The organism is Azoarcus sp. L1K30, from assembly GCF_018122735.1.
Taxonomy (GTDB): domain Bacteria; phylum Pseudomonadota; class Gammaproteobacteria; order Burkholderiales; family Rhodocyclaceae; genus Parazoarcus.
Window position 1 is genome coordinate 3602216 of record NZ_JAGRRD010000001.1, and the last position, 105723, is coordinate 3707938.

Genomic DNA, 105723 nt, shown 5'->3' on the forward strand with positions numbered 1-105723 from the left:
GCCCGCGCCCGTCGAGCTGCCGGCAATGGCCTACTATCTGCTCTGGCACGACCGTACCCAGCACTCGGCGGAGTGTCGCTGGTTTCGCGAGCGGATCGTGCGTGCCGCGCGGGCGGCACCCGCGGCGACAGCGCTGCGACGGGTCGCTTGAGCCGATCGCCGTCCACGGTGTATCGGTGGAGCCCGGGTCGCCGTTCTGGATTGTTGTGCCAAATTGCAGGCAATGTGCCGCGACCACGTTTCACCGGCACGCTTCCCATATGCGTGGGTTTATCGTTAAGTTTCATTGGTTTGCCCTGAGCGAGGGTGGGTGTCAGCGCGGTACTATTGGCGACCGGGCGTGACGTCGGTCAGCGACTCATCCGGCTGAGCCGACGCCTGAGTGATCGGGAGCCATACGACGAAGGTCGTGCCGACGCCGGCTTCGCTGGTCAGTTCGATGCGTCCGCCGTGCTTGTGCACAATGCCGTAGGAGACAGAAAGACCCAGGCCGGTACCTTTGCCCACGTCCTTGGTGGTGAAGAACGGATCGAAAACCTTCGAAAGGTTTTCGGCGGGGATGCCGATGCCGTCGTCACTGATGGAAATCCATACCAGGTCGCTCTGTCGCCCGCTGCGCAGCAGGATCGTGCCGTGCTTCGGAATGGCATGCACTGCATTGAGCAGCAGATTCATGAATACCTGATCGATCTGTGAGGGGATGCAATCGACCAGCGGCACGTCGCCGTATTCGCGCACCACGTCGGCCTTGAGCTTCAACTCGTTCGACACCAGGCTGATGGCGCGTTCTAGTCCGACGTGCAGGTCGACCCGGCGGCGGGCAAGGTGGCCGGCGCGTGAGAAATCGCGCAAGTCGTGCACGATGTGCTGGACCCGGCTGGCGCCTTCGAGCGATTCCGAAATCAGGGCCATGACGTCCTGGCGCAGATAGGCAAGATCGGTTGTGCGCCGCAATTCACGGAGCTTTTCCTTGCGCTCGGAAGGGGGGATCTCGGGCTCGAGTGCTTCGTAGGCATCGACCAGGTTGAGGAGGCTCTGTGCATAGTCGTTGAGCGTACCGAGATTTGAGTTGACGAAGCCGATCGGGTTGTTGATCTCATGAGCCAGGCCGGCGGCAAGCAGGCCAATCGAGGCAAGCCTCTCCGATTGCCGCACCTGGATGTCGGCCTGTTCGAGTTCTAGGATGAGCCTTTGCTGCTCCTCTTTTTCGCGCTGGAGCTGATCCTTGGTCCGCGTCAGGGCACGGGTTACCCTTTCGTTTTCTTCCAGTGCGGCCGCCAGTGCCCTGGTGCGTTCCTGCACCTGACGCTCCAGCAGCAGGTTCGACTGAAACAGGCCAAACTGTGAGCCGGGTGAATTCAAGGTGCGTTCCGCTCGATCCATCAACGCGCGCAACATCTTGTTGAGGCGGGCAATTTCGGCGTGAAGTGCCGCGTTGGTCTTGTTGGGCATGGCGTGCAGCTTCCTCAACGGCCGATGGCAATGCCGGTCAGTGTCTGATTGACGTGGATACCATTGATCTGTTCGCCATAAGTACTGAATCCCACAGCATGGAAGCGCTTGAGCAATGTCTCCACCGCGTCCCGGTCTCCGCGTTGCATCATCTCCACCTGACGAAGGTAGCAGTCGCACGCGATCAGGAGTTCGGGTTTGCCACCGATCTCGGCGCTCAGGGATTCGAGCGCCTGTTCAAGATTGGCGACCAGGTTCTCGCCCCGGGCAACACGGAATACCAGGCCCTCCTCGATCGCGCTGAAAAATGTCAGGCTGCCGTCTTCATTGACCCGCTGGATCGAGCGCACGTAATCCGTGCCGTCGATCACGACGACGACTGGCGAGGAGGCAAATCTGGCCTCGGAGAGTTCTTCAACGCTGGTGCCGATGAGACGGGCATACTCCTGTGCGGCGGGCAACCCGTTGATTTCATGGACTATGCGGCGGCCTGCGTCGGCCTCGGTGACGACCAGACGCTCGGACTCCCGGATGAAGTGCTGTGTCTTGAAGGTTTGAAATGGCCGTTCGGTACGGATCAGCGAAAGCAGGGCTGCGTTGGCGTGAAAGGCACCGCGGTGAAATATCCAGGTCTGGCAAAAATCGGCTCCGTCGCCGGCCGAGCCACCGAACATCGGCAGCGTGCCAAGCTCGCTCTGTATCGCGTTGGCAACGGGCTCTTCGCGGATCGACAGGCCGTCGATCAGAAGGAAACCAAAGGTGTTGCGGGCAGCGCGCGCCTTCCCGTCGTCGTCTAGGGTTTCCAGCAACCTGCGCGCGAACGCACGGGCATCGCCGATATCGAGATCCTGCAGCCCCTGCAGCAGGTCATAGGCCACCTTGAATCCGCCGCTAGGGAGACTGAAGCCGGAAAGGCTGCCGGCGCGATATCCGGCTGGGCCGATCTCGCCCGCCGTAGTGCAGCCGATCACCGGGACGTCGACAAATCGCTTGTTCAGCGCCGCGGCCAGCGCCTCGAGATCGTAGTCGGCCGAGCAGAAGAATACGACGAGCGCGGCGTCGGGCTGCCGAACCGAATGGTAGAAGTCCTCCGCCGCAGCTTCGGGGTCGGTGGCCGGGGAGTGGCCCATCCGAATGCGTGATGTGCCCCCATGCGTCTCCATTCTGTCGTCTCCGGTGTGCGACATACAATGTTTCCGTCGGGGCCATAATACAGACTACATGGTGGGTGTCCTAGTCAGACGTGGATCGCGGGATGTGGTCTTTCGGTTGTCGCAGGCTTACATGGCCCCGTTCGGATTGCGGTGTGCCCAGCCGGTGAGTTTGCGTTCGATCAGCGCGAAAAGCTCATACATCACCACGCCCATGATGCCGATCACGATCAGGCCGGCAAACACCAGCGCCATGTCCATCGACGAACTGGCGGCCATCATCAGGTAGCCGATGCCGAGGTTGGAGGCAACGGTTTCGGAGATGACAGAGCCGACGAAGGCGAGGGTGATCGCGACCTTCAGCGAAGCGAAAAAGTAAGGCATCGCGCGCGGCAGGCCGACTTTCTTCAGGATGTCGAGGCGGGACGCCCCGAGCGAACGCAGCACGTCTTCCATCTCGGGTTCGAGCGTTGCCAGGCCGGTGGCCACGTTCACCACGACCGGAAAGAACGAGATCAGGAAGGCCGTGAGAATGGCGGGAATCGTGCCGATGCCGAACCACACTACCAGAACCGGTACGAAGGCCACCTTGGGGATGGAGTTGAAGCCCACCAGCAGGGGGTAGAGGGCCTTGTAGATGATCGGTGACGACCCCACCGCTGCGCCCAGCAGCAGTCCGAAGACCACGGCGATGGCGAAGCCGGCAAGTGTGGTGAGGAAAGTCTGCGTGGCATGCATCATGATCGGATCCCAGTGGTCCAGGGTCGAATGCCATACTGCCGACACCGAGGGGAAGAGGAACTCAGGTACGTTGAAGGCGACGACGATGCCTTCCCACAGCAGGCCGAAGAGCGCAACGACGAGCCATGGAGCAAGCCGGATCAGGGTTTTTTGTGACAGCATGAGGGCCTCCCGGCTCAGGATTGGCGAATGTGGCCGATGTGTTCGCGCAGTTCGTGCACATAGTCTGCAAACGGCTCGGAGTAGGTCACGTCGAGGTCGCGAGGACGGGGAAGGTCGATTTCACGCCTTGCCAGAATGCGGCCCGGGCGTTTGCTCATCACGTACACCGTGTCGGCGAGGAACACCGCTTCGCGCAGATCGTGGGTGACCAGCACCACGGTGAACGGCTCTTCCTGCCACAAGTCGCGCACCATGCACCACAACTCCTCGCGAGTGAAAGCGTCGAGCGCGCCGAACGGTTCGTCGAGCATCAGCAGGCGTGGCTTGTGGATCAGGGCACGGCAGATCGACGCGCGCTGCTGCATGCCACCGGAGAGTTCCCACGGGAACTTGTCCTCGAAGCCGGCCAGGCCGACGCGCTTGATCAGGATTCGCGCCTGCTCTTCGTATTCGGCCCGTTTCGTCCTCAGCGTGGAGCGGTAAGGCTCGACGATTTCCATCGGCAGCATCACGTTCTGCAAGGTCGTGCGCCAGGGCAGCAGGTTGGAAGCCTGAAAGGCCATGCCGACGCACTTCTGCGGACCGCCCACTTCACGACCGTCGACGTACACATAGCCCTTCGAGGGCGGTTTGAGTCCGGTGACCAGTTTCATCACCGTCGACTTTCCACATCCCGACGGGCCGACCAGCGCAATGAACTCGTTCTCGCGAATCGACAGACTGACATCCTCGATCGCAAAGGGACTGCCAGGCTGGTACGCCAGGCTCACATCTTCAAAACGGACGAAATCCATGATCGATACCGGCGGGCGCAAGCATGTATGCATGCCACCCGCGCACTCCTCTAGGTGATGCTCACTTGATCGCGCGTTCGGCGAGCGGCGGCAGATAGGCAACGGTAAACAAGGCCTCGGCGTCCGGCGTGGCAGGCAGTCCGAAGGCGACAGCCGCTTCGGCCACGGAGCGCTTCAGGCGCGCCGGATCGACCGCGCCAAGACCAAGTGAGCGCGTTTCGGGCGTGACGACGACGGATTCGAGTGCAAGTTTGAGGCGCCGGCTTTCGAGTGCGACGTTGATCAGCGGGTCACGTTCCTTGACCGCGAGGATGGCGGAATCCGGACTGGCGATGGTGTCCTTCAGGGCCTTGTTGAAGGCGCGTACGAAACCTGCGACGGCCTTGGGCTGTTCGTTCAGCATCTTCGGGCTTGCAATCAGCGTGTTGCCGTAGAACTCGACACCATGCTCGGGATACTTAAGGGCGACGATGTCCTCGGGTTTGACGCCCCGTGCTTCGAGATTGAGCACGCTGGTGAAGTAGAAGCCGGTAATTCCGTCCACGTCGCCGCGTGCAAGCAAGGTCTCCCGGATGGCGGGTTCGACGGTTTGCCACTTCACCGCATCTGTGGCCAGGCCGTTGGCCTTGGCAAATGCCGGCCACGCCTTGCGTCCGGCGTCGAAGATCGGCGCCGCCAGCGTCTTGCCGGCGAGATCGGCAGGCTTGCTGACGCCGGATTTCTTGAGCACGAAAACCGCAGCTGGCGTCGAATTGTAGGCCATGTAGATGCCCTGGATCTTCGATCCCGGCGTCTTGGCGTCGTACTCGACCAGCGCATTGAAGTCGGCAAATCCCATGTCGTAGGCGCCGGTGGCGATGCGCGTCACCGCACCGGCTGACCCGTTGCCTGCGTCAATCTCGACATCCAGCCCTTCGGCGGCAAAGTAACCCTTGCTCTTGGCCAGCAGGAAAGGGGCTGACGGCCCCTCGAAGCGCCAGTCCAATGTGAACTTGATCCTGACCGGCTCTGCGGCGTGCGCCGGTCCGAGCCCCATCGTGCAGGTGGCGAGCAGCAGTGCGGCCAGCGCGCGGCGGCGGGTCATCCGTGTGGTGACGGGGTTTGCCTTGGTACGAAACATGTGCAGCTCCTGAGTGTCGGTCGATCACATCTGGCAAGCGTCATGCCATGCGAAACGCGGTCAAAAGGCGGCATTCAGGGCCGGTTTCGAGGGTGTAGGGCACCGAAGCGGTGCGCTCAAATACAAGGCTGAGGATAGTGGGTTGAAATCTATCGATTTTGCGATGCACAACTGCGGTGCGAGGCGGCAGGAAAAGCGCGATGGCGGTGCAGCGGGAAGTGATCTCTCGATCGCAAAATACACAATATAAACAGATACTTGTTTAATGTATGAACATGTGAAATCGGTAATACGGACTATAGCGCATCAACCCCTTGGTCCCTGTTAGCTTGAAAAAAAGCAACTGTCGATGTTGCGATGAATCATCCCTTTCTTGCTCAGGAGCCCCCGTATCATGAAGCCCAGTTTCTCGACCCGCATGCCCTCCCGCAAACTCGCCGCTGCGGTGATAGGCACCTGCCTCTCGCTGCCATATGCGGCCACCGCGGCCAACTGGAGCGATACCTCCATCTCCTATCGCTATGGAGAGCAGTTCAACGAGCCGGCGATTGCCAAGGATGTTTCAAAGGACATCGTCGGCTTCACCCATGTGAGCGGCCATGGCTATGGGCAGAACTTCCTAAACGTCGATATCCTGATGTCGGACAAGAATGATCCTGCCAAGGGCGGTGGCACGGGGGCGCAGGAAGTTTACGTGGTCTATGCCCATCAGCTGTTCATGGGCAAGGTGCTCGACAGGAGTCTGTCCTTCGGACCGGTCAAGGAGGTGGCGCTGACGACCGGGTTCGACTGGAATTCGAAAGACACCGCCTTTGCCCCGAAAGTGCGCAAGATTCTTGTCGGTCCGACGCTGAAGTTCGACATTCCCAAGGGCTATTTCGATGTCAGTCTGCTGTTCTACAAGGAATGGAACAACAATGGCATCGTCGGCAAGTCGGTCAATTTCGACTCCACCTACCGTATCGCCATGGCCTGGGGGGTGCCCTTCACAGTGGCATCGGTGCCGCTGTCCTTTGAAGGCTTTCTGAACTACACCGGGGAAAAGGGAAGGGATGGTTTCGGCGTAAAGACCGACCCCGAAACCTGGACCGACATGTTCATCATGGCCGATGTGGGCCAGATGTTGATGGGCAAGCCGCGCACCTTGCGGGCCGGCATCGGTTACGAGTACATCAACAACAAGTTTGGCGCGAAGGAAGGTAGCACCGGCTCGGAAACCACGACGCCGATGATCAAGGTGCAATGGCACTTCTGACGCAAGGCCCTGTGCCGAGCCGGAACACGGGCGGCCAGGGTCGCCCTTGTCGTTGAGCGGGGTGTTTTCATTGTTGTCTATTGGCCGCCAGTCCAGCTACGGGCGTAGCGGTTGCCGAGGCTGGTCAGAATCTCGTATCCGATTGTGCCCGCGCGTTCGGCGACGGTGTCGACCGGATTCAGCGGACAGGCCAGATCGATCAGTGTGCCTTCCTGGAGTGCACCTTCCGCGGTATCGGTGGCGTCAATCGTGATGGTGTCCATTGATACATTGCCCACGACCGGAAGGCGGATGCCGTGGAAATGGGCGTAACCGCTATTGCTCAGGCTGCGCAGGTAGCCGTCCGCATAGCCGATGGCGACAGTGACAATCCGCGACGGGCGGCGGGCCGTCCACCGATGGTTGTAGCCCACCGCGGTACCGCTGTCGATGAGCCGCGTCTGAATCACCTTGCCGCGCAGATGGATGACGGCGCGCTGGGGATTGTCGATGCCTGCGGCCGGGGCGATACCGTAAAGGGCTGCGCCGGGGCGTACGAGGTCGAAGTGATAATCTGCGCCGAGAAAGATGCCCGACGAGTTGGCCAGGCTGGCCGCAGTGGGCGGCAGACGCCGCAGCGCAGCGCGGAAGCGCGCCAGTTGCCCGGTGTTGATCGGATTGCCCGCCTCTTCCGCGCTGACCAGATGGCTCATGATCAGCGTGAGATCGATGCCCTGGAGCAGGTCGGGGTCGTGTGAGACAAGATCCAGTTCTGCTGCCGATAGCCCCAGCCGGGCCATGCCGGTATCCACCTGCAGGACGGCCGGCAAGGTCTTTCCAAGCTGTTGTGCCAACGCGCGCCAAGCAGCCAGTTGCGGCAGGCTGTTCAGCACCGGCACGATATCGTGGGCGGGGAACACCGGCTCGGCGCCCGGTGGTGCGCCATGCAGGACATAAAGCGTGGCGTCCGCCGCGAGCAACGGGCGCAGGGCAAGCGCCTCGTCGACGTGGGCGACGAAGAAATGGCGGCAACCGGCACGATAGAGTGCGGGCGCGACGTGCTGCGCGCCCAGGCCATAAGCGTCGGCTTTGACCACGGCTGCGCAGTGGGTGGTGCCAACGCGCGACTTGAGACTGCGCCAGTTTTCGCAGATGGCATCCAGGTCGATGATCAGCAGTGCGCCGGCGTGGGTTCGGGACGACGTGTTCATTGCGGGAAGCGGCGCGGGTGCTGGGCGCCTTTGTGCGTGAAGGTCATGATTCGGCGAGCGTCTCGGCCCGGTGCGAGGTGAACCGCTCAGCGGTAGCGGGCAATGCCGAGGTCGTCCATCTGGATCTCGGGAGTGCGTCCGCTGACGATGTCGGCCATGACGCGCCCGGTACCGGCGGCCATGGTCCAGCCCAGCGTGCCATGGCCGGTGCTGAGGTACAGGTTGCGATAGCGCGTCTTGCCGATGATGGGGGTGCCGTCGGGCGTCATCGGTCGCAGCCCGGTCCAGAATTCGGCCTTGCTCACATCGCCACCACGCGGGAAGAGATCGGTGACGACGAACTCGAGGGTTTTTCTTCTGTTTTCGACCAGTTCCAGGTCATAGCCTGAAAGCTGCGCCGTACCGCCCACGCGAATGCGGTCGCCAAGGCGGGTCACCGCCACCTTGTGGGTTTCATCCATGATCGTCGACTCGGGCGCCATCCTGGCGTCGGTGATCGGCACCGTGATCGAGTAGCCCTTGACCGGATAGACCGGAACGTCGATGCCGAGCGGCTTGAGCAGCAGGGGCGAATAGCTGCCCAGCGCGAGGACGTACTGATCGGCGGTCAGCATGCCAGCGTCGGTGCGTACGCCGCTGATCCGGTCGCCGCTGTATTCGAGGCCCTCGATCGTCGTGCCGAAGCGGAACTTGACCCCCAGGGCCTCGGCCATGCCGGCCAGGCTCTGGGTGAACTTGAAGCAGTCACCGGTTTCGTCGCCCGGCAGGCGCAGCGCGCCTACGAACTTCTCCTTCACCGCGGCGAGCGCGGGTTCGTACTCGAGATAGCCGGCCTGGTCCAGTACCTGGAAGGGCACGCCGTACTCCTTGAGAATGCCGATGTCCTTGGCCGTGTCGTCGAGCTGCTTCTGGGTGCGGAACAACTGCAAGGTGCCCTGGCTGCGTTCATCGTAGCGGATGCCGGTCTCGGCGCGCAGTTCACGCAAGCAGTCGCGACTGTACTCGGCAATGCGCACCATCCGGCTCTTGTTCACGCGATAGCGGGCTTCGGTACAGTTGCGCAGCATCGACAGACCCCAGCGCCACATCTTCGGGTCGAGCATGGGTTTGATCACCAGCGGGCTGTGATGCATCAGCAACCATTTGATCGCCTTCAGCGGCACGCCGGGGCCGGCCCACGGGGCGGAGTAGCCGGGCGAGACTTCGCCGGCATTGGCGTAGCTGGTTTCCAGCGCCGGCCCCGGCTGGCGGTCGACCACGGTGACGTCGTGGCCGGCACGTGCCAGATAGTAGGCCATCGTCGTGCCGATGACGCCGCTGCCGAGGATGAGTACATGCATTGATCTGCTCCGTTTTGCGTGGTGGATGTCTCTTCCGGGGGGCAAAAGACCGTCTGAATCGCGTTAGCAACGCGCATGCCAGATCTCCAATGCTAGTTAAATCAATGTGTTGTATGTGATCTCCCGGCGCGACGCAGGGCATCCGTACGAAAATCAGTACACTTTTTCCCGGCGATCGCCGGTAGGCAGAGATAAATCGTTGTGAAACAGCATTTTGGCTGATGTGTATCGGTTACGATACGCTGTATTGAAATTAGTACATTGATGACTCATGCGCATCTCCGTCGTTTTCTCCGACCGTGTCGGCATTGCCCAGGAGGTCCTTGGCGTACTGGCCCGGCGCTCGCTCAATGTCACCGCGGTCGAGGTTGATCCGCCCTGGGTCTACATCGAGGCGCCCGAACTCGACCAGGCCGGCCTGATCGCGTTGCGGCAGGAGATGCAGCAGGTGCCCGGTGTGCAGTCGGTCGACGCGGTGGCCATGCTGCCCGGGGCACAGCGCAGGCTGTATCTCGACGCCTTGATGGCGGCGCAGGCCGATCCGATGCTGGCAATCGACTCCGGGGGCGAAATCGTCGTCGCCAACGGCGCCGCCGTTGCGGCCAGTGGTATTTCCGAGGACGCGCTGCTGGGCTCGTCGATCACGGCGCTGATCCCGGACGAGGGCTTGCTCGAAGCGCTGGTCGAAGGCGGGTACCAACTGTCCGCGCGCGAGATCGAGATCCGTGGCGAACCCTACCTGCTCGAGACCTTGCCCTTGCAGGAAAGCGGCGGGCGAACCGCGGGAGCGGTGCTGACCCTGCATGCGCCGAGCCGCCTGGGCGAGCGTCTGAGTGCCCTGCAGAATCTCGATTCGGGTGGTTTCGAAGCCATTCTCGGCAGCTCTTCGCAGATCGTGCAGCTCAAGCAGCGGGCGGCACGCATGGCCCAGGTCGATGCCCCGCTGCTGATCAGCGGCGAGACCGGCACCGGAAAGGAATTGCTGGCGCATGCCTGCCATGCGGGCAGCGCACGCGGCACGGAACCCTTCTTCGCGCTGAACTGCGCCGCACTCCCCGAAAGTCTGGCCGAAAGCGAACTGTTCGGTTACGCACCGGGGGCCTTCACGGGCGCCTTGCGCGGCGGCAAGCCTGGCCTGCTCGAACTCGCCCATGGCGGCACGGTGTTCCTCGACGAGGTCGGCGAGATGTCGCCCTATCTGCAGGCAAAGTTGTTGCGATTCCTCAATAACGGAAGTTTCCGCCGAGTTGGCGGCGATCGCGAGACCCGGGTCGATGTGCGCATCATCAGCGCCACCCACCGTGCGCTCGAGGCCATGGTCGAGGCCGGGCAGTTCCGTCAGGACCTGCTGTTTCGTCTCAATGTGCTCAATCTGCACATGCCGTCCTTGCGCGAGCGTCCGGACGACATCCTGTCGCTGGCCAACTTCTTTCTCGAACGCGCCTGCGCGCAAGCCGGCCGACCGCTGCAGCGCCTGTCGCCAGCGGCGTGCGCGGCCTTGCTGGCGAATCCGTGGGAGGGCAATGTGCGCCAGTTGCAGAACGTCATTTTTCGCGCCATGACGATGACCGAGCGGCGGGTGATCGACGCCGACGATCTGGAGCTGGCCAATGCCGCTCGCCAGGGCGTGAATGGCGTATCGGAAGAAATCACCAGCCTGGATCAGGCCGTGGCCGATTTCGAGAAGGGCATTCTGCAGCGGCTGTATCGCGACTTTCCCTCCAGCCGCAAACTGGCCCGGCGCCTTGGCGCCTCGCATTCGGCGATCGCATCCCGCATGCGCCGCTACGGGATCGGCCAGGGTTGAAGCCCGTCCCCCTGCGTTCTTCGCTGTTTGCTCTCGGTGCGGCTTTCGAGTGGGCATCGTTATTGCATGTATATATAGCGATGGCGGCTGCGGAGGGCCGCGCCATCTTGCATAAATCAGCGGATGGATATGATTAAACGAGAAATTGCCCTCCGGATTCAGTGAGGATTGCGATGTGCTATATACAACACAACATATAAAAGCTGGCGATCGACGTCGGGTTTCCGACAGCGGCGATCAACCGTGGTGGAGAAATCTCCCTACGGAATGGCGTGACATGGTCGTAACACCGCTCGCCTTCGATCTGTTTCGCGAAGCAGACCTGGATGCCGAGCGGGTGTTCGGATACGACCATGACGGTGTGGCCTGCTATTACGCCCATCGCTACGTGCTGCGTGAGCCGCGCTCGGATGATGGCGAGGAGTTCTACGCGGCGCCGGCCTACTCGGAGTCGGTGTCGGCCTGGTTGTTGCGGGATGAGCGCTGGCTGATCCATCGCGTCGTGCGTGTCGGTGAGGACTGCGGCGGGCGGGGCTTCTACAGCTTCAGCGAGAGCATGCCGCGCTGAGGGGCTTTTCTTCATTCTTTGGCAAGGAGTCCGTTCATGTCGGTCCATGTGTTTTCAATTGCGGGTGGTTTCCGCCGCGCCTTTTCAGGGGTGCGGTCAATTCTCGCCCTCGTTGTGTTTGTTCTCGCAGGCGCCTTGCCTGCGCAGGCTGCGGACACGCTGACCATTGCTGCCGGCGCCGGCTACAAACGGCCGGTAAGCGAGCTCGCGGCTGCTTTCGAACGCCATGCCGGGGTCAAGGTCGAGCCTTTCTTCGGCAACATGGGGCAGGTGTTGGCACAGGCTGTGCAGAGCGAGCAGGTTGCGATCGTGATCGGCGATCAGGCCTTTCTCGAAAACGCGAAGCAGCTCGGTTTCGGGCGCTACCTGGGGGCCGGCAGGGGGCGGCTGGTGGTCGCCTGGCCAAACGGAAAGGCGCTCACGCGACCCGCCGACATCGCCGAGGCGGACGTTGCCCGCATCGCATTGCCAGACGTGCGTCATGCGGTTTATGGCAAGGCCGCAAGTGAATACCTGGCGCGCAGCGGGCTGGCGGACAGGGTGAAGGACCGACTGCTCACGGTTTCCACCGTTCCCCAGGTGACCGCCTATCTGGTCAGTGGCGAGATCGATGCCGGATTCATCAATCTGACCGATGCACTGGGCGTACGCGAGCGCATCGGCGGATTCATCGAGATCGATCCTGAGCAGTATGGGGAGATCCGGATTGTCGGTGGCGTGGTCGAGGGGCGCGAGGGTCTGCCTGGTGTGCATGCGTTCGGCGATTTCCTCGAGACCCCGGAGGCGAAGGCCATCCTTGCGCGTCACGGTCTGTGACGCAGGGGGTGAATGCGCTTCTTGCGGTGCTGGCTGAACCGGCCGTCACGCAAGCCCTGCGTCTGAGTGCGGAGGTGGCGTTGGCCACCCTCGTGCTCCAGTTGGTGGCCGGGCTTGGGCTTGGCTATGCGCTGTCGCAGCGGCGCTGGTTCGGGCGGGGCCTGGTCGACACGATGGTGACGCTGCCGCTGGTGTTCCCGCCGGTGGCGACCGGTTTTGTGCTGCTGATGGTGCTCGGCCGTCGTGGGCCGGTTGGAAGCTGGCTCGGGGAGCAGTGGGCGATCGAGGTGGTGTTCTCGTTCTGGGGGGTGCTGATCGCGTCGCTGATCGCCGGGCTGCCGCTGGTGGTCAAGCCGGTGCAGTCGGCGCTCGAGAGCGTGTCGGGCCGGCTGGGCGAGGCGGCGCGGGTGTTGGGCAAGACCGAGCTCGAGATATTCCTGCGCGTGCTGTTGCCGAATATTCGCGGTGCGCTGGCGGCAGGGCTGGCGCTTGGCCTCGGGCGCTCGCTTGGCGAGGTCGGCATCACGTTGATGTTGGGGGGCAATGTTGTCGGGCGAACCACGACCATGTCGCTGGAGATTTTCAACGCGGTGAGCGGTGGGGAGTTCGAGCGCGCTGCGGTGTTGTCGCTGGTGCTGGGGGTGGTGTCGCTCGGGCTGTTCGCCGCATTGAAACGGCTGGGCGCGGTCTGACGGGCGGCCAGGTCCGAGAATGAAATCACCGCGGCCGGGGATCGGTCATCCCCTTTCAACCGGTGTTTTCCTGCCCGGATCCGCCAAATGCCTCACAATCGGTCGCGTTCGTCCTCATTCCTCACCTTGCCGGCTGCACGCGCTCAAGGGCGACCGCCGCCTTGCGCACGTGAGCCCGAGCGGGGCTATGGGATGCAGGTAGCGCACCGTCGCCATCTCTGCCGCACGCCGGTGTAGCAGGCGCAGGCTCAGAATCTCCAGCCACCTCCACAGGCGACCGCCGTCGTCGGCCCTGACCTCTGCCGCCTGAAGCGCGGCATGTGCGCATTCGAGCCAGTGCCGGCGTTCGGCCTCAGTGCAGTGCTGCGCGAGCCGGTCGAGCAACGGCTCCAGGCTGTCCGGCGTGACGCTCCCGCCATCGCGCAAGCTACCCAGGCAGGCCGCAATCGCGCGGCAACGGCTGAGCCGCAGCGTGCCGGTCGGCGGTTGGCGCGGGTTCAAGGGGCCTGTGCTCAGGCCGACCTGCAGGTGAAGGGCGAATGTCCTCAGCCTGGCGTCACTTGCCGAAATGCCACGCAGGCTCGGCAGGTGGATCGTCGTGGTCGATGTTGCGCCCCAGTGTTCGGGGCGTGGGGCTCGATATTCGCACATTGCAACTCCTTGTCAGCGAAGCATCGGGTCGATGCCAGCAAGCGCAATGCCATATGGGTCGGCGCCGTGGTGCCGAAGCAGGAGGGGCCTGGAAGCGTGTGTCTGCGTGTTTGGCCGTTCGGGATTCACCGTGAGAGGCATCGAAGTTGTCTTCATTGCGACATTTTATATGTATCAATGTAAACAATAAAACATATGCCATGGCGAAAGATGTGAGCATGTCCAGGATATTTTCTGGGTGAGCTCATTGTTTATATGTAGATGAATATATCGATAAGTGCCTGTCTTGTGCGGGCGAGCCCGGTGGCTCACCTTTCGACCGGGCTTCCGGTGTTCGGCGGTGAACTGATGGCCGTGAGGCACGCACGGACCAGCGGTCGGCGCTCACAAGCACCTTGTCGCCAGGTTCGAGCATGGCATCAGGCTCGCCGTGCGCGAGCCAGGTTCGGCCTTCGGCTTCGATCCGGTACTGTGGTCTGCCTTCCGTGATGCCGATGCAGGCGAGCACGCGTGCGGAAATGGTGAGCCGGTTGTCGTCCCCGACGTCGACTGCCACGCCGAACAGTTCCCGGGGTGGGGCGTTTGCGACGATGCGCCCGCCTTCCATTACCGCGGCGCGGTCCGCCAGCCGCAGTGCTTCGGCGGTGTCGTGGGTGACGAGCACGGTCGTCGTGGGGCGGTGGCGGTGCATGGCCAGCAGTGCGTCCTGCAGGTCGTTCCGCATCTTGCCGTCGAGCGCGGACAGCGGTTCGTCAAGCAGTAGCAGGTCGGGTTCGGCGGCCAGCGCACGTGCCAGCGCCAGACGCTGTTGCTGCCCCCCCGACAGCCGTCCCGGACGCTGGTCCGCCAAGGCATCGAGGCCGACCATGTCGATCAGCTCATCCGCGCGTGAGCGAGGGGTGCTGCGACGCAGCGCGAAGCGCACATTGCCGCGGACCGTCATGTTGGGAAACAGGGCGTAGTCCTGGAATACCAATCCGGCGCGCCGCTGACGCGTTGGCAGCGTGATGGCGCGGGTGGTGTCCAGCCACACGCGCCCGAAGGCGATGACGCGGCCTTCGTCCGGCTGCAGCAGGCCTGCCAGCAGCCTCAACAGCGTGGTTTTCCCTGTTCCCGACGGGCCAAGGAGCGCCAGTATTTCGCCCCTGGCGATCTGAAGTTCGACATCGAGCAGGGCCGGGCCGTGAGCGCCCGACAGCATCTTCCTGACCTGAACCGAGATGTCCCCGCGCACGACGTCGCCCGCGCGGGCAGGGTGGTGCAACCGGCGGGAAAAGGGCCACATGATGTCGATACCGTGCGTTGGAACAATAGGTATCGTCACAGCATGTGCCGTGCCTGCACCGATGTCTGGCACGCCGCGGGGCGCGCCAGACGCATATTCAGGCGGGCACGCCGAGAATCACATTTGAGGCCTTGATGACGGCAGTGACCGTTGCGCCGGGCTTGAGGCCGAGTTCGGCGGCCGCTTCCCGCGTGATCACCGAGGCGATCTCGCTTCCGCCCGGCAGTGCAATGCTCACCTCGGCATTGACGGTGCCCACTTCCACCGACTTCACCGTGCCGGTGAGACTGTTGCGTGCCGAAAGCCGAATGTCGCCGCCGTCGCTCATCAGCATGACCCAGGGGGCCTTCACCAGGGCAATGACCTCCTTGCCGACGGCCAGTTCGAGCGTACGGATGCTTTCCATGGTGACGATGGCCACCAGTGTGTCGCCGCCGCCGATCGCGACGGACACCTCCGCGTTGACCGCGCCGGACTGCAGTGCGGTGATGGGGCCTTTGAAGATGTTGCGGGCGCTGACTTTCATGCTTTTCTCCGACATGAGGGAATGGATGTGATACCAGGAAGCGTTGTAGCATTCAGTACATTAAAATGTTCCAAATCGAACAAATGCTGCATGGCAATAACTCTAGATCCACTGCCTGTATCGATGCAACCATAGTAAAGCGCAGGTGGCACGCTTCTGGCTTTATATAAAATGGAATACATAATGATCACGCAAACGATGACACCGACCCGCTTCCTCGCCCGCATGTCGCTCGAAACCGAGATCGGAGCGGCCCTGTCCGATACGCGTATCCGCCTGCTCGAGGAAATCGGGCGCAAGGGGTCGATCAATCAGGCTGCCAAGGCGGTGCCCTTGTCCTACAAGGCCGCATGGGACGCGATCGATACCATGAACAATCTCGCCCCGGAGCCACTGGTCGTGCGCGTCACCGGCGGACGACAGGGAGGCGGCACTCAGCTCACCGAGTATGGCCAGAAGATGGTGGCGATGTACCGGGCCTTGGAGATCGAGTACCAGGCTGCGCTCGACCGGCTGTCGGAACGCCTCAATGAAGCGGGAGGGTGCGATATCCGTGGCTTCCAGAAACTGATGCATCGCATGAGCATGAAAACCAGTGCGCGCAACCAGTTTTCCGGCGCGATCACCGGTTTGCGCGATGGCGGCGTGGACTACGAGGTGCGCGTGCGCCTCGATGCCGACACCGAGATCGCCGCCATCATCACCAAGGCCAGCGCGGAAAACCTCGGGCTGACGATCGGCAAGGAAGTGTTTGCACTGGTGAAGTCGTCCTCGGTGATGCTGTCCGTCGATCCCGGTATGCGGCTCACCGCCCGTAACCAGTTGTGGGGCGAGGTCTCCGAGGTGCACGAGGGTCCGGTGAACAACGAGGTCACCTTGGTGCTGCCGTCGGGTCGTAGCGTGACCTGCGTGGTGACCGGCGAGAGCTGCAAGGCGCTCGGGATCGAACCCGGCGCAAAGGCCTGCGCCTTCTTCAAATCATCCAGCGTCATTCTGGCCATCTACGAATGAGGCTGACCGTTTCTTTCCTACCTAATGGAGTCGAATCATGAATGCACCGGTTTCAGGGCTTCTTCTGGCGCTCGGTCTTGGCGTGTTTGCACTCGGCGTTCGTGCAGCAGAAGTACAGGTTGCTGTCGCAGCGAATTTCACTGCGCCGATGCAACGTATTGCGGCGGACTTCGAAAAGGACACCGGTCACAAGGCGATGGTCGCGTTTGGCGCAACCGGCAAGCTTTACGCCCAAATCAAGAACGGTGCGCCTTTTGAAGTCTTCCTTGCGGCCGACAACACTACGCCGGCAAGGCTCGAAAGCGAAGGCGACACGGTGAAAGGAACGCGTTTCACCTACGCAGTCGGAAAACTGGTGCTGTGGTCGGCGAAAGAGGGCTACGTGGACCCCAAGGGCGACGTGCTGAAGTCTGCCGCGTATCAGCACCTGTCGCTCGCAAACCCAAAGACCGCGCCGTATGGCGCTGCGGCGATGGCGGTGCTGGCGAAGCTGGGTCTCAGCGAGACGGTGGGCGACCGCATGGTCCAAGGTGAAAACATCACCCAGGCCTATCAGTTCGTTGCCACCGGCAATGCCGAACTCGGTTTCGTCGCATTGTCCCAGGTTTTCAAGGATGGAAAAGTGAGCGCAGGATCGGCATGGATCGTGCCCGCGGATCTGTACGATCCGATCCGGCAGGATGCCGTGATAATGACGAGAGGCATCGATAACCCGGCGGCGAAGGCGCTGGTCGACTACTTGAAGGGCCCAAAGGCGGCCTCAGTGATCAAGTCCTACGGCTACGATCTGTAAGGGCAGCGCAGCAAGCTCGCGCAGGGACAGGAGACAAGCAATGTTGTCATTGGACAGCATCGATCTCGCGGCGATCGGGCTGACGCTCAAGCTGGCGACGGTCACGACCGTGCTGCTGCTCGCGATCGGTACTCCGATCGCGTGGTGGCTGGCGCGTACTCGTTCGCGGCTCAAGGGGCCGATCGGTGCCGTGGTCGCACTGCCGCTGGTACTGCCGCCGACCGTGCTCGGCTTCTACTTGCTGGTGGCGATGGGACCGAACGGTTTCGTCGGACAACTCACCCAGAGCCTTGGCCTGGGTACGTTGCCCTTTACCTTTGCGGGGCTGGTCGTGGCCTCGGTGTTCTATTCCATGCCCTTCGTCGTGCAGCCGCTGCAAAACGCGTTTGAGGCGATTGGTGAGCGGCCGCTCGAGGTGGCTGCCACCTTGCGCGCCGGGCCGTGGGATACCTTCTTCAGCGTGGTGTTGCCGCTGTCCAAACCCGGTTTCGTCACCGCTGGCATACTTGGCTTCGCCCATACGGTGGGCGAGTTCGGGGTGGTGCTGATGATCGGCGGCAATATCCCGGAGAAGACCCGGGTGGTGTCGGTGCAGATCTACGACCATGTCGAGGCGATGGAATATGCTCAGGCACATTGGTTGGCCGGTGGCATGCTGGTGTTTTCCTTCCTCGTGCTGCTGGCGCTGTACACCAGTCGGCTCAAGCACAACTGGCGAGGGTGAGGGCGATGATCGGCGAAGCGGAGATTCTGGTTGCAATGAGCGAATGTGCCGGTGAGGAACGGTTGGTCGCGACTGAAGGCCGCGTCGGTATTCATGCGCGTTTTCGGGTGGGTTACCCCGGATTCGCGCTGGATGTCGATCTGCGGCTGCCAGGAAGAGGGGTGACCGCGCTGTTCGGGCATTCCGGCTCGGGCAAGACGACCTGTCTGCGCTGCGTGGCCGGGCTGGAGTCGGCAGACATGGGCGTGCTCGAGGTCAATGGCGAGTTGTGGCAGGACAGCGCCCGCGGTGTCTTCGTGCCGACCCATCGACGCTCGCTCGGTTACGTGTTCCAGGAGGCCAGCCTGTTTCCCCATCTGTCGGTGCGGCGCAATCTCGAGTTCGGCATGAAACGGGTGGCTGCGGCGACGCGACGGGTGGCTTGGGATCAAGCGGTCGATCTGCTCGGCATCGAGTCCTTGCTCGATCGCATGCCCGAGCGTCTGTCCGGCGGCGAACGCCAACGCGTTGGCATTGCTCGCGCCTTGCTTACCAGTCCGCGCCTGCTGCTGATGGACGAGCCGCTTGCTGCGCTGGATCTCAAGCGCAAGCACGAGATCCTGCCCTACCTCGAGCGTCTGCACGACGAGTTGGAAATTCCTGTCCTCTATGTCAGCCATTCGCCCGACGAAGTGGCACGCCTGGCAGATCACGTGGTGCTGCTCGACCAGGGGCGGGTGGTGGCGCAAGGCGGCCTGGTGGCGACGTTGGCGCGGCTGGACCTGCCAACCGCATTTACCGAAGACGCCGGGGTCGTCGTCGAATCGGTCATCGCCGAACACGACGAGCACTACCATCTGTCACGGCTGGACTTTCCCGGTGGCAATGTGCTGGTCGCCCGGCGGCCGGAGGCCATCGGACATCGGCTTCGTTTCAGAGTGCATGCGCGCGACGTCAGCCTTGCCGAGTCGCGCAATGAGAACAGCAGCATTACCAATCTGCTGCCTGCGGTGGTGTGTGAGGTGGTGACGGCCGATACGCCGGCGCACGTGCTGGTGAGGCTGGACGCGGGCGGTACGCCGTTGATCGCACGTATTACCAGGCGTTCGTGCGATCAGCTCGGCATCGTTGCCGGGCGACAGATGTGGGCGCAGATCAAGGCGGTGGCGCTGCTGGGGTGAGCACATGATCGGGGCCGCCGCCTTTGGACGCCCGATGAAGTGAAACGACTGGATTGCATGGACCGGGATGTACCCCCGGGGTCGGCGACTGTCCATCGATATGTACTTAAGTATATTGAAAAAGCCAGAAGGAGCTCGAATGAAGCGAAGAATGGTGGGGCTACTGTTGTTTGCAGCATGGACTTTGCCGGCGATGTCCAGCGATTCGGCGGTATTTTCGCTCGGCGAGATCAGCGTCACGGCGCCCGCCGACGGTGGGCAATTGCCCGCGGGCAGCACGATCGATGTGCAGGACATCCGCGAGCAGGACCGCGAAACCGTGGGACGTGCGTTGCAGATGGTGGCGGGGGCCAACCTCAGCCGGGTCGGCGCACGCAATGAGGAAATGGCCTACCTGCGCGGCTTCGATCTGCGTCAGGTGCCGGTATTCGTCGATGGCATACCGGTCTATGTGCCATACGACGGCTATGCGGATCTTGGGCGCTTCACGACCTTCGACCTCTCCCGTATCGAGGTGGCCAAGGGCTTCAGTTCCTTGATATACGGTCCCAATACGCTAGGCGGCGCCATCAACCTGATCAGCAGGCGCCCGACGCGGGCGTTCGAGGGTGAAGTCGGGGGCGGGATCGGTATCGACGACAGCGGCGAGCGCAACAACTTCCGCGTCTACGGCAACGTCGGCCTGCTGCGCGAATCCTGGTACCTCCAGGCCGGTGTTTCCGTGCTCGATGAGGACGGTTTCCGGCTGCCGGGCGGCTTCGAACCGGTCGCGGCCGAAGATGGCGGCTCTCGCGATAACAGCTATCGTCGCGACAGCAAGGTCAGTTTCAAGCTCGGACTGACGCCGAACGCAACGGACGAATATGTGCTCGGCTATGTGCGCCAGGATGGCGAGAAGGGAAATCCTCCCTATGCGGGAACCCGCTCCAGTGTGCGTTACTGGCAGTGGCCGTACTGGGACAAGGCCAGTCTCTTCGTGGCCACGCGAACGCAGTTCGGCGAGCACGTACTCAAGGTGCGTGCCTATCACGACACCTACGAGAACTCGCTGTTTGCCTACGATGACGCCGGCTACGACAGCCAGCTCAAGAGATCTTCCTTTCGCAGTTGGTACGATGACTACACCAACGGGCTCTCGGTAGAAGGCGATTTCGCTCTCGCCGCTTCAAATCGGCTGCGACTGGCCTATCACCTGAAGGAGGATGTCCATCGCGAGCACGATGGCGGCGAGCCGATACAGACCAATCGGGACCTGACACAGTCGCTCGCCATTGAAGACAGTATCGCGGTGAGCCGCTCGGTGACACTCGTCGGCGGACTCTCGTATGACTATCGCAAGGCGCTGCGCGCCGAGACCTATGACCTGTCCACCGGGCTGGTGCGACAGGACACGGGCGACAACGATGCGGTCAATGCACTCGCCGGGGCGTTCTACACGCTTGAAGGCGGTGCGTCCGTACGTGCAACGGTGGCGCGCAAGAGCCGCTTCGCCACGATCAAGGATCGCTACTCCTATCGTCTCGGCACAGCCATTCCCAATCCGGGTCTGAAGACCGAGCGTGCGACCCATTACGAGGTCGGCTACGGCAGCGCAATGGCGCCTACCTGGTACCTCGATGCTGCGCTGTTCCACAGCGACATCGCCGATCTGATCCAGACCGTACGGATCGACCCCGCATTGTGTGCCAGCCCGCCCTGTTCGCAGATGCAGAACGTGGCGCGGGCGCGTTCCACCGGGCTGGAGGCGACGGTCGATGGTGAGCTCGGCCACTGGAAGATCGGGGCCAATTACACCCTGCTTTACCGGCGCAACCTCGAAGACGACGCAATCAAGCTCACCGATACGCCGCGGCACGAATTCTTCGCTGCGGCAATCCGCAGCCACGGGCCGTGGCAATACGGGGGCAGTGTCGAAGCCGCATCCGGGCGCTACTCCTCCAGCGATGGGGCGCAGCGTGCCGCCGGCTTTGCCGTGGCGAACATCAAGGGGGGCTATCGCACGGATTCGGGCGTCCTCATCGAGGCCGGAATCCGCAACCTGTTCGACCGCCTCTATGCCTACGCTGAAGGTTTTCCCGAGGCGGGGCGCAACTACTTCGTGCAATTCAACGCGCCGCTCTGAGCGCATCGTCGAAAAGGAGAGTCCGGTGGCAGTCGACATCGAAACTGGATTGCAGGGGGTCAGCCGCCGTCGCGTCTTGTCCCTCTTTGCGCATGGCCTGCTTGCCGCTGCGGTTGGCCGTCCTGCATTGGCGGCCGCACCGTCTCCGGTGGTCGTGCTGACCGCATACCCCGAAGAGGTGATGGCGCGGTTCGAGGCGGCCTTCGAGCAGGCTCACCCGGAATACCGCCTGCGCCTGCTGTGGCGCATGCCGCACGACGCCTTGCCCTATCTGCGCCAGCCTCGGCAGGGTGGTGTCGACGTGTATTGGTCGGCATCGCCGCGCACCTTTGCGCAACTGGCCGCGGAAGGCAGGCTTCAGCCCTTGGCGATCGATCGATCCGGCCTGCCCGACCATGTCGGTGGTGCCGCCCTCGCTGATCCGGCGGGGCGCTTTACCGCAACCGAGATGGCAGGATATGGATTCGTCGTGAATGATGCGGCGCTCGGACCCCTGGGCGTCAAGTCTCCGGACGACTGGGCTGCACTGGCCGATCCGCGTCTCGCGGGGCGTATCGTGTTGCCCAATCCGGCGCGGGTCGGCTTTGCGCCCGTACTGGTCGATATCGTGCTGCAAGCCTACGGCTGGGAGAAGGGCTGGGCCTTGTGGAGCGAGATTGCGGGGCTGGCCACCTGGGTCGATTCAGGAGGAACTTTCGTCAGTGACGAGGTGGGCAGCGGGCGCGCAGCAGTCGGCGTGTCGATCGACTTCTTCGTCGTCTCGGCGATCGCCAATGGCGCGCCCTTGCGCTTCATCTACCCGTCACACGGTGGAATCAACCCTGCCCACATCGCAATCACTGCGGAGGCAGCCAATCCGGAGGGCGCGCGCGCGTTTGCCGCCTTTGTCCTGTCCGAATCGGGGCAGCGCATCCTGGCGCATGCCGACATCCGCAAGCTGCCTGTACGTCCGGCGGTCTATTCCGCACTTCCTCCCGATTATCACGATCCTTTCGCTGCGGCCGCGCGCGGCGCTTACGACTATGACGGGGTGGCGAGCCGGGATCGTCTGCCGGTGGTGGCCTCGGTGTTCGAGCAGATGCTCGTCCAAGGCCACGACACGCTTGCAGGGCTGTGGGCCCGGATTCACGCTGCCGAGGCGCGCGGGCGCGATGTGTCCGCTGCCCGGAAACGCCTGTGTGCGCCATTGCTCAGTGAGCACGAGGCAGGCGTGCCGAATCTGCACAGGCGCTTTCGAGCGCGATTGGAGGGTACGCAGGATCAGCCACGGCTGCGCGAGGAGATTGCCTGGCAGTGGTCGGCGGCCAAGGCACGCGCCGCAGTGCGCAGACTGTTGGAGGAGGCGGGCGCATGAGACGGGGTGCGGTATTGCTAGCCTTGATGCTGATGACGGGTGGCGCGGTCGCGGACGACGGTGTCACCACCACCGAGCGGGGGCGGGATGCATATTCCCAGCCATTTCCAGGACTCGACGCCGGGGAGCGCGAGCAGTTCGTGCGCGGTCGCAGCCTTTTCCGGCAGGCCTGGGTCGTTGCGCCATCTCGCGATGAGCGCGTCGACGGGTTGGGTCCGCTGTACAACCGCCTGACCTGTATTTCCTGCCATCCGAAAAACGGACGGGGACGTGCGCCGGATGGTCCCGGGAGCAGAATGCAGGCGATGCTGGTGAGGCTGTCGGTGCCCGGCACGGATCCCCATGGCGGACCCAAGCCGCACCCCAGGTATGGCGATCAACTCAACGAGGAGGGCATCCCGGGGGTGTCCGGCGAAGGGCGGGCAGTGGTGCGGTGGGACGAGCATGAGGTCAGTCTGGGCGATGGCGAGCGCATCCGCTTGCGCAAGCCGCGGCTCAGCTTCCACGAACTGAGCTATGGTGCGTTGGCGCAGGTGCTCGTCTCACCTCGCGTCGGACCGCCCGTATACGGCTTGGGGCTGCTCGATGCGGTATCCGGCGAAACGCTGCTGGCCCTCGCCGCCGAGCGTAAGCCAGATGGCGTCCGCGGACGGGTAAATCGGGTCTGGAGCGCTCAGCGCATGCGCCTGGAGGCCGGGCGCTTCGGACACAAGGCGAACACGCCGGATCTGCGACAGCAGATTGCGGGAGCGATGGTGGGCGATCTCGGTATCACGTCCTCCATGTTTCCCCGGCAGAACTGTTCGGAAGTCCAGTCCGACTGCAAGCATGCCGTCGATGGCGGTCAGCCGGAGCTGACCGACACCCAGCTCGACGACCTGAGCTTCTATCTGGCGCATCTGGCTGTACCCGCGTCCCGGGACGGGGACCATGACGATGTCAGGCGGGGCAAAGCGACGTTTGCCGCACTCGGGTGTGCCGTGTGCCACCGGCCGCAACTCGTCACCGGCACGCACCCGAACTTTCCGCGCGTGTCCGTGCGCACCATCGAGCCCTACACGGATCTGCTCGTGCATGACATGGGGGAGGGGCTGGCCGACGGGCGCCCCGACTTCCTTGCCGGGGGGCGTGAGTGGCGTACGCCACCGTTGTGGGGAATCGGCCTGACCGAGGTGGTGGGCGAGCACACTTTCTATCTCCATGACGGACGGGCTCGCAACCTGACCGAAGCCATTCTGTGGCACGGCGGAGAGGCTGTGCCGGCACGCAACCGGTTTGCGGCATTGGACCGGCAGGCGCGCGAATCACTGCTCGCCTTCCTGAATTCACTTTAGTCAATGGCGAGAGCGCCATGAGCGCCAGCGCTTCCGGTTATGCTCTGCCAATCTTCTCGATGCCTAGCGGACACCAGCCATGTATTGTTGTCTATCCGAACACGACTTGTACGAGCTGCTTGCCGACGATGTGCCGGCGGGAGACCTGACCACCGACGCGCTCGCCATCGGCAATGCACGGGGGCATGTGTCATTTCACGCTCGCGGTGCGATGCGGGTGTGCGGCAGCGAGGAGGCCGTTCGCCTGTTTCAGATCGCCGGTGCGACGGCGCGCCTTCATGTCGCGTCGGCGACGACGGTCGAGGCGGGGACATTGTTGCTTGAGGCCGAGGGCGCGGCGGGCGCGCTTCACCGTGCGTGGAAGGTGGCGCAAACCCTGATGGAGTGGTCCAGCGGCATCGCCACTGCGGCTGCCGCCATCGTTGCCGCTGCGGCACCGGTTGCGGTGGCCTGCACGCGCAAGAACGTGCCCGGCACCAAGGCGATGTCGGCCAAGGCGGTGAAGGCGGGCGGTGCGATCATGCACCGGCTGGGGTTGTCGGAAACCTTGCTGGTCTTTGCCGAGCACCGGCTGTTTCTCGATGAGACGCCACCACAAACCGTTTCCCGTCTGCAGCGCAGCCAGCCCGAGCGTAAGCTCACGGTGGAGGTGGCCTCGGTCGAGGAGGCGCTGCAGTGGGCACGCGCAGGTGCGGGCGTGCTCCAGCTGGAAAAATTCCTGCCCGAGGCTGTGGCCGACTGCAGGGCGCAGCTCGCAGCGGAGGGTTTGCGCGCAGTGCTGGTCGCTGCGGGCGGCGTGCGCGCCGACAACGCCGCCGCTTACGTGGCAGCCGGTGCCGACCTCATCGCCACCTCGGCTGCCTACACCGCGCCGCCGTGCGATGTGCAGGTGCGCTTCACCCGGGCTTGAGCGCGAAGCGCGCGGTTGCCCGGGGCTCAGCGCCGCAACAGCAGCGTCGGAATGGTGGCACTGTGCAGCAGGTCGGTGGTCTTGCTGCCGAACAGCAGGCTGCGCAACGGTGAATGGGCGTAGGCGCCCATGATCAGCAGATCGATGGCCTGATCCTTCACCGTCTTCGCGATCACCGCTTCGGCTTCGCCCGGAACCAGCGCCGCCGCGGTGTCAAAGCCGGCCGCTTCGAGCGTGTTCCTCGCCCACTCCAGTTGTGTCGGTGCGCGCTGGCTTTCCTTGCCCGACATCAGCAGATGGATGGACAGGCCGCGAAACAGCGGGCTGTCGGCTACCATCTCGACGCCGCGCCGGGTGGCGAGGCCACCGTCGAAGGCGATCAGCACGCGGCGCGGTTCGCAGAAGCCTTCAGTTACGGTCAGCACCGGCTTGTGCAGGGCACGCACCACGCGCTCGACATTGCTGCCGAGCGCCTGCCGGTTGGCTTCCGCCGAGGTGCCGCGACGGCCGAATACGAACAGCCTTACATCGTCTTCCTGTTCGGCCAGGGTGTCGTCGAGTGCGCCGTGGCGTTGGCGCATGTCCGGTGCCGGCACCCCCGCTGCCATGGCGCGTTCGCGCAGGCGGTTGAGGAACACGCGGCCCTGTTCGCGTGCGGCACGCGTGCGCGCGGCATCCTTGTCGCTGAGGGCGTGCAGCAACTGCTCCTGAGCGTCGAAACCGATGGCGCCACTATGGTCCTCACCCGAGCCGATCTCCGGGTGGCGGTCGATGACGTGGAGAAATTCGAGCGGTGCGTCCATCCGCGTCGCGGCCCAGGCGGCGTAGTCCGCCACCGTATCGGCGTAACGAGACTGATCGACGCAGGCGAGCACCTTGTTGTCCCTATGCATGGGTCTGCTCCTCAGTGGCCCATCAGGTTTTCGACGGCTTCAGGCTTGTTATGCACCGCGAAGCGGTCGACCAGGGTCGCACTGGCTTCGTTGAGGCCGATGACCTCGACGTCGGTGCCTTCGCGGCGGAACTTGACGACGACCTTGTCGAGCGCGCTGATCGCGGTGACGTCCCAGAAATGCGCGCGGGAGACGTCGATGCTCACCTTGTCGATGACTTCCCGGAAGTCGAACGCGGCAACGAAGCGGTCGGCCGACGCGAAGAAGACCTGGCCCGTGACGGTGTAGCGGCGCACCCGCCCCTCCTCCTCTGCGCGTGAGCCCACATGCAGCACCTTGCCGACCTTGTGGGCGAAGAAAAAGCCCGACAACAAGACGCCGACCAGTACGCCGCGCGCAAGGTCGTGGGTGGCGACGGTCACGGCCACGGTGGCGATCATCACCACACTGGAACTGGGCGGATACTCGCGCAGTTTGCGCACCGAGTCCCAGCTGAAGGTACCGATCGAGACCATGATCATCACCGCGACCAGCGCCGCCATCGGGATCTGGCGCACCCAGTCGCCGAGAAAGACGACCAGGATCAGCAGCACGACCCCGGCGGTGAGCGTGGACAGGCGCCCGCGCCCCCCAGACTTCACGTTGATGACCGACTGCCCGATCATCGCGCAGCCGGCCATGCCGCCGAGCATGCCGGCGGCGATGTTGGCCACGCCCTGACCGACGCATTCGCGGCTCTTGTTGCTGCCGGTGTCGGTGAGGTCGTCGACGATGGTGGCGGTCATCAGCGATTCGAGCAGGCCGACGACCATCATCGTCAGTGCGTAGGGAAAGATGATGCCGAGGGTTTCCAGATTGAGCGGCACATCGGGCAGCAGAAACACGGGCAGGCTGTCGGGCAGCTTGCCCATGTCGCCGACGGTGCGGATATCGAGCCCCAGCATCATGGATACCGCGGTCAGCACGACGATGGTGACCAGCGGCGAGGGCACGGCACGGGTGATGTAGGGAAAGAGGTAGATGATGCCGAGGCCGGCAGCGGTCATCGCATACACATGCCAGCTGACATTGGTCAGCTCGGGGAGCTGGGCCATGAAGATCAGGATGGCCAGCGCATTGACGAAGCCGGTGACCACCGAGCGTGACACGAAGCGCATCAGCACGCCCAGGCGCAGCCAGCCGGCGATGATCTGCAGCACGCCGGTGAGCAGGGTCGCGGCGAGCAGGTATTGCAGGCCATGATCCTTGACCAGGGTCACCATCACCAGCGCCATGGCGCCGGTGGCGGCCGAGATCATGCCCGGGCGGCCGCCGGCGAAGGCGATCACGGTGGCGATACAGAATGACGCGTACAGGCCGACCTTGGGATCGACGCCGGCAATGATGGAGAAAGCGATGGCCTCGGGAATGAGTGCCAGCGCGACTACCAGTCCGGCGAGCAGGTCGTTGCGGACATTGGCGAACCAGTCCTGCTGGAGCGATTTCATGGTCATGGGGTCCGTCTGGGACTGTGCGGCAAGCCTGCGTTGGCGCCGATGTGCGGGGTGGGCGGGCGCTGTGTGTCCGGAGCGCAACGTGTGTGCGCCGGTCTTGCAGCCAGGTGACGCGACAGAGGGGGTGGCTCAGCGATGCGCACGGAAACGTGTTGAGGCGCGAGTCTACTATCCATGCTGCGTTGCAGCAACAGCGGGGCGAGCGCGCTTCTCTTACAATCACGCACATGAACGACACCTCTTCTCTTCGCCACGGTGCCGAAGCCTCGCCGCTCGGCAAGCCCGTCGCCTACCGCGATACCTATGCTCCCGAGCTCCTGTTTCCGATCGAGCGCCAGCTCAAGCGCGACGAGATCGGCGTGCGCGCAGATGCCTTGCCCTTTGTCGGCGAGGATCTGTGGAATGCCTACGAAGTATCGTGGCTGAACGCGCGCGGCAAGCCGGTGGTGGCACTTGCCCGTTTCAGGGTCCCGGCCGACACGCCGCGGCTGATCGAGTCGAAGTCGCTCAAGCTGTATCTGAATGCCTTCAATCAGAGCCGTTTTGCGGATGCAGCCACGGTGAGCGCAACCATCGCCCGCGATCTGTCCGCAGCGGCGGGCGGCGCGGTGGGGGTTGAACTGATGCCGCTTGGCGAGCATCCCTTGCGCCGGATTGGCTATCCGCAAGGTGTCTGTCTCGATGACCTCGATATCGAGATCGATACCTATCAACCGGCGCCGGCCTTGCTCGCGGCCCGTGGTGAGCTCGTCAGCGAGACCCTGTATTCCCATCTGCTCAAGTCCAACTGCCTGGTGACCGGCCAGCCGGACTGGGGCATGGTGGTCGTGCGCTACACCGGACCCGCAATCGACCGCGAAGGTTTGCTGCGCTATATCGTATCCTTTCGCGAGCACAACGAATTTCACGAGCAATGCGTGGAGCGGGTGTTCTGCGACATCATGACGCGTTGCCAGCCCCGGTCGCTGGCGGTGTGGGCGCGCTATACGCGGCGCGGCGGGCTGGACATCAACCCTTTCCGCTCGACGCCCGGCGCAGCGGGTGCCGACGAGTTCGATGAAGTGCGTCAGTAGGCATTCAGTCCGTCTGAATGCACTGGCGTGGTGCATCATGATGACTGTTTCGCCATCTGCCGCATTGCGACGTTGGTCGGCAACCCCGGTTCCTTGAGAAGATCCTGTCCAGACAGTCGCATACAGCGTTCATCCTCGAGCTGGAACATTGCTTGCTAATAGAAGCCCCATGAATGCCGTGACCGCTCCAGAATCCCGTTCCCTCGGCGCGCCGGCCGGTGATGTCCCATCCGCGCGCAGTTGGCGTGCCGAGTTGCGGCTGGCCTATGAACGCCATGGCGATCGCACCGTGCTTGCGGCGCGTTCGCATGTGGGTCCGCTGGTGGTGCAGCGACCGCTGTATCCGGAGGGAAGCGCGGTGTGCCATACCATTCTGGTGCACCCGCCCGCGGGCATCGCGGGTGGCGACAGCCTGAGTGTGGACGTCGATGTCAGGGTGGGCGCGCATGCGCTGCTGACCACGCCGGGTGCCGGCAAGTGGTATCGCAGCGCCGGTGCGCGTGGTGGGCTCACGCAGCGTATCGCCGTCGCAGCAGGTGCCGTGTGCGAATGGCTGCCGCAGGAGAGTCTGGTGTTCGACGGCGCGATCGGCGATCTGGCGACCGAGGTCAGCCTGTCAGGCGATGCCTGCTTTGTCGGCGCGGAGTTGCTGTGCTTCGGTCGCACCGGTTCGGGCGAACGCTTCACCCGCGGCGAGCTGGCAATGCGCACCAGCATAGTGCGCGATGGACGCCCCATCTGGCTCGAGCGCGGCAGGCTGGGGGGCGGCAGTGTCTTGCTCTCATCCGCGGTGGGTTTGCAGGGTGAGCCTGTGAGTGGCAGTCTGCTGGTTGCCGCACCGCAGGTCGACATGGACTTGCTCGAGGCGTGGCGCGCGTTGGCGCCAACGGTCGGCACCGGCGGCGTCACGCTGCTCCCCGGCCTGCTTGTGGCGCGTTACCTTGGCCCCGCATGCGAGCCGGGGCGCGAATGGTTTACGCGCTTGTGGGCCGCTGTCAGGCCTGCTGTCGCGGGGCGGCCGATGCAGACGCCGAGAATCTGGAATACCTGATCAACTGACTGGCGGTGTCGCTGGCACCGTGGAGAATTCGATGGAACTGAGCCCACGCGAGAAGGACAAACTGCTGATTTTCACCGCCGGACTGCTCGCCGAGCGCCGGCGTGCGCGCGGATTGAAGCTGAACTACCCGGAGGCGGTCGCCTTCATCACCTGCGCGATCCTGGAGGGTGCGCGCGACGGCAGGACCGTGGCCGAGCTGATGAGCTACGGCGCCACCCTGCTGACGCGTGACGACGTGATGGACGGCGTGGCCGAGATGATTCCCGATATCCAGGTCGAGGCAACCTTCCCGGACGGTACCAAGCTGGTCACCGTCCATAACCCCATCATCTGAAGACAGCGCGCATGAGCGAAGCCGATATCGAACTGGCGCGGCTGCTGGCCCGTTTCAAGCTGCAGGTGAAGCGTACGCTGGGGCGGAGCGTAAATCTGGCGGCGATGACGGGCGACCGCGCTTATGCCGCGGCGACGCTGGATGAAGTCGAGGAGCTTGCCGAGGACGAGGAATTGCTCTTGCTCGTCATCCGCTTGCGCGAAGGACTGGCACTTGCGGTGGCGGTCGAAGTCGTCGCGCAGCCCGCCGTTTCGGACGTGGTGACAGACAAACCGCAGGCAAAGCGCGACTATCGGTTTGGCGCGCGCGGCGGATAAACCGCAAGGCACATCAGGAGAAGAACATGATTCCAGGCGAACTCATGCCGCGCGACGGCGAGATCGAACTCAACGCCGGACGTGCGACGCTGACGCTGTCAGTCACGAATACCGGCGACCGCCCGATTCAGGTCGGCTCGCATTATCACTTCGCCGAAACCAATGCGGCGCTCGATTTCGACCGCGCGGCAGCGCGCGGCTTCCGCCTCAATATCGCGGCAGGCACGGCGGTGCGTTTCGAGCCGGGGCAGTTGCGGACGATCGAGCTGGTTGCGCTCGACGGTGCGCGCAAGGTGTTCGGCTTCAACGCCCAGGTCATGGGAGCGCTTTGACATGGCAAAGATCACACGCCGCGCCTATGCGGAAATGTTCGGTCCCACGGTGGGCGATCGCGTACGGCTGGCAGACACCGGGCTGATCCTTGAAGTCGAACACGACTACACCATCTACGGTGAGGAGGTGAAGTTCGGCGGCGGCAAGGTCATCCGCGACGGCATGGGCCAGGGGCAGCAGCTTGCGGCCGAGGTGGCCGACACCATCATCACCAATGCGTTGATCGTCGATGCGGTCACCGGCATCGTCAAGGCAGACGTCGGCCTCAAGGACGGCAAGATCTGGAAGATCGGCAAGGGTGGCAATCCGGACATCCAGCCCGGCGTCACCATTCCGGTCGGGGCGGGCACCGAAGTCATCGCAGGCGAGGGCATGATTCTCACCGCGGGTGGCATCGACAGCCATATTCATTGGATCTGCCCGCAGCAGATCGAAGAAGCGCTGATGTCCGGCGTCACCACCATGCTCGGTGGCGGCACCGGGCCGGCGACCGGCACCTATGCCACCACCTGCACGCCGGGGCCGTGGCACATCCATCGCATGCTCGAGGCGGCCGAAGCCTTCCCGATGAACCTCGGCTTTTTCGGCAAGGGCAATGCCAGCCTGCCGGGGCCGCTCGCGGAGCAGGTCGAGGCCGGCGTCATCGGCCTCAAACTGCACGAGGACTGGGGCACGACACCGGCGGCGATCGACAACTGTCTGAGCGTGGCCGAGCAGCACGACGTGCAGGTCGCGATCCATACCGACACCCTGAACGAATCCGGCTTCGTCGAAACCACGCTGGCCGCGTTCAAGGGCCGTACCATCCACACCTTCCACACCGAAGGCGCGGGGGGCGGCCATGCGCCGGACATCATCAAGGCGGTGGGCGCGGCCAACGTGCTGCCGTCGTCGACCAACCCGACGCGGCCGTTCACGGTCAACACCATCGACGAGCATCTCGACATGCTGATGGTGTGCCATCACCTCGATCCGGCGATCGCCGAGGACGTGGCTTTTGCCGAGTCGCGCATTCGCCGCGAGACGATTGCGGCTGAAGACATCCTGCACGACACCGGCGCGTTCTCGATGATGTCGTCCGATTCGCAGGCCATGGGCCGGGTCGGCGAGGTCATCATCCGCACCTGGCAGACCGCGCACAAGATGAAGGTGCAGCGCGGCGCACTGCCCGAGGATGGCGAGCGTGGCGACGGCGGGGCAGACAATTTCCGCATCCGGCGCTACATCGCCAAGTACACCATCAACCCCGCGATCACTCACGGCATCTCGCACGTGGTGGGGTCGATCGAGCCCGGCAAGCTGGCCGACCTGGTGCTGTGGAGGCCGGCCTTCTTCGGTGTAAAACCCAGCCTGATCCTCAAGGGCGGCATGATCGCGGCAGCGGCGATGGGTGATCCAAATGCGTCCATCCCGACGCCGCAACCGGTGCACTACCGGCCGATGTTCGGCAGTTTTGGCAAGGCGCTCAAGACCTCGGTGACCTTCGTCTCCCAGGCCGCGCTGTCCAATCCAGCGGTGGCGGCACTCGGCCTGAGCAAGCCGTTGGTGGCGGTAAAGGGCTGTCGCGAAGTGAAGAAGTCCGACATGGTACTCAATGGGGCGATGCCGCACATCGAAGTCGATCCCGAAACCTACATCGTGCGCGCCGATGGCGAACTGCTGGTGTGCGAGCCAGCGACCGAATTGCCGATGGCGCAGCGCTATTTCCTGTTCTGACCAGCGCTGCCATGATCGTTCTGAACTCCCTGTTGCGCCAAGCACATCCTGGAAACTGAACTCACATGCTGTTGATTGAATCGCTTTACACCGGCGTGCGCGCCGCGACCGAAAAGCTGGAGCTCGACTTCGGCTACCGTACCAAGAGCCGCTTGCGCGCCAAGCTCGGGAGTGGGGAGGAGGTCGGCCTCTTCCTGCCGCGCGGCACCATTCTGCGGGGTGGGCAGAAGTTGCAGGGCGGTGACGGCAGGGTCATCGAGGTCGTGGCCGCGGCCGAGTCCCTGCTCGAAGTGCGCTGCGCAGATGCCTTCGAACTCGCGCGAGCGGCCTATCATCTGGGCAACCGCCATGTTGCGGTCGAACTGGGCGAAGGCTGGTTGCGGATTCAGGCCGACCATGTACTCGAAGGCATGCTGGTCGGGCTGGGCGCGGAAGTGTCGCCGATCTCGGCACCCTTCGAGCCCGAGGCCGGGGCCTATGCGCACGGTCACCAGCATCCGGGTGATGGCAGCGGTGCGCGCATTCACATGATGAGCGGCACGTGACGCTGTTGCCGCTGGTGCGGCTGCTCCAACTCTCCAGTCCGACGCTGCCGGTCGGCGCCTACACTTACTCGCAGGGGCTGGAGTGGGCGGTCGAAAGCGGTCGGATGAAGACTGAGGCCGACACCCAGCGCTGGATCGGCGACCTGCTCGAATGGAGCGTTTCCCGTTTCGAGGCGCCGCTGGTTGCCGGCCTGCTCGCGGCATGGGCGCAGGGCAAGGATGACGCGGTGCGACGCCTCAACGACGATTTCGTCGCCAGTCGCGAGACCTCGGAGCTGCGGGCCGAGACCGTACAGATGGGCTATTCGCTGGTCCGCATGCTGGTCGAACTCGACGCCTGGTCGTCCCTGCCCGGCTGGCGGGCGCGGCTGCAGGCGGTCGATACCCCGGCGTTTCCAACTGCCTGGAGCGCTGCTGCCGCGGCCTGGCAGGTGCCGGTCGCCGACGCGCTCACGGCCTATCTGTGGGCATGGCTGGAGAACCAGGTGATGGCGGCGGTGAAGACGGTGCCGCTCGGGCAGAGTGCCGGGCAGCGCATGCTGGCAGCGCTCGGCGCCCGCATTCCGGATCTGGTACCGCTCGCGATGGCCCTCCCGGAGGACGACTGGAGCAACTACGCCCCCGGCCTGGCACTTGCCAGCAGCCACCACGAAACGCAGTATTCACGGCTTTTCAGAAGCTGAACGACGGAAACCAGAATCATGACTACTCCTGCATCCCAGGCGCTTCGCGTCGGTATCGGCGGCCCCGTCGGGTCCGGCAAGACGGCGCTGACCCTTGCGCTGTGTCAGGCCTTGCGCGACAAGTACAACATCGCGGTCGTGACCAACGATATCTACACGGCGGAAGACGCCCAGTTTCTGGTGCGTAACGAAGCGCTCGCGGCCGATCGCATCATCGGTGTCGAGACGGGCGGTTGCCCCCACACGGCGATCCGCGAGGATGCCTCGATCAACCTCGAGGCGGTCGATCGACTCAACCGCAGTTTTCCCGGGCTGGAGATCATCTTCGTGGAGTCGGGCGGTGATAACCTGGCGGCCACCTTCTCGCCCGAACTCTCCGACCTGACGCTCTACGTCATCGACGTTTCGGCTGGCGACAAAATTCCACGCAAGGGTGGCCCCGGGATCACCAAGAGTGATCTGCTGGTGATCAACAAGATCGATCTTGCGCCGCTGGTCGGGGCGTCGCTCGAGGTAATGGAGCGCGATGCACGCAAGATGCGCGGCGAGCGGCCATTCATCTTTTCCAATCTCAAGACCGGGCAGGGGCTCGCCGAAATCATCGACTTTGTCGAGCGGCAGGGGCTACTGCGCATGGAGCAAATCTGATCCGAAACTGACGCTAGTGCCGATTCTTCAGCGTCATGAACGACAACGGGAGCCGGCTTGGCAACCGGCTCCCGTTTGAGTCTTGACTGATTGAAGTTCAGGGCTTCTTGGCCCAGGCGACGCAGGAACCGCCCGGGTTCACTTCGGTGTCGCCGGGGAAGAGCTTACAGCCGCCCAGCGGATTGCCAGGAACGAAGTGCATGCAGCCCGAGCAAACCTTGGCCGGATCGGCCGACTTGTCAACGTACTTCATGCTGGTCCGCATTGCGTCGTTCTTGGCCGCAAATGCGACAACCGGAATCATGGCCACGGCCATGCCGCCAATCTTGATGAACGTGCGACGCGTTTGGTTGATGCTGTCAGACATATTCCCTCCTGGGGTTGATGATGATCCGATCCGGGGCCAGATCTTCGCTGTGCAATACTTGCGCACGTCGGAATTGGCCGGCAGAGAGTATGCCATCCAAAGCGCAAAAATAACCCCAATCTAATATAGGTTTTTCTTATCCGGGCATCTGTCGTGAGGAGTCATGATTTGCGCGGCGTTTCAGAATGGGATAGACCGGCGGCAGAGTCGGGGCTTGCCGAAAGGACAAAACCGGCAGCGCCAGCTACCATCCGGTGCCAATCGTGTCTCTGACTTTGTGGGTAGCACAGGGCTGCCCCTTGCGTTAGTATCCGATAGCGTTTCAGACCACTATAAAGAGGATGAGAATATGAAGGCTCTTGTTGCTGTTGCAGTCGCCGCTGGTCTCCTTTCCGCTGCGCCGGCGTTTGCGTCGGCAGAATTGGCCAAGGCCAAGAATTGCCTGGCCTGTCATGCGGTTGACAAGAAGCTGGTGGGCCCGGCCTACAAGGAAGTCGCCGCCAAGTACGCCGGCCAGAAGGACGCTGCTGCCATGCTGGCGACCAAGGTGCAGAAGGGTGGTGTGGGTGTGTGGGGCCAGATTCCGATGCCTCCCAACCCGCAAGTCAATGCCGAAGAAGCCGCCAAGCTGGTGGAGTGGATTCTGGCGCAGAAGTGATGCATGCCGGCCTGGTGCCGGCAGGTGCAAGTCCAAAGCCGGCGAATGCCGGCTTTTTCATGCCTGTCGTTAATGCGGCATGGCTGGCTGGGGGGCAACTTCCAGCCAGGCGGTCGCCTGGGCCGCGGTACCCGGACGGGCAAAAAGATAGCCCTGCATGATGTCGCAACCTAGGATGCGCAAGGTTTCCGCCTGTTCTGCGCGCTCGACGCCCTCTGCGATGAGATGTAGTCCGAAACCGCGCGCAATCCCGGTGATTGCGGAGATGATCGGATTGGTCGAGGGGCCGTCCAGGTCGCGGACAAAACTGCGATCGATCTTGAGCGTACTGACCGGAAATTTCTGCAGATAGGCGAGCGCCGAGTAGCCGGTGCCGAAATCGTCGATCGCCACGCTCAGCCCGGCCTCGCGCATGGCCTTGACCTTCGCCGCTACGCCGATGGTGTCCTGCATCATCATGCTTTCGGTGATCTCGACCTCGATCTGCGCCGGGGGCACCGCATGGCGATGGACGCACTCGGTGACCATCTCCACGATGTCCTTGCGGCTGAAATCGTGCGGTGACAGGTTCAGCGACATGCGCAGGTCGTCGAATCCCTCTTTGCGCCAGAGTGCCAGTTGCGCGCAGGCCTGCTCCAGCACCCAATGACTGATGTCGCCGATCAGGCCCATTTCTTCGGCCACAGGGATGAAGGTGGCCGGGCCGATCTGTCCATGGGCCGGATGGTTCCAGCGCAGCAGCGCTTCCATGCCGACCACACGATGCTGTTTCATGCTGACCTGCGGCTGGTAATAAAGCTCGAACTCGGCGCGTTCCAGGGCCAGGCGCAGATCGTTCTCGAGCGCAATGCGCTCCCGGTAGTGGGCGTTGAGCTCGGTGTCGAAGAAGCGGAACGCATTCTTGCCCGAACGCTTGACCTGGTACATCGCGATGTCGGCATGCCGGGTAAGGTCTTCGGCAGTGTCTCCGTCACGTGGAAAGAGCGCGATGCCGATACTGACCGTGGCGCGGAAGTCGCCGTGCTCGAGACGAAAGGGCAGCGACAGGGCCTCCAGAATCTTGCGCGCGATGATCTCGGCGTCTTCCGGGTGATTGATGTCTGGCAGCAGGACGGTGAACTCGTCGCCGCCGAGGCGGGCAAGCGTGTCACCGCGACGCAGCGTGGTCGATAATCTTGCCGCAATGCCGCGCAGCAGCGTGTCGCCCTCGGCATGACCGAACGTGTCGTTGACGAGCTTGAAGCGATCGACGTCGATGAACATCACCGCGAGTGCGCCCGTGCGCCGCTGCGCCTGCGCAATCGCAAGTTCGAGACGGTCCTTGAACAGCACCCGGTTGGGCAGGCGGGTGAGCTGGTCGTGGTAGGCCTGGAAGGTGATGATCTCTTCGGCACGCTTGCGTTCGGAGATATCACGCGCCACACCGTAGAGGCCGTTCGAAATCCGGCCCTTGCTGCCCGGCATCGGGATGCCGGTGAGTGACACCGTGGTGCTTTCGACGCCACCTTCGATCAGAGTCTCGCGGTTTCGCCGCAGGCGCAGTTCGACATTGAAGCTCTCTCCGGGCGTGTTGCCGCGCGCAAACATCAGGCTGTTGATGCGGTCTACGTCCTCGGCCATCACCAGGGTCGAGAATGGACGACGCATCAGGCTTGCACGCTCGTATCCCAGCATCTGGGTTACGCGCGGATTGATGTAGGTGAAACGCCCCTCGGTGTCGAGGGTGAAGATCAGGTCGGGCGAACTCTCGACCAGAAAACGATGCAGCCGCTCCGATGCCCGCAAGCGCTGGCTCATGGCCTGGTTGGCGTGCTCCAGCGTCGTCTTGTGCAGCGTGCTCTCGACCGTGCGCTGAAGCTGGGCGAGGTGGTAGGGCTTGCGCACGTAATCGTCGGCGCCGCCCCGCAATGCGCCGATGGCCGCGTCGATGGCATCTTCGCCACTGATGATGATGACGGCCTCGTCGCGTTCGTGGCGCGTGAGCCAGTCGAGAACATCGAGGCCGGTGCCGTCGGGCAGTCGGTAGTCGAGGAGGATGAGGTTGTAGCGCTGCCTCTCGAGCGCCGCAATGGCGTCCGCGACCGTGGCCGACTCGTCGAAGCTGCGCCCCTCGCGGGCGAGCGCACGCGGTAGCGTGCGCCGCAGGGAAGCGTCGTCATCTACAACGAGAATACGACAAGCGTCCAGCTCAGGTGCGTTACCTGTGACGCTTGCGTAAAAGGGCTGTTCTCCCGGTATGACCATGCGCTCCCGGATGCGGTATCCCGCTTTAGCACTTTAAGGATAATGCAACAGTCAGACGGATTGTTCCAGTGGTATGAATATCTGGAAGCTGGTTCCACTGCCGGATTGGCTTCTGCACAGTATGGACGCATTCCATTTCGCGAGGATTTCGCGCACGATCGACAAGCCCATGCCCTGATGCTGCCCGCCCTTGTGGCTGCTGCCGGACTGGAACAGGTTGGCGGCACGTTCGGGGGGCAGGCCGGGGCCATTGTCTATCAGTCGCAACTCTGCGCAGCTGCGGCCGTCGGCGATGATCTGCCCGGCGTACGACAGCGACAGGCGGCTGCCCGGTTGCAGCGCCTCGGATGCGTTGCGCATCAGGTTGAGCAGCACCTGCTTGAGTGCCGAAGCCGGCATCGCGACCCGGGGCGAGCCCGACACGGCGCGCAGCTCGAACTGGATGTCACGCTGGGTGAACAGGCTTTCCGCGTAGAGTGCACGCATCTCGTGAAGAATATCTACTACGCGACAGGTCGGTGCTTCGGCCGACTCCAGCGGAAGGTTGCCTGCCGACCGAAGCAGATTGTCGATGCGATCGAGCTCGGCGTTGAGCATGCCCATGTCGTCCTGCAGGGAGCTGTCGTCAGCATGGCTTTGCACCAGCAGGCTGAGTCGACTCTTGATGACCGTCAACGGGTTCGTGGCTTCATGCGCGATGCGGCGTACATGCTCCCGGAAACGGGCATGAAGCTCGGCTTCGCGGGCGGCGAATGCGGCATGCTGGCGTTGGGTGGAGAGGATGGTGCGGGTGGCGGCAGAGAGCAGTTCGACCATCAACCAGCGTGTCGCTCCATCCAGCGCGTCTTCGTGCGATTGACCGATGATCGCGACGGCCCTCAGTGGGCCGAGTTGAAGCGGCAGGCAGATGAAGCCCCTGTGTCCCAGCCAGCGCACCACATGCCAGTCCGCCATGCTGCGCCCGGGCGCATTGGCGTTGGGAAAACAGGAGGTTGGTGTTTCACTGCGCAATGCAAGCGAGATGCAGCTCGCTTCGTCGTCCTCTCTCAGCGCAAGCTCCTCGAGCCACGCCTGGGCCGTATCCGGCAAGACCTTCAGCAGCGGCAGCAGCCGGCCGTCGTCGCTCGGCACCAGCACGATCGGTAGTGCGCAGTGACCGAGCAGCGCGCTGCCGATGCTTAGCCGCACCCCTGCGCGTTCGACATCGAGATCGGAGAACGCGGCCACGATCAGGCCATGCAGTGCGGCTGCCCGGAAGGGCTCGTCCTGCAACAATGCGGGCAGGCCGCCTTGCGTCGCGAGCGCGTTTGCGGCGGGCGCGGGTGGCGGGTAGGCGGCATGACCTGCAACGATGTAGCCGACATCCGAGCGCAGGCTTACGAGGCTGCTTGTCGCCAGCCCGGTCAGTGAGGAGATCTGGTTGATTCGGTTTTCCCAGCCGTCGGCCGCGAGCATTCTGGCCGCCACCAAGATGCCGACGAGCGGGTGGGCGCCCCGAACCTGCTCGTCCAGCAGGCCACATAACTCGAGCGCGTCGGCGAGGGTGCCGGGAAACCCGCAGTTCCGTACGAGACGTGCCAGGTGTTGGCGGGGATTGTCCGCCGCGAGGGGGGGGCTGCCAGCGTCGGAAGTACGTCGGATGTCGAACAGCCCGTACCACAGGCCACCCAGGTAGGCTTCGTCCGGCCTCGGGTAGTGTGACTCCAGCGCAAGATGCAAGGCACATTCGGCCACGACCAGCGCCTGTTGGCCCTGGCTTCCCTGATCCGCGGCGGGCTGGCTCAGAAACCAGGCCCGCAGGAGGTCGGCCCCCAGATTTTCCAGCCGATGCCTCAGGATGACGTTCAGACCCGTCTCGAGTTCGCCGCGCGCCAGTGGGGCCGACGCGAGCAGCAGCAGACACAGCGCCGGATCGCGCGCCGCCACCAGCGCAACCTCCGGCCAGTTCGGCGAACTGGCTGCAAGCAGGCGCAACACCGTCGCGCCGCTCTCTGGCAGCGGTGTGAGCTGGGTGCAGCTGGACGGGGCAAGGGTCATGAATACGGGCGCGGCAGTTTGTCGACGCGACGCATTCTATATGCCTGTATGTGGTTCAACTGTGAACGAATGCGCGTTCGCCTCAGGCTTGCATGCTGTCGGCGAAGCCGAGCGCAATCAACTGGGCCCGATTGATCTGTTCGGACGACAGGTGAAGCTCTGCTGCCGCATTGGCGAGTTTGGCGCAATCGAAATTCTCGCAGTGCTTCGCAAGGGCGAGAAAGGGGGCGAAGTCGCCCTGGTCGTAGAGCAGGGCATCGGACACCGATGCCGGCAAGTGCATCTCTTCGAGCAGGGTCTGCATTGAGGTGCCGAGCAGCAGGTGCAGCAACGAGAATGCCCCGGTGATGAAGAGGTTGTCGCGTTCCGACTTGTCGAAAAAACCGCTGCCGATCTCCTCCATCAGCCGTCCGCGGGCGATCGCCGTCTGCATCATTGCCGGCGCGCCCGGGTCACGGCTCGCGGTGACCAGCAGCAGCGACAGCCACTTGTTCAGATTGGAGTAGCCAAGGATGCTGACCGCATGGCGAAAGGACTGAATCTCGCACATCAGCCCGAAGCCGGCCGAATTGATATAGCGCAGCAGCTTGTAGGAGAGCGCGACATCCTGCTTGAGGACGGCTTCGATGTCGCGGATTTCGCCATTGTTGCGCACCAGATTCAACAGTCGCACGATCTGGGCGTGGCCGGGGGTGAGCTCCTTGGCAGGCGCATTGCCTTGCAGAAAGAACCAGCCCGAGGCACCGTCGTAACCGGCACCGACGGCCTGCCGAAAGGCGGCGATATCCTTCAAGCCCCAGGCCATGCTGAGCCCGGGCGCGCCAACGGGGGCGGGATGCTTGCGCGCATCCATGAGCACGAAACGCCAGTCGATGCCGGGCGGAAGGGCAATGCCCTGGGTAAACCAGGTCAGGCAGACACTGACGCCTGCTGCCTGCAGCTGGGGCAATAGTGCCAGCGTCTGCGGGTGGGCCAGCGCTTGTGCCGGGATCTCGATCAGGGTGTTGGGGGGCACCGCCCAATCCATGACGGCGGGGGTGGGGACGAGGCGTCCCAGGCTGACGAACACGGGGTGATGTGTGGGCCAGAACTCCTGCAGACCGTTCAGAGTATCGACGACTTCGCCGATGTTCGGTCCGTTCGCGATCAGGCGATTGGCGGTGATCGCGCGGTTCTTATTGACCACGGGCTCGCGGGTGATGAAGGTGGTCTGGCTCATTGTCCTGGCTCAGCAGTTCTGTGTGGCAAAGGTGAACGCGTCGGCAAAGAAGGCATCTTCGGCAAGGCCACGCTCCCGGGTGAAGCTGTTGCGAGCTGCGTCGATCATGGGTGGTGCGCCGCAGGCATAGACTTCATGCCCCGAGAGGTCGGCGAAGTCGGCCAGTACCGCTTCGTGCACCAGACCGCGGCGCCCGCGCCAGCCGTCATCGGGCAGGCCGTCGGAGATCACCGGAACATAGTGGAATGCGGGCAACGTCTTTGTCCAGCCCTGCGCCAGATCGTCCATGTAGAGTCCGTCGGAGTGGCGCGCACCCCAGTAGAGTGTGATCGGGCGCGTCATGCCAGTATTGATCGCGTGTTCGATCATGCCCTTGATAGGGGCAAAACCGGTACCGCCTGCCACCATCACGATGGGACGATTACTGTCCTCGCGCAGCCAGAAGCTGCCCAATGGGCCTTCGAAGCGCAGGATGTCGCGCTCTTTCATCGTGCTGAACACCTGGCTTGTGAAACGGCCGCCGTCAATCAATCGCACATGCAGCTCGAGATGGGTGTTGTCCTGCGGTGCGTTGGCAATCGAAAAGCTGCGGCGCTGGCCGTCACCGAGCAGGATGTCGATGTATTGGCCGGCATTGAAGCGAAAAGGTTCGCTGGCCGGTAGCTTGAGTTCGAGGATGATGACGTCGTCTGCCGCGCGCACGAGCTTCTGAACTCGGCACGGCAGCTTCTTGACGGGGATGTCGCCTGCCCGGCTGACATTGCGTGCTTCGAGCACCAGGCTCGAGCGCGGTCTGGAGCGGCAGAACAGGGCGTAGCCCGCTTCGCGTTCGGCCTCTGTCAGCGCGCCGGGAGAGTACGCATCGATGTGGATCTCGCCGCTGACGACGCGGCCTTTGCACGCGCCGCACGCACCGTCCTTGCAGCTGTAGGGCAGCAGCAGGCCGGCCTCGAGTGCGGCCTCGAGGATGGTCTGGTCGTCGTCGGCGGTAAAGGTCTGGCCACCGGGTTGGAGCGAAATCGGATACGGCATGGAGCGTGAGATAATCGGCTGATGAAAAGAATTCTTGTCGTCGGATGCGGCGATGTTGCGCAGCGTGCGATTCCCTGGCTGGTACGGCGGTTCCGCGTGTTTGCCCTTGTCCGCCGTCCGGAGGCGGCCGACGTGCTGCGCCGGCTCGGTGCCGTGCCGCTGATGGCCGACCTCGATGATCGCCGCAGTCTGGCGCGGCTCGCCGGCATTGCCGACGCCGTGCTGCATTTTGCCCCTCCACCGGCGCAGGGCAGAACGGATACCCGCACCCGTCATCTCATCGCCGCGCTAGCAAGCCGGCCGAGTCTACCACAGCACCTGATATACATAAGCACGACAGGGGTTTACGGCGACTGTGGCGGCGCTATTGTAGATGAGACCCGACCGTGCCGTCCGCTCACCCCGCGCGCGGCGCGGCGCGTCGATGCCGAGCATCAGCTGCGAGAATTCGGGCGTCGGCGCGGCGTGGCGGTGTGCATCCTGCGGGCGCCCGGCATCTACGCAGCGGACCGCCTGCCACTGGCACGAATTCGCCGTGGCGACCCGGTGCTGAGCGCGGCAGATGATGTACACACCAACCATATTCATGCCGATGATCTGGCACGCCTGGCCGTACTGGCGCTGACCCGCGGGCGCGGTGGCAGGGCCTACAACGCCGTCGACGATACGACGCTGCGGATGGGCGATTATTTCGATGCCGTCGCCGACGCCTTCGGCCTGACGCGTCCGCCCCGCATGAGCCGGACGGAGATTGCGCAGGTGCTGCCTGCCATGACCTTGTCGTTCATGTCCGAATCACGGCGAATGGACAATCGTCGGATAAGTCGGGAACTGCGCGTGCGCTTGCGCTATCCGACGGTAGGCGCGGGCCTGCTGGCGGCGCAAGGCGCGCACACCCTGGATCAAACCCACCTGACCGATGCACCGGAGTCGTCCTGATGCTCATCCTGAAGGCATTGCATATCATTTTCGTCACGAGCTGGTTCGCCGGGCTGTTCTATCTGCCGCGGCTGTTCGTCAATCACGCCATGGTGAACGATCCGGCCACGCTCGAACGCCTGGTGTTGATGGAACACAAGCTCTATCGCTTCATGACCCCGCTCGGCATCCTCGCGGTGGGTCTTGGCCTGTGGCTCTGGTTCGGATACGGTTTTGCCGGCGGCTGGTTGCACGTCAAGACGACACTGGTCGTCGGACTCATTGCCTATCATCTCTATTGCGGTCGCCTGATGCGTGATTTTGCAGCCGGGCGCAATACCAGGAGCCATGTCTGGTACCGTTTCTTCAACGAAATTCCGGTGCTGGTATTGGTGGTTGTGGTCTTTCTGGTGGTGCTGAAACCCTTCTGAGGGCAAGCGCCACAACGGGTTCGAGGAGACGGGATGCAGCGTGAGACTGCCTTGCCAGCCACAGAGGCGGCCGATGCCGGTGCCTTCGGGTGGCACGCACATTCGGTGCTGATCGTGGATGACGAAGAGGGCATGCGCCACTTCCTCGAGCGCACGCTCAAGCGCCGCTGCGGCATGGTTGAGGCGGCTGCAGGGGTCGAAGAGGCGGTGGCCCTGATGGCGCGGCTGCACTTCGACCTGATCATTCTCGATATTGCCCTGCCGGGCAAATCGGGTATCGAGTGGCTGCACGAGTTGCGCGAGCAGGGTTTTGGCGGCGATGTGATCCTGATCACCGCGTTTGCTGACATGGAGACCGCGATCGACGCCTTGCGTGGCGGCGCGTCCGACTTCATTCTCAAGCCCTTCCGCATCGACCAGATCCTGAATTCCATCAAACGCTGCTTCGAGCGTGCGCATCTTGCGCGCGAGAATTTCGTGCTGCGCAGGGCGCTGGCAGAACACGCGACAGACCTGGACGGACTGGTCGGACATTCGCCGGCCATCCAGCAACTGAGTGCGATGATCCGCCGCGTCGGGCAGACGCCCAGCACCGTACTGCTGCTGGGCGAGTCGGGTACCGGCAAGGAGGTCGCCGCGCGCGCGCTGCACCAGACCAGCCCGCGCGCCCAGCGTGCCTTCGTGCCGCTCAATTGCGCGGCAATTTCCTCCGAGCTGATCGAGAGCGAACTCTTCGGCCACGTCAAGGGCGCCTTTACCGGCGCAAGCGAGAGCCGCAACGGTCTGTTCTATTACGCCCATGGCGGCACCCTGTTTCTGGACGAGATCAGCGAGCTGCCGCTGCCGATGCAGACCCGGTTGCTGCGGGTGCTCGAAGACCGCAGGCTGCGGCCGGTCGGCGCCGAGCGCGAGATTCCGGTCGATGTGCGCATCATCGCCGCGTCCAACCGCGATCTTGCGGCCGAGGTTGCTGCCGGAAGATTTCGGCAAGATCTCTACTTCCGCCTCGCCGTGGTCGATATCCGCATTCCGCCGCTGCGCGAACGGGTCGAGGACATCCCTGACCTGGTGCGTCATTTCATGGGGCTGTTGTCCACCCAGCTTGGCGTGGCACCGCTACCGATCACACATGGTCTGGTGAACGGACTCGGCGCCTATACATGGCCGGGAAATGTGCGGGAGTTGCGCAATTTCGTCGAGCGCTCGCTCATTCTCGGTGGCTTCCCTGCGGTCTTGCAGGCGGGCGCCAGTCCGGAGACCGTGGCGGCCGATGACGACAAGTTGCCGCTGGAGGTGGTGGAGAAGCGTCATATCCTGCGTGTGGTCGAAGCCTGCGGCGGCAACAAATCGGAAGCCGCTCGCTATCTCGGGGTCTCGCGCAAGACGCTGGACAGAAAGTTCGCCGACTGGAGCGAGGGTTCGCGCTCCTCCGCCACCGAAGCCTGATCCGGCTGCGTGCCATGCGGGTTCCCGCTTTCCTTCAGCCCGTGCTCGCCTATTTCCTCAGCTCGGTTCGCGCCAAGCTGATGTTCCTGGTACTGGCACCATTGATGCTCGGTTTTCCGATCATGATGGGGCTGACCTGGTACTGGAGCCATAGCTATTACCACAAGCTCCTCGTATACAAGGTTGGCAGCGATCTGGTGACTGCCCACGAATACTTCGATCGAGTGGTCGACGGCGTCGGCACGCGGGTCGGCGGCCTGGCCGCATCGCGCCGGCTCGCGCAGGCGCTCGACTCCGGGCAGGTCGACGAATTGCTCAAGACATCGCAGGGCGAGCTGGCGCTCGATTTCATCAACGTGCTCGACGTCAATGGTCGCGTGCTGCATTCCACCGGCGCTTTGCCGGTGGGCGCCGCGCGTGGCGAATGGCCGATCGTGGCACGGGCGATCCGCGGCGGGGAGGGCGCGCGCAGCGTGGTTGAGGTCTTCAGCGCCGATGCGTTGGGCGCAATCTCGCCCACGTTTCGCGACCGTGCCCGCCTGCCCCTGGTGGCGACCCCGCGTGCGGCGGACGACCCGCGCTCAGTCGAAGATCGCGGCATGGTGATTCAGGCCGCAGAGCCGGTATTCGATGGCAATGGCAATCTTGCCGGCGTGATCGAGGGCGGTGTGCTGCTCAACGGCAATCTTGGCTTCGTCGATACGATCAACACCATCGTCTACCGGGACGACTCATTGCCGCTCGGGAGCAAGGGTACTGCCACGCTGTTTCTTGGTGATGTGCGCATCGCGACCAATGTCCGTCTATTCGAGGGCGAGCGCGCGCTCGGCACGCGCGCGTCGGCCGAGGTTCGGGAGCATGTGCTGACGCAGGGCAGAACCTGGCTGGAGCGGGCTTTCGTGGTCAACGACTGGTATGTGTCTGGCTATGAACCCATCATGGACAGTCGAGGCAATCGCATCGGCATGCTCTATGTCGGGTTTCTGGAAGCGCCCTTCAGTACCGCGAAGACCTGGGCCCTGTTGGTCATCGCCGGCCTGTTCCTGGTCATCAGTGTCATCGGTGCGGTGTGGTCGCTGCATTGGGCGCGAAGCATCTTCCGGCCGATCGAACGCATGCACGGCGCCATTGGCCGGATCGAGGGCGGAGACGCCGCGGCGCGGGTCGGGATGGTCGACAGTCGCGACGAGCTTGGCCTGCTGGCACGCGAGTTTGATCGCCTGCTCGACGTGCTCGCTCACAAGCGTTATCAGCTCGAGCAACTGGCGGCCTCACTCGATCTCAAGGTGGAGGAGCGTACCCGCGATCTGGAGGCGGCGAACAGCGAACTGCGTGCCGCCCAACGCCAGCTCCTGATGAGCGAGAAGCTCGCCGCGATCGGTGAGCTGACTGCCGGCGTGGCGCACGAGATCAGCAACCCGACCGCGGTCATCCAGGGCAATCTCGATCTGCTGCGCGAGGAGCTGGGGCCAGCGGCGACGCCGGTGTTGAGCGAGATCCGCCTGATCGACGAGCAGGTCAACCGCATCAGGTTGATCGTGACCAAACTGCTGCAATTCGCCCGCCCCGGCGAGTTCGCGGGTTATGTCGACATGGTTGATCCCGGTGCGGTGATCGCCGACTGCCTGGTGCTGACCCGGCAGCATCTGAGCAGCCGTGGCGTGACGGTGGAGCAGCATCTGCACACGACGCGCCGGGTGGAGATCAACACCCAGGAACTGCAGCAGGTCTTGATCAATCTGATCGTCAATGCAGTACAGGCCATGCCCGACGGTGGCGTGTTGACCTTGAGTACGTCGCCGTGGGATGAACATGACATGCCCCGTGGCGTGTGCATCACCGTGCGTGACACCGGACAGGGTATCCGCGAGGAAGATCTCGCGCGTATATTCGATCCTTTTTTCACCACCAAGAAGACGCAGGGAACGGGCCTCGGGCTGTCGATCAGCTACTCGCTGCTAGAGCGCTACGGTGGTCGAATCACCGTTGACAGCACTTATGGCGAGGGGGCCGCATTCACGCTGTGGATTCGCGCCGAGCCGCTGTATCACAACGAACATGCAGAAGCAGGCCGCAATGGCGGTGGCAGACAGGGATGAATATGATGAAGGTGATCGGGTTCGCCGGCTGGTCCGGTAGTGGCAAGACAACGCTGGTCGAACAGGTGATCGCCATCCTGTCGCAGGACGGCCTTGTGGTGTCGCTGGTCAAGCATGCCCACCACACCTTCGACATTGATCACGAGGGCAAGGATTCCTGGCGCCACCGTCACGCTGGCTGCCGCGAGGTCTTGATCAGCTCGGGCCGCCGCTGGTCGCTGATGCACGAGTTGCGCGGCGAAAACGAGATGTCGCTGGACGACTTGCTGGGACAGCTGTCGCACTGTGACTTGGTGCTGGTCGAGGGCTTCAAGCGTGCGGCCATTCACAAGATCGAGGTGCATCGACAGGCCGTGCGGGAACCCCTGCTGTTTCCCGCAGATCCCCTTATTGTGGCCGTTGCGAGTGATGTGGCGCTGGATACGCCGCTACCGCAACTCGATCTTAATGAGCCCGCCCAGGTCGCCGATTTCATCGTGCGCTTTCTGGACTTGAGGCTGCCGGCTTCGAGGAAAACCGAGCGCTCAGCGCTTTCTGAGCGCCTCGGAGAAGCCCTGGACGACGCCGACGACCCGGATCGCGCCTGCACGGATGCTGCCAATTGACTCTGCGGCCTGGCTTGCGAGCGCTACACTCTCTCCGGCCTGGTTGCGCGTGTCGGCCATGCTGGCAATTGCCGATTTCGTTCCTTCCTGAACCTGAGCGATCTTGCCTGAAATGTCGGCGGTCGCGTTCGAGGTACGCTCGGCAAGTTTGCGAACCTCGTCTGCCACAACGGCGAAGCCCCGCCCCTGCTCACCCGCTCTAGCCGCTTCGATCGCAGCGTTGAGCGCAAGCAGGTTGGTCTGATCGGCAATTTCCCGTATGGTCTGCACGATGGAGGTGATCTGGGCCGAACGCTCACCCAGTTCCTCAATCGTCGCGGCCGCCGTGTGCGCGCTTTCGGCAATGGCTCGCATCTTCTTCGTCGCGCCCTCGATAACGCCTGCGCCCTGTTCGGACAGCTCGGCGTTTTCGCGTGCGATCTCGAGTGCCTGCCCCGCGTTCTTGACCTCGGTTTCAATCTGCAGAACTTGGTCGGTGATGTCGCTGGCGAACTTGACCACCTTGACCGGTTTGCCGTCCGGATCCAGGACCGGGTTGTAGCTGGCTTCGAGCCATACGGCTCTGCCATCCTTGGCGACGCGCTTGAACTGACCAGATACGAATTCTCCGCGTCCCAATCGGCGCCAGAACTCTTCGTACTCCGCCGTGCCGACGTATGCCGGTTCGCATAGCATGCGGTGACTCTTGCCTTTGAGTTCGGCCAGCGAATAGCCTATCGTCGCGAGAAAGTTCTCGTTTGCAGTCAATATGTTGCCCTTCAGATCGAATTCGATCGTCGCCATCGAGCGATTGATCGCATCGAGCAGACTCCGGCGTGTGTTCGCTTCTTCGATTCGGACCGTGATGTCGGTTGCAAGTTTGACGATTCCGACCACTTTCCGTTCTTCGTCGAGGATCGGGTTGTAGGTGGCCTCAAGCCATATCGTCCTCCCCCCCTTTGCTTGACGCCGAAAACGACCCGCCACGAATTGACCGCTTCGCAGCTTCTCCCAGTGTTCGCGATATTCAGTCGAATTAACCAATTCCGGGGGACAGAGCATTTCATGCTGCTTTCCGATGATCTCGTCACGGCTGTAGCCAAACAGGATCAGGAAGGTGTCGTTCGCATCGGATATGCGCCCGTCTGGCGTGAATTCGATACTTGCCATCGAACGCGCAATGGCATCGATGAATGCCTTCTGGCGCGCAATTTCACGGCGCTGGAACTCGGACTTCTGTTTCAGTTGAGAGTTGAACATTGTTCCCTTTTCCTTTTCTGCAAATATTGCGAAGCGCTTGGAAACGATGAATTTCGAAGTGGGTCTGACGACAATGTATAACGAAAGTTGCAGTCGCAATGAGGAGTGGGTGGGATAATCTCCGCATTGAGGCTTGCGGTGTGCGCAGGGCGCTCAACAGGGGTGGGCACATGGCCGGAAACTGCTTCCTGACAGCGTGTTTCGTACTGCGTGCGAGGAGCTCTTGCGTGGATCCCATTCGCCAGCGTCAGGTCAGTCGTTTGCCTCTATTCGCCCGAGCGGGCCCAGGTCGTAGCCGCCAAGTCGATTCGCAAATTGGCGCATTTCTGCACTGCCATAGCGTTGCAAAAGCAGTTGAAACAACTTTCGGAAAATGATTTCGCGTGGCATCGCGAGGTCGAAGGCCTCCCAGCCGAGGTTGATGAAACCAAGGCCGAACTCTGCCGCCGCTGCCCGCGTGCCTGGTGCGCAGTCAGCTTCCTCGCGAGCCAACAGGCCGGCGGCTTCTCGTTCGGTGTGGGCTTCCGCGACCACGCTGCAGTCATCGGGGCGAAAGCCCCGGCTGGCCAGTGCCGATTCAAGAAAATGGCGGGATCCTGCGCCGGCTTGACGCATGGCCCAGCGGTAGTCGAACGCTGCAAGCGTCTCGAGGCTGTCGATCGCGAGGTCGCGGCGCAGCATCACGCCCTGTTCGCGGTGCGCGAGTCTGACCAGCGTCCATTGCGGATGTTGGCTGAAGCGGCGCAGCAGCATGCCGTGCTGGGCCACGCTGGTGTCGACGCCGCCCCAGTGCAGGGCGCAGATGTTGGCGCGGCGGCGCGCGAGGAGTTCGAGGCCGGGCAGGGTGCCGGTCGGGCTGTAGGCTACATAGGCGTCGCCGCCGAGTTGCGGGACCAGTGAGGTGACGACGGCCGCGAGCAGCGGATCGTCGCTGCCGGTGATCAGCAAGCGGTCGGTGAGCGCGCCCCCATGCGCCTGTTCGCGCAGCCAATCTTCGAGCAGTGCGCGCGGAAACAGCCACTTTCCACCAATGCGTACTGCCGGGATCTCGCGCGCATTGGCCAACTCGTAGAGTTTCTTTTCGTTCAGATGCAGGTAGGTCGCGGCCTGACGCGCAGTGAGGTTGGGGCTGTCCGCCGCGTCACTGGGTGAGTGGCGCACACCGCGATCAGTCACGGCCACGGGGCTGGGTGCCGGTCGAGGCCGCGCTGAGTTCGTCGCGGGTGTTGATGTTGCGGAAGGCTTCTTCCTCATCGTCGAAAGACACTTCGACGACGTTCAGGCTGCCGTACCAGCGGTCGATCCTGCGCCCGCCCGCTGAGAGGAAGGCGTGCAAGTGATCGGCCAGCGTGCGCCGGCACAGGCAGAACACCGGATGCGCCTGATCGAAGGTCTTGGCCACCGCGAGATCGGCTGCGTTGGCGTGCAGCGCGGTCGCGAGCCGGGCAACGAGATCGCCGGGCAGAAAGGGTGAGTCGCAAGGCGCAGTGACCACCAGCGGGTGGCTGGCACGGAGCAGCGCCGCATGCAGGCCCGCGAGCGGGCCGGCAAAGTCGGGGATGTCGTCGCCGAACACGGGATGGCCGAAGGCCGCGTAAGCCGCGGTGTTCTGGTTGGCGTTGATCATCAGTTCGTCGACCTGGGGGGCGAGCCGCGCCAGCACGTGTGCCGCCATCGGCTTGCCGTCGAGTTCGACCAGGCCCTTGTCCACGCCCCCCATGCGCCGGCCCATGCCGCCGGCAAGAACGACTCCGGTGATTTTCTCGGCGCTCATCGCTGGAAGTGCTCCCCGCCACTGAACAGCAGATAGTGCTTGCCCTGGGCGCGACCGATCATGGTCAGGCCGAGTTTCTGCGCGATGTCCCAGCCCATCTTGGTCAGGCCGGAGCGTGACACCAGGAAGGGAATGCCCATCTGCGCGGTCTTGATCACCATCTCCGAGGTGAGGCGGCCGGTGGTGTAGAAGATCTTGTCGCTGCCGTCGAGCCCGTCCAGCCACATGTGGCCGGCGATGGCGTCCACTGCGTTGTGGCGACCGACGTCTTCGACGAACATCAGCACCTTGCAGCCGTCCGGGGTGGCTTGCGCGAGCGCGCAACCGTGTACCGCGCCGGCCTGTTTGTAGATGGATTCGTGGTGCCGCACGGCCTCCATCAGGCCATAGAGTGTGGCCTGCGACAGGCTGCGCTGTTCAGGCAGCCGGATGCTGTCGATTTCGTCCATCAGCCCGCCGAAGACCGTGCCCTGGCCGCAGCCGGTGGTCACGGTGCGGGTGCCGAGACGTTCGTCGGCGTCCTGCAGGCCGTTGCGGGTGGTGATGGAAACCGCCTCGACCTCCCAGTCGACCTGAACCGATGCAATCTCGTCCAGGCTCCTCACCAGGCGCTGGTTGCGCAGCCAGCCGATGGCGAGCGCTTCGGGGGCGGCACCCAGTGTCATCAGGGTGACGATCTCGCGTTTGTCGACGTAGAGCGTGAGCGGGTGCTCGCCGGCAATCGCGGTGGGCACCTGTTCGCCGAGTTCGTTGATGGCGGATATGGTGACGGTGAGCGGTCGGCTGGCGCTGCTGAGCAAAGGACGTCGGGCGGGCGGGAGATTCATGCGGATCATGCCGTGGGGTGGAGCGGGGATTGTAGCCTCAACGTTCAAAGGGGTCATTCGAAGGGGGCAGAGTCGTTTGTTCAAATGGATCAGCGATCAAACGACTCTGAGCCCTTTGAACTGCCTGAGATGTCGTCGCGGGTGAGGCCGTTTTCGGGTGCGGTCAGGTTGAGCGCCACCAGCGACAGTGCGCGGTAGGCCTCGCCGAGGTCGGGGTCAAGGTCTGTGGCCGCGTCGATTTCGTCGCGGATGGTCCGCTTGTCGCCGCGCGCCACCGGGCCGGTCAGGGCGGCACGCGTGCCGTTGCGGTCAATATTGGTTAGTGTGCCGGCGACCAGCGGTTGCAGCGCGGACCACGCGGTGTCGCGGTCCACGCCGGCGCCTTCCATACAGCGCAGTGCGGCCTCCATCAGTGCGACGAGGTGGTTGCATGCCAGCACCGCGGCGGCGTGGTAGCGCAGCTTGTGCTCGGCGTCGATACCGAAGCGGCGTGCGCCGATGGCATCGAACAGGGGTGCGATACGCCGCAAGGCCTCAGCTTCGCCTTCGCAGGCGCAGAAGGTGCCGTCGAAGCTTGTGATGGCGGTGGCGGGCGTGGCGAAGGACTTGAGTGGATGAACACTGGCGGTGCGGGCGCCGATTGCATGCAGCGGTGCGAGCACGTCCGAGCGGAGCGCACCGCTGCAATGAAAGACGATATCGCCTGGGCGTAGCGCGCGTTGTCCTGCGAGTCGGGCCGCGACGTCGGCGATGGCGTCGTCCGGCGTGGCGATCAACCACAGGTCGGCGGGGGGAGGCGGGCCCACTGTCACGGGTGAGCCTGCCCCGATGAAGTCCCGCGCGCTGGTGCAACGTTCGGCATTGCGACCGGCGACGGCGCCAATGCGGACGAGATCCGCGTCGTGCCACAGGCGGGCGAGTGAGCGGCCCAGGCGGCCGGGGCCGATCAGGTTGAGGGTTGGGACTGTTTGAATGGGCATGGATCGATTGTAAGTGAGGGCGGTCCACCCTGCAGGCAGCGGCGACGGCGCGGCGGTTTGTTCGGCACATGTGCGATGCCAGTCTGCTGACGTATGCTGTAAACGAGATCCGACTTTTTCAAGGAATGTCCGCATGCACCACTTTCCCGTAGCCGTGATCATGGAGCGTCGGCGCTTGCAGAATCGCTGGGTCGACGAGGCCTGGGAGGCAGTGGGCGTGGTGCCGGCATTCGACGCCGAGGCGCCGGCCGGGCCGGAGGCGACCAGGCCGGCGCCGCGCCGGATATTGCAGGAAGACGACCGCGATCAGTGGCTGTTCGATGGCTTTCGCCTGGAGCTGTTTCGCGACGAGGTCGATAACTACTTCCTCAACATGAGTTCGCCCATCCCCAAGGTGTTCGTGATGTGGCGCAAGGAAGGCGACATTGCCGCGCCCGAGGTAACTTCGGTGAGTTATGGCGAGGCGGCGCGCTGGCTGGATTCCGGCGAACAGGTCGATGGTGTTCCGATGTCGCGCGAGATGGCCGACTGGGTGGGCGACTTCGTCAATACCCATTACAAGCCGGCGCCGCGCAAGAAGGTGCGGCGCAATGATCCGCTGGCGCAGGACAGGGGGCGGGCGTGAGCGCGCCGGGTCGATTCCTGTCGCGGTGGTCGCGACTGAAGCTGACGCCGGCAGCGGCGGAAACACCGGTCGTGGCGAACGCGGCGGTCGATGCGCCGGCGACGGCAAGTGGCACTCCGGCCGCTGGCATCGATCCTTCCGCCGCACCGGATGTGTTGCCTGACATTGCCTCGCTTGCCCTGGATTCCGACTTTACCGCCTTCTTAAAGGAAGAGGTCAGCGAAGGGCTGCGTCGGCAGGCGTTGAAGAAGCTGTTCAGCGACCCTCACTTCAACGTCATGGACGGGCTCGACATCTACATCGACGACTATTCCGTGTCGCAGCCGATCCCGCCGGAATTGCTGGCCAAGCTGCGTTCTGCGGCCGAATGGCTGGGCGATCGCGAGGGCAAGATCGACGACGAGAATGACGCCGAATCCGGTCTGGTGGAGACCCCGGCGGCGCTGGCCGACGGGGCGCCGGAGACGCAGGCTGTTTCTGCGTTGGCGCCTGAAGCCGGAGGCGCGCCGCTCGACACTGCGCTCGGCAAGGCAGTGCCGGGCGCCACGGACGACACCTTATCGCGCTGAGGCAAGGCGGCCCCGGTCGAGGCGTTCGTCGTCCGGTCTGGCATGCCGCTTCATTTTCTCATCATGTTCCGGGTGGTTTGATGCTGCGCTGCGATACGGTCATCTATTGAGACAAATTGACCTTGTCGGGACATTTTGTCTATTTTCATTCCGGATGCGTCGAAATCTGCGGTGTTCTGGTTGTCCTTACTGTCTATGAAGAAGATTTCATAGGCGCGCTGGGTGCTTAGGGTCCACACCTTCAAGGATGTGGACCAATGCGCAACAGCAGCAAACAGATCCGTCTTTGCGATTGCAATCGCAGCTTCAATCTCGACGCCGAGCGGCTGGGCGAACTCTCGTCCGGCGCCGCTGTGTCGGTCCATCACGAACTCTGCCGCCGTGAACTGCCGGTGCTGGAGGCGGATCTCGTCGCCGGGTGCGATGTGGCGGTGTCCTGTACGCAGGAGTCGGCCCTGTTCTCCGAACTCGCCGACTCGATCGATGCTGCCCGTCCGATCCGCATCTTCAACGTACGTGAAAACGCCGGCTGGTCGGACGAGCGCGCGGCAGTGACGCCCAAGATCGCGGCCCTGATCGCGGCCGCCACCACCTTGCCCGACGTCGAGCCGGTGACCGGCGTGCAGATGCATGCCGGGCGAACCTTGCTGATCGTCGGCGAAGGTGGCGCCGCGCTGGGCTGGGCCGAGCGTCTGGCCAGCAGCTTCGAGGTCTCGGTGCTGATGACCGAGCGCGCAGGCGAGGTCGAGTTGCCGGCCGAGAACGCCTATCCGGTATGGTCGGGCAGCCCGCTGGCGCTCAAGGGCCATCTGGGCGCCTTCGAACTGAGCTGGACGCAGCAGAACCCGATCGATCTCGATCTGTGCGTGCACTGCAACGCCTGTATCAAGGCCTGCCCGGAAGGGGCGATCGGTTTTGATTTTCAGGTCGATGCGGACAAGTGCAGAAGCCATCGCGCCTGTGTCACCGCCTGTGGAGAGATTGGCGCAATCGATTTTTCCCGCAAGGATGTTGCACGCAGCGAGCAGTTCGATCTGGTGCTCGATCTGCAGGCCGAACCCCTGCTCAAGCGCGTCGAGCTGCCCGACGGCTATGCTGCGCCCGGTCGCGACCCTTTCGATCAGGCGTTGGCGGTGCAGGCCCTCGGCGAATGCGTCGGCGAATTCGAAAAGCCGCGTTATGTGGCCTTCGAGTCCGGCCTGTGCGCGCATAGCCGCTCGCGCAAGCAGGGCTGCAACAATTGCATCGAGGTCTGTGCGACCGAGGCGATCCGCAGCAATGGTGACTTGATCGCGGTCGATCCCTATCTGTGCAAGGGCTGTGGCACCTGCAGTACCGTGTGCCCGTCGGGTGCGCTGTCCTTCCAGTACCCCCGCGTGCCGGATGTCGGCTTGCAGGTCAAAACCGTGCTGAGCGAATACGCCTGTGCCGGCGGAAACGATGCCTGCGTGCTGTTCCATGCGGCAGATGCCGGGGGCAAGCTCATCGAGCGCCTGGCGCGCCGCGGCCGTGGTCTGCCGGCGCGGGTGATTCCGGTTGAGATCTGGAGCGCCGATGCGATCGGCCTCGACCTGATGCTCGGCACCCTGGCGTTGGGTGCCTGTCAGGTGGCGGTGCTCACGGCCGGCAGCCACGATACCGCACCGCTTCGGGCCCAGGCCGGGCATGCCATGGCGACTCTCGGCGCGCTCGGCTATGCCGGCGAGCCGGTGCGGATGATCGATGCAGCCGATGCGGACGACTGGAAAACGCTCGAGCAGGCGTTGTGGGACTGGGTGCCTGCAATGGCAGTGAGCCAGCCGGCGAGTTTTCGCCTGCTGCCGAAGAAGCGCGAAACCCTGGAACTGGCGCTGCGTCACCTGGTTGCCGAGGCGCCTGCGGCGCGTACCGAAGCCGGCTTGCCGGCGCTGGTGGCACTGAAGGCCGGCGCGCCCTTCGGTCAGGTCCTGGCCACGGATGCCTGCACGCTGTGCATGGCCTGTACTGGCGCCTGTCCGGCGGGTGCGCTGCGTGCGTCGAACGACTCCTACCGGCTTGACTTCATTGAACGCAACTGCCTGCAGTGCGGGCTGTGCGTGAGTGCGTGCCCGGAATCGGCGCTCAGTCTCGAGCCGCGCCTGTTGCTCGGTGACGAGGCCCGTCGCGCGCGCAAGCTGCGCGAAGCCGACACCTTCCACTGTGTGAGCTGCGGCAAGGCGATGGGGGCCTCGCCGATGATCGAGGCGATGATTTCGCGCCTGACTGGCCACTCGATGTTTGCCTCGGCCGCCGAACTCGGCCGCCTGCGCATGTGCGGCGACTGCAGGGTGATCGACCTGATGAAGAACGAGCAAAGCACCAAAGCCTGGGACATGACCGAATGAATGCACCGATGAGCGCCGGCGTCCGCACGCTGCAGCCCGCACCGGCATGCTCGGAAGAGGACCGCGCGCGCGCCGAACACTATGCGCTGCTTGCCCGCCTGTACTTTGCTCCGCCGGATGCCGCCCTGCTGCAGGGGCTGAGCCGGATCGCGCAGGTGCTGGGTGCAGGCAAGGGCGCATTCCCAGAGGCCTGGGCGGCACTGGGCGAAGCTGCTGCGGCGACGAGCGCCGAGGCGGTCGGTGTCGAGTATTCCGCGCTGTTCCAGGGCGTCGGGCGTGCCGAGGTCATGCTCAACGGTTCCTGGTATCTGACCGGCTTCCTGCAGGAAGAGCCGTTGGCCGAACTGCGCGAGGATCTGATCGAGCTCGGACTCGGACGACGTGAGGGCGTGGCCGAAACCGAGGACCACATTGCTGCGTTGGCCGAGGTGATGCGGCATCTGGTGGTGATCGGCCCGGACGACGAGGGGTTGGTGCGGCAACAGGCATTCTTCAGCCGCCACATCGCGCCGTGGTACGGCGCTTTCGTGGCAGAGGTCGCGGCTGCGCCGTCGGCCAGTTTCTATGTACGGGTCGGCAGTCTGTTGCAGGCCTTTTTCGATATCGAGCGCCAGGCGTTCGACATGGTGTGATCGGGCCGGCCACGGCCGGCAGTCCGTCCAATTGATGGGGAGAACGAAGATGAGCGAGAACAAGACCAGGCTGTCGCGGCGGAACTTCCTGCTGTCGCTCGGGGCTGGCGGGGCCGCAGGTGCGGCGGCGGTGGCCACGGTGGCGAGCGGGCCGGCTGCACCGGCAGTTGAGCAGGCGGTGAAGCGTGCCGCCTCCAGCGAGGGCGTCGGCACCAGCGAGCACATGCGCAACTACTACCGCACTGCGCGCATCTGAAGGAGAGCATACGATGTTGACCAGGAAAAGTGCCGTCGTCAGCGGCAGCAGCACCCGGCGTTTGCGCAGCTCTGCGGCGCGCATCATGGGCAAGACCATGGACCGCAGGGCCTTCCTCAAGCATTCAGGCCTCGGCATGGGGGCCGGCGCGATTGCCACCCAGCTGCCCTACAACCTGATCGGCAGCGCAGAAGCGGCCGAATCGACTGAAAACCGCATGGCCGGTGGCGAGGAAGTCAAGCGCACCGTGTGTACCCACTGTTCGGTGGGCTGTGCGGTGGATGCGGTGGTGAAGAACGGCGTGTGGGTGCGGCAGGAGCCGGTGTTCGACTCACCGATCAATCTCGGTGCGCACTGCGCCAAGGGCGCCTCGGTCCGCGAGCACGGTCACGGGGAGCATCGCCTGAAGTACCCGATGAAGCTGGTCGACGGCAAGTATCAGAAGATCAGCTGGGAACAGGCGCTGAACGAAGTCGGCGACCGTCTGCTGAAGATCCGCGAAGAGAGCGGTCCGGACGCCGTGTACTGGATCGGCTCGTCCAAACACAATAACGAGCAGTCCTATCTGCTGCGCAAGTTCGTGTCCTTCTGGGGCACCAACAACTGCGACCACCAGGCCCGTATCTGCCACTCCACCACGGTGGCCGGTGTGGCGAACACCTGGGGTTACGGCGCGATGACCAACTCCTACAACGACATGCAGTTCGCCAAGGCGATGCTGTTCATCGGCTCCAACGCTGCCGAGGCGCATCCGGTGTCGCTGCTGCACATTCTGCATGCCAAGGAAAACGGCGCCAGGATGATCGTCGTGGACCCGCGCTTTACCCGCACCGCGGCCAAGGCCGACCATTACGTGCGTATCCGTTCCGGTACCGACATTCCCTTCATCTGGGGCATGCTGTACCACATCTTCAAGAACGGCTGGGAAGACACCAAGTACATCAACGATCGCGTCTTCGGCCTGGAAAAGGTCAAGGAAGAGATCATGACCTGGACGCCGGAAAAGGTCACCGAGGTGACCGGCATCCCGGAAGAGCAGGTCTTCAAGGTCGCCGAGGCGATGGCGAAGAACAAGCCGTCGACGGTGGTGTGGTGCATGGGGCAGACCCAGCACACCGTCGGCAACGCCAACGTGCGCGCGATGTGCATTTTGCAGCTGGTGCTGGGTAACGTCGGCGTGTCCGGTGGCGGCACCAACATCTTCCGCGGTCACGACAACGTGCAGGGCGCAACCGACGTCGGCCCCAACCCCGATTCGCTGCCCGGCTACTACGGTCTGGCTGCAGGCTCGTGGAAGCACTGGGCGACGGTGTGGGGTGTGGACTACGAGTGGATCAAGGGGCGTTACGCCTCCGAGGCGATGATGACCAAGTCTGGCATCACCGTGTCGCGCTGGATCGACGGCGTGCTCGAGAACAACGAACTGATCGACCAGGATTCGAACCTGCGCGCGGTGGTCTACTGGGGGCACGCGCCCAACTCGCAGACTCGTGGCGCCGAGATGGTCGAGGCGATGAAGAAGCTCGACACCATGGTGGTGATCGATCCCTATCCCTCGGCAACCGCATCGATGGCGGCGATGGTACGCAAGGATGGTGTGTATCTGCTGCCGGCCGCGACCCAGTTCGAGACCTATGGCTCGTGTACGGCCTCGAACCGTTCGCTCCAGTGGCGAGAGAAGGTGATCGAGCCCCTGTTCGAGTCCAAGCCCGATCACACCATCATGTATGCCTTCGCCAGGAAGTTCGGCTTTGGCGACGAGCTGGTGAAGAACGTCAAGCTCACCAAGGACAAGCAGGGCTGGGACGAACCGGAGATCGAGGACATTCTGCGCGAGATCAACCGCGGTACCTGGACCATCGGCTACACCGGCCAGTCGCCCGAGCGCCTGAAGCTGCACATGAAGAACATGCACACCTTCGATGTGAAAACGCTGAAGGCGGTGGGGGGGCCGTGCGACGGAGAATACTTCGGTCTGCCGTGGCCCTGTTTCGGCACGGCGGAGATGAAGCATCCCGGTACGCCCAACCTGTACGACACCTCGAAGCACGTGATGGACGGCGGGGGCAACTTCCGCGCCAACTTCGGCGTCGAGCGCGATGGCGTGTCGCTGCTCGCGGCAGACGGCTCCGCCTCCAAGGGAGCGGACCTGCAGATGGGTTACCCCGAGTTCGACCATGTGCTGCTGAAGAAGCTGGGTTGGTGGGACGAGCTCACCGACGCCGAAAAGGCGCTGGCCGAGGGCAAGAACTGGAAGACCGACCTCTCCGGCGGCATTCAGCGCGTGGTGATGAAGAATCACGGCTGTCACCCCTTCGGCAATGCCAAGGCGCGTGCGCTGGTGTGGAACTTCCCCGATCCGGTGCCGCTGCACCGCGAGCCGATCTACTCGCCGCGTCCGGACATGGTCGAGAAGTACCCGACGCATGCCGACAAGATGGCCTTCTGGCGTCTGCCCACGCTGTACAAGTCGTTGCAGGACAAGGTCAAGGATATCTCCAGGGAATATCCGCTGATCATGACCTCGGGACGCCTGGTCGAGTACGAGGGCGGTGGCGAGGAAACCCGCTCAAACCCGTGGCTGGCCGAGTTGCAACAGGAGATGTTCGCCGAAGTGAATCCGAAGGACGCCAACGACCAGGGCATCCGCAACGGCGACTACATGTGGGTCGAGTCGCCGACCAAGGCCAAACTCAAGGTGCGTGCTCAGGTTACCGAGCGGGTGGGTGCGGGCACGGTATTCCTGCCCTTCCACTTTTCCGGCTGGTGGCAGGGCGAAGACATGCTCAAGTATTACCCCGAGGGCGCGGCACCGATCGTGCGTGGCGAGGCGGTCAATACCGCGACTACTTACGGTTATGACTCGGTGACGATGATGCAGGAAACCAAGACGACCCTGTGCCGGGTCATGAAGGCCTGAGGGGGAGGAGAGAACAATGGGACGCATGAAATTTCTGTGTGACGCTGAGCGCTGCATCGAGTGCAACGGCTGTGTCACCGCCTGCAAGAATGAGAACGAGGTGCCTTGGGGTGTCAACCGCCGCCGGGTGGTGACGATCAACGACGGGGTCCCGGGTGAGCGCTCGATGTCGGTGGCCTGCATGCACTGCTCGGACGCACCGTGCATGGCGGTGTGCCCGACCAACTGCTTCTACAAGGCAGAGGGCGGCGTGGTGCTGCACGACAAGGACCTGTGCATCGGCTGCGGTTACTGCTTCTATGCCTGCCCGTTCGGCGCGCCGCAATTCCCCAACGGTCCGAGCGCCTTCGGCGAGCGCGGCAAGATGGACAAGTGCACCTTCTGTGCTGGTGGTCCGGAAGAGACCGGTTCCAAGGAAGAGTATGCCAAGTACGGCTCCAATCGCCTTGCCGAGGGCAAGCTGCCGGCCTGTGCCGAGATGTGTTCGACCAAGGCGTTGCTGGCGGGCGATTCGGCTGCCGTGTCCGATATCTTCCGTGACCGCGTGTTGCGTCGTGGCAAGGGGCTGGAGGCCTGGGGCTGGATGACGGCTTACGGCGCCGAGCAGAAGGAGGGTGCGAAATGAACACGCGAGGCTTGATGTCGATGCTGGCGGCAGTGGTGCTGGCGGTCGGGCTGACCGGCTGCGGCGAGCAGCCGCAGGTGGTGTCCTATGAGCAGGGCAAGTATCAGGGCAAGGCCGACAGCCAGCCTTGGGACAATCCGGTGTTCAAGGGTGACAAGGCCGCGTGGGAGCTGGCGATGAAGAATCGCACCCGAGGGCAGAACGAATACAACCGTACCCAGTGAGGAGGCTCACCATGAAGACAATCTTCATGCGTCATGGCGGCAGCCTGAGGCTGCTGCTGCTGTGCTGGCTGTTGGCACTTTTCGGCGCCTTCATGCCGGCGCAGGCCGCGGGCGAGGCGGCTGCCGAGCAGGTTGCACGTCAGCAATCCCAGCCGCTGAACAACGCACCGGTCTGGCGCGAGGTGCGTTCGGGCGAGGCCCACTTCACGCTGGCAAAGGGGCCGGAGGCGGGCGTCCTGATCCAGAGCGAAGGCAACACCTGGCGGCAGTGGCGTAACGGCCCGATCACCCAGTACGGGGGCTGGCTGCTGATCATCGTGCCGTCGGCCATCGCGCTGTTCTGGATGGTCAAGGGAACGATGAAATTGCATGCCAAGCCCACCGGACGCAAGATGAAGCGCTTCTCGGCCTTCGAGCGCTTTGCGCACTGGGGCACGGCGATCACCTTCCTGCTGCTGGCAGTGACCGGCGTCGCGATTCTCTTCGGCAAGCACGTGCTGGCGCCAGTCTTCGGGCCGGAGTTCTTCGCTTCGCTGCTGGTGGCCGGCAAGCTGATTCACAACTACATCGGCCCGGTGTTCGGGGTCTTTGTCGTGCTGATGATCCTGACCTTCCTGCGCGACAACGTGTGGCAGGCCTGCGATGCGATCTGGATCAGGCGTGCGGGCGGCCTGCTCGGCGGTGATCACGTGCCGTCGAGCCGTTTCAACTTCGGTGAAAAGACCTGGTTCTGGATTGGGGTAACCTTTCTTGGTCTCACCGTGGTGGGGTCCGGGCTGGTGATGGACTTTCCCAACTATGGCTGGACGCGTGCCGACATGCAGCTTGCCAACATGGTGCATGGCATCGGTGCGCTGGTACTGCTGGCCTTGTCCTTCGGTCATATCTACATGGGCACGATCGGGGTAGAAGGCGCCTATCAGTCGATGAAAACCGGCTATGTGGATGAGACCTGGGCCAGGGAGCACCATGAGTTCTGGTACGAAGACGTCAAGGCCGGAAAGTCCGGCCATCCTCAGGATTCGGTTACAGGAGCACGTTCATGAAATCCATGCTTCGCATCGCATTCGTGGCCACCGGCCTCGCAATCGCAGCGGGTTCGGCCTGGGCCAAATTGCCTCCACCCTCGGAAGAGGCGAAGGCCAAGGCGGCCGAGGCCAAGGTCAAGGCCGAAGAGGCATCCAAGCTTGCCGCGGAGCGACTGGCTGCGGCCCAGGACCGTGTTGCCGCAGCGTGGAAGGCCAAAACCGCCAAATAGTCTGCGGACCGATACCTGCAGGTTCGGTCCGGACGATTTTTCCCTCCCGTTGTTCGTCCGGACCCTCTTGAGCCCCGCCCGACCTTGGTCTGGCGGGGTATTTTCTGAGCGCTTGAAGAGCCTGCTACTTTGCTGCCGGCGGCGGCACGCGGCGCACACGTTACAATGCGCGTTTGCCGTGCAGCCGCAAGCGCACGGGCATGCACCGCACATTGGCTGCGGGCAGCATTCTCAATCTCGTCGGAGCGCCTGATGGCCGAAACTTTTTTCTCTCCCTGTCCGCGTGGGCTGGAAGCCCTGCTCGCCGATGAATTGCGTGGATTCGGGGCGGCCGATACCGAGATCCTGCATGGCGGGGTGATGTGGAGCGGAGAGTGGACGGCCTGCTACCGTGCCAACCTCGAGAGCCGGTTGGCGACGCGCGTGTTGTGGCGGGTGGGGCGAGGTCGCTACCAGGGCGAGATCGACATCTACAAGCTGGCCTACAGCCTGACCTGGGCGAAGTGGTTTACCCCCGACGACAGCATCCGGGTCGCGGTCACCGCCCAGCAGTCGCCGCTGAAGAGCCTCGAGTTCATCACCCTGCGTATCAAGGATGCGGTGTGCGACCACTTTCGAACCGTGGTGGGCCGTCGCCCCGACGTGGATACCGCCAATCCGGCTGTTCGCATCCACGCCTTTTTGACGCGCGACATGGTGACCCTGTACCTGGATACCTCCGGCGAGCCCCTTTACAAGCGCGGCTTCAAGACGGCTGCGGTCGAGGCGCCACTGAAGGAGAACATTGCCGCCGGCATCCTCAGGCTCAGTGGATGGCAGCCGGGAGAGACGCTCGTCGATCCGATGTGCGGCAGCGGTACCTTTCTCATCGAGGCAGCGCAGATGGCGCTCGACATCGCCCCCGGGCTGGGGCGCAAATTCGGTTTCGAGCGCTTTCGCCACCTCGACGAAACCGCCTGGTCGGCGGTTCGACAGGCGGCGAAGGGCCGCTGCAAGGCCCTGGTGCCACTGTCGATCTTCGGCTCCGATATCGTTGGCGATCAGGTGCGCCGCAGCCGCGAGAACCTGGCGGCTGCCGGGCTGGACAAATGTGTCACCCTTGATCGCGCAGATATACTCGAGCGTCAGCCACCGTCGGCGTCCGGGGTGCTGGTCACCAATCCGCCCTATGGTGTTCGTATCGGCGAGGCGGAGGAACTGGCCGCCTTCTATCCGCTGCTGGGCAATGCCCTGAAGAAGCACTGGGCCGGTTGGCGCTGTTACTTCTTCAGCGGCGACATGGCACTTGCGAAGCTGATCGGTCTCAAGGCAAGCAAGCGCACGCCGCTGTTCAATGGTGCGCTGGAGTGCCGCCTGTTCGAATACAAGGTGATCGCGGGCAGCATGCGCGACAAGCCGCGCACCGCGTCAGACGACGGGACTGCGCCGTCCTGATCGCCGAGGATCCGGCCGTGGCGGCCGGGTGTCCGTCCTCAGACGATGTCGAGGTGCTGAATGCCCGACGTCATGTCCTTGTCGCCATGCTTGCTGTTGAGCTTGATCTGCAGGCGCAGGTCATTGACCGAGTCGGCATTGCGCAGCGCATCCTCGTAGGTGATCAACTCCGCCTCATAGAGATCGAACAGCGACTGGTCGAAGGTCTGCATGCCCAGTTCGCGCGAACGCTTCATGATGTCCTTGATGCCGGGGACCTCGCCCTTGAAGATGAGGTCGGCGATCAAGGGCGAATTGAGCAGGATCTCGACGGCCGGGACGCGGCCCTTGCGGTCCTTGAGTGGCAGCAGTCGCTGCGAGATCATTGAGCGCAGGTTCAGTGACAAGTCCATCAGCAACTGCGAACGACGTTCTTCGGGGAAAAAGTTGATGATGCGGTCGATGGCCTGGTTGGCGCTGTTGGCGTGCAGGGTAGCAAGGCACAGGTGACCGGTCTCGGCGAAGGCGATGGCGTAGTCCATGGTCTCGCGGTCACGGATTTCGCCCATCAGGATCACGTCCGGCGCCTGACGCAGCGTATTCTTCAGTGCCGCTTCCCAGTTCTCGGTGTCGATACCGACCTCACGCTGCGAGACGATGCAGTTCTTGTGCTGATGGACGTATTCGATCGGGTCTTCGACCGTGATGATGTGACCATAGCTGTTCTCGTTGCGGTAATCGACCATTGCCGCCAGCGATGTGGTCTTGCCGGTACCGGTGCCGCCGACGAAGATCACCAGTCCGCGCTTGGCCATGGCGATATCGCGCAGTACCGCAGGGAGCCCGAGGTCGTCGAAGGTCGGGATCTTCAGCGCGATCGTGCGCAGCACCAGGCCGACCCGGCCTTGCTGGATGTAGGCATTGGCGCGGAAACGGCCGATGCCGGCGGGCGAGATGGCGAAATTGCATTCCTTGGTGGCTTCGAACTCGGCCGCCTGGCGGTCGTTCATGATCGCGCGGGCCAGTTCGGCCGTATGCGCCGGGCTCAGCGCCTGGTTGGACTGCGGAACGATGCGACCGTCGATCTTGATCGCGGGCGGGAAGCCGGCATTGATGAAGAGGTCGGAGCCATTCTTCTGCAGCATCAGCCGCAGCAGGTCGTGCATGAATTTGAGTGCCTGATCGCGTTCCATCTTTCCGCTCCCCCTGTCCGCGCAGTCGGCCGCGCGGCGCAACATGAATGTATCCACCGTGAACCTGTCTGCGCCACCCCTGTCGGGTTGCGCCGGGTACCGTCCACGAGTCCCGCAAACTCAAGTGTCCATCGCCGCCGCCATGCCGGCCATGGACATGAGCTGTCTCATGCGTTGAAGTTGTCCTTGTTCTGCGCCCGGATCTTCGCTTCGGCGGCCGAGACGACATTCCGCCGCACCAGTTCTGCAAGGCATTGGTCGAGCGTCTGCATGCCGACGTTCTGACCGGTCTGGATGGCCGAGTACATCTGAGCGATCTTGTTTTCACGGATCAGGTTGCGAATGGCCGGTGTGCCGATCATGATTTCGTGCGCGGCGACGCGGCCGCTACCGTCCTTGGTCTTGAGCAGGGTCTGTGAAATCACCGCCCGCAGCGACTCCGACAGCATCGATCTCACCATGTCCTTTTCAGCGGCCGGAAACACGTCGACGATACGGTCGATGGTCTTGGCTGCGGACGACGTGTGAAGTGTGCCGAACACCAGGTGGCCCGTTTCCGCAGCGGTGAGCGCAAGGCGAATGGTTTCGAGGTCGCGCATTTCGCCCACCAGGATCACGTCCGGATCCTCGCGCAGCGAGGCTCGCAGGGCATTGGTGAAGGACATCGTATCGCGGTGGACTTCGCGCTGGTTGACCAGGCAGCGCTTGGATTCATGCACGAATTCGATCGGATCCTCGACGGTGAGGATATGGCCGTACTCGTTTTCGTTGATGTAGTCGACCATTGCCGCGAGCGTCGTGGATTTGCCCGAGCCGGTCGGGCCGGTGACCAGCACGATGCCACGGGGCTGGTTGGCAATGTCCTTGAAGATCTTCGGGCAGTTGAGCTCTTCGAGCGTCAGCACCTTGGACGGAATGGTCCGGAACACGGCACCCGCCCCGCGGTTCTGGTTGAACGCGTTAACCCGGAAGCGGGCAAGGTTGGGAATGTAGAACGAAAAGTCGCATTCCCACGTCTCCTCGTATTGCTTGCGCTGGGCGTCGTTCATGATGTCATACACCATGGCGTGGACGTCCTTGTGTTCCATTGGCGGCAGGTTGATCTTGCGCACGTCTCCGTGGACCCGGATCATTGGCGCCAGTCCGGCCGAGAGGTGCAGGTCGGAAGCCTTGTTCTTGACCGCGAAGGCGAGAAGTTCAGTGATGTCCATGATTGTCGGTGCCGACTAGCGTAAGGAATGGGCGTCCGGAGTCGCCGACTGGGCCGATGTTATACTTTCGGCGCAGTGCTCCGAGAGAAAAGGGCTTTTGCAATATGACATCAATCTCAGCCAACTTGCAAGCCGTCAATGCACGGATTGTATCTGCTGCGCGCGCCGTGGGGCGGGATCCGGCGACGGTACGCCTGCTTGCCGTGAGCAAGACCAAGCCGCTGGCCGACATCCGCGCAGCGGTGGCGGCCGGACAACGCGCGTTCGGCGAGAACTATGTGCAGGAAGGAGTGGACAAGATTGCGGCATTGGCTGGTGAAGGCCTCGAATGGCACTTCATCGGCCCCTTGCAGAGCAACAAGACGCGCGCGGTGGCCGAGTCGTTCGACTGGGTCCACGGCATCGACCGCGCAAAGGTCGCGGAGCGCCTGTCGGCGCAGCGCCCCGCGGACATGGCGCCGCTCGACGTGTGCATCCAGGTCAATGTGAGTGGCGAGACGAGCAAGAGCGGCGTGGCGCCCGCGGCCGTTGTGCCATTGGCGCACGTCATCGTCGCTTTGCCGCGTCTGCGCCTGCGCGGCCTGATGTGCATACCTGAGCCCACCCCGGATGCGGCGACGCAACGGCGTCGCTTCGCCACCCTGCGCGAAACGCTCGAGGGGCTCAGGCTCGATCCGGCCCTGGCCGGACAGCGGTTCGACACGCTGTCGATGGGCATGTCCCACGACCTTGAGGCTGCCATTGCCGAAGGCGCCACCATCGTGCGCATCGGTACGTCAATATTCGGCGCGCGTACCGCCGCCATGGCCAGCCCGCAAGCAGCGGGCGGCTGAACTTTACCAATCTGTCCGGACGACTCATGAAAATATCCTTTCTTGGTGGGGGCAACATGGCCGCTGCGCTCATCGGCGGCATGCTCGAACGGGGGTTTGACGCCACCGAACTGCAGGTGGTCGAGCTCGATGCGGGCAATCGCGAGCGCCTGCAGTCGCGCTTCGGCGTGCGCGCCACCGACGTGGCGGACGCGCAGGCGCTGGCCTGCGACGTACTCGTGCTGGCGGTCAAGCCCCAGCAGATGAAAGCGGCGCTGACGCCACTGGCGGGCAAACTTCATGCAACGCTGGTGATCAGCATTGCCGCCGGGTTGAGGGTGGCGGACATCGGCCGCTGGCTCGGCGGTAACAATGGCGCATACAAGCGTATCGTGCGGTGCATGCCCAATACGCCGGCCCTGATCGGGGCCGGCATTACCGGGCTGTATGCCGATTCGTCGGTCGATGCGGCCGGGCGGGAGGCGGCGCAGCGCATTCTCGCCGCGGTCGGATCGACGGTATGGATCGCGAACGAGGCACAGTTGGACGGAGTGACGGGCGTGTCGGGCAGCGGTCCGGCCTATGTCTTCCATTTCATCGAGGCGCTGGAGGCGGCCGGGCGTGCTCAGGGGTTCGACGCTGCCACCGCGCGCAAGCTCGCCATCGATACCGTGCTGGGTGCGGCAAAGCTGGCGGCCAGTTCGGAGGACAGTCCTTCCGTGCTGCGTGAGAAGGTCACCTCGAAAGGGGGGACGACGGCGGCGGCGCTGGCGCATCTCGCCGCCGGGGGGTGGCACGACATGCTGGTCGGGGCGGTCAGCGCGGCTGCCGCACGCGGCCGGGAACTCGGCGACGAATTGGGAAAGGACTGAACACAGATGCTCGATAGCGTGTTGTTGCTGATTGTCGATACCGTCATCAGTCTCCTGACCCTCGTGCTGCTCGCGCGCTTTTTCATGCAGTGGCAGCGGGTGTCCTTTCGCAATCAGATCGGCCAGTTCGTCGTTGCCGCGACGGACTGGGTGGTGCGTCCGCTGCGGCGCGTGATTCCGGGCGTGTTCGGTCTCGATATGGCCAGCCTGCTGCCCGCCTGGCTGGCCCAGGCGCTTCTGGTGCTGATCGAGCTGAGCCTTCGTGGCGTGCCGCTCAGTGGAAGCGCGGTGGGCATCGTGCTCGGGATCTTCGGCCTCGGGCTGGTCGAGTTGCTGCGCATGATGGTGTATCTGGTGTTCGGTGTGGTGCTGATTTCCGCCGTGCTGTCCTGGGTCAGTCCCCATGCGCCGGCTGCGCCGGTGTTCGACGCTCTGGCCGCACCTTTTTTGCGCCCCTTCCGACGCGTCGTACCGACCATCTCGAATATCGATCTGTCGCCACTCGTATTGCTGCTGGTGCTGCAGATCGTGCTGATCGTGCTGGGGGGTATGCGCAACAACTTCGCCCCGCTGTTGTTCGGGCTGTGAGCGGCGACTGGTTGCGTGAAAGTGAGGACGGGAGCCTGACGCTCGTCCTGCACATTCAGCCGGGTGCGAAAAAGACCGGCTTTGCCGGTCTGCACGGGGAAGCGATGAAGATACGCCTCGCGGCGCCGCCCGTCGATGGCAAGGCGAATGCGGCGCTGTGTGCCTTCCTGGCAGCCTTCTGCGAGGTGCCGAAATCGGCTGTCAGTCTTGTCAGTGGTGAAACCTCGCGTGCCAAGCGGGTGCGCATCGTACAGGTTTCAAGCACGGTAGCGGCACGCCTGCGTGCGCAGGCCTGAAAACCGCCACCGGCGCGCTCAACCGCCAAACATCAGCTGTCCTTCGACCAGCGTGAAGCACACCTTGCCCGGCAATTCGACGCCCAGAAAAGGGGTGTTCTTGCCCTGACTGCGCAGGCTGTCACGGTTGATGCAGACTTGCGCTTGCGGGTCGAAGATGCACACGTCGGCCCGTGCGCCGGGCGACAGGTGACCGGCCTTGGTGATGCCGATGATGGCAGCAGCGTCGGAGGTGACCCGCGCCAGCGCATCGATGAGTGGCAGCCCGGCGCGTTCGGCCCATTTCAGTGTCAGCGGCAACAGCAGCTCCAGACCGGTGGCGCCGGCCTCGGATTCGCTGAAGGGGGTCAGTTTGCCGTCGTCGTCGACCGGGGTATGGTCCGAGCACAGTGCGTTGATGCGCCCTTCCGTCAGGCCTCGACACAATGCTTCGCGGTCGCGCTGGCTACGCAGCGGCGGCACGAGGTGGCAGTTGGCGTTGAAGTAGCCGATGTCCATGTCGGACAGGTGGAGATGGTTGATGGAGACGTCGCAGGTGACGTCCATGCCTTCTGCACGCGCCTGATCGATCAGTTGCAGGCCTTCGGCGCTAGACAGACGGGTAATGTGCAGTCTTGCCCCGGTCACCCGTGCCAGTTGCAGGTAGGTAAATAGCGCCACAGTCTCGGCCGCCACCGGGATGCCGGGCAGACCGAGGCGGGTGGCGACTTCGCCATCGTGGGCGTAGCCGCCGCGCGACAGGAAGGGCGCGATCGGTTGCAGCCAGACGCGGAAGTCGAAGGTGGCGGCATATTGCATGGCCCGCATCAGCACCGTGTTGTCGACGATGGGCACGTTGGCCTGGGAGAAGGCGACGCAGCCGGCCTCGACCAGCTCGGCCATCTCCGACAGGCGTTCGCCCTTGAGTCCAAGGGTGAGCGCCGCGACCGGATAGACGTGAGCGCGATTGAGCTTCTTCGCCCGATAGCACAGCATTTCGACCAGGCCGGGTTCGTCCAGCGCCGGGTCGGTGTCGGGCGGAATCGCCAGGCTGGTGACGCCACCGGCCATGGCTGCATCCATTTCGGATTCGAGCGTGGCCCGATATTCGAAGCCGGGCTCACGCAGGCGGGCCGAGAGGTCGATCAGGCCCGGGGCCACCACCAGCCCTTCGGCATCGATCGTCCGGTCTGCGCAGAATCCGTCGGGAGAACTGCCGAGTGCTGCAATCTTGCCGTCGGCAATGAATACGTCGGCAATGCGGTCGGTTTTGTTGGCGGGGTCAATGACCCGGCCGTTGGCGATACGGATCTTCATCGAATCTTCCTTACTGGCCGGCGAGCATGCTCATGACTGCCATGCGCACGGCAATACCGAAGGTCACCTGGGGCAGGATGACCGCCTGGGCGCCGTCGGCAACGGCGGAGTCGATCTCGACGCCGCGGTTCATCGGCCCCGGGTGCATCACGATGGCATCGGGTTTGGCCAGCGCGAGCTTTTCGGCGGTCAGCCCCCAGACCTTGTAGAACTCCTGCGGCGTCGGCAGCAGCGCACCGTTCATGCGTTCGTTCTGCAGGCGAAGCATCATCACCACATCGACGCCGCGCAGGCCTTCGCGCATGTCGTGGAACACCCGCACGCCCATCTTCTCGATGTCGGTCGGCAGCAGGGTCTTGGGGCCGATGACGCGGACTTCGGGCACGCCGAGTGTCGTCAGCGCACAGATCTGCGAGCGTGCGACCCGCGAGTGCAGCACGTCGCCGACGATGGCAACCGTCAGCCCGGTGAAGTCCTGCTTGTAGTGACGGATCGTGTACATGTCCAGCAGCCCCTGGGTGGGGTGGGCATGACGGCCGTCGCCTGCATTGACAACGTGAATGTCGTTGCGGCCGTTAGCGCGCAGGTGCTGGGCGATGAGGAAGGGGGCACCGCTGGCGGCATGGCGCACCACGAACATGTCGGCCTGCATCGCGCACAGGTTGTCCACCGTGTCGAGCAGGCTCTCGCCCTTGGCGGTGGAGCTGGTCGATACGTTGAGGTTCACCACGTCGGCAGACAGGCGTTTGGCGGCGATCTCGAAAGTGGTGCGGGTGCGCGTCGAATTCTCGAAGAACAGATTGAAGATGCTCTTGCCACGCAGCAGCGGCAGCTTCTTGACTTCGCGTTCGGCGACTTCGGTGAAGGGGGCAGCGGTATCGAGAATGGCGTTGATGATGTCGCGCGGCAGGCCGTCTAGCGTGAGCAAGTGTTGCAGTTCGCCGTGTTTGTTGAGCTGGGGATTAAGCATCGATCATCCTCAGGTTCAGCGTGCCGTCGTCGGCGCGTTCGAGTTGCAGGTTCTGCGAGGGGGCGAGGGTCTCGACCAGGGTGTGTGCGCAGTAGCGCGCGGCGATCGGCAGCTCGCGTCCGCCGCGGTCCACGAGCACGGCGAGTTCGACGCACGCGGGACGACCGAAATCGAACAGCTCGTTGAGTGCGGCCCGTGTCGTGCGGCCGGTGTAGAGCACGTCGTCGATGATGATCACGTGGGCGCCCTCCACGCTGAAGGGGATCTCCGTTCGTTGCGGCTTTGTGTGCAGGCCACGGGCGCCGTAATCGTCGCGATAGAAGGACACGTCGATCGCGCCCAGCGGCAGGCTGATGCCAAGCATGGCGTGCAGGCGTTCGGCTAGCCACAGCCCACCGGTGCGGATGCCGGCCAGGGCGGTGGTGGGCGTGATCTGAGGTCGCAGTTGCTCGGCGAGTTGCCGGCACAGGGTTTCTGCATCAAGGCTTGGCATGTCGGATCGAGTCCAGAAAGTGTTGCAGGATCAATTGCGCAGCGATGGCGTCGAGTTGCTGCTTGCGATGGCGCCAGTCCTTCATGCCCGCGTCGCGCAACTGCTGTTCCGCTTCGGCCGAGGACAGGCGCTCGTCCTCGAGCATGACCGGCAGCCCGAAGCGGCCGTGCAGCTGGTTGGCGAAGCGTCGGCAGCGCGCGCTCATCTCGTGCTCCCGACCGTCGAGGTGGCGGGGCAGGCCGACGACCAGGGCGACCGGCTGCCACTCTGCGAGCAGCGCGGCGATGGCGGCGAAGCGGTCGGCATTGCTTTCGTCATGAAGTGTGGTCAGCGCAGCGGCCTGTCCGGTCTCGAGTTCGCCGCTGGCGATGCCGATGCGCGCGAGGCCGAAATCGAAGCCCAGGATGCTGCCGCGGGGGGGAAGCGAAAGCGGCGCCGGCAGCGCCGCGGTTTCAGGCATGCCCGGCAACCTCGCTCAGTTTGGCGAAATCGATGCCGAGCTTCTGCATGGCGGCGACCAGGCGCTCTTCGGGCGGCAGGTCGAAGATGATGGTCATGTCTGCGGGTACCGTGAGCCAGGCATTGTCGGCCAGTTCCTGCTCCAGTTGTCCGGCATCCCAGCCTGCGTAGCCGAGGCTGACCAGGACCTCGCTGGGTTCGCCGGTGGCACCGATCACCTGAAGGATGTCGCGACTGCTGGTGAGGCCGACTTCGTCGTTGACGCGCAGGGTCGAGTGCCATTCGCCGCTGGGTCGATGCAGCACGAAGCCACGATCGGTCTGCACCGGGCCGCCGAAGTACACCGGCTGTTCGGCGAAACCCTCGGCGCTGAGCGGCAACTCGATGCGTTCGTACAAGGTGGCAAGCGTCATGTCGATCGGGCGATTCACGATCACACCCAGCGCACCCTGCTCGTTGTGTTCGGCAATATAGGTCAGCGTGCGTGCGAAATGCGGATCGGTCATGCTTGGCATGGCGATCAGGAAGTGATGGGTGAGGTTGCTCGAAACGGTATCCATGTGCGCATTTTACGCCGACAGCGGGCGCCTTGCTTGGGGAACCTTGATGCGCGTTGCGAACTCATAGCGGCCCGTCTCTCTCAATCATGTGTCTTCGATGCACGCTGCCCTCGTCTGGTTTCGCCGCGATCTTCGCCACTTCGATCATGCGGCCCTGCATCACGCGCTTCGCCATGCGCAGAAGGTTTACTGTGTGTTCGTGTTCGACCGCGACATTCTCGATGCGCTGCCGGCGCGCGAGGACAGGCGCGTGGGCTTCATCCATCATGCAGTTTGCGAACTCGATGCGGCGCTGTGCGAGCTGGCGCGCTCAGGCGGCAACAGTGGTGCCGGCCTGATCGTGCGACACGGCCGTGCAATCGACGAGATCCCGCGTCTGGCGCGGGCGCTCGGGGTCGATCAGGTGTGTGCGAATCGCGACTATGAGCCGGCTGCGATCACGCGTGACAGCCGGGTGGCTGAATTGCTGGCCGTGGATGGTATCGGCTTCGTCGACTTCAAGGATCAGGTCATCTTCGAGCGTGACGAGATCCTGACTCAGAGCGGCACGCCCTTCAGCGTGTTCACGCCCTACCGCAATGCCTGGATGAAGCGGCTGGATGCGTCTTACGTCAAACCCTATCCAGTTGAAAAATACGCCTCGGCGCTCGCGCCCAAGCCGTCCGGCGAGGGCATTCCGTCCCTCGACGCGCTCGGGTTTGGTTGCAGTAATCTCATGCAGTTGCGCCTGCCGTTGGGTGTCACCGGCGGGCGCACCTTGTTGGCCGATTTCAGTGCCCGCATCGAACGCTACAAACGCGCGCGTGACTTCCCTTCAGTGAAAGGTGTGTCCTACCTGTCGGCCCATCTGCGCTTCGGCACGGTATCGATCCGCGAACTGGCTGGTTTCGCGTGGCGACACGGCGGTGAGGGTGCGGAAACCTGGCTTGGCGAACTGGTGTGGCGCGACTTCTACCACATGATCCTCTGGCACCACCCGCAGGTCGTGGATGCGCCGTTCAAGCCCGCGTACGATCGCGTGGTCTGGGACGAGGCGCCCGCACTGCATGCGGCGTGGTGCGAGGCGCGCACGGGCTATCCGATCGTCGATGCGGCGATGCGGCAGCTGCACCAGACCGGATACATGCACAACCGACTGCGCATGATCGTCGCCTCGTTCCTGACCAAGGATCTCGGGATCGACTGGCGCAGGGGCGAGCGTCATTTTGCCCAGCATCTCATGGACTACGACCTGGCAGCCAACAACGGTGGTTGGCAGTGGGCCGCATCGACCGGTTGCGATGCGCAGCCCTACTTTCGCATCTTCAATCCGGTGACGCAATCGCAGAAATTCGATCCGGAAGGACGTTTCATCCGGCGTTATCTGCCTGAACTGGCGCATGTTCCGGACCGCTTCATCCACACCCCGTGGCTGATGGGGCCGGTCGAACAGCAGGCTGCGCGATGCCGTATCGGTACCGACTACCCGGCGCCGGTCGTCGACCACGGCCAGGCGCGAACACGCACGCTGGCGCGCTTAGGCGTAACGAAGTCAGACTGAGCTTTCCGCCGCAGTGGTCACCACCGCGGCGGAAAGCGGCTGCAGCAAATCACGTTGGCCAGGGCTTGCCGACGAGCCCGCCGCCTGCGTAACCGGCAATGAGACCAAGCAGTTCCTCTTCCTGGTAGGGCTTGCCCAGGTAGTGATTGGCGCCGATCTCCATGGCATAGCTGCGATGCTTGTCCGCCAGGCGTGAGGTGATCATGATCACCGGGATGGCCTTGGTGCGCGCATCGGCGCGCACGTTGCGCACCAGGTCGAAGCCGTCCATGCGCGGCATCTCGATGTCGCACAACATGACGTCGGGAACGATGTCGGCAAGCACCTCGATGGCATCCACACCGTCCTTGGCCGTGACCACCCGATAGCCCTCGCGCTCCAGCAGGCGGCCGGTGATCTTGCGCACGGTCAGCGAGTCGTCGACCACCATGACCGTCGGTATGTGCTGTATCTCGGGTGCAGCCTGAGGCGGGGGCGTGTCCACCTGTTCCGTCTCGGCACTCCCCAGGCTGCGGCTGGCCAGCGCCACCGGGTTCAGGATCAGCACGATCTCGCCGTCGCCGAGCACCGTTGCACCGGACATGCCGACGATGCGGGTGAGTTGAGGCCCCGCATTCTTGACGATGATTTCCTCGTTGCCACGCAGGGCGTCGACATGCAGCGCAAGCGTCTGCGCGCCGGCTCGCAGCAGCAACACCCAGTTATAGCGCTGGATCTCGGGCTGGCTGACGGTATCTCCGAGCAGGCGCGGCAGGTAGCGGTAGGCATAATGCTGCCCCATCCAGTCGGTGCCGCCTTGATGGCGCAGGTGCTCGAGCGCGTCGGCCTTGAGTTCCATGACCTGGGCGATCATGCTCGACGGGATGGCAAAATGCCGCCCGGCCGCACGCACCAGCAAGGCCTGGGTGACGGCCAGCGTCAGCGGCAGATAGATGCGGAACACGGTGCCCGAGTCGGGGGCACTGCTGACGTCGATGCGTCCGCCCACCGCCGCGGTCTCGGCCTTGACCACGTCCATGCCCACGCCACGTCCGGAGACGGCCGACAGGGCGCCGGCAGTGGAGAAACCCGGCACGAAGATCAGATTGGTCAGGCGCCGCTCGTCGGCGACTTCATCGGCACCGAGCAGGCCATTGGCGCGGGCCTTGGCGGCAATGCTGTCGAAATTGAGCCCGCCACCATCGTCGGCAAGTTCGAGGACGATTTCATTGCCCTCCTGACTTACGCTCAGGGTGATCTGGCCGATCTCGGGCTTGCCCGCATTGCGGCGCAGTTCGGGGGCCTCGATGCCGTGGGCGAGCGCGTTTCGCAGCAGGTGCTCGAGCGGTGCCACCATGTGTTCCAGCACGCTGCGGTCGATCTCGATACGACCGCCCCGCAGGTCGAGGTTGGCACGTTTGCCCAGCTCCTTGGCACTCTTGCGCACGATGCGATAGAGCCGGTCGGCGAGACTGTCGAAGGGCACCATGCGCACCTGCATCAGCGCTTGCTGCAATTCGCGTGAGAGTCGTGCCTGGCTATGGAGGGCGAGGTCGGCGCCATCGAGGTTGCGCAGCAGGCTCTGCTGCACCGTGGTGACGTCGTTGACGCTCTCGGCCATCATCCGCGTGAGTTCCTGGAGCCGCGTGTAGCGGTCCATCTCCAGCGGATCGAACTCGGCGTGGTGTGATTCGGCCTGCGCAATGCGGGACTGCATCTGCACGTCGGCCTGAATCTCGACTTCGCGCAACTGGTTGCGCAGACGGATGACGTTCTCGGTCAGGTCGAGCATCGAGCGGCGCAAATTGCGCAGTTCGCCCTCGATACGGGAGCGCGCGACGCCGATTTCGCCTGCCTCGTTGACGAAGCGGTCGAGCAGTTCGGCGCGCACGCGCAGCGTCGCGCTTCCGGCGCCAACGTCGGCATCGGCGGGGGCCGCGTCGATGCTGACGGCAGGGCTGGCCAGCGGTGCAGCGGTCTGCGCCGGTGTGGCGGCGGCCGGAGTAGTGTCCTTAGTGTCCTGGCCGCCGGCAAGGCCGTCGACGAGTTGTTCGGTCTGGTCCAGGCTGGTCGCGAGCTCGTCGATGAAGGTATGGATATCGCCGCCGGCCTTGAGCGCGCTCTCGAGCCGGGACTCGAGCTGATGGATCTGTTCGCCCAGCAGCATTGCGCCTGTCATGCGCGCGCTGCCCTTCAGTGTGTGGAGCAGACGCGCGACGCTCTTGGCCTTGTCGGGATTGTCGGCGTCATCCTTCCAGCTGCGCAGGTTCGCGTGCAGGTCGCCGAGAATCTCGCCCGCCTCTTCGAGGAAGATAGGTAGGAGCTGCTCGTCAACTTCGTCGGTGACATGCACCGGCGTGTCTTCGTCGGCGTGCGGCGCGGCGCCAGCCGGTGCGGACAACTGGGGTGGTGCAGGGGCGGTTGTCGGCGCAAGACGTCCGGCCTGGTCGAGTTGATCGACGAGCTCCGGCGCGTCCAGCGGCATGCGCTTGCTGGCCACTTCGGCGAGCATGGCCTCCAGGGTATCGAGCGCCATGCCGAACAGGGCAAGATCATCTGCCGAAGGCGGCTGGGAGTGATCACGCATACGCTGTTCGGCATGCTCGAGCGCACGCGCAAGGGTATGCAATGGTGCGACGCGGGCCGTGCCCGATATGCCGGCAAAGGTGTGCGCCGCGCGCAGGGCGGTTTCGGGCAGCTGCAGCGTTGGATTGGCCTTCAGGCGACCGAACTCCTGATGCAGGGTGGCGATGTGATGCCGCGCCTCGGCAACGTAGAGGTCGTACAGTGGACGGGAAATCTCGACTTCGCCAACGTGAACGAAGTCCGCGTCGTGTTCCTCCTCGTCTGCGGAAACGGATTCGGTCGCGGCTGGTTGCCCGGTGGCGTCTGCAGACAAATCGGCATCGTTCAGCGGTGCCGGCTCCGGCGCGATGTCGGCGGCCGCCTCGCTGGCCTCATCCACCTGCAGGAAATCGACGGGCGTCACCGGTGCTTCTGCCGCAGGCGCAGGTTCGGAGGTGCTCGTCGAGGCTGCCTCGGGCGCGGCTTCTTCTGCCGCAGCCTCCGCCTCCGCCTCCGCCAATTCGGGGGTGGCTGCCTCTCCCTCTGCAGCGTCCGCGATCGGCGATGGGGGGGCTGGCGCCGTCGTGTCGGGTTCCACCTCGTCGTCCAGCGGCGGCAGCCAGTCCTCATCCAGCGCGGTGAACTGCATCAGGTCGCCATCGTCCTCCGCTGCCTTCGGTGCGCTTTCGTTAGCTCCGGATTCGGCTGTTTCATCCGGTGGCAGCCAGGTACCATCGAGGGCGGTGATCTGCAGCAAGTCGGACTCGTCCGTCTGCGCATCGGCCGGTTTCTCGTCCTCGGTCTCATCGCTGGGCACAGGCGAATCGTCTTCGGACGGCAGCCAGCTCTCATCGAGTGCGGTGATCTGGAGAAGCTCCGGCGGGGCTTCATCCGCGTCGGACGCTTCATCCGCGTCGCTGTCAACGTGGAGCTCCTCCACATCGCCAATCTCGAGCTCGAACTCGTCGATCGCATCGGAGTCATCTTTCTCGAATGCGTCGGTGCTTCTTGCCGGGGTGCCGGAAGGCGCCTGTTCCGATGCCGCGGTCTCCGTCGGGGCAGGCTCGAAGTCGCTGATCAGATCGATCAGCGGGAAGTCTTCGAGTGAGGTTTCCTCCGGAAGGAAGTGCGGCGCTTCAGTTGACCCGCCGCCATAGGGCAGGACTTCGCCTTCATCCGACAGGCTGAGGTCGAAGTCCAGCGTGGTCTCGACGATGTCCGTGGTGTCGGTGGTGGCGTCGGCCTGGCCGACGCCCGACTCCTGCGTTGGCGTATCGCTTTCGCGCAGGCGTATCGCCTCGGCCATCAGCGGGGCGACGTCGCGGAACTGCCTGCCACTGTGTTCGAGCTGATCGACCCAGGCGGAAAAATGCTGATGCGCTTCGTCGATCAGGTGATGCAGCGCGGAAGTCGGTGGCCACTCGAGCTGCAGCCAGCGATTGAGGGTCTGCTCGAGTTCCCATGCGGCCTCGCCCAGATCGCGCAAGCCGACCATGCGCCCGCTGCCCTTGAGGGTGTGGAAGCCGCGTCTGATTGCCGTCAGGCACTCGACATTGGACGGCTCCGTGCGCGACAGTTCGAGCTGTTCGCCGATGCTTGCCAGAACGTCGTGTGCTTCCTCGATGAAGATGCACAACAGCTCTGCATCGATCTCTTCTTCGCTGGCCTCCAGCAGACGCCGGGTGTCATCCGCAAGTGGCGGCACGGCAGCGGCCTCTTGTGGTGCCGGTTCGTCGTCCGCGGCATCCTCCTGCAACTCGAGCGCCGAATCGGCCTCGGTGGCAAGCTCGGTGCCTGCAGGTGCGGCTTCCGTTCCTGTCTTCGCCGGGGGCGGTGTAGCGGGGAGGGAAGCGGTTTCTGGCACCAGGAGGATGTCTTCTTCGATCGAAGCGACTTGCGCTGCGTCCGGCTCGAGAAACTGTTGCAGACTGGTCTTGCCGTACTGCAGGGACTGGATGAAGAAGCCCAGCGCCGACAGCTTGTGGGCCAGCGCCTCGAACTCGACATGATCGGCCGGGGCATCGTTCGCCGCGAACGATGCAATCGTCTCGCCCGCATGCTTGATTAGTTCGATTGCGTCGGTCTCGCCAAGCAGCGACAGTGCGCCTTCGATCTGGTGCAGCGGACCAGAGAGCTGGGCGAGTGGGGCGCGCTTGCCCTGATCCCGGAAGAAATCATCCAGCGTCTGCTCGACATTTGCCAGGCTCGAGAGGATTTCGCGTGCGAGCTGACCGAGCGCTTCCTTTTCCTGGGCGCGCCTGGCGGCCTGCAACCCCGGCGAATTCTCCGTTGCTTCGACGTGTTCGCCCCTGCTCAGTGCGTCGAGGCGCGCCGTCGTTTCGGCTACCTGGGCCGAGAATCCGGCGTCGGGTACGCTGCGGTCCAGTCCGGCCTCGGCAAGCAGCAGCGCGGTCGCCATTTCGATCGCAATGGCTTCCGAACTGTGCAGCGGGTCCTTGCGCAGCCATTGGGTGAAACGGCGAATGCCCGCGACCAGGCGGTCGATGGCAGGCCGGCCCAAAAGGCTTGTGGATGTCGCAAATTCGTCGAGCGCAGTCTCGAAGCGCGGCAGTGCAATGGCTGCGCCCGCGCTGAAGGCGTCCCATTGTTCCTTGATCTCCGACAGGCGTCCGCGCAGTTCCTGGAGCAGGGGAGCGAGCGGAAGCTCGCTGACGCGCGAGCCCGGTTCCGGGAGCAGGCCGTCCAGTTGCCAGTTCTTGACAACGGCCTGCTGAGTCGGCGTCAGTGCAGGGTGACAGGCCACCTGGTAGAGCATTTCGCGCAGCAGCCGCTCGGGTAGCGGCTGAGGGGCGCCACCGAGTCGGCGCAACTGCGCCTCGAGCCTCGAGAGCAGACGCTTGACCAGTTCGCGCTCGTCCTCGCGCGTCGTGCCCAGCGTGTCGACGACGGCCTGTCCCACCCACCACAGTGCTCGATACGGAGGATTGCCCTCGATGGCCTCGAGTTCATCCAGTGCGGCGCGCATGCCATCGATGCCGCTATTGGCGCCAGGTGTCTTGAGCCAGTCGAGCAGGCCGCGCTGAAAGCGCGCGCGCAGGGGCTTGACTGCACTCTGCAGCGTCGCCGCATCCTGTGCCCGTGATTGCGTGCGTCTGGGGGCCCGCAGGCTGGTGTCGGGGAAGAACAGGTCTGCGGCGGAAGGAAGGTCTTGCGCGCGTGCAGTCGCGATCTCGCGGTACAGAGGCAGCAGGCGAAGCGGCTGATCAGGCGTGCCGTGCGCCAGTTCTTCGAGATAGTTGCCAATGCTGGCAAGCGCACGCCCGACCAGCGCAAGCTGGTCGTCACCGGTATCGATCTCGCCACGTCCCATGGCACCGAGCAGCTGATCCAGGCTGCTGGCAAACTGCGTCAGGCCGTCGAGGCCGACGATCGACAGGGCGCCCCTGACCTGATGGAGGTGCGTCTGTGCGAACTGGATGCGGGAGGCCGCGTCGCTCGTACGACTGGCCTCGCTCACGCATTCAGCCGCGCGGGTGAGTGCCAGGTCGATTTCGCTCTTGACCCAGGTCAGCGGACCCAGATCCAGTTCCTTGGCTTGCGTCATGAATGCGTTCTCGTGCTTTTAGACCTTGAAGCCGGAGACCGAGCCCTTGAGCTCGACGGCGAGATCGGCCAGCTGACCGATCGACACCGCAGTCTGCTTGGTGCCGCGAGTCGTCTGTTCGGTAATGGCGAGAATGTCCTTCATCGTGTCCGCCACGCGGCCGGCGGTTGCCGCCTGGTCTTGGGTGTCGGTGGAAATCTGCTCGATGCGTTGTGCTGCGTCCATCGAAACCTGGCCGATCTCGGCCAGAGCCTGGCCCGCGGCGTCCGACAGCTGGGCGCCCTCGACCACGTCCCGGGTGGCGTTCTCCATTGCTCCGACGGCGTCCTGCGTGTCGGTCTGAATCGTCTTCACGATCGCCGAGATCTGCTTTGTTGCCTCGGCAGAGCGCTCTGCAAGGCGTTGCACTTCTTCGGCAACGACGGTGAAACCACGGCCTGCCTCGCCCGCCGATGCAGCCTGAATGGCTGCGTTGAGTGCGAGCACGTTGGTCTGCTCGGTAATGTCGGAAATGAGTTCGACGATCTCGCCAATCTCCTGCGAGGATTCGCCCAGACGTTTGATTCGCTTCGAGGTTTCCTGAATCTTCTCACGGATGGCGTTCATGCCACGGATGGTGTTCTCCACGGCATCCGCACCCTTGCGAGCCGAGTCGAGCGAGAGACGGGCGACCTGGGCGGATTCGAGTGCGCGGGCAGAGGATTCGGTCATCGACTGTGCCATGCGTTGCACCGTCGCGCCGGCTTCCTCGATCTCGCGCGACTGGCGTTCGGTGGCGTCGAGCAGTTCGTTGGAGGTCTGCTGCGCCGCCTGCGTCGCACTGGTCACGCGGCCTGCGGCGTCGTTGATTCGGCGAACCAGCACCGACAGTTCTTCAATCGTGTAATTCACGGAGTCGGCAATGGCGCCGGTGATGTCCTCGGAGACGGTCGCGCGGATGGTGAGGTCACCGTCGGCAAGGTCACCCATCTCGTTCATCAGGCGCAGAATCGCCTGTTGCGTGAGGTTGCGGTCGTTTTCGGCATTGGCACGCATACGCTCGGCGTCGGCGCGGCGCTGGGACAGGTCGTCGTTGTAGATCTTTGCCATCATGCCAAGGGCAGCCAGCGCCGCAAGGGCGCACAAGGCAATCAGGGCCGAAAGCGGGTTGAAGCCGCTGATGTCGCTGTTGAAAGCCTCGCTCAACGCGGTACTGCGCGCGAGAAGCGTGCTCGAGTCATCGAACAGCCGGCTGCCGGCCTGTTTGGCCTGAACCAGCAGCTGGATGTTGCCGAGCACATTGGAAACCGCCTCCTGTGTTTCCTTCGAGCTCGAAATCAGCTGCCGGATTCGATTGCGGGTCTCGCTGTCGCCGCCCATCTGCTCCATGGCGGCGAGCTGCTCGCGGAAGGTATTGGTGTCCTTGCCGAGCAGAAACGCGACTTCGGGGTCGATCGCTGCGGCTACGCGCAAGGCATTGACGTTCTTTGCAATACGCTGGGTCAGCATCACCGCACGGTTTGCGGTTGCAATGTCGCCCGCACTGGCGCCCGCCTGCAGCTTGAGTGCGGCGACCTGCTCGGTGAGTTCGAGCAGTGCGTCGTTGCCCTTGTTGATGGTTTCGACCGAGTCGTTCAGCGTCAGCAGGGTCTTTTCCTGACTGATCAGCTGTTGTGCGTCCTTCTCCATCTTGCGCCAGCTTTCGGTCACTGATTCGAGCTGGGGGCGCATACCGTCGGCGACGGCGGGCAGCGCACTGCCTTCGATCTCGCCGCCCTGATCGAGCGCGTCGACAAGCGTTGCGAAGCGACTGCTGCCGCGCTTGAGCTCCGCAAAAGCGGCTGCGTTCCCCTGCAGCGCCAGCTGAGCCGATTTTGCGATCTGCTGCGACAGGGTCTGCATTTCACCTGCAGCTGCGATCTGCCGAGAAATATTGTTGCTCTGGTGGGTCTGATAGATCACCAGGCCGATGGTGGCGATCACCAGGGCGCCGAAGGCCATCCCCAAGTTGCGCACGCGGGCGCCGACCGGTTTCTCCATCGGCGCCTTGCTTGCCGAGGACCTTGCCGGCGTTGGGTCGCTCTGGTTTTCCATGATGGTGGTGTCGGACGCCAGGTCGGGCCCGGAGGCCGCTTTGTTACCTAAGGAGAGCTTGAAAGCCATGTGCAATGCTCCGCCACTGTCTGATGAATGCGATGTTGAGGATAGGCGCCTTGCGGTTCAATCCGCTCCGGCGTCAAGAAATGCCCCCTGAGCGAGCAGCTGCGGGATATCGAGCCTGAGCCAGGCGTGATCCTGTACGTCCCGCATGCGCTGCTTCACCCACGGACGTGCATCCGGAGGGCCGTGGTCGGCTTCGAAGTCCTCTTCACTGCGCAGACCCAGCACGCGGGTGACGAGCAGCGAACTATGCACGCCATGTTTCGCGCCGATCAGCAGCAGGCGTGCCTGGCCGGAAGGAACGGTCGGGGGGCCGTCATGGAAGCTCGAAAAATCGATGACGCCGAACAGCGTGCCGCGCACGTTTGCAAGACCGCGATACCAGGTGCGTGTCAGCGGAACATGTGCCAGCGGCGGTGGGGTCAGTATCTCGCCGCTTTCGGACAGGTTAAGCAGCCAGTTCTCGTTGCCGGCCTGTACGCCGAGGAGACTGCGGCGTTCGCCCGTCTGTGCGGCAGCCAGACGTCGTGAAAGGTTCTCCTGGAACTCGCGTAGGCTGATCCGTCTTGCCATGACCGGTCAGCCGATGCTCTTGATGCGGGCGAGCAGTGCATCATGCTCGACGGGCTTGACCATGTAGTCGAACGCGCCTTGGCGCATGCCCCAGATCTTGTCCGTTTCCAGCCCCTTGCTGGTACACATGATGATGGGGATGCTGCGGGTCTCATCGGTGCGCGATATCGTCCGCGTGGCCTGGTAGCCGTTCATGCCGGGCATCACGACGTCCATCAGGATGAGATCGGGCTGCTCGCTGCGGCTCTTGGCAATCGCCTCTTCGCCGCTTTCGGCGGTCACGACCTGGTAGCCGTTCTTGGTCAGCACCTGTGACAGTGCGAGGCGTTCGGTCGGAGAGTCATCGACAACGAGTATTTTCTTGATCGGCATGGCGTGGGTCCATCGAGAGAATCAGCGGGGACGATTGTTGGCGTGCTCGGCCACCGCCTTGATCAGACTGTCTTTCGTGAAAGGCTTGGTCAGGTACTGGTCCGATCCGACCATGCGCCCGCGGGCGCGGTCGAACAGGCCGTCCTTGGAGGAAAGCATGATGACCGGGGTGGATGACAGGCGCGCATTCTTCTTGATCAGCGCGCAGGTCTGATAGCCATCCAGACGAGGCATCATGATATCGACAAAGATCACATCGGGATGGTGATCGGTGATTTTCGAGAGGGCGTCGAAACCGTCCTCGGCAAGCAAGACCTGACAGCCCGCCTGGCTAAGGAAAATCTCTGCGCTGCGACGAATCGTGTTGCTGTCGTCGATGACCATCACCTTGAGTCCGGTCAGGTCCATGCAATCAGTCCTCGGAGACGCAGCCGCTGCAAGAAGAGGCTGCTACAAAATTCGGTTGGCCCGAAGCATACTCCAAAAGACGTGCTCCGGTGCACCACCTGTCATATCTCGATGAGCTCGAAGTCTTCCTTGCGTGCCTCGCACTCGGGGCAGGTCCAGTTCGGCGGAATGTCTTCCCAGCGGGTGCCCGGCGGGATGCCCTCTTCCGGCAGACCCGCAGCCTCGTCGTAGATGAAGCCGCAGATAAGGCACATATAGGTTCTGAAGGGCTGCTCGGACATGGCTGAAATATGGCGGGCTGGCAGTAAAATGCGTTTAATCTTACCGTATTTCACTGGACGCGCCAGTTCGGGCGCATTGATCCCATGCCTGTTGCCATTCCGGACATACCGCCCGTCGTGATGTGCCTATCCGCGGCCGACGCCACTGGCGGAGGCGGTTTGCCGTCCGACATTCTGACCCTCGCCAGCATGGGATGCCATCCGCTGGCGGTGCAGACTGCGACGGTGGTGCGCGATACCCGCGGCGTCGAGGACTGTTATGCCGTCGAACCCGAAGTCCTTGCCGCGCAGGTGCGCACGGTGCTTGAGGATATTCCGGTTCACGCCTTCAAGTTCGGATTCTGCGGCAGCGTCGAAAATACCGCGGTCGCCGCGGAAATCCTGTCCGATTATCCCGATATCCCGCTGGTGGTCGAACCCGCCCTCTACACCAACACCGATGCCGCACTCGAGGACGACCTCGTGGCGGTGCTGGCGGAGCTGATCCTGCCGCAGACGACGCTGCTGGTTGCCAGTCGGCACGAGATCCTGCGCCTGGCAGGCTTCGATATCGATGATGACGGAGATGACCCCCTGTCGCCTGAAGAGGCCGTAGCACGCCTGATCGAGCTGGGGGTCGAGTACGTGTTGCTGACTGGTGGCGGCGATCACGGGCCGCAGGTGGTCAACATGCTTGTCGGTGAGCAAGGGGTGATTCGTACCGACGCATGGCAACGTCTGCCCGGGCGATTCCTGGGGGCGGGCGCGACCATGGCCGCGGCCGCCGCGGCGGCGTTGGGGCATGGAATGGCAATGGCCGAGGCGGTGCGCGAAGCGCAGGAGTTCACCCAGCAGGCCTTGCGCCATGCCTACCTGCCCGGGATGGGACGTGCGATTCCCGACCGCTTCTTCTGGGCGCGAGGCAAGGGCGACGCGGATGTCTGATACAACACGAGTGGCGGGCACGCGCCTGCCGGCGCCCGGTCTTTACGCCGTCACCCCGGACGAAGCCGATACCGCGCGTCTGATTGCCCAGGTCACGCAGGTGGTAGCCGGGCGTCCGGCGCTGCTGCAATACCGCAGCAAGCTCGACTCGGCTGCGGTGCGCGAGGCTCAGGCGCGTGCCATCCTGGCCATCTGCCGGTCGGCGGGCGTGCCGCTGATCATCAATGACGATTTGCGGCTGGCGCTCGCGATCGGCGCCGATGGCGTGCATCTCGGGCGCGACGATGGCGATCCGGCGCAGGCGCGCGCCGCGCTCGGGGCAACAGGCATTGTCGGCGTCACCTGTTATGACGAATGGGCGCGCGCCCAGGCCGGGGTAATGGCCGGCGCGGACTATGTGGCCTTTGGTGCCATGTTCGTGTCGCCGACCAAGCCGCATGCGGTGCGCGCACCGCTGGCGCTGCTGCGCCGGGCGCGCCTGGAGCTTGGTGTACCGGTGGCTGCCATTGGCGGCATCACGCTCGACAATGTGGATGCCGTCATTGCGGCGGGGGCCGATTTTCCGGCGGTCATCAGCGACGTTTTTCTTGCGTCGGATCCGGCTGCACGGGTGCGCAGTTTCGCGGCGAAGTTCTGACGCCTGCCGATTCTGGCGCGTGGCTGCGGTGGGCGGGCACCGGTTTTGATCCTGCAGGTGGACCCGCCGGTGGCTCAGGGGCCACAATTGCGGATTCCGTAGCCATGCGATGACGAATCAGCCATGAACAGCCGAAACCAAGCCCTATTCGAGCGCGCCCAGCGCACCATTCCCGGTGGCGTCAATTCTCCCGTGCGGGCCTTCCGCTCGGTCGGCGGCACGCCGCGCTTCATCGATCGTGCCGAGGGGGCACGCGTATGGGATGCAGACGGCAAGGTCTATATCGACTACGTCGGATCGTGGGGACCGGCGATTACCGGCCATGCGCATCCGGACATCATAGAGGCGGTACGTGCGGCGGCGCTCAAAGGGCTGTCCTTCGGCGCGCCGACCGAGAGCGAGGTCGAGATGGCCGAACTTATCTGCGAAATGCTGCCGTCGGTGGAGATGGTGCGTCTGGTCAGTTCCGGTACCGAAGCGACGATGAGCGCGATCCGGCTGGCGCGCGGATTCACCGGCCGTGACGCGATCATCAAGTTCGAGGGCTGCTACCATGGCCACGCCGACAGCCTGCTGGTGAAGGCCGGTTCCGGCCTGCTGACCTTCGGCAATCCGTCGTCGGGCGGCGTGCCGGACGACTTTGCCAAGCACACCATCGTGCTGGACTTCAATGACCTCGACCAGATCGAGGCCGTGTTCAAGGCGCGGGGCGACGAGATTGCTGCCATCATCGTCGAGCCAATGGCCGGCAACATGAACCTGATCAAGCCCCGTCCCGGTTTTCTCGAGGGGTTGCGCCGCATCTGCACACAGTACGGCACAGTGCTGATCTTCGATGAAGTGATGACCGGCTTCCGTGTCGGACCGCAGGGCGTGCAGGGTCTGTTCGGCATCACCCCCGACCTGACCACGCTGGGCAAGGTCATCGGCGGCGGCATGCCGGTGGGCGCATTTGGCGGGCGTCGCGACATCATGGAGAAGATCGCACCGCTGGGATCGGTCTATCAGGCCGGCACGCTGTCGGGCAGTCCGGTCGCAGTGGCCGCCGGCATGGTTTCGCTGCGCCTGACGCGCGCGGCGGGCTTCTACGACCGCCTCGGTGCCAGCACCGCCGCACTCGTGTCGGGGCTGAGTGCCGCCGCGCGCGATGCGGGCGTCGTCTTCAGCGCCGACTCGGTGGGCGGCATGTTCGGGGTGTATTTCAGCGAGGCAGTTCCCGCTTCCTTCAAGGACGTAATGCAGTCTGACACGGATGCCTTCAACCGCTTCTTCCATGCGATGCTCGACGAGGGGCATTACTTTGCACCTTCCGCCTTCGAGGCCGGGTTCGTGTCCGCAGCGCACGGCGAGGCGGAGATCGCGGCGACGGTGGACGCGGCGCGACGGATTTTCGCGTCCTGGCGCTGAAGGCGGCGGGCGGATGGACAGCGCCGGCGGCACTGAGTAGAATCCGCCCCGTCATTGGGGAGTAGCCTCCTTTCGCACGAAAGGGCCTGCGTCAACATACTTGGCCATCCGGTCATGGCGCAGGCGGTTTCCCGGCTTGGCAAGACCTTTGACCACACTGCCTTCGGACTGGCCGGAAAGGTGGGGTGGTCATTCGTCTTCTTCCGGCCAGGAGATCGATTGTGGACGCATTCCTCGTATCAACCGGCATCGTCGCCCTGGCCGAAGTGGGCGACAAGACGCAGTTGCTCGCCTTCATCCTGGCGGCAAAATTCCGCAAGCCCTGGCCCATCATTGCCGGGATCCTCATCGCAACGCTCGCCAATCATGGTTTCGCAGGCGCCCTCGGTTCGTGGATCACGACGCTGATGGGGCCGACGACGCTGCGCTGGGTGCTTGGCATCTCCTTCATCGCAATGGCCGTGTGGACGCTGATTCCCGACAGTTTCGACGAGGAGGACGCAAAGCTTGCCCGGTTCGGTGCATTTGGCACCACGCTGATCGCCTTCTTTCTGGCCGAAATGGGGGATAAGACGCAGGTCGCGACCGTCGCGCTCGCGGCGCAGTATCAGAGCCTCGCCTGGGTCGTGGCGGGTACGACGGTCGGCATGATGATTGCGAACGTCCCGGCCGTGGTGCTTGGTGGCAAGATAGCGGACAAGATGCCCGTGCGTCTGGTGCACGGCATCGCTGCGTTGATCTTTGCGCTCCTCGGGGTGGCGACCCTGCTTGGCGCAGGTGCCGCGATCGGAATCTGAACCGACGCTGCCTTGAATCCGCCGCAGCGTCGGTTCAGAGCAGGAACAGCGTTGCCAGACCGAGGAAGATGAAGAAGCCGCCCGAGTCGGTCAGTGCAGTGATCATCACCGACCCGCCAATGGCCGGGTCGGCGCCGAGGCGCTGACGCAGCATCGGAATCGTGACCCCGGCGAAGGCCGCCAGCAACAGATTGAGCGTCATCGCTGAGGTCATGACAAGGCCCAGCGATACGCTTCCATACAGCCACCAGGTGAGCGCGCCCAGCAGACCGCCCCAGACGACGCCATTGAACAGCGCCACGCCCAGCTCCTTCTTGAGCAGGCGCTGCATCGCGCTTTGTTTCACTTGGCCCATGGCGATGGCGCGTACGATCATGGTGATGGTCTGGTTGCCCGAATTGCCGCCGATACCGGCCACGATGGGCATCAATGCAGCGAGCGCGACAAGGCGCTCGATCGAGCCCTCGAAGGCGCCGATCACGCGCGACGCGATGAAGGCGGTCACGAGATTCACTGCCAGCCAGGCCCAGCGGTTCTTCACCGAATCCCACACCGACGCGAAAATGTCCTCTTCTTCACGCAAGCCTGCATGGCTCAGGATCTCGGCTTCGGATTCCTCGCGGATGTAGTCGACGACATCCGCCACCGTGAGGCGGCCGATGACGCGTTTGTGCCGGTCCACCACTGGCGCCGACACCAGGTCATAACGCTCGAAAGCCTGGGCAGCGTCGTCAGCAGGGTCGTCGGGGGCGAAACTGATGACGGTTTCGTCGCGCATGACCTCCGAGACTTCCTTTTCCGGGTCGTTGATCAGCAGCGACTCGAGCGAGAGAATCCCCATCAGGTGATCGTCGCGATCGATCACGAACAGCTTGTCGGTGTGGTCGGGCAACTCCTCGAAGCGCCGCAGATAGCGCAGCACCACCTCCAGGGTGATGTCTTCGCGCACCGTTACCATGTCGAAATCCATCAGCGCGCCGACCGAGTCCTCCGGGTAGGACATTGCCGCGCGCAGTTGCTCGCGGCCCTCGGTATCGAGCGATTGATAGACGTCCTGGATGATCTCGGGCGGAAGGTCGGGCGCGAGGTCGGCGAGCTCGTCAGCATCCAGGGTTTCCGCGGCGGCCTTGAGCTCGTGCGGTTCCATGGTTTCGATGAGCGATTCGCGCACCGCATCCGAGACTTCCAGCAGGATGTCGCCGTCGCGTTCGGCCTTGACCAGGTCCCAGACATAGAGACGCTCCTCGGGCGGCAGGGCCTCGAGGATATAGGCAATGTCAGCCGAGTGAAGGGCGTCGAGCTTATTGCGTAGCGCCGCTTCGTGCTGTTTGTGCACCAGGTTTTCCACCAGCTCATGGCGCGGCATGTCCTGGCGGTGGACAAGGTCTTCCGCGACCCGCTGACGTGCAAGCAGCGCCTGCACATCGCGCAGGTGCTGCTGGACGTCATCGGGATGCAGTTCCTCTTCCATGGTCATCGCTGCACTTCGCGTTGGCGGGTGGGTGAAAGGCGGATTCTACGGACTTGCCCGCAGCCACGCGACCCCGAAACCGTTACCGGATCATAAAAACCCGCCGGCCTGATGCGCGCTGGGATCAGGGGATCTGCGAATAGCCCATGCGGGCGCGAATTCGTTCGGCGTGCGCGGCTAGGCGCGGACCGAAATTGTTCTCGTACTTGCGCGGATTGGGCAGCATGACGGCGAGGCGGGCACTCTCGGCCGGTCCCAGACGGTCGGCCGAGACGCCAAAATAACGTTGTGCGGCCGCTTCCGCTCCGAAGATACCCTTCCCCCACTCCACCACGTTGAGATACACCTCGAGAATCCGCCGCTTGCTCCAGAGTGCTTCGATCATCACGGTGATGAGCGCTTCCTGCCCCTTGCGCAGGTAGCTGCGCGATGGCGACAGGAACAGGTTTTTCGCCAGCTGCTGGCTGATGGTCGAGCCGCCGGAGACCGCACGCCCCTTGCGTTCGTTCTTTTCCAGCGCGTGCTGGATACCTTCCCAGTCGAAGCCTTCGTGATCGATGAAGCGGTCATCCTCGGCGGCGACCACTGCCCGCTTGAGGTGGGTGGAGATGCGCTCATACGGCATCCACCGCTGTCGCAATACCGCTTTGGGGTCGGATGCGCGCAATTCCGCGAGTCTCAGGCGCATGAAGCTCGTGCTGCCCGGGTCGACCTGGCTCCACCACGCGACGTGGCCGAGGAACCACAGTTGCCAGAGGAGAAACAGCACGACCAGGGCAAGCAGCCCGCGGCCGAGCCAGCGCAGCGCCTGCTTCATGCAGGGCGCAACTCGTTGCGCAGCGCAGTCAGCACGGGGGCGGTGAGCGGGCGGACGCCGCGCCACAGCGCAAAGCTCTCCGCGGCCTGCTCGACCAGCATGCCGAGACCGTCAGCCACGCGGCTTGCGCCAGCGGCACGGGCGCTCTGCATGTAGGCTGTGTCGGAACTGCCATACATCATGTCGTAGGCCAGTGCGTCCTGAGCGTAGATCCCGTCGGGCAATGGCGGTGCTTCGGCGGCGAGACTGGCGGAGGTGGCATTGATGACGACGTCGAACTGCGCGCCGGCAAGCGCGCAATAGCTGCTGGCGTGCAGTTCGATGGCGCCCGCGTAGTGTCCGAACGTGCGAACCAGTTCGGCAGCCTTGCTTTCCGTACGGTTGGCCAGGGTCAGGCTGGAAGGGGCGGCCTGCAACAGTGGCAGCATTGCGCCGCGCGCTGCGCCGCCGGCGCCCAGCAGCAGGATACGGCGGCCGGCAAGCGGGCATTGCAGATTGTGCACCAGGTCGCGCACCAGCCCGGCACCGTCGGTATTGTCGCCAAGGATGCCGGATTCGTCGAATGCAAGGGTGTTGACCGCTCCCGCTGTCTGCGCGCGTGCGGTATGGCGATCGGCCAGCGCAAAGGCTTCGAGCTTGAACGGTACGGTCACGTTCATGCCGAGCCCGCCGGCGGCGCGAAAGGCCTGCACCGCTGCCACGAAGCCGTCCAGCGGCGCAAGCAGGGCCTGATATTCGAGCGGTTGGGCGGTCTGGCTAGCAAAGGCCGCATGAATGCGGGGCGATTTGCTGTGGGCAATCGGATGGCCGATGACGGCGTATTGGTCCATGGTCGGGCTCGTTGTGGGCGGCGGTGCGTTTCAGTTGGCGCGCACCTGATCCTTGTTGGTGAAGGTCCAGGTACGGGAAATTTCCAGCATGTCCGTATCCTTTCGGATGTCCGGCGGGAAGGGGGCGTAAGGTGCGGCCATGTTCACGATGCGGACCGCTGCCTCATCGAGCAGCGTGTGGCCCGAACTGCGGCTCACCTGCACCCGCTCGACGCTGCCGTCGGCACGAATCGTGACCGATAGCAGCAGGCTGCCATAGAGTTTGCCGCGCGCGGCCTCGGGGTAGTTCAGGGTGCCGATGCGTTCGATCTTGAGCCGCCAGTCTTCCACATACTGGGCAAAGCGGTACTCGCGCGCGCGAGCGCCGATGATGCGTTTGCGTGGCCGCTGAGCATACTCTTCGAGGGTGCGGTCGATCTGGGCCTCGACGCGGGCGATGGCGGCGGCGCTGTCGAGAAGGTCCAGTCCGCTGGTGACGTCGGGTGTCTGCACGGTTTCATCGACGGGACGTTCGTCGGCCACGACCGCGGTGGACGTGCGTTGCGTGATCACGTTCTGCTTCGGGCGTTCGACGTCCTGTGGCTGGCGCTTGCGCGCCTCGACCAGTGCGTTGCCGTCGGCACGGCTTTCCTGCGGCGGCAGTGGTGACTTGGGACGAAGCTTGTCATCGCTGCTACCCCCGCCTTCGAGATTTGCCTGCGCGAGCACGTCGGCCTCGGGTGGTGGCGCGCGGTGGCGGGCGTTGACCAGCACCACCTCGAGCCCGCGGTCCTTTGCCGGATTCGCCTCGGGCATGCGTACGCCGATACTGAGCACCATGCCGTGCACGGCCAGCGACAGCGCCAGGGCGATTGCCAGCCGCGCATTGCCGCGATGCCGGGTGGCGGCATCCATGGCTCGGAGATACTGGGAGATGGGCTGGGCCATGCGTAGGTATGAATGCCGGATCAGTACTCGGCTTCTTCCTCTGCGTCCGGGTCGGGTTCGGACAGGGTGGTGAGATAGCGTGCGCTGACTTCGACGTCGACCAGATCACTGCCCTCGATGAGCAGACGCACCCGCGAGCCGGGCAACTGCGGCGGCAGCGAAGGGACCTTGAAAATCAGCGGAATCTCCTCGAGGCGGACGAGATTGTCGCGCAGAACCTTGGCGTCGATAGTCGCAGGTTTGGCCTGCCGCAGCCAGCGCAGGCACCAGTAACGCTCCATGCGGCGCTGGAACTCGCTGTATTCGGCGTAGGTGACTTCGAAGTCACGCAGGATGGCCATCAGTTCGGCTGACTTGGGTGCGAAAGGTGCTTCGGCGCCGGTCAGCACGGCGATGATCTGCCACTGGTTCACCATATCGACATAGCGTCTCAGCGGCGAGCTCGACCAGGCGTAGCAATCGACACCCAGGCCTTCGTGCGGTGCGGCGACCGTGGTCATGCGCACCTTGCCACCGCCCTGGGCACGGTACAGGCCGGGCACGCCGGCATCGTCGAGCAGTTTGCCCCAGGTACTGTTGGCCAGGATCATCATCTCGGCCACCAGCTTGTCCATTGGCGAGCCGCGCAGGCGTTGGCCGATGGTGATGTAGCCGGGACCGTCCTCGGTCTGCTGCTGCCAGTCGACGTAGAAATTGTTGTCGACCTGGTTGTTGTGCGCGGACGGCTTGCCGCGTCCTGCTTCGAGGATGGTGGCCAGATCCCACAGCAGCGTCAGCTCGCGCTTCCACTGGAAGTCGGGGCCGCCGTCGTGGATGGTGTCCTCGTTGAATACCGGTTCGATGTCGTGATGTCGCAGGTTGGCGACGATCGGCACGATCTCCACTCGGCTTTCGTGGGCAGTAATGGTGAGGTCGGATCTGACATCGAGATAGAGCGAAATGGCTGGGCAGTCTCGACCTGCGGCCAGGGTGAAGGCGTCGACCACCTCGTCTGGCAGCATGGTGATCTTGTTGCCCGGCATGTACACGGTGGACAGGCGCTGGCGAGCGACGGCATCGAGCTTCGAGCCGCGGCCGAAGCCCAGCGCCGGTGCGGCGATATGGATGCCCACCCGCCAGCCGCCTTCGGCCCTCGGCGTGACCGAGAAGGCGTCGTCGATCTCGGTGGTGGTGGCGTCGTCGATCGAGAACGCGGCGACATCGGCGCGCGGCAAGGCAGCGGGCATCGTCGGCGGCTCGATCTCGGGAAACCGCACCCCGTCCGGGAACTGCTCGAACAGGAAACGGTTGTAGTGGTAGTCGTAGCTCGACGACAGTGCGCCGCACTTGAGCAGCAGGCGGGCCGCGCTCAGTCCGGTATCGACGCAGGCCGCTTCCAGTGCCTTGACCTCGATGCGGTTACGGTCCGGGCGGTAGAGAATCTGCTGCAGCATGCCGTCGAACTCGGCCGGCAGGCGACCCTCGACCAGTTCGCTGCGCATCTTGTCGATCGCCAGCGCCTGCTGGCGCTTCTTCTCCTGCCCGGCGAGCGCGGCCTGCAGGATGTCGGCCGGGGCCTTGCGAAACCGGCCCTTGCCCTTGCGATGGAACCACACCGGTGCCGAATGCAGACGCAGCAGCACCGCCGCGGATTCGACCGGAGCGGGGGGGTGACCGTAGTATTCGGCGGCGAAATCGCCGAAGGCGAACTCGTCGTCGCCACAGACTTCCCACAGGAACTCGGTGTCGAGCTCCTCGGCAGCACGCTCGGCGCGGGTCAGCAGATCCGCCGGAGACGGCTCGCGAAAATCGAGCAGAACGTTTGCCCGCTTGATCTTGAGTCGCTTCCCATGGGTGTTCTCCACCTGCAGGGAGGCATCGTTATCAGCGAGGATCGTTCCAGCCTTGAAAGCCCCGTCCTCTTCAAACAGCACGAACATCAGCGACCGCCAGCATATTGAGCAAGCCGCACAGTTTACTGGATTCGGCCCTCAGGCCCTAAACCTTCATTGTGTCCGGCGCTGGCCGGCTGCGTGGCGCAGCATGTCGGCGCTGTATATGGCAAGCGCCGTCCAGATCATCAGGAAACCGATCAGTTGGCCGTGGTCGAAGGGTTCCCGGAAGAGCATGATCGCAATGAGAAAATTCAGGCTGGGCGCCAGATATTGCAGAAAGCCGAGCGTGGCAAGGGGGAGTCGCCGGGCTCCGACCGCGAACAGCATCAGCGGGATGGCGGTCAGTATGCCCGCCAGCGGCAGCAGCAGGTCGAGATGAAGGGTGCTGCCAAAGCGGAGTTCTCCATGCATGTCGAGCCATGCCAGCCACAGCAGCGCGATGGGTGCGGTCACCAGCGTTTCGATGAAGAGGCCGCCGATCGGGTCGACCGGCGCGCGCTTGCGCAGCAACCCGTACAGACCGAAGGTGGCGGCCAGAAAGAGCGCGATCCAGGGCAGCGTCCCGACCTGCCAGATGCGCCAGCACACACCGGCGGCAGCAATGCCGACCGCCAGCGTCTGCAGTGGGCGCAGACGCTCGCCGAGGAACAGGCGGCCGAGCAGTACGCTCACCAGCGGATTGATGAAGTAGCCCAGGCTGGCTTCGATCAGCCGTCCGGCGTCGATGGACCACACGAATACCAGCCAGTTGCTGCCGGTGAGGGAGGCAGTCAGGGCCAGAAGCGCTGTCAGGCGGGGTTGTCGTAGCACCGCGCCGATGGCGCTGAAGCGACCCGCGCCTGGGACGAGCGCGATCAGGGCGGCCAGAAACACCAGAGACCACAGCACCCGGTGAGCAACGATCTCGAACGGTGGTACCTCGCCCACCGCACGGAAGTAAAGCGGCATGAGGCCCCAGATGCTGAAAGCCGCCAGTGCGGCGAGGGTGCCGCGGCGCAGCTCTGCTGCGGCGTCAGGAGCGTAGGTCATGTGTTCAGCGTTCAGATTGGGCGTGTTGCGGTGGCGATCAGCGCACGTGCGGGAACGCTGCAACCGGGACGGCCGTCGGTTCGAGGGTGTTGCGCGAGATCTGCGCCGACCGCTTCGCGCAAAGCCTGTTGCGTGGTGTCGGGAAGCCGCGAGAGCGCCTCGGCGGCGCCGCCGGCCAGGTCGAGAAAGGCCTGCCAGTAGCTTTCGGCATCGTCGAAACTGCAACTGAAGTCGCAGGCGGCTATGCCGACCTCGGTGAAACCCGCATTCTCCAGCATGGCCTGCAGCTGGGCCGGGTCGCCGAAGCGGAACACCGACGGTCGGGCGACCTTCGGCGGTGGCAGCAGGCGTGCAATGCAATCCTGGGCACGACTGATCAAAGGTACGTCGTCGCGCGTCCCCCATACCGACAAGGCGATGCGTCCGCCGGGTGCCAGCACGCGCCGGACTTCGGACAGCGCGTGTTCCGGGTGCGGAAACATGAACAGTGCCAGACCGGCAAGCACCCGATCGACGCTGGCGTCGGCCAGGCACAGGTGCTCGGCGTCGGCCGCGGAAAACAGCAGGTCGATGTCGCGGTCCGTGACGCGCCGGGCGCCCTCGAGCAACATGCCCTCGGCGATGTCGGTGGCGAGCACCATGCCACCGGGGCGGACGCGACGGGCCGCATCGGCCGCGAGCAGCCCGGGGCCGCTGGCAAGGTCGAGTACGCGCAGTCCCGGGGCAAGCGCGGCAGCGTCGAGCAAGGCGTGTGCGAGTGCTGCGCGCAGATGCGCGCCATCGGCATAGCGTGCGGCGATGCGATTGAATCCGGCACGTTCCATGGACTTGAAGCGCCGGGAGTCGAAACCGCCGCTCATGTCAGGCCCGCGAATTCGAGGACTGCGTCCAGGTAATCCTGCCAGCGTGAGAAGCCGTGATCCCCGCCGGGGAGGACGGTCTGACGCGCGCCGGCGTACTTGCTCACGGCGTGGCGGTAGTCGAGGACCTCGTCTCCGGTTTCCGCCAGCAGCCAGTAGCGCTCGGGGCGGGTAATGGCTGCGACGTCGAGCGCGCGCAGTTCATCGATGTGTTTCGGTGTGAAGTCGAAGCGCTCCCCCGTGTACAGATTGGTCTGCGGGCCCACGTAGGCTTCGAGCGAGAGCGGTGCCACCACCGCGGGGTTGACCAGTACCGCGCGCAGTCCGTGGCGCTCGGCCAGCCAGGTGGCGTAGTAGCCGCCGAGCGAACTGCCCACCAGCGTCGGCTCGACGCCCTTCGAATCCCGTTTGGCCCGCGCGATCTGCGCTTCGATCAGCGCGATTGCCGCGTTCGCGGAAACCGGCAGTTGTTCGCACCAGAAGGCATCGGCCAGACCGCGTGCACTCATGTGTCGCTGCAGTGACCGGGCCTTGATCGATGCCGGGGCGGAGCGAAAGCCGTGCAGATAGATGATCATGGAGGCGGTATGACGTTGACGGCAGCTCAGTTTAGCCTGCCACCGGGGCTGCCGTTAAGCGCCACCTGGATCAGGGGGCGCTCCAGGACACGAGATCGAGCTGCCAGGTCGCCAGCACGATCAGGCCGAACACGATGCGATACCAGGCAAAGACGATGAAGGTGTGATTGGAGATGAAGCGGATGAAACTCTTCACGGCCCACATCGCCGCCACGAAAGAGGCGATGGAGCCGACGACGAATACCGGAACGTCGTCGAGTCTGAGCAGCGACCAGTTCTTGTACAGGTCGTAGACGGTGGCCGCGAACATGGTCGGAATGGCGAGGAAGAAGGAGAACTCGGCTGCGGTCTTGCGCGACAGGCCGAAGACCAGCCCGCCCATGATTGTCGCACCGGAGCGCGAGGTGCCCGGAATCATGGCCAGTGCCTGGGCGAATCCGATCTTGAGCGCATCGCCCCAGCCAATGGCGTCGAGCGTCTGTATCCGCGGGTGATAGGCCCGCTTCTCGACGTAGATGATGATGAAGCCGCCAATCACCAGCGCCGTCGCAACCGTCAGGGGGTTGAACAGCACGGCCTTGATCGTGGAGTGAAACAGCAGCCCCAGCACTGCCGCCGGCAGGAAGGCGACAAACAGCTTGCCGACGAAGCGCTGGGCCTCGGGTTCGGAGCGCAGGCCGCTGGCCACTGAAATCAGCCGGTCACGGTAATCCCAGCACACCGCGAGGATGGCTGCGAGCTGGATGACGATTTCGAACACCTTGCTGGTGTCGTCGGTATAGCCGAGCAAATCGGCGACGATGATCAGGTGGCCGGTGGAGGATACCGGCAGGAACTCGGTCAGACCCTCGAGAATGCCAAGGATGGTCGCGGTCAGGAGGAGCTGGATATCCATATGGATTCGCCGCAGTCGAATAGAATGAAAAAAGGATTATACGGCTGTAGTGTTGCGCTGCGGCAAATGTCGATCTGCGGTGGTGAACGTCAGGCGCTCGAGCTCGGTCAGCCAGTGCATCGCATGCTCGCGCGTATCGCCGCACATGTCTGCCGCCGGCTGCAGGCTGCTGCACACTTGCGGGCGGCGCGGGTCGCCGAAGAGTCGGCAGCGATCCCGGTCGTCGAGCTGAATGCAGCGCACACCGGCCGGTTTGCCGTTCTGCATGCCGGGAATCTGGCTGGAAATGGACGGTGCGATGCAGCAGGCGGCGCAGCCGGGTCGGCACTTCGTCTCAATCGGCACGCGAGAGCTCGTCCCACCAGGCGATCACGCTGTCGTAGCTCGGATCCAGCAGGGTGCATTCGCCACCAGTGAAGGCTTCCCACTCGGGCATGAAGCGCCTGCCGACTGCGGTCAGCAAGGGGGTGCCGGAGACGACGGCGAAGCCCATCTCGTCGCGCAAACCGTCACCGTTGGCTTCCTGCGCGCCGAACTTGTTGATCATGACCAGTTGCGCGCCCGCTTCCACCGAATTCCGCACCGCCACCGAAGCATGGGCCAGCGCCGCCGGGTCGAGCCTGCAGGCTTCCGATCCGCTGCCCAGTTCCTGCGACAGCGAGAAACGCTCTCCGCTGCTGAGGTCCTCGAGCTCCATCGCACAGGGGTCATTGATTGCGGTGGCGATGTCATGCTGGATAACGCCGCCAAGACGCACGCCTCGCGCACGAAGTTCGTTGGCGACGCGCACGAGCAAGGCCTCGACGTTGATGTCGGGCGTGTACAGAATGGCGGCAATCGGCAGGGTCGGCATGATCGGCTATGGGCGAGGGCAGAGTCGTGATTGTCGCATCCGGCGGTGAGGTCGCACAGGGGCGTGTGAGGTGGCCCGTCCGTGGCCTCAGGGCGAGTGCGTCCCCCATTCGACGATCTGCCATTGTCCGGGCGCCAGATGCCACAGGGCGAGCCCTTCCTGGCGGCCGACGAGGCCGAAACTGTCGTGATCGCATACCTCCGTGGGCCAGCGCCAGCAGCGGCCGGCCAGTTCCGGGAGGGTGTTTGCAGGCTCGAGCGGGCGGTCACCGTCGGCCAGCGGTGGCGTGGTGGCCGAGAGCACATCATGCCAGCTCGCCCAGAAATGCCCCGCGAGCGCTGTGCGGAGTTCATCCATCCAGCGCGGCAGGGTGCTCAGCGCCGGAGATTGTCCGAGGACATTGGTGAACAGGATGCTGGCGTCGGGATAGCACTGCGCAAGCCACTGCGGACCATTGCCTGCGGACAGGCAGTCAAGTGTTTCGCAATCCATGCGGATGCGCGGAAAGCGCTGGCGCAGCAGAAAGCGGGCGAGCGGATCGGGTTCAAGTACCGTGACGCGGTCGAAGCGCTGAAGAAAGCCTTCGTTGAGCGTGTAGCCGGCGGATGGGCCGACGATGACGAGATGCGTGGTCGGGACATGCCAGGAATCGAGCCATGTCGCGACTTGGGCGATGAACGGTGCCCACAGCGTGCGCCGGTGATGCAGCGCGCGAAGGTGATAGCCCAGCCCGCCCGAGGCGTCGAACAGATGCATGCGCAGTGTCGGCTGCGGAGGGGTGAGGGTGTCAGCCATGGCAGTGTGGGTGCGGTTTTGAAGAGTATATCGGGCCGATGCGTGCGCCGGATGCTGCGAGGAGGCTGCTCTGCTGGGATAATGCAGGTCGTTACGTCGCCGCCTGCAGCTTCCGCGGCGCCCTCGCATCCGATCCGAATGCGCCATCGCCGAGCATGAACAGGTCTTCGCATGCGCGGCAGCATCAAGAGTTCAAATGAGTAGACACCCTCGCTCGCCAGTATTCGTGGCGACACCTGATTTCGACGACTGCCTCAGCATCGACCGTCCCCGTTTGCGGCGCATGGCGCGCGAACTGAAGCGCGGCGACGAGGCGCGCAAGCAAAAGCTGCAGGAAAGTTACGACGCCCTGCTGGATCGCTCGCGCACCGCGCTGGCAGCGCGCCGGGCGGCGCTGCCGAAGCCGGAGTTTCCGCCTGAGCTGCCGGTGTCCGCGCGGCGCGAGGAGATCGCCGAGGCCCTGACGGCACATCAGGTCGTCATCGTCTGTGGCGAGACCGGATCCGGCAAGACGACCCAGCTGCCCAAGATCTGCATGACCCTGGGGCGCGGCGCCGCCGGGCTCATCGGTCACACCCAGCCGCGGCGCCTGGCAGCACGCGCGACAGCGTCGCGCATCGCGCAGGAACTCGACAGTCCATTGGGGCAGGCGGTCGGCTACAAGATCCGTTTCACCGACAAACTCACCGCGTCAAGCCATATCAAGCTGATGACCGACGGCATCCTGCTGGCGGAGACCCAGACCGATCCGCTGCTCGCCGCCTACGACACGATCATCATCGATGAGGCGCACGAGCGCAGCCTGAATATCGATTTCCTGCTCGGCTATCTGCGCACGCTGTTGCCCAGACGCCCCGATCTCAAGGTGATCGTGACCTCGGCCACGCTAGACGCCGATCGATTCGCGCGTCATTTTGCCGATGCCGCAGGCAAGCCGGCGCCGGTGATCGAGGTGTCGGGCCGCCTATATCCGATCACCATGCACTACCGCCCGGTGGAAGAGGAGGAGGCGAAGCCGGCCGCACGCGGGGGAGAGCGCACGCCACTCCGCAAGAACAGGGCGCGCGACCTGCTCGATGCGATCGTCGATGCGGTCGACGAGGCGCAGCGCTGCGGGCCCGGTGACGTGCTGGTGTTCCTGCCCGGCGAGCGCGAGATCCGCGAAGCCGCCGAGGCGCTGCGCAAGGCCCAGCATCTGCCGGGTACCGAGATCCTGCCCTTGTTTGCGCGTCAGTCGGCACAGGACCAGGCGAAGGTGTTTTCGCCGTCTAAGGGGCGTCGGGTAGTGCTGTCGACCAACGTTGCCGAGACCTCGCTCACCGTGCCCGGTATTCGCTACGTGGTGGACACCGGATTGGCGCGGGTCAAGCGCTATTCACCGCGCAACAAGGTCGAGCAGTTGCAGATCGAAAAGATTGCCCAGTCCGCGGCACAGCAACGAGCGGGACGCTGCGGGCGGGTGATGGACGGCATCTGCTTCCGGCTATACGACGAGGACGACTTTGCCCGGCGTCAGGCCCACACCGATCCCGAGATCCTGCGTTCGTCGCTGGCGGGCGTGATCCTGCGCATGAAAGCGCTGCGGCTGGGTACGGTAGAGGATTTCCCCTTCATCGATGCGCCCGGCTCGCGCCTGATTGGCGATGGCTACGCGTCGCTTGCCGAACTGGGCGCGGTCACGGATGACGATGCGCGCACGCTGACCCCGAGCGGGGCCGAGCTGGCCAAGCTGCCGCTCGATCCGCGCATCGGGCGCATGATCCTGGCCGCGCGTGACCGTGGTTGCCTGGCAGAACTGCTGGTCATTGCAGCGGCGCTGTCGGTGCAGGATCCGCGCGAGCGACCGCAGGAAGGGCCGGGCGGCGCAGACCAGGCGCATGCGAAATTTCGTGGTGGTGAGCAGGATCAGCGTTCGGAGTTTCTCTGGTATCTGCACCTGTGGAAGGCCTGGGATGAGCTTCAGCGCCATGAATCGGTGAGTAAGCAGAAGGCGTGGTGCAAGCAGCACTTCCTGTCGTGGATGCGGATGCGCGAATGGCGTGACGTGTTCACCCAGCTTCATGCGCTGTGTGCCGAACACGGCTGGAAGGAGAACCAGCTCCCCGCCAATTACGAGACCATTCACAAGGCACTACTGGCGGGACTCCTGGGCAACATCGGCTGCAAGGTCGAAGATGCCTCCGGCCCCCAGGCGGGCAGCTATCTCGGTGCGCGTGGCATCAAGTTCTGGCCCCATCCAGGCTCGACGCTGGCGAAGAAGGCGGGCAAGTGGATCATGTGTGCCGAACAGGTTGAGACTTCGCGCCTGTTCGGGCGCTGCATTGCCCGCATCGAGCCCGAATGGGTGGAAGAGGTGGGTGCGCACCTGCTACGGACGCAGGTGTTCGAGCCACATTGGTCGAAGGCGTCCGGTGCCGTACGCGCCTGGGCTCGGGGCACTTTGTATGGATTGGTGATCTACCCCCGGCGCGGCGTGGGTTATCGCGATACCGATCCGGCGCTGTGTCGGGCATTGTTCATTCGCGAGGGGCTGGTGGCGGGCGAGATCGCCGACGGCGCTGCCCGCAACATGGGTTTCCTGTCTCACAACCAGCGCCTTGTGGCTGAAATCGAACGCCTGGAGCACAAATCGCGGCGGCCGGACGTGCTGGTCGACGAGACGCTGATCGAGGCCTTCTACGATAGCCGTATCCCGCCCGATGTCGATGACCTTGCCAGCTTCGAATCCTGGCGCAAAACCGCGGAAAAGAGCGAGCCGAAGCTGCTTTACCTGTCGCGCGACCAGCTCATGCGGCATGAGGCGGAGGGTATCACCACCGAGCGCTTCCCGACCAAATTCGAGGTGCTGGGACAGAAGCTGACCCTGAGCTATCTTCACCAGCCAGGCGATGCCGACGACGGCGTGACGCTCACCGTGCCGCTGGCCATGCTCAACCAGATTCCGGCCAATCGCTGCGAGTGGCTGGTGCCCGGTCTGCTGGAGGAGAAGATTACCGCCCTGCTCAAGACCGTGCCGCAAAAGCACCGCCACCGACTGCAGCCGATGAGCGAAAGCGCAGCCGCCTTCATGGCCGATTTCGACGCCGGCGCCTTCGATACGGATGAGCCGCTGCTGCGCATGTTGCAGCGCTTCGTCGAGGACCGTGTCCAGCTCAAACTGCCACTGGAGAGCTTTCGTGTCGAGAACCTCAAGCCGCATTGCTTCATGAATCTGCGGGTGATCGACGAGCACGGGCGGGTGATGGGGCAGTCGCGCAATCTGTCCGAATTGCGCGCACGTTTCCGTGACCAGGTGGCGGCGCGCTTCAAGGCGGCGAAGATCGATGGCGCGCTTGCCGGAGCGCTGGAGGCTGCTGGCGCGGTCGCCGCACCGGTGCCCGAAAGGGGTAAAGATGATCGCCCGACGAAAGAGAAGAGGGCGGTCAATGGACGGGGTCAAGACGCTGGGGCCGTGCCGGCACTCGAGGACGCGGGTAGTTTCACGCCAGCCGGGTCTGCACTGAGCGGTGTGACTGCGTGGTCCTTTGGTGCCTTGCCCGAACTGCTGGAGCTCAAGGTTGCGGGGCGTGAGGTCATCGGGTTTCCTGCACTGCATGACGATGGCGACAGTGTGTCATTGCGGCCCTACGACACTCCGGAGGAAGCCGCACGCGTCCATCGGGGGGGGCTGACCCGCCTGTTTGCGCTTTCGCTCAAGGATCAGGTGCGCGCCATCGAGCGTCTCCCCGGTCTGCGCGACCTGGCCCTGCAGTACATGAATTTTGGTACCGAGGCCGAGCTCAAGGCACGTCTGGTGCAGGCGACGCTGACTCGCTGCTGCCTGATCGAGCCGCTGCCTGCAGACGAAGCGTCATTCGAGCAGCGCTGCGTCGAGGCCAAGTCACGGGTCACACTGGTTGCGCAGGAATTCATGCGCTTGTGCACTCAACTCCTGAGTGAGCACGCGTCCTTGCACAAGCGCCTTGCGGGGCTGAAGGCGTTCCCGGATGTCGCCGCCGATATTCAGGGGCAAGTCGCAGCGCTGATGCCGCGAGACTTTTTGGTCGGTATCCCGTGGGAGCACCAGTCACAATTTCCGCGCTATTTGAAAGCCGCGTCGATTCGTCTCGATAAACTCCGTAACAATCCTGCGCGTGATGCCCAGCTGATGTCGGAGTGGAAAGCGCTGGCGCAGGCGTGGGAGCGCGAGCAGGCGGCCAAGCGCCGTGCTGGCGTCACCGACCCGCAACTGGAGGCGTTCCGCTGGCTGCTTGAGGAATTGAGGGTCGGGCTGTTCGCCCAGGAACTGAAAACACCGATGCCGGTCTCCGTCAAGCGGCTGCAGAAGATCTGGGATAGCCGGCCGCGCTGATGCTGATGCACGGCCGCTCCAGCATGGTCAGCGCAAGGGGATGACGATCGGCGGAATGCTCAGACCGATCACCAGGGCCGGATCGCTACTGTAGCCGTAGCTTCGTACCGGCGGCGCGTAGTAATACTCGCGCACCTCGCGCTGGCGGTAATAGCGCGGGACGTCACGAATGACGACGCGTTCGCGGATGATCGTGCGCGTGTTGTCGTAGCGGCGATCGTAGTGGTCATGGTAATGGCCGCGCTCATGGCGATCGGCGTGCGACCAGCGGCGATCATCGCCCCGATCGGCATGAGCTGCACTGCCTGCGGCCATCAGCACGCCGCACACAAGGGCCGTGAGGAGTCGATTGTTTGCCGAGTTCATGTTCGTGCCTCTGAGTGGTTCATTGGTTGGAGCGTGCTTCACGGCTTTCTCTAGCCGATGTGCTCGCTGTAACGATAGTAGGTGAGGCGGCGTTGGGGCGAAGGCACAGAGTGTAAGCAGGCTTGAGCCCGGAGGGCGGGCAAGGCTTGACAGTTTCGCGAAGTGACCTTTGTTTTCTCTGACTTTCTTGTTACTATTCCGCGCTTCACCTTGCTCCACCGGTCTCGCATGCCGGGGGGCTGACTTTCAATAACCGCAAGGAGTCTGCATGCGACACTACGAAATCGTATTCATCGTCCACCCGGACCAGTCCGAACAGGTCCCGGCGATGATCGATCGTTACAAGACGATCGTCACCGCCCGCAACGGCCAGATCCACCGCCTGGAAGACTGGGGCCGCCGCCAGATGGCTTACCCGATCCAGAAGGTTCACAAGGCTCACTACGTGCTCATGAACATCGAGTGCGACGGTGAAACCCTCGCCGAGCTTGAGCACGCATTCAAGTTCAACGATGCCGTGCTGCGCCATCTGACCATCAAGACGAAGAAGGCTGTCACCACGCCGTCGCCGATGATGAAGGAAGAGAAATCCCGCTCGTTGACCGCTCCGGCTGCCGGCGAAGAAGCGAAGTCGGCCGAGGCGTCCGAGTCCGCTTCGGCCTGAGGTGGCCGAAACGGGGTTGAATGAACTTCGTCTGACGGCGCGCATCGCCGAGTTGCTTCCCTTGCGGAGAACGCCTGCGGGGGTCCCGGTAGCGGGATGTTTGCTGGCTCATGCGTCGAAACAGTGCGAATCCGGTGTGGATCGTGATGTTTCGGTTGAGTTGCAGGCAGTTGCGATTGGTGAGCTGGCCGCCGTGCTGGCGAGTGCGGGCCCCGGAGTGAATGTGACGGTATCGGGTTTTCTGGCCGCGAAGAGTCTTCGCAGTCGTGCGCCGGTGCTGCATCTGAACAAGATCGAATTTGTAGAAGGATACTGAAATGGCTTTCAAGCCCAAGTCCAAGTTCAAGAAGAAGGACGACCGCGGCAACCGTGGTCTGTTCAAGCGTCGCAAGTTCTGCCGCTTTACCGCGGAGAAGATCGAAGAAGTCGACTACAAGGATGTGGACATCCTCAAGGACTTCATCACTGAAAACGCCAAGATCATGCCGGCGCGCATCACCGGTACCAAGGCCGGCTACCAGCGTCAGCTGTCGGTTGCCGTGAAGCGTGCGCGCTTCCTGGCGCTGATGCCTTACACCGACCTGCACCAGTAAGAGAGGAAAGACATCATGCAAATCATTCTTCTCGAAAAAGTGGGCAAGCTCGGTGGCCTGGGCGACGTGGTCAAGGTCAAGGACGGTTACGCGCGCAACTACCTGATCCCCCAGGGGCTGGCCAAGCGTGCCACGACCAGCAACATGGCCGAGTTCGAGGCGCGTCGCGCCGAGCTCGAGCGCCTTCAGGCCGACAAGCTGGCTGCAGCGCAGGCGCTGGGCGCCAAGATCGACGGCCTGATGGTCCAGATCACCCGCAAGTCCGGCATGGATGGTCGCCTGTTCGGCTCCGTCAGCAACATCGACGTGGCTGAGGCGATTGCTGCACAGGGCTTCGAAATCGATCGTTCGGCGATCCGCATGCCGCAGGGTCACCTGAAGCAGATCGGCGATACCCAGCTCGACGTCGCGCTGCACGCCGACGTGGTTGTCTCCATCACCGTTTCGGTGCTGGGCGAGCATTAATCGCTGCGGTTTGCGATCCAGAAGGGGCTGCCTAGGCAGCCCCTTTGTTTTTAGAATGTCCCTCCGCTGTCCAATACTTGCTCAGGCACACCATGGCGACTTCACGCAGATTCCCCGACGACGCGCTGGACCCCCAGATGGCGTCCATCAAGCTGCCGCCTCATTCGCTCGAGGCGGAGCAGTCACTCATTGGTGGCATTCTGCTGGACAACTCCGCCTGGGAGCGGGTGGCGGATCTGGTCAACGAGGCGGACTTCTATCGCGACGACCATCGGCGGATATTTCGCCAGATTTCCAAGCTGATTGATTTCGGCAAGCCTGCCGATGTGGTCACCGTATTCGAGTCGCTAGAGAAGCTCGGCGAGGCGGAACAGTCGGGTGGTTTGGCGTATCTGGCCGAGATTGCGAACAATACGCCTTCGGCGGCAAATATTCGCCGCTACGCCGAAATCGTTCGCGAACGCGCAATCCTGCGCAAGCTGGTGGCCGTAGGCGACAATATTGCCGCAAGCGCGCTCAGTCCTTCTGGCAAGGACGCCAAGATGTTGCTCGACGAGGCTGAAGCGAGGGTGTTCGAGATCGCCGAAGCGGGGGCGCGCAACACAACGGGCTTTCAGGTCATTCAGCCGATTCTGAAGCAGGTCGTCGATCGCGTGCAGGAACTCTACGACCGCGACAGTGCCTCCGAGGTGACGGGCGTCCCGTCCGGTTTTGCCGATCTGGATGACAAGACCTCCGGTCTGCAGCCGTCCGACATGATCATCGTTGCCGGCCGTCCGGCAATGGGCAAGACTACCTTCGCGCTGAACGTAGCTGAGCATGTGGCCGTCGAGGCGCGCCTGCCGGTTGCCATTTTCTCTATGGAAATGCCGGGCACGCAGCTGGCGACCCGCTTCATCGCCTCGGTCGGCCGCATCGACATGCAGAAGATCCGCAGCGGTCGCCTCACCGACGACGACTGGCAACGGCTCACCGTGGCCATGGGCAAGCTCTATGACGCGCCCCTGTATATCGACGAGACGCCCGGCCTGAACCCGATCGACCTGCGCGCCCGTGCCAGGCGTCTGGCGCGCCAGTGCGGACGGCTTGGCCTGATCGTGATCGACTACCTGCAGCTCATGACCGGCACGCGCGACAGTGACAACCGGGCCTCCGAACTCTCGGAGATCTCACGCTCGGTCAAATCCCTCGCCAAGGAGCTCCATGTGCCGATCATCGCGCTGTCGCAGCTCAACCGGAGCCTGGAGCAGCGTCCGAACAAGCGTCCGGTCATGTCCGACTTGCGCGAATCGGGCGCCATCGAGCAGGACGCCGACATCATCATGTTCATCTATCGCGATGAGGTCTACAACCCGGACTCCCCGGACAAAGGGACGGCGGAGCTCATCATCGGCAAGCACCGGAACGGCCCCACCGGCACCGTGCGCATGACCTTCTTCGGTGAATACACCCGCTTCGAGAACTTTGCCGGTGGCGGCGGGTTCATGGCGCCGCAGGAATAATTTGCGCCTGTTGAGGACTTTCTTGAATTTAGTTCTTGCATTCGTTCATGGGGTGTCTATAATGCGCACCTCTTCACCGCGAAACGCATTTGAGTTTCTGGT

The 105723-nt window shown here is 63.8% G+C and carries 102 protein-coding genes, 1 pseudogene and 1 riboswitch (1 of these 104 running past the window's edge); of the genes and pseudogenes, 55 read left to right on the forward strand and 48 right to left on the reverse strand.

Annotation, left to right across the window (positions count from 1 at the left end):
• Window positions 1-151, forward strand: the end of a protein-coding gene (locus J5J83_RS16485) for a LysR family transcriptional regulator (RefSeq protein ID WP_212350986.1). It extends 803 nt beyond the left edge of the window; the window shows 151 of its 954 coding nt (coding positions 804-954); its start codon lies off the left edge, out of view; its stop codon occupies window positions 149-151.
• Between the two features lie 173 nt (window positions 152-324).
• On the opposite strand, the gene J5J83_RS16490 is transcribed toward J5J83_RS16485, so the two are convergent.
• The 5 genes from J5J83_RS16490 to J5J83_RS16510 form a co-directional block, all read right to left on the reverse strand.
• Window positions 325-1452 (reverse strand): ATP-binding protein, encoded by a 1128-nt coding sequence (locus J5J83_RS16490; protein WP_212350988.1) that lies wholly within the window; start codon window positions 1450-1452, stop codon window positions 325-327.
• Window positions 1453-1466: 14 nt separating this feature from the next.
• The gene (gene nosP, locus J5J83_RS16495; protein ID WP_212350990.1) at window positions 1467-2582 is read right to left on the reverse strand and encodes a nitric oxide-sensing protein NosP; all 1116 of its coding nucleotides are present in this window, start codon (window positions 2580-2582) and stop codon (window positions 1467-1469) included.
• Between the two features lie 150 nt (window positions 2583-2732).
• The gene (locus J5J83_RS16500) at window positions 2733-3506 is read right to left on the reverse strand and encodes an ABC transporter permease (protein ID WP_212350992.1); all 774 of its coding nucleotides are present in this window, start codon (window positions 3504-3506) and stop codon (window positions 2733-2735) included.
• Between the two features lie 14 nt (window positions 3507-3520).
• Window positions 3521-4333: an ABC transporter ATP-binding protein gene (locus J5J83_RS16505; RefSeq protein WP_249115760.1), complete on the reverse strand. Its 813-nt coding sequence runs from the start codon at window positions 4331-4333 to the stop codon at window positions 3521-3523.
• Window positions 4334-4361: 28 nt separating this feature from the next.
• Complete coding sequence (locus tag J5J83_RS16510; protein WP_249115761.1) at window positions 4362-5420, reverse strand: ABC transporter substrate-binding protein; 1059 nt, start codon at window positions 5418-5420, stop codon at window positions 4362-4364.
• A gap of 394 nt (window positions 5421-5814) precedes the next feature.
• On the opposite strand from J5J83_RS16510, the gene J5J83_RS16515 reads away from it, so the two are divergent.
• Complete coding sequence (locus J5J83_RS16515; protein ID WP_249115762.1) at window positions 5815-6675, forward strand: hypothetical protein; 861 nt, start codon at window positions 5815-5817, stop codon at window positions 6673-6675.
• A 77-nt stretch (window positions 6676-6752) separates the two neighbouring features.
• On the opposite strand, the gene alr is transcribed toward J5J83_RS16515, so the two are convergent.
• Both alr and J5J83_RS16525 read right to left on the reverse strand, forming a co-directional pair.
• A complete protein-coding gene (gene alr / locus J5J83_RS16520; protein ID WP_212350994.1) occupies window positions 6753-7865 on the reverse strand; it encodes an alanine racemase in 1113 nt (370 codons plus the stop codon).
• An 86-nt stretch (window positions 7866-7951) separates the two neighbouring features.
• Window positions 7952-9205: a D-amino acid dehydrogenase gene (locus J5J83_RS16525; protein WP_212350996.1), complete on the reverse strand. Its 1254-nt coding sequence runs from the start codon at window positions 9203-9205 to the stop codon at window positions 7952-7954.
• Between the two features lie 271 nt (window positions 9206-9476).
• Here J5J83_RS16525 and J5J83_RS16530 point away from each other — a divergent pair, with 271 nt between their 5' ends.
• From J5J83_RS16530 to J5J83_RS16545, 4 genes are all read left to right on the forward strand, one after another.
• The gene (locus J5J83_RS16530; RefSeq protein ID WP_212350998.1) at window positions 9477-11012 is read left to right on the forward strand and encodes a sigma 54-interacting transcriptional regulator; all 1536 of its coding nucleotides are present in this window, start codon (window positions 9477-9479) and stop codon (window positions 11010-11012) included.
• A 277-nt stretch (window positions 11013-11289) separates the two neighbouring features.
• Window positions 11290-11580 (forward strand): hypothetical protein, encoded by a 291-nt coding sequence (locus J5J83_RS16535; RefSeq protein ID WP_212351000.1) that lies wholly within the window; start codon window positions 11290-11292, stop codon window positions 11578-11580.
• A 36-nt stretch (window positions 11581-11616) separates the two neighbouring features.
• Window positions 11617-12396, forward strand: coding sequence for a molybdate ABC transporter substrate-binding protein (gene modA, locus J5J83_RS16540; protein WP_212351002.1), 780 nt, complete (start codon window positions 11617-11619; stop codon window positions 12394-12396).
• Window positions 12397-12404: 8 nt separating this feature from the next.
• Window positions 12405-13088, forward strand: a complete 684-nt coding sequence (locus J5J83_RS16545) for an ABC transporter permease subunit (RefSeq protein ID WP_212351004.1) — start codon at window positions 12405-12407, stop codon at window positions 13086-13088.
• Window positions 13089-13202: 114 nt separating this feature from the next.
• On the opposite strand, the gene J5J83_RS16550 is transcribed toward J5J83_RS16545, so the two are convergent.
• From J5J83_RS16550 to J5J83_RS16560, 3 genes are all read right to left on the reverse strand, one after another.
• Complete coding sequence (locus J5J83_RS16550) at window positions 13203-13739, reverse strand: hypothetical protein (protein ID WP_212351005.1); 537 nt, start codon at window positions 13737-13739, stop codon at window positions 13203-13205.
• A gap of 244 nt (window positions 13740-13983) precedes the next feature.
• Window positions 13984-15024: an ATP-binding cassette domain-containing protein gene (locus tag J5J83_RS16555; RefSeq protein WP_212351007.1), complete on the reverse strand. Its 1041-nt coding sequence runs from the start codon at window positions 15022-15024 to the stop codon at window positions 13984-13986.
• Window positions 15025-15121: 97 nt separating this feature from the next.
• Window positions 15122-15550 carry a TOBE domain-containing protein gene (locus J5J83_RS16560; protein WP_212351009.1) on the reverse strand — a complete coding sequence of 143 codons (429 nt, stop codon included), beginning with the start codon at window positions 15548-15550 and terminating at the stop codon, window positions 15122-15124.
• A gap of 183 nt (window positions 15551-15733) precedes the next feature.
• On the opposite strand from J5J83_RS16560, the gene J5J83_RS16565 reads away from it, so the two are divergent.
• From J5J83_RS16565 to modD, 8 genes are all read left to right on the forward strand, one after another.
• The gene (locus tag J5J83_RS16565; RefSeq protein WP_212351011.1) at window positions 15734-16561 is read left to right on the forward strand and encodes a TOBE domain-containing protein; all 828 of its coding nucleotides are present in this window, start codon (window positions 15734-15736) and stop codon (window positions 16559-16561) included.
• A gap of 37 nt (window positions 16562-16598) precedes the next feature.
• A complete protein-coding gene (modA, locus tag J5J83_RS16570; RefSeq protein WP_212351013.1) occupies window positions 16599-17354 on the forward strand; it encodes a molybdate ABC transporter substrate-binding protein in 756 nt (251 codons plus the stop codon).
• Window positions 17355-17394: 40 nt separating this feature from the next.
• Window positions 17395-18078, forward strand: a complete 684-nt coding sequence (modB, locus tag J5J83_RS16575; protein ID WP_212351015.1) for a molybdate ABC transporter permease subunit — start codon at window positions 17395-17397, stop codon at window positions 18076-18078.
• A gap of 35 nt (window positions 18079-18113) precedes the next feature.
• Window positions 18114-19238, forward strand: coding sequence for a molybdenum ABC transporter ATP-binding protein (gene modC / locus J5J83_RS16580; RefSeq protein ID WP_249115763.1), 1125 nt, complete (start codon window positions 18114-18116; stop codon window positions 19236-19238).
• A gap of 139 nt (window positions 19239-19377) precedes the next feature.
• Complete coding sequence (locus tag J5J83_RS16585) at window positions 19378-21360, forward strand: TonB-dependent receptor (protein WP_212351019.1); 1983 nt, start codon at window positions 19378-19380, stop codon at window positions 21358-21360.
• A 25-nt stretch (window positions 21361-21385) separates the two neighbouring features.
• On the forward strand, window positions 21386-22714 hold the full coding sequence (locus J5J83_RS16590) for an extracellular solute-binding protein (protein ID WP_349251914.1): 1329 nt from the start codon (window positions 21386-21388) through the stop codon (window positions 22712-22714).
• Entirely contained in the window at window positions 22711-24048 is a 1338-nt protein-coding gene (locus J5J83_RS16595) for a di-heme oxidoredictase family protein (RefSeq protein WP_249115764.1), read from the forward strand. Before J5J83_RS16590 ends, J5J83_RS16595 begins: the two co-directional genes overlap by 4 nt.
• Before the next feature lie 79 nt (window positions 24049-24127).
• Window positions 24128-24958 carry a ModD protein gene (gene modD / locus J5J83_RS16600; protein WP_212351023.1) on the forward strand — a complete coding sequence of 277 codons (831 nt, stop codon included), beginning with the start codon at window positions 24128-24130 and terminating at the stop codon, window positions 24956-24958.
• A gap of 26 nt (window positions 24959-24984) precedes the next feature.
• Here the strand turns inward: modD and J5J83_RS16605 are convergent, their stop codons facing one another.
• Both J5J83_RS16605 and J5J83_RS16610 read right to left on the reverse strand, forming a co-directional pair.
• Window positions 24985-25851 carry a universal stress protein gene (locus tag J5J83_RS16605; RefSeq protein WP_212351025.1) on the reverse strand — a complete coding sequence of 289 codons (867 nt, stop codon included), beginning with the start codon at window positions 25849-25851 and terminating at the stop codon, window positions 24985-24987.
• An 11-nt stretch (window positions 25852-25862) separates the two neighbouring features.
• A complete protein-coding gene (locus tag J5J83_RS16610; RefSeq protein ID WP_212351026.1) occupies window positions 25863-27338 on the reverse strand; it encodes a SulP family inorganic anion transporter in 1476 nt (491 codons plus the stop codon).
• Window positions 27339-27571: 233 nt separating this feature from the next.
• Between J5J83_RS16610 and queF the strand changes: the two genes are divergently transcribed.
• The 9 genes from queF (at window position 27572) to ureG (ending at window position 34053) form a co-directional block, all read left to right on the forward strand.
• On the forward strand, window positions 27572-28417 hold the full coding sequence (gene queF / locus J5J83_RS16615) for an NADPH-dependent 7-cyano-7-deazaguanine reductase QueF (protein WP_212351028.1): 846 nt from the start codon (window positions 27572-27574) through the stop codon (window positions 28415-28417).
• A gap of 169 nt (window positions 28418-28586) precedes the next feature.
• Entirely contained in the window at window positions 28587-29468 is an 882-nt protein-coding gene (locus tag J5J83_RS16620; protein ID WP_212351030.1) for an urease accessory protein UreD, read from the forward strand.
• A 40-nt stretch (window positions 29469-29508) separates the two neighbouring features.
• A complete protein-coding gene (gene ureA / locus J5J83_RS16625; protein WP_212351032.1) occupies window positions 29509-29811 on the forward strand; it encodes an urease subunit gamma in 303 nt (100 codons plus the stop codon).
• A gap of 11 nt (window positions 29812-29822) precedes the next feature.
• Window positions 29823-30128 (forward strand): hypothetical protein, encoded by a 306-nt coding sequence (locus J5J83_RS16630; RefSeq protein WP_212351034.1) that lies wholly within the window; start codon window positions 29823-29825, stop codon window positions 30126-30128.
• A 26-nt stretch (window positions 30129-30154) separates the two neighbouring features.
• Window positions 30155-30460 carry an urease subunit beta gene (locus tag J5J83_RS16635; protein WP_212351036.1) on the forward strand — a complete coding sequence of 102 codons (306 nt, stop codon included), beginning with the start codon at window positions 30155-30157 and terminating at the stop codon, window positions 30458-30460.
• 1 nt (window position 30461) lies between these two features.
• Window positions 30462-32177: an urease subunit alpha gene (ureC, locus tag J5J83_RS16640; RefSeq protein WP_212351038.1), complete on the forward strand. Its 1716-nt coding sequence runs from the start codon at window positions 30462-30464 to the stop codon at window positions 32175-32177.
• 65 nt (window positions 32178-32242) lie between these two features.
• A complete protein-coding gene (ureE, locus tag J5J83_RS16645; protein WP_212351040.1) occupies window positions 32243-32722 on the forward strand; it encodes an urease accessory protein UreE in 480 nt (159 codons plus the stop codon).
• Between the two features lie 2 nt (window positions 32723-32724).
• The gene (locus tag J5J83_RS16650) at window positions 32725-33405 is read left to right on the forward strand and encodes an urease accessory protein UreF (RefSeq protein ID WP_212353326.1); all 681 of its coding nucleotides are present in this window, start codon (window positions 32725-32727) and stop codon (window positions 33403-33405) included.
• 18 nt (window positions 33406-33423) lie between these two features.
• The gene (gene ureG, locus J5J83_RS16655; RefSeq protein ID WP_212351041.1) at window positions 33424-34053 is read left to right on the forward strand and encodes an urease accessory protein UreG; all 630 of its coding nucleotides are present in this window, start codon (window positions 33424-33426) and stop codon (window positions 34051-34053) included.
• A 97-nt stretch (window positions 34054-34150) separates the two neighbouring features.
• Here the strand turns inward: ureG and J5J83_RS16660 are convergent, their stop codons facing one another.
• Window positions 34151-34420 (reverse strand): high-potential iron-sulfur protein, encoded by a 270-nt coding sequence (locus J5J83_RS16660; RefSeq protein WP_249115765.1) that lies wholly within the window; start codon window positions 34418-34420, stop codon window positions 34151-34153.
• Between the two features lie 349 nt (window positions 34421-34769).
• Here J5J83_RS16660 and J5J83_RS16665 point away from each other — a divergent pair, with 349 nt between their 5' ends.
• On the forward strand, window positions 34770-35078 hold the full coding sequence (locus J5J83_RS16665; RefSeq protein WP_212351043.1) for a c-type cytochrome: 309 nt from the start codon (window positions 34770-34772) through the stop codon (window positions 35076-35078).
• 69 nt (window positions 35079-35147) lie between these two features.
• On the opposite strand, the gene J5J83_RS16670 is transcribed toward J5J83_RS16665, so the two are convergent.
• The 4 genes from J5J83_RS16670 to J5J83_RS16685 all read right to left on the reverse strand — a co-directional run bounded on the left by J5J83_RS16670 (window position 35148) and on the right by J5J83_RS16685 (window position 41610).
• Window positions 35148-37322 (reverse strand): EAL domain-containing protein, encoded by a 2175-nt coding sequence (locus J5J83_RS16670; RefSeq protein WP_212351045.1) that lies wholly within the window; start codon window positions 37320-37322, stop codon window positions 35148-35150.
• Between the two features lie 51 nt (window positions 37323-37373).
• Window positions 37374-39359: a HAMP domain-containing sensor histidine kinase gene (locus J5J83_RS16675; protein ID WP_212351047.1), complete on the reverse strand. Its 1986-nt coding sequence runs from the start codon at window positions 39357-39359 to the stop codon at window positions 37374-37376.
• Between the two features lie 82 nt (window positions 39360-39441).
• Complete coding sequence (locus J5J83_RS16680) at window positions 39442-40578, reverse strand: HDOD domain-containing protein (RefSeq protein ID WP_212351049.1); 1137 nt, start codon at window positions 40576-40578, stop codon at window positions 39442-39444.
• Window positions 40579-40587: 9 nt separating this feature from the next.
• Window positions 40588-41610 (reverse strand): CDP-6-deoxy-delta-3,4-glucoseen reductase, encoded by a 1023-nt coding sequence (locus tag J5J83_RS16685; RefSeq protein ID WP_212351051.1) that lies wholly within the window; start codon window positions 41608-41610, stop codon window positions 40588-40590.
• 21 nt (window positions 41611-41631) lie between these two features.
• Between J5J83_RS16685 and J5J83_RS16690 the strand changes: the two genes are divergently transcribed.
• The 5 genes and pseudogenes from J5J83_RS16690 to mobB form a co-directional block, all read left to right on the forward strand.
• Entirely contained in the window at window positions 41632-42549 is a 918-nt protein-coding gene (locus J5J83_RS16690; protein WP_212351053.1) for an SDR family oxidoreductase, read from the forward strand.
• Window positions 42549-42959, forward strand: coding sequence for a CopD family protein (locus J5J83_RS16695; RefSeq protein ID WP_212351055.1), 411 nt, complete (start codon window positions 42549-42551; stop codon window positions 42957-42959). The genes J5J83_RS16690 and J5J83_RS16695 overlap by 1 nt, the downstream gene beginning before the upstream one ends.
• A 33-nt stretch (window positions 42960-42992) precedes the next feature.
• Window positions 42993-44405: a sigma-54 dependent transcriptional regulator gene (locus tag J5J83_RS16700; protein ID WP_212351057.1), complete on the forward strand. Its 1413-nt coding sequence runs from the start codon at window positions 42993-42995 to the stop codon at window positions 44403-44405.
• A 14-nt stretch (window positions 44406-44419) separates the two neighbouring features.
• Window positions 44420-46504 (forward strand): cache domain-containing protein, encoded by a 2085-nt coding sequence (locus tag J5J83_RS16705; protein ID WP_212351059.1) that lies wholly within the window; start codon window positions 44420-44422, stop codon window positions 46502-46504.
• Between the two features lie 5 nt (window positions 46505-46509).
• A pseudogene (gene mobB, locus J5J83_RS16710) lies at window positions 46510-46992 on the forward strand (molybdopterin-guanine dinucleotide biosynthesis protein B); the annotation flags it as partial.
• Window positions 46993-47028: 36 nt separating this feature from the next.
• Here mobB and J5J83_RS23170 read toward each other — a convergent pair.
• From J5J83_RS23170 to J5J83_RS16735, 5 genes are all read right to left on the reverse strand, one after another.
• Window positions 47029-48348, reverse strand: coding sequence for a PAS domain-containing methyl-accepting chemotaxis protein (locus J5J83_RS23170; RefSeq protein WP_212351061.1), 1320 nt, complete (start codon window positions 48346-48348; stop codon window positions 47029-47031).
• A gap of 252 nt (window positions 48349-48600) precedes the next feature.
• Window positions 48601-49509, reverse strand: a complete 909-nt coding sequence (locus tag J5J83_RS16720; protein ID WP_349251915.1) for a helix-turn-helix transcriptional regulator — start codon at window positions 49507-49509, stop codon at window positions 48601-48603.
• 7 nt (window positions 49510-49516) lie between these two features.
• On the reverse strand, window positions 49517-50122 hold the full coding sequence (mobA, locus tag J5J83_RS16725; protein WP_212351065.1) for a molybdenum cofactor guanylyltransferase MobA: 606 nt from the start codon (window positions 50120-50122) through the stop codon (window positions 49517-49519).
• Entirely contained in the window at window positions 50119-50949 is an 831-nt protein-coding gene (locus tag J5J83_RS16730; RefSeq protein WP_212351067.1) for a formate dehydrogenase accessory sulfurtransferase FdhD, read from the reverse strand. Before J5J83_RS16730 ends, mobA begins: the two co-directional genes overlap by 4 nt.
• An 89-nt stretch (window positions 50950-51038) precedes the next feature.
• A complete protein-coding gene (locus J5J83_RS16735; protein ID WP_212351069.1) occupies window positions 51039-51929 on the reverse strand; it encodes a DUF2520 domain-containing protein in 891 nt (296 codons plus the stop codon).
• Between the two features lie 133 nt (window positions 51930-52062).
• Between J5J83_RS16735 and J5J83_RS16740 the strand changes: the two genes are divergently transcribed.
• The 11 genes from J5J83_RS16740 to J5J83_RS16790 all read left to right on the forward strand — a co-directional run bounded on the left by J5J83_RS16740 (window position 52063) and on the right by J5J83_RS16790 (window position 62835).
• A complete protein-coding gene (locus tag J5J83_RS16740; RefSeq protein ID WP_212351071.1) occupies window positions 52063-52554 on the forward strand; it encodes a DUF3305 domain-containing protein in 492 nt (163 codons plus the stop codon).
• Entirely contained in the window at window positions 52551-53123 is a 573-nt protein-coding gene (locus J5J83_RS16745; RefSeq protein ID WP_212351073.1) for a DUF3306 domain-containing protein, read from the forward strand. Before J5J83_RS16740 ends, J5J83_RS16745 begins: the two co-directional genes overlap by 4 nt.
• Window positions 53124-53380: 257 nt before the next feature.
• Window positions 53381-55486, forward strand: a complete 2106-nt coding sequence (locus J5J83_RS16750; protein WP_212351075.1) for a 4Fe-4S binding protein — start codon at window positions 53381-53383, stop codon at window positions 55484-55486.
• On the forward strand, window positions 55483-56118 hold the full coding sequence (locus J5J83_RS16755) for a molecular chaperone TorD family protein (RefSeq protein ID WP_212351077.1): 636 nt from the start codon (window positions 55483-55485) through the stop codon (window positions 56116-56118). Before J5J83_RS16750 ends, J5J83_RS16755 begins: the two co-directional genes overlap by 4 nt.
• Before the next feature lie 49 nt (window positions 56119-56167).
• Window positions 56168-56374 carry a hypothetical protein gene (locus tag J5J83_RS16760; RefSeq protein ID WP_212351079.1) on the forward strand — a complete coding sequence of 69 codons (207 nt, stop codon included), beginning with the start codon at window positions 56168-56170 and terminating at the stop codon, window positions 56372-56374.
• A 13-nt stretch (window positions 56375-56387) separates the two neighbouring features.
• Window positions 56388-59294, forward strand: a complete 2907-nt coding sequence (locus J5J83_RS16765) for a formate dehydrogenase subunit alpha (protein ID WP_212351081.1) — start codon at window positions 56388-56390, stop codon at window positions 59292-59294.
• Between the two features lie 16 nt (window positions 59295-59310).
• On the forward strand, window positions 59311-59919 hold the full coding sequence (fdh3B, locus tag J5J83_RS16770; protein ID WP_212351083.1) for a formate dehydrogenase FDH3 subunit beta: 609 nt from the start codon (window positions 59311-59313) through the stop codon (window positions 59917-59919).
• Window positions 59916-60143, forward strand: a complete 228-nt coding sequence (locus J5J83_RS16775) for a hypothetical protein (protein WP_212351085.1) — start codon at window positions 59916-59918, stop codon at window positions 60141-60143. The genes fdh3B and J5J83_RS16775 overlap by 4 nt, the downstream gene beginning before the upstream one ends.
• Before the next feature lie 11 nt (window positions 60144-60154).
• The gene (locus tag J5J83_RS16780; RefSeq protein ID WP_212351087.1) at window positions 60155-61189 is read left to right on the forward strand and encodes a formate dehydrogenase subunit gamma; all 1035 of its coding nucleotides are present in this window, start codon (window positions 60155-60157) and stop codon (window positions 61187-61189) included.
• Window positions 61186-61401, forward strand: a complete 216-nt coding sequence (locus tag J5J83_RS16785; RefSeq protein ID WP_212351089.1) for a hypothetical protein — start codon at window positions 61186-61188, stop codon at window positions 61399-61401. The genes J5J83_RS16780 and J5J83_RS16785 overlap by 4 nt, the downstream gene beginning before the upstream one ends.
• Before the next feature lie 252 nt (window positions 61402-61653).
• Window positions 61654-62835 (forward strand): THUMP domain-containing protein, encoded by a 1182-nt coding sequence (locus J5J83_RS16790; RefSeq protein WP_212351091.1) that lies wholly within the window; start codon window positions 61654-61656, stop codon window positions 62833-62835.
• A 38-nt stretch (window positions 62836-62873) separates the two neighbouring features.
• Here J5J83_RS16790 and J5J83_RS16795 read toward each other — a convergent pair whose 3' ends face one another.
• Window positions 62874-64007 carry a PilT/PilU family type 4a pilus ATPase gene (locus J5J83_RS16795; RefSeq protein WP_212351093.1) on the reverse strand — a complete coding sequence of 378 codons (1134 nt, stop codon included), beginning with the start codon at window positions 64005-64007 and terminating at the stop codon, window positions 62874-62876.
• Window positions 64008-64174: 167 nt separating this feature from the next.
• Complete coding sequence (locus J5J83_RS16800) at window positions 64175-65218, reverse strand: type IV pilus twitching motility protein PilT (protein ID WP_212351095.1); 1044 nt, start codon at window positions 65216-65218, stop codon at window positions 64175-64177.
• A 104-nt stretch (window positions 65219-65322) separates the two neighbouring features.
• On the opposite strand from J5J83_RS16800, the gene J5J83_RS16805 reads away from it, so the two are divergent.
• From J5J83_RS16805 to J5J83_RS16820, 4 genes are read left to right on the forward strand one after another with little or no spacing between them, the layout of a single operon-like run.
• Window positions 65323-66051, forward strand: a complete 729-nt coding sequence (locus J5J83_RS16805; protein ID WP_212351097.1) for a YggS family pyridoxal phosphate-dependent enzyme — start codon at window positions 65323-65325, stop codon at window positions 66049-66051.
• 26 nt (window positions 66052-66077) lie between these two features.
• A complete protein-coding gene (proC, locus tag J5J83_RS16810; protein WP_212351099.1) occupies window positions 66078-66902 on the forward strand; it encodes a pyrroline-5-carboxylate reductase in 825 nt (274 codons plus the stop codon).
• Window positions 66903-66908: 6 nt separating this feature from the next.
• On the forward strand, window positions 66909-67490 hold the full coding sequence (locus tag J5J83_RS16815; protein ID WP_212351101.1) for a YggT family protein: 582 nt from the start codon (window positions 66909-66911) through the stop codon (window positions 67488-67490).
• The gene (locus tag J5J83_RS16820) at window positions 67487-67786 is read left to right on the forward strand and encodes a DUF167 family protein (protein WP_212351103.1); all 300 of its coding nucleotides are present in this window, start codon (window positions 67487-67489) and stop codon (window positions 67784-67786) included. The genes J5J83_RS16815 and J5J83_RS16820 overlap by 4 nt, the downstream gene beginning before the upstream one ends.
• 18 nt (window positions 67787-67804) lie before the next feature.
• On the opposite strand, the gene J5J83_RS16825 is transcribed toward J5J83_RS16820, so the two are convergent.
• The 5 genes from J5J83_RS16825 to J5J83_RS16845 are packed head-to-tail and all read right to left on the reverse strand — an operon-like array spanning window position 67805 to window position 71564.
• Window positions 67805-69082, reverse strand: a complete 1278-nt coding sequence (locus J5J83_RS16825) for a dihydroorotase (RefSeq protein ID WP_212351105.1) — start codon at window positions 69080-69082, stop codon at window positions 67805-67807.
• 10 nt (window positions 69083-69092) lie between these two features.
• The gene (locus J5J83_RS16830; RefSeq protein ID WP_212351107.1) at window positions 69093-70052 is read right to left on the reverse strand and encodes an aspartate carbamoyltransferase catalytic subunit; all 960 of its coding nucleotides are present in this window, start codon (window positions 70050-70052) and stop codon (window positions 69093-69095) included.
• A complete protein-coding gene (pyrR, locus tag J5J83_RS16835) occupies window positions 70045-70545 on the reverse strand; it encodes a bifunctional pyr operon transcriptional regulator/uracil phosphoribosyltransferase PyrR (protein WP_212351109.1) in 501 nt (166 codons plus the stop codon). The genes J5J83_RS16830 and pyrR overlap by 8 nt, the downstream gene beginning before the upstream one ends.
• Window positions 70532-71005 (reverse strand): Holliday junction resolvase RuvX, encoded by a 474-nt coding sequence (gene ruvX / locus J5J83_RS16840; RefSeq protein ID WP_212351111.1) that lies wholly within the window; start codon window positions 71003-71005, stop codon window positions 70532-70534. The genes pyrR and ruvX overlap by 14 nt, the downstream gene beginning before the upstream one ends.
• The gene (locus J5J83_RS16845; protein WP_212351113.1) at window positions 70998-71564 is read right to left on the reverse strand and encodes a YqgE/AlgH family protein; all 567 of its coding nucleotides are present in this window, start codon (window positions 71562-71564) and stop codon (window positions 70998-71000) included. Before J5J83_RS16845 ends, ruvX begins: the two co-directional genes overlap by 8 nt.
• A gap of 97 nt (window positions 71565-71661) precedes the next feature.
• On the opposite strand from J5J83_RS16845, the gene J5J83_RS16850 reads away from it, so the two are divergent.
• Window positions 71662-73104, forward strand: coding sequence for a deoxyribodipyrimidine photo-lyase (locus J5J83_RS16850; RefSeq protein WP_212351115.1), 1443 nt, complete (start codon window positions 71662-71664; stop codon window positions 73102-73104).
• A gap of 49 nt (window positions 73105-73153) precedes the next feature.
• Here J5J83_RS16850 and J5J83_RS16855 read toward each other — a convergent pair whose 3' ends face one another.
• The 6 genes from J5J83_RS16855 to J5J83_RS16880 all read right to left on the reverse strand — a co-directional run bounded on the left by J5J83_RS16855 (window position 73154) and on the right by J5J83_RS16880 (window position 82959).
• Window positions 73154-79213: an Hpt domain-containing protein gene (locus tag J5J83_RS16855; protein ID WP_212351116.1), complete on the reverse strand. Its 6060-nt coding sequence runs from the start codon at window positions 79211-79213 to the stop codon at window positions 73154-73156.
• A gap of 18 nt (window positions 79214-79231) precedes the next feature.
• Entirely contained in the window at window positions 79232-81355 is a 2124-nt protein-coding gene (locus J5J83_RS16860) for a methyl-accepting chemotaxis protein (protein WP_212351117.1), read from the reverse strand.
• Window positions 81356-81412: 57 nt separating this feature from the next.
• Window positions 81413-81925, reverse strand: a complete 513-nt coding sequence (locus J5J83_RS16865; RefSeq protein ID WP_212351118.1) for a chemotaxis protein CheW — start codon at window positions 81923-81925, stop codon at window positions 81413-81415.
• A gap of 6 nt (window positions 81926-81931) precedes the next feature.
• Window positions 81932-82297 carry a response regulator gene (locus tag J5J83_RS16870; protein WP_212351119.1) on the reverse strand — a complete coding sequence of 122 codons (366 nt, stop codon included), beginning with the start codon at window positions 82295-82297 and terminating at the stop codon, window positions 81932-81934.
• A gap of 21 nt (window positions 82298-82318) precedes the next feature.
• Entirely contained in the window at window positions 82319-82705 is a 387-nt protein-coding gene (pilG, locus tag J5J83_RS16875) for a twitching motility response regulator PilG (protein ID WP_212351120.1), read from the reverse strand.
• A gap of 101 nt (window positions 82706-82806) precedes the next feature.
• The gene (locus J5J83_RS16880; RefSeq protein ID WP_212353345.1) at window positions 82807-82959 is read right to left on the reverse strand and encodes a rubredoxin; all 153 of its coding nucleotides are present in this window, start codon (window positions 82957-82959) and stop codon (window positions 82807-82809) included.
• Window positions 82960-83106: 147 nt separating this feature from the next.
• On the opposite strand from J5J83_RS16880, the gene J5J83_RS16885 reads away from it, so the two are divergent.
• The 4 genes from J5J83_RS16885 to J5J83_RS16900 all read left to right on the forward strand — a co-directional run bounded on the left by J5J83_RS16885 (window position 83107) and on the right by J5J83_RS16900 (window position 86751).
• Window positions 83107-83910, forward strand: coding sequence for a PfkB family carbohydrate kinase (locus J5J83_RS16885; RefSeq protein ID WP_249116043.1), 804 nt, complete (start codon window positions 83107-83109; stop codon window positions 83908-83910).
• The gene (thiE, locus tag J5J83_RS16890; protein ID WP_212351122.1) at window positions 83903-84547 is read left to right on the forward strand and encodes a thiamine phosphate synthase; all 645 of its coding nucleotides are present in this window, start codon (window positions 83903-83905) and stop codon (window positions 84545-84547) included. Before J5J83_RS16885 ends, thiE begins: the two co-directional genes overlap by 8 nt.
• Window positions 84548-84670: 123 nt before the next feature.
• The gene (hemL, locus tag J5J83_RS16895) at window positions 84671-85954 is read left to right on the forward strand and encodes a glutamate-1-semialdehyde 2,1-aminomutase (RefSeq protein WP_212351123.1); all 1284 of its coding nucleotides are present in this window, start codon (window positions 84671-84673) and stop codon (window positions 85952-85954) included.
• 44 nt (window positions 85955-85998) lie between these two features.
• A riboswitch (yybP-ykoY riboswitch) is annotated at window positions 85999-86171 on the forward strand.
• A 4-nt stretch (window positions 86172-86175) separates the two neighbouring features.
• Window positions 86176-86751 (forward strand): TMEM165/GDT1 family protein, encoded by a 576-nt coding sequence (locus J5J83_RS16900; RefSeq protein ID WP_212351124.1) that lies wholly within the window; start codon window positions 86176-86178, stop codon window positions 86749-86751.
• 34 nt (window positions 86752-86785) lie between these two features.
• Here J5J83_RS16900 and mgtE read toward each other — a convergent pair whose 3' ends face one another.
• The 12 genes from mgtE to J5J83_RS16960 all read right to left on the reverse strand — a co-directional run bounded on the left by mgtE (window position 86786) and on the right by J5J83_RS16960 (window position 97680).
• Window positions 86786-88228, reverse strand: a complete 1443-nt coding sequence (gene mgtE, locus J5J83_RS16905) for a magnesium transporter (RefSeq protein ID WP_212351125.1) — start codon at window positions 88226-88228, stop codon at window positions 86786-86788.
• A gap of 118 nt (window positions 88229-88346) precedes the next feature.
• Entirely contained in the window at window positions 88347-89039 is a 693-nt protein-coding gene (mtgA, locus tag J5J83_RS16910; RefSeq protein WP_212351126.1) for a monofunctional biosynthetic peptidoglycan transglycosylase, read from the reverse strand.
• Entirely contained in the window at window positions 89036-89869 is an 834-nt protein-coding gene (gene aroE, locus J5J83_RS16915; protein WP_212351127.1) for a shikimate dehydrogenase, read from the reverse strand. Before aroE ends, mtgA begins: the two co-directional genes overlap by 4 nt.
• A gap of 30 nt (window positions 89870-89899) precedes the next feature.
• Window positions 89900-90763 (reverse strand): energy transducer TonB, encoded by an 864-nt coding sequence (locus tag J5J83_RS16920; protein WP_249116045.1) that lies wholly within the window; start codon window positions 90761-90763, stop codon window positions 89900-89902.
• Window positions 90764-90816: 53 nt separating this feature from the next.
• Window positions 90817-92715 carry an RNB domain-containing ribonuclease gene (locus tag J5J83_RS16925; RefSeq protein WP_212351129.1) on the reverse strand — a complete coding sequence of 633 codons (1899 nt, stop codon included), beginning with the start codon at window positions 92713-92715 and terminating at the stop codon, window positions 90817-90819.
• A 66-nt stretch (window positions 92716-92781) separates the two neighbouring features.
• A complete protein-coding gene (gene rarD, locus J5J83_RS16930) occupies window positions 92782-93699 on the reverse strand; it encodes an EamA family transporter RarD (RefSeq protein ID WP_212351130.1) in 918 nt (305 codons plus the stop codon).
• A gap of 11 nt (window positions 93700-93710) precedes the next feature.
• Window positions 93711-94559 (reverse strand): class I SAM-dependent methyltransferase, encoded by an 849-nt coding sequence (locus J5J83_RS16935; RefSeq protein ID WP_212351131.1) that lies wholly within the window; start codon window positions 94557-94559, stop codon window positions 93711-93713.
• Window positions 94556-95137 carry a YqiA/YcfP family alpha/beta fold hydrolase gene (locus J5J83_RS16940; RefSeq protein ID WP_212351132.1) on the reverse strand — a complete coding sequence of 194 codons (582 nt, stop codon included), beginning with the start codon at window positions 95135-95137 and terminating at the stop codon, window positions 94556-94558. Before J5J83_RS16940 ends, J5J83_RS16935 begins: the two co-directional genes overlap by 4 nt.
• A 70-nt stretch (window positions 95138-95207) precedes the next feature.
• Window positions 95208-96032, reverse strand: a complete 825-nt coding sequence (locus J5J83_RS16945; protein WP_212351133.1) for an undecaprenyl-diphosphate phosphatase — start codon at window positions 96030-96032, stop codon at window positions 95208-95210.
• 36 nt (window positions 96033-96068) lie between these two features.
• Window positions 96069-96371 carry a YkgJ family cysteine cluster protein gene (locus J5J83_RS16950; RefSeq protein ID WP_212353347.1) on the reverse strand — a complete coding sequence of 101 codons (303 nt, stop codon included), beginning with the start codon at window positions 96369-96371 and terminating at the stop codon, window positions 96069-96071.
• Complete coding sequence (locus J5J83_RS16955) at window positions 96367-96885, reverse strand: DUF2478 domain-containing protein (RefSeq protein ID WP_212351134.1); 519 nt, start codon at window positions 96883-96885, stop codon at window positions 96367-96369. The genes J5J83_RS16950 and J5J83_RS16955 overlap by 5 nt, the downstream gene beginning before the upstream one ends.
• A gap of 87 nt (window positions 96886-96972) precedes the next feature.
• Window positions 96973-97680 (reverse strand): hypothetical protein, encoded by a 708-nt coding sequence (locus tag J5J83_RS16960; RefSeq protein ID WP_212351135.1) that lies wholly within the window; start codon window positions 97678-97680, stop codon window positions 96973-96975.
• A 283-nt stretch (window positions 97681-97963) separates the two neighbouring features.
• Between J5J83_RS16960 and hrpA the strand changes: the two genes are divergently transcribed.
• On the forward strand, window positions 97964-102031 hold the full coding sequence (hrpA, locus tag J5J83_RS16965; protein WP_249116046.1) for an ATP-dependent RNA helicase HrpA: 4068 nt from the start codon (window positions 97964-97966) through the stop codon (window positions 102029-102031).
• Between the two features lie 27 nt (window positions 102032-102058).
• Here hrpA and J5J83_RS16970 read toward each other — a convergent pair whose 3' ends face one another.
• On the reverse strand, window positions 102059-102397 hold the full coding sequence (locus tag J5J83_RS16970; protein WP_212351137.1) for a hypothetical protein: 339 nt from the start codon (window positions 102395-102397) through the stop codon (window positions 102059-102061).
• A 268-nt stretch (window positions 102398-102665) separates the two neighbouring features.
• Here J5J83_RS16970 and rpsF point away from each other — a divergent pair, with 268 nt between their 5' ends.
• From rpsF to dnaB, 5 genes are all read left to right on the forward strand, one after another.
• Window positions 102666-103061: a 30S ribosomal protein S6 gene (gene rpsF / locus J5J83_RS16975; RefSeq protein WP_212351138.1), complete on the forward strand. Its 396-nt coding sequence runs from the start codon at window positions 102666-102668 to the stop codon at window positions 103059-103061.
• 1 nt (window position 103062) lies between these two features.
• Window positions 103063-103377: a primosomal replication protein N gene (gene priB / locus J5J83_RS16980; RefSeq protein WP_212351139.1), complete on the forward strand. Its 315-nt coding sequence runs from the start codon at window positions 103063-103065 to the stop codon at window positions 103375-103377.
• Window position 103378: 1 nt separating this feature from the next.
• On the forward strand, window positions 103379-103654 hold the full coding sequence (gene rpsR / locus J5J83_RS16985; protein WP_108949753.1) for a 30S ribosomal protein S18: 276 nt from the start codon (window positions 103379-103381) through the stop codon (window positions 103652-103654).
• A gap of 15 nt (window positions 103655-103669) precedes the next feature.
• Window positions 103670-104119 (forward strand): 50S ribosomal protein L9, encoded by a 450-nt coding sequence (rplI, locus tag J5J83_RS16990; RefSeq protein ID WP_212351140.1) that lies wholly within the window; start codon window positions 103670-103672, stop codon window positions 104117-104119.
• A gap of 92 nt (window positions 104120-104211) precedes the next feature.
• Window positions 104212-105621 (forward strand): replicative DNA helicase, encoded by a 1410-nt coding sequence (gene dnaB / locus J5J83_RS16995; RefSeq protein ID WP_212351141.1) that lies wholly within the window; start codon window positions 104212-104214, stop codon window positions 105619-105621.
• Window positions 105622-105723 lie beyond the last annotated feature (102 nt).

Coding starts and splice junctions, on each gene's coding strand:
- J5J83_RS16595 (WP_249115764.1), top strand. CDS start 22,711: ATGAGACGGGGTGCGGTATTGCTAGCCTTGATGCTGATGACGGGTGGC.
- J5J83_RS16755 (WP_212351077.1), top strand. CDS start 55,483: ATGAATGCACCGATGAGCGCCGGCGTCCGCACGCTGCAGCCCGCACCG.
- mtgA (WP_212351126.1), bottom strand. CDS start 89,039: ATGAAGCAGGCGCTGCGCTGGCTCGGCCGCGGGCTGCTTGCCCTGGTC.
- J5J83_RS16955 (WP_212351134.1), bottom strand. CDS start 96,885: ATGCCGACCCTGCCGATTGCCGCCATTCTGTACACGCCCGACATCAAC.
- hemL (WP_212351123.1), top strand. CDS start 84,671: ATGAACAGCCGAAACCAAGCCCTATTCGAGCGCGCCCAGCGCACCATT.
- J5J83_RS16735 (WP_212351069.1), bottom strand. CDS start 51,929: ATGCCCATTCAAACAGTCCCAACCCTCAACCTGATCGGCCCCGGCCGC.
- J5J83_RS16690 (WP_212351053.1), top strand. CDS start 41,632: ATGAAAAGAATTCTTGTCGTCGGATGCGGCGATGTTGCGCAGCGTGCG.
- J5J83_RS16925 (WP_212351129.1), bottom strand. CDS start 92,715: ATGTTCGTGCTGTTTGAAGAGGACGGGGCTTTCAAGGCTGGAACGATC.
- rpsR (WP_108949753.1), top strand. CDS start 103,379: ATGGCTTTCAAGCCCAAGTCCAAGTTCAAGAAGAAGGACGACCGCGGC.
- pyrR (WP_212351109.1), bottom strand. CDS start 70,545: ATGCCAAGCCTTGATGCAGAAACCCTGTGCCGGCAACTCGCCGAGCAA.
- J5J83_RS16510 (WP_249115761.1), bottom strand. CDS start 5,420: ATGTTTCGTACCAAGGCAAACCCCGTCACCACACGGATGACCCGCCGC.
- J5J83_RS16685 (WP_212351051.1), bottom strand. CDS start 41,610: ATGCCGTATCCGATTTCGCTCCAACCCGGTGGCCAGACCTTTACCGCC.
- modA (WP_212351013.1), top strand. CDS start 16,599: ATGAATGCACCGGTTTCAGGGCTTCTTCTGGCGCTCGGTCTTGGCGTG.
- pilG (WP_212351120.1), bottom strand. CDS start 82,705: ATGGACCTGACCGGACTCAAGGTGATGGTCATCGACGACAGCAACACG.
- aroE (WP_212351127.1), bottom strand. CDS start 89,869: ATGGACCAATACGCCGTCATCGGCCATCCGATTGCCCACAGCAAATCG.
- ureG (WP_212351041.1), top strand. CDS start 33,424: ATGACTACTCCTGCATCCCAGGCGCTTCGCGTCGGTATCGGCGGCCCC.
- J5J83_RS16665 (WP_212351043.1), top strand. CDS start 34,770: ATGAAGGCTCTTGTTGCTGTTGCAGTCGCCGCTGGTCTCCTTTCCGCT.
- J5J83_RS16535 (WP_212351000.1), top strand. CDS start 11,290: ATGGTCGTAACACCGCTCGCCTTCGATCTGTTTCGCGAAGCAGACCTG.
- dnaB (WP_212351141.1), top strand. CDS start 104,212: ATGGCGACTTCACGCAGATTCCCCGACGACGCGCTGGACCCCCAGATG.
- J5J83_RS16675 (WP_212351047.1), bottom strand. CDS start 39,359: ATGACCCTTGCCCCGTCCAGCTGCACCCAGCTCACACCGCTGCCAGAG.
- J5J83_RS16705 (WP_212351059.1), top strand. CDS start 44,420: ATGCGGGTTCCCGCTTTCCTTCAGCCCGTGCTCGCCTATTTCCTCAGC.
- J5J83_RS16550 (WP_212351005.1), bottom strand. CDS start 13,739: ATGTGCGAATATCGAGCCCCACGCCCCGAACACTGGGGCGCAACATCG.
- alr (WP_212350994.1), bottom strand. CDS start 7,865: ATGAACACGTCGTCCCGAACCCACGCCGGCGCACTGCTGATCATCGAC.
- J5J83_RS16680 (WP_212351049.1), bottom strand. CDS start 40,578: ATGAGCCAGACCACCTTCATCACCCGCGAGCCCGTGGTCAATAAGAAC.
- J5J83_RS16585 (WP_212351019.1), top strand. CDS start 19,378: ATGAAGCGAAGAATGGTGGGGCTACTGTTGTTTGCAGCATGGACTTTG.
- J5J83_RS16700 (WP_212351057.1), top strand. CDS start 42,993: ATGCAGCGTGAGACTGCCTTGCCAGCCACAGAGGCGGCCGATGCCGGT.
- J5J83_RS16935 (WP_212351131.1), bottom strand. CDS start 94,559: ATGAGCGGCGGTTTCGACTCCCGGCGCTTCAAGTCCATGGAACGTGCC.
- J5J83_RS16970 (WP_212351137.1), bottom strand. CDS start 102,397: ATGAACTCGGCAAACAATCGACTCCTCACGGCCCTTGTGTGCGGCGTG.
- J5J83_RS16785 (WP_212351089.1), top strand. CDS start 61,186: ATGAAATCCATGCTTCGCATCGCATTCGTGGCCACCGGCCTCGCAATC.
- J5J83_RS16635 (WP_212351036.1), top strand. CDS start 30,155: ATGATTCCAGGCGAACTCATGCCGCGCGACGGCGAGATCGAACTCAAC.
- J5J83_RS16855 (WP_212351116.1), bottom strand. CDS start 79,213: ATGACGCAAGCCAAGGAACTGGATCTGGGTCCGCTGACCTGGGTCAAG.
- modB (WP_212351015.1), top strand. CDS start 17,395: ATGTTGTCATTGGACAGCATCGATCTCGCGGCGATCGGGCTGACGCTC.
- J5J83_RS16885 (WP_249116043.1), top strand. CDS start 83,107: ATGTGCCTATCCGCGGCCGACGCCACTGGCGGAGGCGGTTTGCCGTCC.
- J5J83_RS16630 (WP_212351034.1), top strand. CDS start 29,823: ATGAGCGAAGCCGATATCGAACTGGCGCGGCTGCTGGCCCGTTTCAAG.
- J5J83_RS16560 (WP_212351009.1), bottom strand. CDS start 15,550: ATGAAAGTCAGCGCCCGCAACATCTTCAAAGGCCCCATCACCGCACTG.
- J5J83_RS16880 (WP_212353345.1), bottom strand. CDS start 82,959: ATGTGCCTTATCTGCGGCTTCATCTACGACGAGGCTGCGGGTCTGCCG.
- J5J83_RS23170 (WP_212351061.1), bottom strand. CDS start 48,348: ATGTTCAACTCTCAACTGAAACAGAAGTCCGAGTTCCAGCGCCGTGAA.
- J5J83_RS16660 (WP_249115765.1), bottom strand. CDS start 34,420: ATGTCTGACAGCATCAACCAAACGCGTCGCACGTTCATCAAGATTGGC.
- mgtE (WP_212351125.1), bottom strand. CDS start 88,228: ATGACCATGGAAGAGGAACTGCATCCCGATGACGTCCAGCAGCACCTG.
- J5J83_RS16800 (WP_212351095.1), bottom strand. CDS start 65,218: ATGGACATCACTGAACTTCTCGCCTTCGCGGTCAAGAACAAGGCTTCC.
- hrpA (WP_249116046.1), top strand. CDS start 97,964: ATGGCGCGCGAACTGAAGCGCGGCGACGAGGCGCGCAAGCAAAAGCTG.
- proC (WP_212351099.1), top strand. CDS start 66,078: ATGAAAATATCCTTTCTTGGTGGGGGCAACATGGCCGCTGCGCTCATC.
- J5J83_RS16605 (WP_212351025.1), bottom strand. CDS start 25,851: ATGCATAGGGACAACAAGGTGCTCGCCTGCGTCGATCAGTCTCGTTAC.
- ureA (WP_212351032.1), top strand. CDS start 29,509: ATGGAACTGAGCCCACGCGAGAAGGACAAACTGCTGATTTTCACCGCC.
- J5J83_RS16500 (WP_212350992.1), bottom strand. CDS start 3,506: ATGCTGTCACAAAAAACCCTGATCCGGCTTGCTCCATGGCTCGTCGTT.
- J5J83_RS16740 (WP_212351071.1), top strand. CDS start 52,063: ATGCACCACTTTCCCGTAGCCGTGATCATGGAGCGTCGGCGCTTGCAG.
- J5J83_RS16670 (WP_212351045.1), bottom strand. CDS start 37,322: ATGGTCATACCGGGAGAACAGCCCTTTTACGCAAGCGTCACAGGTAAC.
- modD (WP_212351023.1), top strand. CDS start 24,128: ATGTATTGTTGTCTATCCGAACACGACTTGTACGAGCTGCTTGCCGAC.
- nosP (WP_212350990.1), bottom strand. CDS start 2,582: ATGGGCCACTCCCCGGCCACCGACCCCGAAGCTGCGGCGGAGGACTTC.
- J5J83_RS16825 (WP_212351105.1), bottom strand. CDS start 69,082: ATGAAGATCCGTATCGCCAACGGCCGGGTCATTGACCCCGCCAACAAA.
- J5J83_RS16795 (WP_212351093.1), bottom strand. CDS start 64,007: ATGGAACGCGATCAGGCACTCAAATTCATGCACGACCTGCTGCGGCTG.
- ureE (WP_212351040.1), top strand. CDS start 32,243: ATGCTGTTGATTGAATCGCTTTACACCGGCGTGCGCGCCGCGACCGAA.
- ruvX (WP_212351111.1), bottom strand. CDS start 71,005: ATGCCTGAAACCGCGGCGCTGCCGGCGCCGCTTTCGCTTCCCCCCCGC.
- ureC (WP_212351038.1), top strand. CDS start 30,462: ATGGCAAAGATCACACGCCGCGCCTATGCGGAAATGTTCGGTCCCACG.
- modA (WP_212351002.1), top strand. CDS start 11,617: ATGTCGGTCCATGTGTTTTCAATTGCGGGTGGTTTCCGCCGCGCCTTT.
- J5J83_RS16830 (WP_212351107.1), bottom strand. CDS start 70,052: ATGCTTAATCCCCAGCTCAACAAACACGGCGAACTGCAACACTTGCTC.
- J5J83_RS16610 (WP_212351026.1), bottom strand. CDS start 27,338: ATGAAATCGCTCCAGCAGGACTGGTTCGCCAATGTCCGCAACGACCTG.
- J5J83_RS16960 (WP_212351135.1), bottom strand. CDS start 97,680: ATGGCTGACACCCTCACCCCTCCGCAGCCGACACTGCGCATGCATCTG.
- J5J83_RS16555 (WP_212351007.1), bottom strand. CDS start 15,024: ATGTGGCCCTTTTCCCGCCGGTTGCACCACCCTGCCCGCGCGGGCGAC.
- fdh3B (WP_212351083.1), top strand. CDS start 59,311: ATGGGACGCATGAAATTTCTGTGTGACGCTGAGCGCTGCATCGAGTGC.
- J5J83_RS16565 (WP_212351011.1), top strand. CDS start 15,734: ATGATCACGCAAACGATGACACCGACCCGCTTCCTCGCCCGCATGTCG.
- J5J83_RS16490 (WP_212350988.1), bottom strand. CDS start 1,452: ATGCCCAACAAGACCAACGCGGCACTTCACGCCGAAATTGCCCGCCTC.
- J5J83_RS16805 (WP_212351097.1), top strand. CDS start 65,323: ATGACATCAATCTCAGCCAACTTGCAAGCCGTCAATGCACGGATTGTA.
- J5J83_RS16945 (WP_212351133.1), bottom strand. CDS start 96,032: ATGGATATCCAGCTCCTCCTGACCGCGACCATCCTTGGCATTCTCGAG.
- J5J83_RS16790 (WP_212351091.1), top strand. CDS start 61,654: ATGGCCGAAACTTTTTTCTCTCCCTGTCCGCGTGGGCTGGAAGCCCTG.
- rplI (WP_212351140.1), top strand. CDS start 103,670: ATGCAAATCATTCTTCTCGAAAAAGTGGGCAAGCTCGGTGGCCTGGGC.
- J5J83_RS16765 (WP_212351081.1), top strand. CDS start 56,388: ATGTTGACCAGGAAAAGTGCCGTCGTCAGCGGCAGCAGCACCCGGCGT.
- modC (WP_249115763.1), top strand. CDS start 18,114: ATGAGCGAATGTGCCGGTGAGGAACGGTTGGTCGCGACTGAAGGCCGC.
- J5J83_RS16695 (WP_212351055.1), top strand. CDS start 42,549: ATGCTCATCCTGAAGGCATTGCATATCATTTTCGTCACGAGCTGGTTC.
- thiE (WP_212351122.1), top strand. CDS start 83,903: ATGTCTGATACAACACGAGTGGCGGGCACGCGCCTGCCGGCGCCCGGT.
- rarD (WP_212351130.1), bottom strand. CDS start 93,699: ATGACCTACGCTCCTGACGCCGCAGCAGAGCTGCGCCGCGGCACCCTC.
- J5J83_RS16505 (WP_249115760.1), bottom strand. CDS start 4,333: ATGCATACATGCTTGCGCCCGCCGGTATCGATCATGGATTTCGTCCGT.
- J5J83_RS16775 (WP_212351085.1), top strand. CDS start 59,916: ATGAACACGCGAGGCTTGATGTCGATGCTGGCGGCAGTGGTGCTGGCG.
- J5J83_RS16860 (WP_212351117.1), bottom strand. CDS start 81,355: ATGGCTTTCAAGCTCTCCTTAGGTAACAAAGCGGCCTCCGGGCCCGAC.
- J5J83_RS16525 (WP_212350996.1), bottom strand. CDS start 9,205: ATGCATGTACTCATCCTCGGCAGCGGCGTCATCGGCACGACGATGGCC.
- J5J83_RS16920 (WP_249116045.1), bottom strand. CDS start 90,763: ATGGATGCCGCCACCCGGCATCGCGGCAATGCGCGGCTGGCAATCGCC.
- J5J83_RS16730 (WP_212351067.1), bottom strand. CDS start 50,949: ATGAATCTCCCGCCCGCCCGACGTCCTTTGCTCAGCAGCGCCAGCCGA.
- J5J83_RS16940 (WP_212351132.1), bottom strand. CDS start 95,137: ATGATCATCTATCTGCACGGCTTTCGCTCCGCCCCGGCATCGATCAAG.
- mobA (WP_212351065.1), bottom strand. CDS start 50,122: ATGAGCGCCGAGAAAATCACCGGAGTCGTTCTTGCCGGCGGCATGGGC.
- J5J83_RS16515 (WP_249115762.1), top strand. CDS start 5,815: ATGAAGCCCAGTTTCTCGACCCGCATGCCCTCCCGCAAACTCGCCGCT.
- J5J83_RS16530 (WP_212350998.1), top strand. CDS start 9,477: ATGCGCATCTCCGTCGTTTTCTCCGACCGTGTCGGCATTGCCCAGGAG.
- J5J83_RS16845 (WP_212351113.1), bottom strand. CDS start 71,564: ATGGATACCGTTTCGAGCAACCTCACCCATCACTTCCTGATCGCCATG.
- J5J83_RS16760 (WP_212351079.1), top strand. CDS start 56,168: ATGAGCGAGAACAAGACCAGGCTGTCGCGGCGGAACTTCCTGCTGTCG.
- J5J83_RS16815 (WP_212351101.1), top strand. CDS start 66,909: ATGCTCGATAGCGTGTTGTTGCTGATTGTCGATACCGTCATCAGTCTC.
- J5J83_RS16620 (WP_212351030.1), top strand. CDS start 28,587: ATGAATGCCGTGACCGCTCCAGAATCCCGTTCCCTCGGCGCGCCGGCC.
- J5J83_RS16850 (WP_212351115.1), top strand. CDS start 71,662: ATGCACGCTGCCCTCGTCTGGTTTCGCCGCGATCTTCGCCACTTCGAT.
- J5J83_RS16865 (WP_212351118.1), bottom strand. CDS start 81,925: ATGGCAAGACGGATCAGCCTACGCGAGTTCCAGGAGAACCTTTCACGA.
- queF (WP_212351028.1), top strand. CDS start 27,572: ATGAACGACACCTCTTCTCTTCGCCACGGTGCCGAAGCCTCGCCGCTC.
- J5J83_RS16780 (WP_212351087.1), top strand. CDS start 60,155: ATGAAGACAATCTTCATGCGTCATGGCGGCAGCCTGAGGCTGCTGCTG.
- rpsF (WP_212351138.1), top strand. CDS start 102,666: ATGCGACACTACGAAATCGTATTCATCGTCCACCCGGACCAGTCCGAA.
- J5J83_RS16870 (WP_212351119.1), bottom strand. CDS start 82,297: ATGCCGATCAAGAAAATACTCGTTGTCGATGACTCTCCGACCGAACGC.
- J5J83_RS16750 (WP_212351075.1), top strand. CDS start 53,381: ATGCGCAACAGCAGCAAACAGATCCGTCTTTGCGATTGCAATCGCAGC.